Raw genomic sequence first — 114216 nt, forward strand, 5'->3', positions numbered from 1 at the left:
AACGATCAACGATCAACGAGAAGTTGTAGCAATGGATATAAAAAAACCACGCATCATGCGTGGCTCTTAGATTTACACTAACTGGATAGAATCAATGAATAGAGAGCTCTAAACAACACCTTCAGAAATCAGGCTATGTTTGTTCAGCAATCGGTACATGGTTGCACGCGAAACTCCAAGCTCCTTAGCGGCCAACGATACTTGACCACCATAAGATTCCAGAACAATCAGCAACGCATCTCGCTCTGAACGCTCACGGATACTTTTAAGACTGCGGCGCTCATCATTCTGTTTTGGTAAATCAAGTTGGTGATCTTCTATGATCACGGCATCCGACATCAGAACAACACGCTTTATCTGATTCATCAGCTCACGAACGTTGCCTGGCCAGTGGTAGCGATTCATTGAACGAATAGCATCCTCTGAGAAACTCTTAGCCTGAGCATTAAACTCTTTCGAGTACTCACGTAAGAAATGATTCGCTAACACAGAAATATCGCTCACACGTTCTTTTAAGCTTGGAACATGAATACGCAGAACATTGATATAGTGATAAAGCTCTTCATTGAAGTCGCCCTCGATCAACGCCTTCTCGATATCAGAGGAGTTCGCGGCCAGAATACGCACATCGACAGATTTAGGTCCATTCGCAGTTTCAATCTTACCTTCTTGTAGAAAGCGCAACAGGTTCAGTTGTTGATTGCGTGGCATCGCTAAAACATCATTAAGCAAGATGGTTCCGCCATCGGCTTCTTCCAACATACAAGGCGCAGTCGCTGACTGTGCTGATATGCCAAACACCTCGGCCTCTATTCTCATTTCAGACAAGGCACGACAGTTAACCGTTAAAAATGGTTTCTGTGCTCGCGACGAATTTTGATGAATCGAGCGTGCAATCGTCTCTTTACCAGCCCCACTCTCGCCATAAATCAAGATACTGACATCAGTCGGCCCAATACGCTTTACTTGGTCTCTCAAGCGCTTCACGGCCACAGAATCGCCTAGCAGTCCCATGTTGTTATTGATGCCGTAGTTTGGCCATACCTTCTGCTCAAGCTTAAGCATACCCAGTTGGTGACCAATGGTACTCAGCAATTGAGCATCTGGGATTGGTGCCGTGAAAAAGTCGATACAGAAGTTGACGATAAACTGGCAGATCGTATCAGAGCTTAATTGAGATTCACGGATAAAGGCGAGCCATCTCACCTGCTTGTTATTGCTCACAAGGTTAGCAATACCGTTGAGACTGAACTCATCATGACTAAGATCGACAATACCAATACATGGGCCAATATCAGCAATCAAGGCATCGGCTTTTCGTAAATCTGCACACTGGGTACACTGCCAACCCACTTGTTCTAACACTGATAACCAGGGTTCGTACGCACCACCAACGACGATAAGAGAACCTGGTAAGGAATCCATCTTAAATTGAGTTCCCATCCTTCTTCCTTATTCTATTTTTATTTAAATCAGACTAATACGAGTCACTGCTTCATCGTTCGACAAAATGCCGCGAGAGCGTATTCAGCGCAGAGACGTATAGTAGTGAGACTATCTTAGATTTTATGTCTCAATAGTAAGACTATGTCAGAAATAACGATTTTTCGAATCAAGAGTGCGGTACAGACTAGGTTTTGAAGCCCCAAAACAGAAAAAGCCACCCGAAGGTGGCTTTTTAATTACATAGGCTGTTACGCCCTATAAGCGAGAATTACGCCTGTGGACGCATTGCCGGGAACAAGATCACGTCACGGATTGTGTGCGTGTTTGTAAATAGCATTGCTAGACGGTCGATACCGATACCTTGACCCGCTGTTGGCGGTAGGCCGTGCTCTAGTGCAGTAATGTAGTCTGCATCGTAGTACATCGCTTCGTCATCACCCGCGTCTTTCGCGTTAACTTGCGCTTTGAAACGCTCGTCTTGGTCTTGTGCATCGTTAAGCTCAGAGAAACCATTCGCAACTTCACGGCCACCGATGAAGAACTCAAAACGGTCTGTGAAGAACGGGTTGTCATCGCTACGACGAGCTAGAGGAGAGATGTCCGCTGGGTAGCCAGTGATGAACGTTGGTTGAATTAGCTGAGGCTCAGCCGTTTCACCAAAGATCTCTTCTAGAAGCTGACCACATGTCCAGAACGTTTCTACGTCTACGTGTACAGATTTTGCGATAGCAACCATCTTTTCACGGTCTTGTAGGTCTGCTTCTGTTAGCGCTTGAATCTCAGCGTGCTCAGGGTTGTAGTGTTTGATTGCATCGAACATGCTCATGCGAGCGTAAGTGCCACCGAACTCAACCGTTTCGTCACCGTAAGGCATAGAAGTAGAACCAAGAACGTCCATTGCTGCCGTGCTTAGCATCTCTTCTGTCAGATCCATAAGGTCTTTGTAGTCAGAGTACGCTTGGTAGAATTCCATCATTGTGAATTCTGGGTTGTGACGTGGAGATAGACCTTCGTTACGGAAGTTACGGTTGATCTCGAATACACGGTCAAAACCACCCACCACTAGACGCTTAAGGTAAAGCTCTGGTGCAACACGTAGGTACATGTCGATGTCTAGTGCATTGTGATGAGTGATGAACGGACGTGCAGTTGCGCCACCCGGGATCACGTGCATCATTGGCGTTTCAACTTCTAGGTAGCCTTTCGCGCTCATGAAGTTACGGATTGAAGATACAAGCTTAGAACGCACGATGAATGCATTACGAGAATCTTCGTTCACGATTAGGTCAACGTAACGCTGACGGTAACGCATCTCTTGGTCAGTTAGACCGTGGAACTTCTCTGGTAGAGGACGAAGTGCTTTAGTCAGCAATTCAAACTCTTCCATGTTCACGTAAAGGTCGCCTTTACCTGATTTGTGAAGCGCACCTTTAACACCGATGATGTCACCGATATCTAGGCCTTGGTACTTCTCTTTCAGTACTTTTTGAACGTCTTTCGCTGCGTATGCTTGGATACGACCAGAAGTTTCTTGAATCGCAAGGAATGGACCACGCTTCGCCATAACACGACCAGCGATCGCAACGATGTGGTTAAGCTCTTCTAGCTCTTCCTTAGTCTTCTCACCGAATTCCGCTTGAAGATCGCCAGCTAGGTGCTCACGACGGAAGTCATTTGGGTGACCGTTAGCTTTGCAGTTTTGGCGGATGTGATCCAGCTTGCTGCGGCGCTCAGCGATTAGTTTGTTCTCTTCAGGTGAAGAAGCTTCTTGTGCGTTTTCGTTTTGAACAGCATCAGTCATTAGAGATGTACCCTGCTTTTAAAATTTGGACCGCTATATTTTTGCAAATATAGGCATTTTTACCAATATTATTGGTAAAGCTTAATAGTTGATAAAGCTTACAGACCTGATTTCAGGCTAGCTTCAATAAACTTGTCTAAGTCACCGTCAAGAACCGCTTGAGTATTACGGTTTTCGATGCCAGTGCGTAAATCTTTGATACGAGAATCATCCAGCACGTAAGAGCGGATTTGACTGCCCCAACCGATGTCTGATTTCGTCTCTTCGCTCGCTTGTTTTTCAGCATTTTGTTTTTGAATCTCAAGTTCAAAAAGCTTAGCACGTAGCTGCTTCATCGCTTGATCTTTGTTCTTATGCTGCGAACGGTCATTCTGACACTGAACCACAGTGTTAGTCGGAACGTGAGTAATACGTACCGCTGATTCCGTGGTGTTTACGTGCTGACCACCAGCGCCAGAGGCACGGTATACGTCAATACGTAGGTCAGAAGGATTAATGTCGATCGTAATGTTGTCATCAATCTCAGGATAGATAAACGCAGATGCAAATGAAGTATGACGACGACCACTTGAATCAAATGGTGACTTACGAACTAGACGGTGAACACCAGTCTCTGTGCGTAACCAACCGTAAGCATACTCACCAGAAATACGTACCGTTGCGCCTTTAAGGCCAGCAACATCACCATCCGACACTTCGATAACTTCAGTCTTGAAGCCTTTCGAATCTGCCCAACGTAAGTACATGCGCAACATCATTGAAGTCCAGTCTTGAGCTTCTGTACCGCCCGAACCTGACTGTAAATCGATGTAGCAATCTGATGCATCGTGATCACCAGAGAACATACGACGGAATTCCAGCTTCTCTAGCTTAGCTTCAAGCTCGGCCAGTTCTGGTTCAATTTCATCGAACGTTTCTTGATCTTCTTCTTCAACCGCAAGCTCTAATAGGCCATCAACATCCTCAACACCTTGGTCAAGTTGGTCGATCGTTTCTACTACCGCTTCCAATGCAGAACGTTCTTTACCTAGCGCTTGAGCACGCTCAGGTTCGTTCCATACATCCGGTTGTTCTAATTCTGCGTTTACTTCTTCTAGACGCTCTTTCTTAGCGTCATAGTCAAAGATACCCCCTCAGGATATTTGTGCGCTCAGACACATCCTGCAGACGGTTTTTTATAGGATTGATTTCAAACATTTTAGCTCATCATTTATGAGTAGAATTTAACCGAAGAATTGTACTCAAAAGTGTGACGGAGATACAGAATTTTTTAGAGTGGTGAACCAAGATTCAACAACTTAATGGGATATAAAATTGACAGGCATAAAAAACACGTAAATTTTGTAAGGGCAGGAAGGAAAACAAGCCCTGTTTTTGAACAGAGCTTGTTGAATTTGGCACTATATGATGAGCATTATTGAGCCCAAAATCACTATTTGGCTTCGATATGATCAATCATCAGCTGCAACGATTGGTTGCCGCGAAATTCGTTGATATCGAGCTTAAATGCAAGATGAACGGTTTTTACTGATGCATCAGGCCAGCGACGTAGGTCGACGTTAAAGGCAATACCGTCAATCATCACATTGGTTGGGTGGCCTTTGTAGAGCGGCTCAAGCATCAGCTTAAGGTGCTTTTCACCCACCAGCTTTTGGTGCAGCACTTTAAACTCACCATCGAAGATTGGCTCAGGGAAAGCTTGTCCCCACGGGCCACCTGAACGCAGCGTTTCAGCGGTGTGCATCGAGAACTCTTCTGGTAACAGCTCACCATCAGACAAGATAATGCCCTTCAGTGCTGTTTCTCCAAGTTCATTCTTCACCACATCATTGAACAGCTTGCTGAAGCGTTCAAAGTCCTTTTCCATGATGGTTAAACCAGCCGCCATTGCGTGGCCACCAAATTTAAGAATCAAGCCAGGGTTTTGAGTATCAATTCGGTCCAATGCATCACGCATGTGCAGACCCGGAATTGAACGACATGAACCTTTGATACTGCCTTCGCCGCCATCTGCAAACGCAATCACTGGGCGGTGGTATTTGTCTTTGATACGCGAAGCCAAAATACCAATCACACCTTGGTGCCAATCACGTTGGAATAGTGCCAAGCCAGAAGGTAGGTCGTCTTTACCAAATTCAAGGCGCTCACAAAAAGCCATCGCTTCTTGCTTCATACCCTCTTCGATCTCTTTACGTGTTTGGTTCAAGCCATCTAACTCACTCGCCATTCGACGAGCCGCATGGATGTTGTTACTCATTAGCAGCTCAACACCAAAAGACATGTCGTCTAATCGACCAGCTGCATTGATACGAGGACCAAGAGCAAAGCCAAAGTCAGACGCCACCAAACGCTTAGCGTCTCGCTTAGCAATTTCGATCAAGGCTTGAATGCCCGGACGAGCTTTACCCGCACGAATACGTTGCAAACCTTGATGAACTAAAATTCGGTTGTTTTCATCGAGTGGAACCACGTCGGCAACCGTACCCAGCGCCACAAGGTCAATCAGTTCCATCAACTTAGGTTCTGTCATGCCGCGCTCTGCAAACCAACCCAATTTACGCATGTGAACACACAATGCCATCATCAGGTAAAAAGCGACACCAACCCCCGCTAGGGCTTTCGAAGGAAAAGCACAACTTTCAAGGTTTGGGTTAACCATAGCATCGACCATTGGCAGTTCATTGCCCGGCAAGTGATGATCGGTAACCAGAACCTCTAGCCCTTTCTCTTTAGCAAAGCGAACACCTTCAATTGAAGATACACCGTTGTCGACCGTCATGATCACTTCAGCACCAAGCTCGATTGCCTGTTCAACAACCTCAGGGCTCAAGCCATAACCATCTTCAAAACGGTTTGGTACCAGATAGTCGACGTTAGAGCTGCCGAGCATACGTAACGCTAAAACAGACAGCGCCGAGCTGGTCGCGCCATCGGCATCAAAGTCACCAACAATGATGATGCGTTTTTGCTGCTGAATAGCTTTGAACAACAGCTCAACCGCAGCATCAATGCCGCCCAGTTTTTGATAAGAGTGCAAGCCTTTCGCTGCTGTCTCTAGTTGGTCGGCACTGTCGATTCCACGACTCACATAAATGCGCTTTAACAAGTCAGGTAAGTGAGCAGGTAAGACTGAAATGTCGACCTCAGGACGGCGTTGGATCTCTATCATATAAAAATGGGCCCGATATCAATCAGGCCACTCCTTAAATCAAAAACATGGGGGATAAATTGGCAATACAGAAAACGAAATTATTGCTCTAAACGTTGAAGAAGTTGTGCTGGCGGTAAGTAACCACTCACCAACTCACCACTTGCTAGCACGATAGCCGGTGTGCCATTGATGCCAAGCTCACGACCTAATTGGTACTGTTTAGCAATGATCTGCTTTTGCTCTGCTAGATCTTTACCAGACGCTGGCATTTGACGATTTACTTTAGCGTCATGCATCGCTGTTTTTGGATCATCTGAAGCCCAGATTGCTGCCATTTGATCGGCAACTTGCCCTGTCGCACCTTGGCGTGGGTAAGCCATGTAACGAACGGTAATACCCAGATCGTTGTAGCCCTGCATTTGGCTGTGCAGACGAACACAGTAGCCACACGTAATGTCAGTAAATACCGTCACAACATACTTTTCGTTATCGGCTTTGTATTCAATAACCGTATCCGACATCGCCGCGACTTTTTCAGCATTCAGCGGAGCTTGACGCTCAGCCAAAACATCACTGAACTTACCGTTTTCATCTAAAGAGTAAAGTGTACCGGCTAGAAAGTGATCGCCCTCTGGAGAAGAAAATATAATGCCGCTGTTGGTTTGAACTTCTAACAAACCATCGATATCCGAAGGAACAATCTTATCGACCTTAATACCGATTTTTTCAAAACGCTTAGTTAACGCAGCTGTATCAATAGCTTGAGCTGGAGCAGCTTCTACGGCTGTTGATGTTGTTTCTACTTTCGCTTCTGATGCATTACATGCAGTAATCATAAGAGGAAGCGCTAGTAGAGGAAGACGGCGTAATACGCTCATTAAGTTCACCTTAAAAATAAATGGATTTAAGCACGTGGGTGATGCTGCGCATGAATTTGCTTGAGCCTTTCAGTCGCCACGTGAGTATAAATTTGGGTAGTCGATAAGTCACTATGCCCAAGTAACATCTGTACGACCCTGAGATCTGCGCCATAGTTCAGTAAATGCGTCGCAAAAGCGTGTCTCAATACGTGTGGTGACAACAATTCTGTGTCGATACCAGCGACGACCGAGTAGTGCTTAATACGATACCAGAACGTCTGACGGGTCATTTGCTTGGCGCGTTTACTCGGAAAAACCACATCAGAACTGTTTTCGCCAAGTAGATGTGGACGACCCTGTTCAATAAAAGTCTCTATCCAATCCACCGCATTTTCGCCCATTGGTACTAAGCGCTCTTTGCCACCCTTACCAATAACACGCACCACGCCCTGTCTTAGGCTGATGTTTTCCATCGTCAAGCTAACCAGTTCTGTCACACGCAAACCGGTTGCATAGAGTAACTCAAGCATCGCCTTATCGCGAAGCTCAATCGGATCGTTCGGATCTGGCGCATCGAGCAAAGCATCAACCTGTTCTTCGCTCAAATCTTTCGGCAAGCGTTGCGGCAGCTTCGGGCTGATCAACAAGGCACTTGGATCATCGCCTCTGATTTTCTCGCGGTGCAAATATTGGAACAAGCGACGAATCGCCGACAACATACGGGCACGAGAGGTCTGCTTAAAATCGGCGTCGGCTAACCAGCCTTGATAATCCTGTAAACCTGAAAGGCTAATGAAGTCGAGGCGGTAATTGTTCTTTTCCATCCACGCTAATAACTTGGACAAATCGGTACGGTACGAGACAAGCGTATTCTCCGATAATCCTCGCTCCATCCACATAGCATCTAAAAACTGCTCAACGAGACCGTGGTCTGCGCTCTGCCCTTGAGGCGACTGCATAGTGTTACTCACAATATTGGAAACTGTTTTGAGAGTATGCCAGAGCAAATATGAATGCCATAAAAATTACGACTTGAGCGGATAATCGCTGCAATCGAAGTCGATTTATGGTTAGAATTCGCCATCTGAAATTAAAATCGAACGTTTGCTATGAAAATTGGATTATTTTACGGCTCAACCACCTGCTACACAGAAATGGCAGCAGAGAAAATTCGCGGCATTATTGGTGAAGACCTAGTTGATATCCATAACGTGAAAGAAAGCCCTCTTTCATTGATGGCGGACTACGACCTTTTATTGCTGGGCATCTCGACTTGGGACTTCGGTGAAATCCAAGAAGATTGGAATGAACTGTGGGAAGACATCGCAACCACGCCTATGAAAGGCAAGGTTGTGGCTCTGTTTGGTTTGGGTGACCAAGAAGGCTACGGCGAATGGTTCCTAGATGCGATGGGTCTATTGCATGATGAACTGAAAACCGCGGGTGCAGAGTTTGTTGGCTTCTGGCCAAACGATGACAGCTACGAGTTCGAAGCGTCTAAAGCGTTAACCGAAGACAAATCTCAATTCGTTGGTTTGGCGCTTGATGAAGATTCACAATACGAGCTAAGCGACGACCGTATCGCAAGCTGGGTTGAGCAAGTACTGGTTGAGTACAGCGAAAAGCTATAACCAAACAGAAGTACTCCCGGCTAAGTAGCTAACCAAGTAACTAGCTGGATATAAAAAGACCACAGAATACAAAAAGGCCTCATTACTGCGAAGTAATGAGGCCTTTTCTATTTCATCTCGAAGGACAATCTAATCTCAACGGAAGATTAAACAGTCTCTTCAGCCATCTCTTGTTCTGTTGACTTGCCAACAAAGAACATACAGATGATTGCAGCCGTTGTTGGAAGCAACCAACCCATACCGATCTCAAACAGTGGCAGCATCTTAAGTGCAGACACGTCTACACCCGCTACTTTAGCGCCATCAATAAGAGCAAACAGCAGTGACACTAATACCACTACGCGGTAAGCCGCTTTTGGATTAGGGAAACGGCTACGTAAGAATGTCAGAGCAACCAACGCGATAGCGACTGGGTACAGTGCAAACAGTACTGGAACAGACAGAGAAATCAGTTGAGAAAGACCAACGTTCGCTACGGTTGCACAAGCTACACCATTAATGATTACCCAAGTCTTGTAAGACAAAGGCGTTAGCGAGCTGAAGTAATCAGAACATGCTGAAACAAGGCCAATCGCCGTTGTTAGACACGCCAGTAATACGATCACTGAAAGCACTAGCTGACCTGATGGGCCAAACAGTGATTGAACGTAAAGGCTTAAGATAGCACCGCCATTGTCCGCACCCGCTGCGACTGTTGCGCTTGTTGCGCCCAAGAAGAACAGAGAGATATAAACAAACGCTAGACCAGCCGCGGCAATACAACCCGCGCTAATTAGGTACTTAGTCGTCGCTGCACGGTCAGTAATGCCCTTGCTACGAATCGCATCAACAATCAGCATACCAAACATCAAAGAAGCAAAAGTATCCATGGTGTTGTAGCCTTCAAGGAAACCTTTGGTTAGTGGTTGAGTGATGTACTCACCGTGAGCCGCAAGAATATCGCCTTGAGGGTTAACGAATACAGCAATCGCCAGCACAACCAAACCAACGAACAGTGCAGGTGTTAGCACCTTACCAATGACGTCAATAAGCTTACCTTGCGACCATGAGAAGAACATCGCTACTGCAAAAAATGCAATCGAAAAGAGAGTTAGGTGAGCTTGAGAGGCATCGATGAAGAACGGTTTCACCGCCATCTCATAGGCAACAAGGCCAGTACGCGGTGCAGCAAATGCAGGACCGATAATGATAAAGATCAGTACAGCCATGATGGTTGCTGCTTTCTTAGGAAGATCTTTAGTTAAGTGACCCCAAGAGCCACCAGCCACTGCGACCGCGACGATAGTGATTAACGGCAGACCAACGGCAGTCAGCAGAAAACCAGACATCGCTGGAAGGAAGTGATCACCAGCTAATTGGCCAGCTAGAGGTGGGAAGATGATGTTACCCGCACCCAAGAAAAACGCAAAAAGCATAAAGCCCAATGCCATTATATCTGTTAGTTTTAGACTCTGTTTCACAGATAATCCTTAATTATATTTATGAATTTATGTTGTGCTTACATGAATGTTACAGCTCAAAGCTGCCAATCAATCTATAAAATAGTCGCGCATAATGACGAAACAACTGGCTAGCTGCAAGCCACCACACAAAAACACCATATAAATTTGCATTTGAGAACAAAAAGCAGTGGATTCCACTAGATATGGAAATATTGCCATAATTATAAACTAACCATAATTAACAACAATGAATTCTCAAATAGAACATTGAGCCATACAATTAATTAACATTAGAGCTAATCACTTAAAATATATCGATATCCAGAACATTCATGAAAGACAAAAAAACCGAAACCAAAAGCTTCAATTTCAAAAAATTCTCTATTTACGGAGGACAAAGTGGCATGCCCGTCAGTACCGATGGCGTATTACTTGGCGCGTGGGTAAGCCTGCCACAAAGATCATGTGTACTCGATATTGGAACAGGGACAGGTCTGCTGGCTTTGATGGCTGCGCAGCGTTTTGAAGATGCTTCAATCTCTGCGATAGATATTGATCAACACGCCATTAATGCTGCCACAGTCAATATTGAGCAGTCGCCTTGGCAAGATCGCATCTCCCTTCATCACGGCAGCGTGTTGACAGCCGACTTTCCACAAAGGTTTGATACGATCATCTGTAACCCGCCCTACTTCAACTCTGGAGAACAGGCGCAGCAAAGCCAAAGAGCCACCGCCAGACACACCGACAGCTTGGATCACTTAGCGCTTGCCCAGCGTTGTTTCGAGATAACCACTGAAGCCGCGACTGCCAGTTTCATCCTACCGACGCCTGAGGGGGAAGGTTTTATCAAGCTTGCCGAGCAATGTGGTTGGTATCTAGCAAAACGCCTTGATGTGAAAACAACAGACAAGAAACCGGCTAGCCGAATTCTATTTGAGTTATCTAAAGATCCTGCTTGCGAGCAAGATTTGCAGCGCGAATCGCTTACAATTCACCATCAAAGTGGTTATAGCGAAGCATTTATTGCGCTCACTAAAGATTTTTATCTCAAGATGTAGCAAATACCATGTGATCCTAATCACTAATGCTTCTATAATGTCCGACTACTCTTTTTTATCGTCTGCTTTTTGAGGCAGAAACATTTATTGCTTGTGGAGAAACAACAGTGATCAGAACCTTTGCAGAACTCGATCTAAACCAAGAGCTGCTTAAAGCAATTGACGAAATGGGCTACGAACGTCCAACACAGATACAAGCTGAAGCAATCCCACAAGCGTTAGATGGAAGAGACGTTTTGGCTTCTGCGCCAACAGGTACTGGTAAAACAGCATCATTTGTATTGCCAGCACTGCAATACCTACTGGATTTCCCACGTAAGAAATCTGGCCCTGCACGTATGCTTATCCTGACGCCAACGCGTGAGCTAGCAATGCAGATCACCGAACAAGCACGTGAGCTTGCTAAATACACCAGCCTAAATATCTTCACGATCACGGGCGGTGTGATGTACCAAGAGCACGCAGATATCTTAAGTACCACTCAAGATATCGTAGTAGCAACACCTGGCCGTTTGATGGAATACATTGAAGGCGAGCGTTTTGACTGTCGTGCGATTGAATGGCTGGTTCTAGATGAAGCCGACCGCATGCTAGACATGGGCTTTGGTCCTGTTGTTGACCGTCTGTCTGCAGAGTGTCGCTGGCGTAAACAAACTTTACTGTTCTCAGCAACGCTAGAAGGTAAAGGCATTGAAGGCTTCACTGAAGATCTACTGAAAAACCCAGCGGAGATCGATGCGAAATCATCACTTCGTGAGCGTAAGAAGATCACTCAGTGGTACCACCGTGCAGACACAGCAGAGCACAAGCTGAACATCCTAAAGCACGTCATCACAGAGCAAGCTGAGCGCAGCATCGTATTCTTGAAGACGCGTGATCGTCTAGGTGATCTACGAGCTCAACTTGAAAGCGCGCAAATTCCATGTGCGTGGATCCAAGGTGAAATGCCTCAAGATCGTCGTAACAACGCGATTGCTCGTTTCCGTGACGGCTCTGTAAACGTACTACTAGCGACTGACGTTGCTGCTCGTGGTATCGACCTTCCAGACGTAAGCCACGTAATCAACTACGACATGCCACGTACTGCTGACGTATACCTACACCGTATTGGCCGTACTGCTCGTGCTGGTAAAAAAGGTAACGCGGTTTCTATCATTGAAGCGCACGATCAACTAATGATTGAGCGTGTGGCTCGTTACACAGACGAACCAATCAAAGAACGCTTTATTGAAGGCATGCGCCCTACGCATAAGAAAGCGGCCGTGACTAAGAAGAAGAAGCCGAAGAAAGAAGATAAGAAAGCGGTAGAGAAACAAAAAATCGCGAAGAAGAAAAAAATCGCGAAGAAAAAGAAAGCAGCAAAGAAGAAGTAATCTACCAGCTTCAACGATTCAATAAAAAAGCCCCATGCAGTTCGCTGTATGGGGCTTTTCTCTATCTGGTCTGTTATCAGGCTAAAACCGAGAGCTACTCGTTAGCCAAGGACTACTAGTTTTGCTCTTCGCGCTTAAAGACAAGCTCTTTCGCGTTCGACTCTTCTTCAACGAAGTAGTAGCCCGCCGTATCAAACTGGGTCAGCGCCTCAACCGAATCGATCTTGTTCTCGATGATGTAGCGAGCCATCATGCCACGCGCTTTCTTCGCGTAGAAACTGATCACCTTGTACTGACCGTTCTTGCAGTCTTTGAATACAGGGGTAATCACTTGGCCATCCAAGTTCTTCGGCTTCACGGCTTTAAAGTATTCGTTAGACGCCAAGTTGATCAACACATTGTCGCCTTGAGCATTCAACGCTTCATTCAGCTTGTCTGTGATGATGTTGCCCCAGAACTGGTACAAGTTAGTACCACGAGCATTGGCTAAGCGTGTACCCATCTCTAGGCGGTATGGCTGCATCAAATCTAATGGCTTAAGCAAGCCATATAACCCAGAAAGCATGCGCAGGTGGTCTTGTGCGTAGTCAAAATCTTCATCCGATAGCGTTTCAGCGTCTAGGCCAGTGTATACATCGCCTTTAAAGGCTAGGATTGCTTGGCGTGCGTTGTCTTGGGTAAAGGTCTCGCTCCACTGCTCAAAGCGCGCTACGTTCAACCCTGCGATTTTATCGCTGACTTTCATCAGTGCAGAAATATCTACTGGCGTCAGTTTGCGGCACTCTTCAATCAGCTCAGCAGAGTGTTCAACAAACTCAGGCTGACTAAAGCGTTCCGTCGCTAATGGTGATTCGTAATCAAGTGTTTTGGCTGGAGAAACGACAACTAACATAACTTTACCCTAATCGGTTATCTAACTGGATGCTGCTAGAGTATAGAAAAAACATCAACTTGTCTTTATGACTCTTCCTATTACTTTGATAGGGAGAATGAGCTTCGATAGGGAGAATAAGCTTTGATAGACAGAATGAGAAAAATGACAGGCAAACAAAAAGGCTAAGGTCGAAACCTTAGCCTTTCTAATCACTTTAGGATGAGCCGTTTATCGCTCCAACAAGATTACTTCTTGTTGTTGTCCCAAATACCGTCTTCCAGCTGAGACTTAAGCTCTGGGAAGTCATTCGAATCGAATGTTGGTACTTTACCCGCGTCTAGTTGGCGGTTGTAGTCTTTCGCTAGCTTAATCACGATACCTGATAGCAGGATAATCGCCACCAAGTTAACAATCGCCATTAGGCCCATCGATACGTCAGCCAGTGCCCATACCGTTGGTAACGTCGCTAGAGAACCGAACATAACCATACCCAGAACAACGATACGGAACAGCACTAGGCCCTTCTTGTTGTTGTGCTCAAGGAAGATAAGGTTCGTTTCAGCGTACGAGTAGTTTGCAATGATTGAAGTGAAAGCGAAGAAGAAAATCGCTACCGCTACAAAAATGCCGCCCCATTCGCCCACTTGTGCTGTTAGTGCACGTTGCGTTAGTTCGATACCCGTTACTTCACCGTGTGGTACATACTCACCAGACATCAGGATGATTGCGACTGTTGCTGAACAGATAACAATGGTATCCATGAACACGCCTAGCATTTGCACGTAACCTTGTGATGCTGGGTGCGGTGGGTAAGGCGTAGCAGAAGCTGCTGCGTTTGGCGCAGAACCCATACCCGCTTCGTTCGAGAACAAACCACGTTTGATGCCGTTAATCATCGCTTGTGCGATTGCGTAACCTAGGCCACCCGCTGCTGCTTCTTGCAGACCGAATGCACTCTTGAAGATAAGAGCCAGTACTTCAGGCACTTTCTCGATGTTCGCGAACATCACGTACATAGCGATCGCTAGGTAAGCCAATGCCATGATTGGAACGATGATTTCTGCTGTGCGTGCAATCTTACGGATACCACCGAAGATAACGAACGCAGAGATGATTACGATACCAACACCAACGTAGCTACGCTCAAGGTCGAATGCCGTATTCATTGCGCTTGCAATCGCGTTCGCTTGAACCGCGTTGAATACAAGACCAAATGCAATGATGAGGAAGATAGAGAATAGAACCCCCATCCAACGCATGCCTAGGCCTTTCTCCATGTAGTATGCAGGGCCGCCGCGGTAGTTACCGTCGTTATCACGCGTTTTGTATAGCTGTGCCAGTGTGCTTTCTGCAAACGATGTTGCCATACCTAGCATTGCGATTAGCCACATCCAGAAGATAGCACCAGGGCCACCAGCGGTTAGTGCTACAGCAACACCTGCCATGTTACCCGTACCTACACGAGCAGCGAGACTAGTACAAAGAGCTTGGAAAGAAGAGATACCAGCACTGTCTGCTTTACGGCTGTTTCTAAGAACAGAGAACATGTGGCCGAAATGGCGGAATTGAATGAAGCCTAGTCGTACAGTGAAGTAGATACCCACACCAACCAGTAAGTAAACTAAGATAGATCCCCAAAGGAGATCGTTCATCAAATTGATTAAGTCTGTCACGTGAACCTCGTAATTGAGTTTAAGCACCGATCATGCTTCCTAGCCTTCCTCTTAATCGCCTATGCCTCTGTCAATGTTGTGTCGGCACTCTTGTTATATTCTTGCGGCGATTGAGACTGTAAATGTCGCTTCATGCATCCATTTTACGTATCAGTGTATTTTTTGACGGGCGGATAATGCAGCGAGACGGCCTAAAAATCAATATGCAAATACACTTATATTAAAATGACATTTCACTAATAACACACCTTTTGTTAACACAACTTTCAACAATGCAGCCCAATAAAAGTCACATTATCGGGACATAATATCAACAACAGCCACGGCACTACCCCAACAAGAACACCATCCTATAAAAATGACGTCAGCCTAGGTTTTACAAGGTATAGTGAAGATCTTCGTTTTTTTCTAGGCCAATGAGATCCCTATACCGCACGGTACCATGTGCACTTCAATGCATTGTAGTCAAAACGCTATTCCATTCGCACAATGAATTAACATTCAATAACCCCCAATTTAATCGTTTACTTAGGTTTGTTTGCCTATTTTTTATACATAATAATTCTCACAATGTGTGAGCATGCATAAGAAAATAGAACAAAAGCTTCATGGATTTGAAACAAATGAGAAACAAATCAAAGTTATTGTGAACCTAAATATGATATTTATTGGTTCGTAAGAACTAGTCCCACGGAAGGAGATATGGCTTATGGATAGCTTTCAATTCGATGAAGTATCAGAACTAGAAATGCCTCGTGTAACTCAAAAATCACGCTCGAAACCACTCAAGCGTAAGTGGCGTGAAATCGAAGCCATCAACGATCGTAGGCAGCTTGAGAAAGAGCTGAGAGAGATGAACCTAGGTCTTGATTTTAGCCTTGACGATATAAAACTTTAATCAGCACGATAAGAAATCAGATAGCAAAAGGCACCTATATAGGTGCCTTTTTTATTTTTTGAGGTAGTTAATCCGCTCAAAGCGCCATTTGGAAACCAACCCTCTAATATAGAGGACACCTAAAATAGGTGCACCTCAACATTACAACGGGCTAAACACACTCTTGTTCATTTTGTCGAACCCGAGCCGCGAGTTGGCGATATTGATCGGCGATGGTCTCTCCAAAAACAGGGTCATCTTCCGGTTGAAGCCATTGAGACTCCACTTCTTGCCAATCTTTCACCGTGAACGCCTCAACAATCATGGGTAGCACATGCTTCTCTTCATATTCCATGTGCTTTCGCTGAGCCTTAACAAACGCTTCAAGCTGCTCAATAAAGACTTGCTGAGGAACCACCGCATCTTGAAGGATCATATCGACCAAACCTAAAAAGTCCGCCGTTTTCTCAGAAAGCAATTGATGCTCTAACTCCAAGTCTTCAATCGCTTGCTCGCTGCCATATTGCTTAAGATAGTAGCGATAAATGACGTCTTCTTTAGGGTGATGCACTTTGTCTGAATGGTTCATAAGGTAATGAACCACCTCTGCGATCAGGCTATAGTTTATTTCTCGCTCCTGTTTCAGAAACTCTAACTTACTGTTGAGTATCGCGAGTAAACGAGCCATATAGCCATGCTCTCGTCTTATCCTTTCAATCATCATAGTATTGCACTCCATTACACCTACTACTTATAAGTGTATACGAATATGCTGATTTATGATTTGACCCTGCTCAGAAAACCACCAACCTACACTTCTGTTGGTAAACGCCAGTCAATAGGTTGTTGATCCATAGAAGAAAGCAGCTTGTTGGTTGTAGAGAAATGCTGACAACCGAAGAATCCACGGCGTGCCGATAATGGCGATGGGTGAGGTGCAACCAACACATGATGCTTGTCGTCATCAATCGCTTGACCTTTCTTCTGGGCGTGTGCGCCCCACAACAAAAAGATGATCGGTTCAGAGCGCTGATTGAGCTCAGCAATAATGGCATCGGTAAAGGTTTCCCAGCCACACTTAGCATGTGAGTGTGCTTTTGCCTCTTCGACTGTAAGGACTGTGTTCAACATCAACACCCCTTGCGATGCCCAAGAATCGAGATAACCATGACTAGGAATCTCAAAGCCCTCTATATCTTGTGCAAGCTCTTTGTACATATTGCGTAGAGAAGGTGGGATTTTCACACCAGGAAGCACTGAGAATGCTAAGCCGTGAGCTTGGTTAGCACCGTGATAAGGATCTTGCCCTAAGATAACCACTCGCACGGATTCGAAAGGCGTCATATCAAAGGCACTGAACACCTGTTCTTGTGGCGGGTAGACGGTTTTACCACTATTACGTTGCTGTTCAACAAACGCGAGGACACTCTGAAAGTACTCTTTATCACGTTCATCATTAATAATGGATTCCCAAGTCTTTGGTGCGGTCATCGTTTTACTTCCCAATCATCAAGGTTTCTAGCGGCTTTCGCCAGACAAAAAAATAGCTGTATCGGCTAACTGTCCTAAATAAGGCTCTAGTTATACCTCATACAGCTATCAATAAACATGATGTGTAGGGTTCACTTGTTGATGAATCATAATAATCAGTTCAAGTTGTGCTTATCTCGATTAACCACTTTTCTGCTGTGTACGATGGTGGCCGTGGTTATGCACGTGACGGTTTGGTGTAGGTAAACGGCGTGCGACAGCAATAGTTGAAGTTTGGGTGATTGAATACATAAAGGCACCTCCTCTAAGACATCGTGAACTACATATTCACTTTAATACTATGAAAGAAAGGTGCCAATTTTTAGAAATAGACGGAAATAAATTTCCCCCTCTATTATTACGCTTGTTCGCTCGCTAGCGTTGCTGAGCGATGAAACATTCTAAGTTGTTGAATTTCCTCTTTCCAGATCGTCGAATCAATGGTTTCCAAGATAAGAGGGATACCATTAAAGCGAGAATCAGAGGCAATATACTCAAAACAATCCCAGCCAATTTCGCCTTTTCCTAAAGAATGGTGTCGATCAACTCGGCTCGCGAACTCAGCTTTTGAATCATTGATGTGCATTGCTCTTAGATAGTGCATACCCACGATGCGGTCGAACTCAGCAAAAGTATGCTCACACGCCTCTTTTGTACGTAAGTCATAGCCAGCAGTAAACGTATGGCAGGTGTCTAAGCACACACCCACACGTGACTTATCTTCTACCTGCTCGATAATCTCGGCTAGATGTTCAAACTTCCAACCCAGATTAGTGCCCTGCCCAGACGTATTCTCGATCACTGCGATTACGTCAGGTACCGCTTGATGAGCTAGGTTGATCGATTCAGCGATCTTCGCCAAACATTCGCTTTCTGAGATTTTCTTTAAATGACTCCCAGGATGAAAATTCAAAAGCGTTAGTCCAAGTTGATTACAACGCTCCATTTCATCAATAAAAGCCGCGCGTGATTTCTCTAGCTTCTCTTCTTCTGGCGCTCCTAGGTTAATCAGGTAGGAGTCATGAGGAAGAATGTGCTCAGCACCGTAGCCCAACATTTTGCAATTGGCTTTAAAGGCACTAATGGTTTTCGCTTCTAGTGGTTTTGCCGCCCACTGTCTCTGGTTCTTGGTAAACAGTGCAAACGCATTGGCACCTATTTCACGTGCACGCATAGGCGCCTGATCAACACCACCAGCAGCCGACACATGAGCGCCAATAAACTTAATATTTGTTTCCGGTTTTGAGGATGAATTATTGTTTGTCATTAAATCACTTTACACTTTCAGAATGCTTAATAAATAAAGGGTCGTATCGGTTGTAGTTCAATAAAAACACAACAAATGTAGTAAACTTACAACAAATATGACTGTTAAATATTTTTTATACTTTAAAATATTTTGTAATTACTTTGTTTTTAAAGGTTTTATTGATTTACCTCAATATAATCACCTTTGTGAAAATATGGTTTTTGGTTGTTTTTTGACTTGAATCAATGTTAACCTTACTAATATTAGGTATATATTACCCAGCTCAATAAAAATCGAAAGTTAACACCATAATCAAACCACATTCAGTGGACTAGGAGATAGTTATGATCCAAGGTATTCAAATTACTAAAGCAGCAAACGATGACCTACTAAACTCAATCTGGCTACTAGATAGCGAGAAGAATGAAGCTCGTTGTGTTGTTGCTACTGCAGGTTTCGAAGCTGACCAAGTTATCTCAGCTGCAGACCTAGGCGAGTACGAAAGCCGTGAAGTTGCAATCGAAGCAGCACCACGCATCGAAGGTGGTCAACACCTAAACGTTAACGTTCTTAAGCGTGAAACGCTAGAAGACGCAGTTGCTCACCCAGAGAACTACCCACAGCTAACTATCCGTGTATCGGGTTACGCTGTACGTTTCAACTCTCTAACAACTGAACAGCAACGTGACGTTATCGCACGTACGTTCACTGAGTCTCTATAATTTTTAGAGCTTAAATTAGAATACAAAAACGGCGCTCATTGAGCGCCGTTTTTATTTGTTCGAAAAACAAATGGACGTTACGGTTGAACTCGACGAAGCACAGCTTTTAGCGCTTCAAAATCGTTATCAAGATCTTCAGACAACAATTCCATCGCCGCGTGTTTTGCTAGCGGGCCAGGCAGTTCGATATCAGAACCTAGGATGTCATCAACCACTTCTTTGAATTTCGCTGGGTGTGCTGTACACAGGAACAAGCCAGTTTCGTTCTCTTGCAGTTGCTCTTCCAGTAGACGGTAAGCAATCGCACCATGTGGTTCACATAGGTAACCTTGTGCTTTTAGGTCGCGAACTGACTCAGCGCTCTGCTCGTCAGATACTTTACCTTTGCCTAGTGTATCTAAGCCCCAACCTTTCAGTTGGCAAAGCTCTTCGATACGAGGCCAGTTGTTTGGTTGGCTTACGTCCATCGCGTTCGATGTTGTCGCAACAGTCGGTTTTGGATCCCATTGACCTGTTTCTAGGTAACGAGGAACAGTGTCATTTTCGTTAGTTGCTGCGATAAAACGCTTAACAGGTAGACCTAGCGCTTTAGCCAATAGACCAGCTGTTAGGTTACCAAAGTTACCACTTGGTACAGAGATAACGAGGTTTTCACGTTGCTCTTTAGTCAGCTGAGAAGCCGCCTCAAAGTAGTAACAGATCTGAGCCATTAAACGGCTGATGTTGATCGAGTTTGCCGAATTAAGACCGATCTCTTTACGCAGTTCAGCGTCATCAAATGAGTCTTTAACTAGAGCCTGACACGCATCAAAGTCACCATCAATCGCCACAGTGTGGATGTTCTTGCCAAGCGTACAGAACAGCTTCTCTTGCAGTGGGCTGATCTTGCCTTTCGGGTAAAGAATCACAACATTGATGTCTTCCATGCCGTAGAAAGCATGCGCAACCGCCGCACCAGTATCACCTGATGTTGCCGTTAAGATAGTGATTTGACCACCATCAGAAACAGCTGCTAAAGATTGAGCCATAAAGCGGCCACCGAAATCTTTAAACGCCAGTGTTGGACCGTGGAAAAGCTCAAGCGCGTAAACGCCGTCTTTTACTTGGTTGATTGGTGCAGGGAATTGGAACGCTGCATCCACCATTTGGTCGATCTGTTCTTTTGGTAATTCATCACCAATCAATGCTGACAGAATCTTTGAGCTACGAGGGACAAAGTCCTCTGCTAGCAGCGCATCGATATCATCAAACTTTGGCAGTTCAGATGGGAAAAATAGACCTTGATTACGGCCTAAGCCTTGACGAACGGCTTGGCCAAAAGAGACTTGTTCATCATTTTCTTTGATGTTGTACAGTTTCATAACTCACTTCCTGTAACGATCGAACCCTGCTTATCTAGGCGACAAACGTGAACGAATCCTTCTTCATTTTGTACGTAATTTTGTTCTAACCAGCGTGCAACACGCTCGGCGACATCTTGTGCTTTGCAAATGCTAAATAGAGTTGGACCACTACCAGAAATACCAGTAGCCAGTGCCCCAGCTGACAGCGCGTATTTACGAGCATCAGCAAACCCTGGAAGCAGTTTCTCACGATATGGTTCAGCGATCACGTCTTTGATCATCTTCGCCGCCAGTTCAGGTTGACCTGAATGACACGCGTGGATAAAGCCCGCTAAGTGACGACCATGAGCAATAATATCCTGACGACGATATTGAGATGGTAGGATCTCTCTCGCTTCAGCCGTTGAAACCTTAATACCCGGATAAGCCATTACCCAGTACCAGTCGTCAAAACACGGTACTTCTTGGCTGATGATGCCTAGCTCTTCAAGCATGAGCTGCACACCACCAAGGTAACATGGCGCAACGTTATCGTAGTGGATACCACCTGAAATCTTGCCTTCCATTTCACCCATCAGAGCAAGCAGTTCAGTTTCATTCAGGGGCTGACCGTGAAAACGGTTTAGCGCATCCAGTGCCGCGACGATTGAACATGCACTAGAACCCAAACCTGAACCGATAGGCATGTTCTTTTCTAGTGTCATTTCTAAAGGCTTTAGCGTAACGCCTTTTTTATCAAGCTCTCTCGAGAACACCACCCAGCAGTCGTAAACGATGTTTTCTTTTGCTTCAGTTGGTAGCTTAGAAACAAAGCTGCCTGCAGTTTTAAGTGAGAATGGTTCATCATCGGCTTTAACCATAACTCGGTCACCTAGCAACGTGCCATCCACTGGAGACACAGCGGCCCCCAACACATCAAACCCTACACTGACATTACCGATTGATGCAGGAGCATAAACGACAACATCCATATCACTTGAACTCATTCTTAAACTCCTAATTTCCAACCAAGAGTACGCATCACATCAGAGAATACGCCAGCAGCTGTTACTTCAGTACCCGCGCCGTAGCCACGCAGTACTAGAGGGATTGGTTGGTAGTAACGGCTGTAGAATGCTAATGCGTTCTCGCCATCTTTAATCTTGAACATTGGGTCGTCGCCATCAACAGCAGCGATACGAACCTTACACTTACCTTCAGCGATTTCACCCACATAACGAAGTACTTTACCTTCTTCTGCTGCGATAGCTGACTGCTCTTTGAAGTAAGCATCCGCTTCTGGTAGGCGAGCCATAAACTCTTCAACCGTGCCTGAATCATCAAAACCCGGTGGCAATGCTTGGTCAACTTCAACATCTTCAAGCTCAAGTGCCATGCCCGCTTCACGAGCAAGAATAAGCAGCTTACGCGCAACGTCCATACCAGACAGATCATCACGAGGATCCGGCTCAGTGAAGCCGTTATCTTTAGCAATATTGGTTGCTTGACTGAGTGTCATACCTTCATCAAGCTTACCGAAGATGTAAGACAGTGAACCAGAAAGAATGCCGTTGAATTTCTCAAGTTCATCACCCGCAGAGATTAGGTTCTGTAGGTTTTCGATGACCGGTAGACCTGCGCCTACTGTTGTCTCGTACATCAACTTACGACGTGAATTACGTGCAACTTCACGAAGCTGATGGTAGTAAGCCATGCTCGCTGTATTTGCTTTCTTATTTGGTGTTACCACGTGGAAACCAGCCGCTAGGAAATCAGCGTATTGCGCCGCAATGCCTTCGCTAGACGTACAGTCAACCAATACTGGATTGATGATGTGGTTACGTTGAACAAGTGCATTTAAGCGCGCTAAGCTAAACTCTTCTGTCGCGCTCGACATGCGATCACGCCACTGCTCTAGCGGTAGACCATCGCTATCTAGCAACAAGCCTTTGCTGTTTGCTAAACCACATACGCGAATCACGATGCCTTTTTCAGCCAGTTTGCCTTGTTGACGTTGGATCTGGTCAACAAGCTCACCACCAACACCACCAACACCAACAACGAATACGTCAAGGAAGTGCTTAGAATTAAATAGGTTCTCGTGACACGCTTTGATCGCTTCAGAGATTTTGTCTTCAGGGATAACCGCAGAGATCGCACGTTCAGAAGAACCTTGCGCGATAGCAACGATGTTGACGTTCACTTCAGCTAAAGAAGAGAAGAATTGAGACGCCACGCCACGTGAAGTGCGCATACCGTCACCCACTAGCGTAACAATCGCGACATCGTCCATGAACTCAACAGGCTCTAATAGGCCATCTTTCAGCTCAAGTTCAAACGCATCTGATAGCACTTGCTTCGCTTTCACTTTATCAGCAGATTCAATACAGAAGCTGATGCTGTACTCTGAAGAAGATTGAGTAATAAGGACGATAGAAACGCCGGCAGAAGACATCGCGCCGAATACACGACTCGCCATACCAACCATGCCCTTCATACCTGGGCCTGATACGTTAACCATCGTTAGGTCACTTAGCGTAGTGATGCCTTTGATTGCTAGGTTATCTTCGCCAGTGTCTTGGCCGATCAAAGTACCTGCACCCTGTGGGTTGAAGCTGTTTTTGATTAGGCAAGGAATATGGAATTGTGCGATAGGCGCGATAGTTTTCGGGTGTAGAACCGAAGCGCCAAAGTAAGAAAGCTCCATCGCTTCTTGGTAGCTTAATGACTTAAGAAGACGAGCATCATCCACTAAACGCGGGTCACAGTTGTAAACGCCGTCTACATCTGTCCAGATCTCACAGCAATCAGCACGTAGACACGCTGCTAGCACTGCAGCTGAATAATCAGAGCCGTTACGGCCGAGTGTGACTAGCTCACCTTTATCGTTACCAGCCGTAAAGCCCGGCATGATATTTACGTGACCTTTAGGCAGTGGCGACTGACGGAAGTTCTGAGTTGAAACGTCCACATCGACCATAGCTTCAAGGTGATCACCTTTAGCGTATAGGTATTGAACTGGGTCAATCAGGCTTGCTGGTTGGCCTTTCGCTTCAAGTACCGCTTTCATCAACTGGATTGAGATTCGCTCACCTTTACTGATGATGCGAGCATTAACGTGGTTCGGGCACATACCAAGTAGGTTGATGCCATTCACGAACTGCTTTAGCTGAGCAAGAGAGGTATCCACCTGCTCTTGAAACGCGGCACCATCGATAGAAGGCACGACCGCTTTGATCTCTGCAAACAGTGTGTTAAATGAAGATTCGATCTCTGTAATCTGTGCGTCAGCTTCACCATTTTTCAGTGCAGCTTCAATAACAGCGACCAACTTATTGGTTGTTTTTCCTGGAGCCGATAGTACAACGGCTAGCTCTTCTTGCTGGGCATTATTAGCGATGATATCAGCCGCTCGTAAAAAACGATCTGCATCAGCTAATGATGAACCTCCAAACTTTAAAACGCGCATCCCTTTCTCCATAAGTCATAAAAATGGTACAAAAAAAGGCCTGTATCTTGTTGGATACAGGCCTTTTTTTTAAAATCCGTTACTTAGCAGCCTGCCCCAACAATGTTAATGTCGGTAATAATAATGGTTGTGGTCATTACTAGGTGGCTTACGTGCTGCATATCAAATTCTCTGCTTGTGCTTTACTCTACGTGTATCAATTTTTACCACTGGACGTCAATGAAAAGTTGCGTTTTTTTTACATTCGCACCGTTTTTCAGAGCAAACCGTCATTTAAGGGATAAAACACCCTGTATAAACCTTCACTTAAGATACTGGATTTACTCATTGAACAGGCAAGAGTGATCAATTGCATATATAGTCATAACGAAATGCTATATCGATTGTGCAGCGAACGTACAAGTTCTGTGCTTTAATTGAACGATAACGTTCGAAGAACAATAATAATGACATCAGGAGTGGGAAATGAAGAGATTACTTATTCTTTTAGCGTTTGCTACGCCTGTTGTTTGTTCAGCGAACCGCTTGCCTATACTACCCAGCCAAATCGATAGTTCTTCTCATAAATTCTTTATCTCCACACAAAACGCGTCGAGTGAAAGCTTCGATACTTGGAAGATAGACAGTGGCTACTCTTATAGCTTGTTTTCAGATGTGGATCTTTACGTCGGTACACGTATCAATAGTGCGGCACTGAAACAGGAAAGTGGATTCTTGAGTGGTGTCAGTTATCAGTTCTCAGAAAGAGTCTCTTTTAACAGTTCTCTACACACCTATAAAGACGAGACCGAAGACAATGAGAAATCGGTAGCCGCAGAGGTTTCCAGCCGAGTGCAACTAACAGATAACCTAGATTTGCATGCCACCCTTGATTATGAAGAGTGGCAGCAAGGTGTTGAAGTGGGACTAGGGTTTCGCTTTTAGTCTCTTTAGCTTGTTCTTTATTAACAGATTAGTGCGGATTGAGATCCAAACTTTTAGCACATCACAAACCATTCCCCGTTCTAATCTATCAACGGCATTCAATTTGAATCAGTTACGATTCAATTAACAGCTCAGATGAAATTAACACGCCATTCCAATCGGCATAAATATAGTCACCAGGCTGAATCAGTTGATTATGTATAGAGAGTGTCACATTCACTTGGCCGACACCGCGTTTCTCTGTTTTGAATGGCGATGCACCTAACGCCTGAACGCCAAGGTCCATTTGCGACATCATGCCTACATCACGCACCGCACCGTTTACAATCACGCCTTCCCAACCGTTTTCTATCGCGAGAATAGCGAGTTGATCGCCAAGCAGCGCCTTCTGGCATGAGCCATTTCCGTCAACGACAAGCACTTTGCCACAGCCGTCGGTCTCTAAAACCTCGCGAACCTTGGAATTATCGTGATAACAACGAACTGTTACAATTTTTCCAAAGAACGCACCACGTTGGCCGAAGTTCTGCAATGGCATGTTCAGTAGGGTGACTTCGCTTTCAAACTCATCACACAAGTCGGGTGTTATATCGTGCATATATCCTCCGTGAGTAAGGCGTTACCGGTTATGTCAGGCTAGCCTCTATGCTTTTATATGTTATTAAAATTAATCCTTTGTTTTCATTGTTCTATGCTCAATTTATTACTCAATAAAAGTTGATTGAGCATATTTATCTACTAGACTCTTAAGACAGCTTTCAGCTTCCTTGGTTCATAATCCGGTCTTTAGCAGGCAAGATGTGCGAAGCATCTCGAATAATCATTCTTGTTTTGGTGCTAAATAGTCACCATAACATTGGTTAAGTTGTAGCCATACTATTAAAGTTTGTTGCGATACGGCAATTGATGTAAATCAACAAAGTGAATGGAATTAACATTCTCGCGTTGTTAGCATGCTGTTAACATTATAGAATCCACTCCAATCACTAAAAGAATGATTGAAAGGCGTACTGGATCTACGTTATTGGGCAATACTTCAAGGAAGGCAGATAGCTGGAAGTAAGTGTTTTTTTGAAAACTTTAAGTTATCATCAAAAATACATTACCTGTATGTTATGTTTTTGCCTAGAATTTATTCTATTAGCACAGTTTCGTCACAAATTTAGGTACCGCCAAATGCAAACCCCGCAGATTCTTATCGTTGAAGATGAGCAAGTAACTCGTAACACTCTAAAGAGTATTTTTGAAGCAGAGGGATATGCTGTTTTTGAGGCTAGCGACGGTGAAGAGATGCACCAAGTGCTATCTGACAACCAAGTTAACCTTGTAATTATGGACATCAACCTTCCAGGTAAGAATGGCCTACTACTTGCGCGTGAACTACGTGAGCAAGCAAACGTAGCGCTTATGTTCTTAACTGGTCGTGATAATGAAGTTGATAAGATCCTTGGCCTAGAGATCGGCGCTGATGACTACATCACTAAGCCTTTCAACCCTCGTGAACTGACTATCCGTGCACGCAACCTTCTGAACCGTTCAATGAGCACAAGCTCTGTTCAAGAAGAGAAGCGTAGCGTTGAGAAGTATGAGTTCAACGGTTGGGTACTAGATATCAACAGTCGTTCTCTGGTTAGCCCAGATGGCGAAGGCTACAAGCTACCTCGTTCAGAGTTCCGTGCTCTACTTCACTTCTGTGAGAACCCAGGTAAGATCCAAACACGTGCTGACCTTCTTAAGAAGATGACAGGCCGTGAGCTTAAGCCACACGATCGTACTGTAGACGTAACAATCCGTCGTATTCGTAAGCACTTTGAATCTGTTTCTGGTACGCCAGAAATCATTGCAACGATTCACGGTGAAGGCTACCGCTTTTGTGGTGACCTAGAAGACTAATTCGATTCGCGCTTCTGACCATTTAGCACTACTCACCAGTAAGTACTTTGAACATTAGAAGCGTCATCAATAGTTATTAAAAAGGGAGAATGCCAACGCATTCTCCCTTTTTTATTGTTCTTAATTGGATAAGGTTTTAGTAAACCGTATCCACCTTAACGTCTTTCTCTACTAGCCACTTCACGGTTTCGCCATCTTTAAGTTCCACCGCTACATCAACAGGCTTATCACTGTCGATTTCTAACTGCCATACAAACGCGACTTCCCATTGAGTTTCACTGTGTGTTCTTAAATCAAGATCGTCAGCCGTTACCAACAAGGTGTCTGCACCCTGTTTAACCGTAACACTCTCAACCGCAAGCGTTGCTGGCAGTTGTGAGTCTGACTCTAGGTAGATAGAACCATGCAGGGTCTTATCTTGAGTCTCGCCAATCGTTGGCATCTTGTTGTGCCAAAGGTTGCTTTTCATGGTAACTGTTGCTGCAGATACTTCGACTTGATTATCTTGCTGCCATTCTACTTGTGGCGTAGAACAACCCGCTAATGCCACTACACATGCGGCGAATGCTAATTTTTTCATTATTCTTCTACCTTTGGTTTAACCAACTCTTTAAGACTTCAATGTCATTCTGGTATTCGTTATTTATCTCATCAACCCAATCTGAAATGTTCTCCCACCACGCAGGCATATCTGGAGATTGAGCTTTCTGGGCAACTTGTTGGATGCGTTTCAGGCCAATAGAACCTGCTGCACCTTTAATCTTATGTGCTTCAGAAACGATACTGGCTTTATCTTTCGCGACCATGTTGGAGTTCAATATTTCCAGATACTCCGGCATCATATCTTCGAACATCGCGATGCTATCCAAAACCGGTTTCGATCCAACAATATCAACATAAGACTCTAGCATATCAATATCAAGCAAAGTGGTATCAATTTCTGAAAGAAAAGGCTTACTCGCGTCGACTTTATCAATGCTCTCAACCTTATCGGTGCCCGCTACCTTCTCAATTACCTCTGGTGCATCTTCGATAAGTTCACTGATGACATCTTGGATAGCTCGAACCGACAAAGGTTTACTGATCGCTTCGTCCATGCCTTTCTGGAAGTACTCTTGCTTGTTGTTTAATACGTTCGCAGTTAACGCCACCAAAGGCGGTAGCTGGCTGTATTTCTCGCGGTAGTATTGAGCAATATCGAAACCCGTCATATCTGGCAGTTGGATATCCAACAACACCAAATCATAGTCTTCAGGATTGAAAGCAATTTGCGCCTCTTTACCCGTCATCACGACTGTCACTTCATGGCCAAGGCTTTCAAGTAGAGAGCGAGCCACTGTGATATTGAGTTCAATGTCTTCGACCATAAAGATCTTAAGATTCGACTGTTTTCTTGGCGTTTTGATCAGAGCCTGAGTATCGTGATTCACTGGAACTCGAATCGAAACCGTAAAGGTACTGCCAAAGCCCTCTTCACTGATGACTTCAATGTGGCCATCCATCATATTAATTAGCTGTTGAGAGACAGCGAGACCAATACCCGTGCCGACAGCGTGCAAGTTGTCCGTGCCCGATTTCACCTGATAGTACATCGCGAAGATCTTCTCGATTTCACTTTCAGGGATACCAATACCAGTATCTTCCACTTCCATCGTAATGTTGGCAAAGTCACCATCAATGTCGGCGCTGACTGTCATCACCACTCCACCATCTTTGGTGAACTTCATCGCGTTACTAACAAGGTTCCACAGTACCTGTCTAAGACGAGTACCATCCACCTCAACAGCAGCTGGAAGATCAGACAATCTTTCTAGATCGAACCTTAACCCTTTCTGCTCAGCCATCAACGCAGAGATACTTTCGATCTCGACAACGAAATCTTCAAAGTTAATAGGCGTAGGGAAGAGTTCAAGCTTACGGCGGTCGAACTTATCCATATCAATAATATCGTTGAAGATATTACCCAGTGTCACCGCGCTCACCTTGATGGTTTGCATCTGCTTGCGCTGTTCGGTGGTCAGTTGGCTATCAAGCAGCATGCGGCTCAAGCCAATGATGCCGTTGAGCGGCGTTCTTAACTCGTGGCTAATAGTTGAGATAAAGGTGGTCTTATCGCGGCTGGCTTTTTCTAACGACTCTTGATGCTCTTTACGTTCAGTAATATCGCGGCCAAAACCAACCAAGCCCAAGTGACGACCATCTTTGCTGTAGAAAGGCACTTTACGCAGTTCGAAGTAACTCTTGCGGCCATCTGGGTATTCAAGCCATTGGTCATAAGTCAGTGCTTGGTTGTCAGCAAATACTTTCTTATCGGTTTCAACAACTTGCTGAGCGACCTCTTTACTGTAAACATCCCAAGGAGTTAAACCAACTAGCTCTTTTTCTGTTTTACCAGTGAGCTCTTCAACCGCACGGTTACAACCAGAGAACACACCATCTTCATTACGGTAGTAAATAAGGTCAGGCGAGGCATCGATAAACGAGCGTAACAGTGCAGTACGTTCTGCGAGTTCAAGCTGAGTACGCTCGCGCTGGAACACCTCGTTTTCGAGATCTTGCATTGCTTCTGCGCGCGCTTCTTCCGCTTTTTCACGCTCTTCAATTTCTTGATTAAGCTTCTCGATATTGAGCTGCATTTTATTGTTGAGTTCTTGGTCTCGCTCACGCATGTCGCCAAGTTTAGAGACCAATTTCGCTAACCTTTGACGTGATTCTTCCAACTGGTCCACGACCACTGACAGAAAATAAACCGCCCAAGGCGTGATCACTAAACCGAAGAAAACTGAACGGACAATGTCGATGTCATCAACATTGCCTTTGAGTGCAAGGGTGATACCGACTTGCACAACAACAGCTAGGGCAACAAGCGCTAGGGCGAGTAAGATAGAAAAGCGGACAATCCCCAGTTTTACGAGTAGATCCACGTAATACTGGGCAAGATTTTTCATGGGTTTCATTTAGCGCTCCATGCGATAAGACTAGCAACATTCTACCCTGTTTGAAGATGGGAGGTAAGCTAGCTACATCACACGCAGCAAGTGTTCAGCGGTAATTTCGAAGGTTAATTAACCAATACAAATACTAACTAAGCAAAAATAGCCGGGGATAATCAAATTGCCAATTTTATAGCGTTAGCGAATTGAGTATGGATGCACCATTGAACGGTTGCGACCGTCTGATTTCGCTTGATACAACGCACTATCAGCCAAGGCAACAGCCGATTCCATTTCATCATCAGGTGTAGGAATGTAAGAGATAATACCAATACTCACCGTGATGAATTCAGAGACTGTCGACTTCTCATGCGCAAGTTCCAATTTTAGGACTTCATCATGAATACGCTGCGCCACCAGCTGAGCACCTTCGGTCGTTGTATTTGGCAGAATAAAGCCGAACTCTTCACCACCATAACGAGCCACACAATCAGATGAACGATTCAACACCTGCTTAAATGCCTGAGAAACCTGAATCAAAGCATCATCGCCTTGTTGGTGTCCGTAAAAGTCGTTGTAGCCTTTAAAGAAGTCGATATCACATAGCATGATCGTCAGTGGCAGCTTCTCACGCACATGATAATGCCACAGTGTAGAGAGCTGTTCATCGAAACGACGTCGGTTAGACACTTTAGTCAGGCTATCCATAAAGCTGAGGCGTTCAAGTTCAAGGTTGGCTTCTTCAAGCTTTTGTTCTGCTAGATAACGCTCTGTAATATCACGCGCCATGATCAACACACCATTAGTGCTCGATGCTGGATCTCTAAACGGTGATTTGACTACATCATACCAAATAAATGTTCCATCACTTGAGACCACTTTGTCGATATAACGCAGTGATTTACTTTGATGAAGCACTTGATGATCGGTTTCTGATATTCGCGTATAGATGCTATGTGGCACCACATCTTGTAAACGTTTACCGATCAAGTCACTGACTTCAGAGATACCCAGCGCAGCCACAAATGGTTTATTACACGCTTGATAAACCATGTTTTCATTAAAGATACCAATCGAGTCTGGGCTGGCCTCCAGGAGGTTTTGCAAGATGGTGTCACGCTGCGCAAGTGCCACTTCGGTATCTTTTCGCTTCTCCATCTCGCCACGCAGTTTCTGCTGCATGTCATGCCAATCGGTCACATCATGGCTAATAGAGAGCGTGCCGATGGTTTCTCCATCTTGGGAAAGCAGCACACTTTGGTAGGTTTCAAGCAAGCAGCTTTTTCCATCTTGATCTGTAGTCCAAGAGCGTTCACTTACACGACCTTTTAATACTCCACCAGAAACACTCAGGGTGCCCTCTTCAGCACGACCATGCCAAAACTTTTTAAACGAGCGATTACTCGTCACTAACTGACCTTTCTGATCTTTCACGTAGATCAGCTCAGACAAAGAATCCAAAGCGGTACGAGCAACATTCAGTTCTCGAACTTCTTGGGACAGTTCTTCGTTAGTGTTTTTATAAGGTGAGGCGTGAATCATCCAAGCCTGCTTATTTCTAAAATGGATCTTACGACCGATCAAGTTGATCTTGAACGACTCAAATTCAGAAAGCGCCCACAGGGAGACCTGCTCGAAGGCTCGAGAGTTGATGTGGTTGGTTAAGTAGTGACGAAAGCTGTTCTCGCTTTCCACAGTAGGAAAGCGAAAATTAACACCGATTTGGCGGATACCAAGCAACTGCATGGCTTGGCGATTGGCATAGAGTATTTCGCCACTTCGAACATCAACAAAGTAGAGTGGCGACGGGGTAGCAAGTAGAAGCGTTTCGATATGCGACTGATAACGAGAATAGAGATGCCAGCAGATGAGAGCAATCAGCAATACAACAACGATATAAATACCGTAGCCATACGCCCTGTCCCACAACCAAGTCATTACCAGTTCCATTTACTCTCAATCTATACCATAAAATCTGTTAGGGAAATGTTACCACTATTTATTGGTTTTATCTGCTGTTACCTACAGTCACCCATTTCTATTAATTGGCCGCGTTTAAAACAGGCAACGTGTACTCGAATGCAGAGCCCGTTTTGATGCCTTGAGCACCGGTTTTATCCAACGAACGACCTATTTCAGTCATCGCTAACCAGCGGTTCTCACACCATAAAGGAGAAAGTAAGGTTGGGCGTCTCGCCGCTGAAGAAACACGGTGATAAACCACGTCCGCAGGCGTGCGTTGAATGATCTCACTCGCGATATCGATGTACTCTTCAAGGCTTGGGGCTTCTAGCTTTCCTGCCTTCCACGCCTTAGCCATGGTACTGCCCTCTACTATATGAAGGCCGTGCAGCTTAATGCCATCGGTGCCAACCGCTAATACCTTATCTAAGGTTTCAAGGTTATCCGCTTTATTTTCTTTTGGTAAACCAACAATCAGGTGAGTACATACCTTGATACCTAAAGCGCGTGCGCGTTGGGTGATCGTTTCATACACTGCAAAATCGTGGCCGCGGTTAATTCGCTTGAGGGTTTTATCATTGGCGGTTTGCAGGCCAAGCTCGAGCCAAATCTCATAGCCTTGTTTAACGTAGCCCGCTAACAGATCCAACACCGCATCAGGCACACAGTCTGGTCGCGTGCCAACACAAAGACCAACGATCTCTGCACCGGGTGCTTTTAGCGCCTCTTCATACATATTCTTGAGCACTTGCACCTCAGCATAAGTGCTGGTGTACGCCTGAAAGTAAGCCAAATACCTCTTGGCACGAGCAATCTCACCCGCACGATCTTTTAGCTGGTCAGCAATACTTTGAATTTGAGTTTGTTCATCGGCAAAGGAGGCCACGTTACAAAAAGTACAGCCTCCACGACCAATGGTCCCGTCTCGGTTTGGGCAGCTGAAACCACCGTGAAGCGTCAGCTTGTGGACTTTCTCGCCATAACGGCGTTGAAGGTCTTGGCCGATAGTATTGACCAACTCGTGTAATTGCATATTTTCAAAGCACTCAAGTAAATAAGAATGAATATCAGTCTTTTTTTGAAAAAAAATTACATCCCTGCAAAATTCGACCAATTAGTTTACTCAAGGCTTTTTGCGAGCAACCTAACAAATATCAATAAACATGCAAAAAATCGGCTCTATTTGCCTAATGTTGCACATTTGTTAGGCATTAAATTCAAAATAAAACGAAAAAAATGGTCTACATGGGTCAACTTTCATTGCAATTCGCCTAGACAAAATTGTAGGATACTTACACATATTGGCTATTTTTGAGTATTTACTTACAACGAAAACTTGCTAATAAGTCGGTGATATCTAACTCCCACCTATATAAACCACTAGTTTGTGGTTAAAAATAAACAGGTATCACTAAGGATTGTTTTTCTCGCAATACTTTTCCTGCGAGATACGGAAAGGATTCAAACCGCCAGCATAGGCAGGTTTAGACCCATAAATATAAAAGGACAAGGCTGACTTTATACAAATAAGTTGCGCCTAGATTTAACTGGAAGGATGTATCTATGGTAGATCAAGAGCAGAACTCACAGGGTCTGTATACTCCTGAATTGGAGCATGACGCTTGTGGTATCGGTTTTGTTGCGCATCTAAAGAATCGCAAATCTCATGATGTAGTAACTCAAGCACTCGATATGCTTGCACGTATGGAACACCGTGGCGGCCAAGGCTGCGATCCGTGTTCTGGTGATGGTGCAGGTATCCTGCTACAGAAGCCGCACGAATTCTTACTAGAAGAAGCCGTAAAGCTTGGAATTAAGCTGCCATCTTTTGAAAAATATGGTGTTGGTGTTGTACTTTTCCCTAAAGATGAACACAAACGTGCACAGTGTCGTGACATTCTAGAACGCAATGCACAACGCCTTGAGTTAGAAGTGATCGGTTACCGTGAACTTCCAACTGACAATTCAATGATTGGTGCTGACCCACTAAGCACTGAACCTCAATTTGAACACGTATTTATTTCTGGCGGCCCTGGTATCACACCAGAAGAGCTTGAGCGTAAACTGTATGTTCTACGTAACTACACGGTTCGTGTATGCCTAGAAAGCGTTTCAAATATCGGTGATGACTTCTACATCAACTCTATGTCTTACAAGACATTGGTGTACAAAGGTCAGCTAACAACTGAACAAGTTCCTCAGTACTTCCTAGACCTGCAAAACCCAACAATGGTGACAGCTCTAGCACTGGTACACTCTCGCTTCTCTACCAATACATTCCCACGTTGGCGTCTAGCTCAGCCTTTCCGTTACATCGCGCATAATGGCGAAATCAATACGGTTCGCGGCAACCTGAACTGGATGAAAGCGCGTGAAGCAATCCTAGAATCGGATCTGTTTACACAAGCTGAAATCGACATGCTACTGCCTATCTGTCAGGAAGGTAGTTCGGATTCATCAAACTTCGATATGGCACTTGAGCTACTTGTTCTCTCAGGTCGTACTCTGCCACATGCGTTGATGATGATGATCCCGGAAGCATGGCAAGAAAACAAAAACATGGACCCAACTCGTCGTGCGTTCTACCAGTACCACGCGAACGTAATGGAACCATGGGATGGCCCAGCATCTGTATGTTTCACCGATGGTGTTCAAGTAGGTGCAACGCTAGACCGTAACGGTCTGCGTCCTTCTCGCTACACAGTAACAAAAGACGATTTCCTAGTAATGGCGTCTGAATCTGGCGTAGTTGAGATTGCACCTGAAAACGTTGAGTACCGTGGTCGCCTGCAACCAGGTCGTATTTTTGTTGCTGACCTTGAGCAAGGCCGCATCATTTCTGATGAAGAAGTGAAAGACAGCATTGCTAAAGCACAACCCTACGAAAAGTGGGTTGAAGAGAACCTTCTGAGCTTGAAAAAGCTACCAGATGCGAGCAACGAATTTAGTCAACCTTCTCCAGAGAAACTTCTCCACAAACAACAATCGTTTGGTGTGAGCTCTGAAGAAGTTAACGAAATCATTCTACCTCTTGCGAAAACAGGCTACGAGCCACTTTCTGCAATGGGTGCTGACTGGCCGCTAGCGATTCTTTCTCATCAATCGCAGCATCTTTCAAACTACTTCAAACAGTTGTTTGCACAAGTAACTAACCCGCCGATCGACCCGATTCGTGAGCGTATGGTTATGTCTCTGAACACTTACCTAGGTAAAGATCAGAACTTACTTGCTGAAACACCTGAACACTGTCAAAAAGTAGAGCTTGAGTCTCCAGTACTGTCTAACTCTGAGTTAGAAAAACTGCGTGCAATCGATAACGAGCACCTTCAAGCGAAGACGCTGGATATCGTATTCCAAGCAAATGGCGACCAAGGTAAATTAGAGCGCGCACTTAAGCGTATCTGCCAATACGCAGAAGACGCAGTGATTGATGGCTACTCTATCATCCTACTAACTGACCGTGCGGTTAACTCTAACCATGCCGCTATTCCAGCAATGCTGGCTGTTGGCGCGGTTCACCACCACCTAATCCGTAAAGGTCTACGTGCTAAGTGTGACATCGTGGTTGAAACGGGCGACGCTCGTGAGACACACCACTTTGCAACGCTTATCGGTTACGGTGCGAACGCAGTTAACCCATACCTAGTTATTGAAACGATTGTTGAACTGCAACGTACGAAGAAGCTAGATCCAAACGTACACCCACGTGAGTTATTCGATAACTACCGTAAAGGTGTTAACGGCGGTCTACTTAAGATCTTCTCGAAGATGGGTATCTCTACGCTGCAGTCTTACCACGGTGCACAAATCTTTGAAGCACTTGGTGTTAGCAAATCAGTGGTTGAAAAATACTTCACAGGTACTGTTTCTCGTATCCAAGGTCTAACGATCGACGATATCGCACGTGAAGTACTGGTTCGTCACCGTGTTGGTTACCCAGCTCGTGAAATCCCAGCTCAGATCCTTGATGTTGGTGGTGTTTACCAGTGGAAACAACGTGGTGAGAAGCACCTATTCAACCCAGAAACGATTTCTCTACTTCAAGAATCGACGCGTAACAAAGACTACGGTCAGTTCAAGAAGTACGCAAAAGCAGTCGATGACCAAGGCGACAACGCAGCAACGCTACGTAGCCAACTGGATTTCATCAAAAACCCTGCAGGCTCTATTCCTCTAGCAGAAGTAGAACCAATCGAGAACATTCTTAAGCGTTTCGCTACTGGCGCAATGAGCTTTGGTTCAATCTCGCACGAGGCTCACTCAACACTGGCTGTTGCAATGAACCGCATTGGCGCGAAATCAAACTCAGGTGAAGGTGGTGAAGATCCAGCACGTTTCGAACGTAAAGAAAACGGTGACTGGGAACGCTCTGCAATCAAACAAGTGGCTTCAGGTCGCTTTGGTGTAACGTCTTACTACCTATCTAACGCTGATGAGCTGCAAATCAAGATGGCTCAAGGTGCGAAACCTGGTGAGGGTGGTCAACTACCTGGTGATAAGGTTGATGACTGGATCGGCGCAACGCGTCACTCGACTCCGGGCGTAGGTCTTATCTCTCCACCGCCACACCACGATATCTACTCAATCGAAGATTTGGCTCAGCTGATCTACGATCTGAAAAACGCGAACCGTAACGGCCGTGTCAACGTGAAGCTAGTATCGGAAGCGGGCGTAGGTACGATTGCATCGGGTGTAGCAAAAGCGAAAGCTGACGTAGTACTTATCGCAGGTTTTGATGGTGGTACGGGTGCATCTCCGATGTCTTCTATCCGTCACACTGGTTTGCCTTGGGAGCTTGGTCTAGCGGAAACGCACCAAACACTACTGAAAAATGGCCTACGTAACCGTATCGTTGTTCAGTCTGATGGTCAGATGAAAACACCACGTGACCTTGCAGTAGCAACACTACTTGGTGCTGAAGAATGGGGCGTAGCAACAGCAGCATTGGTTGTTGAAGGCTGTATCATGATGCGTAAGTGTCACAAGAATACATGTCCTGTTGGTATCGCAACACAGAACAAGACTCTACGTGAGCGTTTCGACGGCCGCGTAGAAGACGTAGTAACCTTCTTCCAATACATGGCTGAAGGCCTACGTGAAGTAATGGCTGAACTTGGATTCCGCTCTATCGATGAGATGGTGGGTCAATCGCACAAACTTAAAGTTCGTGACGACATCGGCCACTGGAAGTACAAGAACCTAGATCTAACACCTGTACTGCACATTGAGCAGGCTCGTGAAGAAGATGGTATCTACAACCAAACACAACAAAACCACAACCTAGAAGATGTTCTAGACCGTAAGTTGATTCAAGCTGCGATTCCTGCACTTGAGAAAGGCGAAGCCGTAAATGCGACCTTCCCTATCATCAACACGGACCGCTCTGCGGGTACCATGCTGTCTAACGAAATCTCGAAGGTTTACAAAGACCAAGGTTTACCACAACCAATGAACGTTAAGTTCCACGGTAGTGCTGGTCAATCTTTCGGTGCGTTCCTTGCGAAAGGTGTTAAGTTCGAAGTAGAAGGCGACGCGAACGATTACTGGGGTAAAGGTCTATCGGGCGGTACTTTGGTACTGTACCCAGATGCGAAATCTTCTATCGTTGCTGAAGATAACATCGTGGTTGGTAACGTATGTTTCTACGGCGCGACCTCAGGTGAATCTTTCATTCGCGGTATGGCTGGCGAACGTTTCTGTGTTCGTAACTCAGGCGCGAAGGTTGTTGTTGAAGGCGTTGGTGACCACGGTTGTGAATACATGACTGGCGGTGTTGCTATTATCCTTGGCTCAACGGGTCGTAACTTTGCTGCGGGTATGAGTGGCGGTGTCGCTTATGTTTGGGATAAAGCGGGCGACTTCGAAACCAAGCTTAACTCTGAACTTGTAGACCTAGATCCAATTGAACAAGAAGATAAAGATCTTCTACTAGATATGCTAACCAAGCACGTTGAATTCACAGGAAGTGAAGTTGCTCAGTCTTTCCTAGACAACTTTGAAGCAAGTGTTGCATCACTAATTAAAGTAATGCCACGCGACTACAAAGCAGTTCTTGAGAAGCGTAAAGCTGAAGCACAACAAGCACAAACGGAAGAAGTGGAGGCAGTATAATGGGTAAGCCTACTGGATTTTTAGAACACGGTCGTGAGCTTCCAAAGAAGCTCGACCCGTCAGTTCGTATCGAAGACAACAAAGAGTTCGTACTTAACGAAGAGTTTGGTGACAAGATCAATACTCAAGCATCTCGTTGTATGGACTGTGGCGTACCTTTCTGTCACAGCGGTTGTCCGATTGGTAACATCATCCCAGAATTCAATGACGCGGTTTACCGTGACAGCTGGGAAGAGGCTTGGAACATCCTAAGCTCAACTAATAACTTCCCTGAATTTACAGGTCGTGTGTGTCCTTCTCCTTGTGAGAGTGCTTGTGTACTAGGTATCAACCAAGACCCAATCACTATCTGTAATATCGAGAAAACCATTGTAGAAACTGCGTACCGTGAAGGCTACGCAAAACCTAAAACACCTCGTTCTCGCACAGGCAAAACAGTAGCTGTTATCGGTTCAGGCCCTGCAGGCCTAGCCGCTGCTGAGCAACTGAACAGTGCAGGTCACTCAGTGACTGTATTTGAACGTGACGAGAAAGTTGGCGGCCTACTGCGTTTCGGTATCCCAGACTTCAAACTGGGTATGGACGTGATTGATCGTAAGATCAACCTAATGGCTGAAGCGGGCGTTGAGTTTAAAGTGAACCAGCACATCGGTGTTGATGTTAACGCTCAGCAACTACGTCAAGAGTTTGATGTAGTCTTGCTAACAGGTGGTTCTACGGTTCCTCGTGACCTACCAATTCCAGGTCGTGAGCTAAAAGGCGTTCATTTTGCGATGGAATTCCTTGGCCAAAACAACCGTCGTGCCAACGACCTAGATCTGAAAACAGAAGAGATTCACGCTCAAGATAAGCACATTGTGGTTATCGGTGGTGGTGATACGGGTTCTGACTGTGTAGGTACCTCAAACCGTCATAAAGCAGCAAGCATTACTCAGGTAGAGATCATGCCGATCCCACCAGAGAAGCGTCCTGCAAATATGCCTTGGCCTCAATACCCAATGATCATGAAAACAACGACTTCTCACGAAGAAGGTTGTGAGCGTCACTGGAACATCTTGACTAAAGAGTTCATCGGTAACGAGCAAGGTCAAGTGACGGGTCTACGTATTGCTGACATCGTTTGGCAAGATGCGAAACCTGGTGAGCGCCCAAGCTTTGATGAAGTGGCGAACACAGAACGTGTTATCCCTTGTGATATGGCATTCCTAGCGATGGGTTTCTTACACCCAGAGCCAACAGGTGTGCTAGCTCAACTAGACATTAAACTGGACGAGCGCGGTAACGTCGCTTCTGAAGGTTACGCAACTAACCAGAAAGGCGTTTTCGCTGCTGGTGATATGCGTACAGGTCAGTCTCTAGTGGTACGTTGTATTAATGAAGGTCGTGAATGTGCAATTGCTATTGATGACTTCTTAATGGGTAACTCAAACTTAGAAGCGAAAGCTGATTCACTCATGCTTTCCGCATAATATTTCTCGGGCTAGCGTCAATGACGTTAGCCTAGAGGAAAAGTAACACCCTTCCTAACTTTTATATTTGGCTAGCACTCAATGCTAGCCTTTTTTCTATCTGGCCTTCGGCGTTTTCAAAAACACCCTGTTGTATATGTTAAATATCATTAACATTCATCTTGCATATCTCATTGATATCCATCGACTATTTTAGATTATTAAGTGGCTAATCGCGTTTATGCATGATAATTAACCATGAACTTGACCTTAAACACAATTAGCTATACGTTGTAAAGCTGATGAAAATAAAATCAATCGGTTTTGTTAACACAACCAATAACGTTTTAACTGGCTAAAGCAAACTATCAGTTTATAAAAAACAACAAGTACATGAATAGTTAGTCATTTACTGTCTGGATGACAGAGAAGCAAAAGGGAGAATTGCAATGGCTCTATATGATCCTAGTCTTGAAAAAGACAACTGTGGATTTGGTTTAATAGCGCAAATGGAAGGCCAACCTAGTCATAAGTTGGTAAGAACTGCTATTTCAGCCCTAGATCGAATGACACACCGTGGTGGTATCGCTGCGGATGGTAAAACCGGAGATGGCTGTGGCTTATTACTGCAGAAACCAGACTCTTACCTCAGAATTATCGCAGAAGAGAATAACTTTAACCTCGGCAAGCAATACGCTGTTGGCATGATTTTCTTCAGCCAAGACCCAATCAAAGCGCAATCCGCGCAAGACATCGTCAATAAAGAGCTCGCTCAAGAGACACTCACCGTCGCAGGCTGGCGTGTTGTGCCGACTAACACCGACGTGTTAGGTCCAATCGCAAAAGACTCAGTCCCCAACATTCAACAAGTCTTTATCTCAGCACCTGCAGGTTGGCGTGAACGCGACATCGAACGACGCCTATACATTGCTCGTCGCAGAATTGAAAAGCAGATCACCGAAGACAAAGATTTCTATATCTGTAGCCTTTCAACACAGGTGATGGTCTATAAAGGTCTGTGTATGCCTGCCGATCTTCCGCGATTTTACCTCGATCTTGCAGACTTACGTATGGAATCGGCGATATGTCTGTTCCACCAGCGTTTTTCAACCAACACACAACCACGCTGGCCACTGGCTCAACCATTCCGCTATTTGGCGCACAATGGTGAGATTAATACCATAGAAGGTAACCGACAGTGGGCTAAGGCTCGTGCCTATAAATTCTCTTCACCGCTGCTTCCCGATTTGCAAACCGCTGCACCTTTTGTGAATGAGACAGGCTCAGATTCTTCAAGCCTAGATAACATGCTCGACCTGTTCCTTGCCGGAGGTATGGATGTGTTCCGAGCGATGCGTATGCTTGTTCCGCCCGCATGGCAAAATCACCCAGACATGGACCCAGATCTGCGTGCCTTTTACGACTTCAACTCCAAGCACATGGAACCGTGGGATGGCCCTGCTGGCATCGTACTTTCAGATGGTCGTTACGCCGCATGTAACCTTGATAGAAATGGCCTGCGTCCTGCGCGTTATGTGATTACCAAAGATAATCTAATCACACTGGCATCTGAGGTCGGTATCTGGAACTACGCACCGGATGAAGTTGCAGAAAAAGGCCGTGTTGGTCCAGGTGAACTACTGGTAATAGATACTCGCCGCGGCAAGCTGTGGCAATCTAATGAGATCGACAATGACCTCAAAGGTCGCCACCCATATAAAGAGTGGATGGAAAAGAACGTTCACAAGTTAACGCCATTTTCTGCGCTGCAAGATGACCAAGTCGGTAAGCGTAGCTTTGACGATGACACGCTAAAGACCTACCAAAAACAGTTTGCGATGAGCAACGAGGAATCAGACCAAGTACTGCGTGTACTTGGTGACATGGGTCAAGAAGCGGTAGGTTCAATGGGCGATGATACGCCGATGGCTGTGCTCTCTTCAAAAGAGCGTCTGGTTACTGATTACTTCCGCCAGAAGTTTGCACAGGTCACCAACCCACCAATTGATCCACTGCGTGAAAAACACGTGATGTCTTTGGCGACCAGTATTGGTAAAGAGATGAATGTGTTCTGTGAGACAGACGGTCACGCCTATCGTGTCACGTTTGATTCACCAGTACTGCTTTACTCAGACATACAGCAGCTTCTGCAGTTAAGTCAAAAACATTACCGTCATGTTATTCTCAGCATGCACTATGACCCTAACCATCAAGACCTTGAACAAGCAATCAAAGCAGTATGTGATAGCGCCGAACAAGAAGTCCGTGAAGGTGCCGTTTTAGTTGTGCTGTCGGATAAAGGGTTAGAGAAAGGCAAACTACCAATCCCTGCAGCCATGTTGGTTGGTGCGGTGCAAACAAGACTTGCTGATACCAATCTGCGTTGCGATGCCAACATCGTGGTTGAGACAGCAACTGCTCGAGACCCACACCAATTCGCAGTGCTACTTGGCTTCGGTGCGACCGCGGTTTACCCATACCTGGCTTATGAAGCATTAGGTAAAATGTTAGATGATGGCTCTTTAGATAAAGACTATCGCACCGCGATGCAGAACTACCAGAACGGCATCAACAAAGGTCTGTATAAGATCATGTCGAAGATGGGTATTTCTACGATTGCTTCATATCGTTGTTCGCAACTTTTCGAAGCCGTTGGCCTACATTCCGACGTTGTTGAACTCTGTTTCCGCGGAGTTACCACACGAATCCAAGGTGCTAGCTTTAGCGATTTCCAACAAGATATCTATAACTTATCGCGTAAAGCGTGGACCAAGCGTAAACCGATCGAGCACGGTGGTTTACTGAAATACGTCCATGGCGGTGAATACCACGCCTATAACCCAGATGTGGTCGGCACTCTGCAAACCGCAGTGAAAACTGGCGAAACGTCGGATTACCTATCTTTTGCTAAGCAGGTAAATGCTCGCCCTGCCGCGATGCTGCGTGACTTAATGAGCCTTAAAAAAGCCGATAAGCCACTAACACTTGAGCAAGTAGAGCCGAGCAGTGACCTCTTTAAGCGCTTTGACTCAGCAGCGATGTCGATTGGTGCTCTGAGCCCAGAAGCTCATGAAGCGCTGGCCATGGCGATGAATCGCTTAGGTGGTTACTCAAACTCTGGTGAAGGCGGTGAAGATCCACGACGCTTTGGTACCGACCGTAACTCACGCATCAAACAGATTGCCTCTGGTCGTTTTGGTGTAACGCCACATTACTTAACCAATGCGGATGTTCTACAAATCAAAGTTGCACAAGGGGCGAAACCCGGCGAAGGTGGTCAGCTACCGGGTCATAAAGTCACGGCAGAAATCGCCAAACTGAGATACTCAGTTCAAGGTGTCACTCTGATTTCCCCTCCTCCACACCACGATATTTACTCTATCGAGGATCTAGCGCAGCTGATTTTCGACCTTAAGCAAGTTAACCCTAATGCCTTGGTTTCAGTGAAGTTAGTATCCGAACCGGGTGTTGGTACTATCGCGACAGGTGTAGCAAAAGCCTATGCCGATCTAATCACTATTTCTGGCTACGATGGCGGTACCGCAGCGAGCCCACTGACCTCAGTAAAATACGCAGGCTGTCCTTGGGAACTAGGGCTAGCAGAAACCCAGCAAGCATTGGTTGCTAACGGGCTTCGTCATAAGATCCGTCTGCAAGTCGATGGTGGTCTGAAAACCGGTCTTGATGTGATTAAAGGTGCGATTTTAGGCGCTGAAAGCTTTGGTTTTGGTACCGCACCAATGGTCGCAATGGGTTGTAAGTTCTTACGAATTTGTCATCTCAACAACTGTGCAACGGGTGTCGCGACTCAAGATGAAACATTGCGCCGCGAATACTTCAAAGGCCTGCCAGATATGGTGGTGAACTACTTTACTGGCCTAGCCGATGAAGTTCGCCAATACCTTGCAGAGCTTGGTGTAGAAAAACTTACCGACTTGATTGGCCGTACTGATTTACTTGAAGCCGTTCAAGGTCTCACAGCGAAACAGAGCAAACTCGATCTATCTTCAATACTCGAAGCTCCAGTCTCTCCGGAAGGTCACCCGCTGTTTTGGACCGAACCAAACGCGCCATTTGATAAGGCTCAGCTCAACCAGCAGATTCTGGATGATGCTCTCTATGCGATTGAGAAACGACAGTCCACCAGCCTTTACTACAACGTGATTAATACAGACCGTTCGATAGGCGCACGTATCTCTGGCGAAATTGCTAAGCGATATGGCAACCAAGGCATGGCTGGATCGCCAATCAAATTGTACCTAGACGGTACCGCAGGCCAATCCTTTGCTGTTTGGAACGCAGGCGGCGTAGAACTTTACCTAACGGGTGATGCTAATGACTATGTTGGTAAAGGCATGGCTGGCGGTAAGGTGGTTATCAAACCTCACCAAGGCACCGCATTTACTTGTAACAAAGCAACCATCATAGGTAACACCTGTTTGTATGGTGCAACCGGAGGCAAGTTATTTGCTGCTGGTACGGCTGGCGAACGATTTGGCGTACGTAACTCAGGCACGGTTGCCGTGATTGAGGGTGCGGGTGACAACGCCTGTGAATACATGACCGGTGGTATTGTTGCCATTCTTGGCGCGACTGGCGTTAACTTCGGTGCAGGTATGACGGGTGGCTTCGCTTATGTCATGGATAAGAACGAAGACTTCCAAGGCCGAGTGAATAACGAGTCGGTTGAGGCGCTTTCTTTGTCTGACTTATATATCCACCAAGAACATCTGCGTGGCTTAATTGCTGAGCACTTAGAAGAGACAGGCTCAGTACACGCTGAAGCTATTCTGGCGAACTTTGATGAATGGATTCCAAAGTTCTACCTAGTGAAACCAAAGACGGCAGATCTCAACACCTTGCTCGGCCACCAAAGCCGCAGCTCAGCTGAACTTCGTGTTCAAGCGCAATAATTGGAAGGAGCCAATAATGAGCCAGAATGTATACCAATTTATTGATGTGAATCGCGTAGATCCAGCGAAGAAACCAATCAAGATACGTAAAATTGAGTTTGTAGAGATCTACGAACCTTTCACTAAACAGCAAGCCAAAGCGCAAGCAGACCGCTGTTTAGATTGTGGTAACCCATACTGTGAATGGAAATGTCCAGTTCACAACTATATTCCTCAGTGGCTTAAGCTTGCCAATGAAGGGCGTATTATCGAAGCCGCTGAACTGTCTCACCAAACCAACAGCCTTCCTGAGGTTTGCGGTCGAGTTTGCCCTCAAGACCGCTTGTGTGAGGGCTCTTGTACCCTCAATGACGATTTCGGTGCAGTAACGATAGGCAATATTGAAAAGTACATTACCGACAAAGCCTTTGAGATGGGTTGGAAGCCTGACATGTCTCACGTTGAGTGGACTGATAAAAAGGTCGCGATCATCGGTGCGGGGCCAGCAGGCCTTGCGGCGGCTGATATCTTAGTTCGCAATGGCGTGAAAGCTGTTGTGTTTGACCGTTACCCAGAGATCGGTGGCCTACTGACGTTTGGTATTCCATCGTTCAAGCTTGAGAAAGGCATCATGGAAAATCGTCGCCGCATCTTTAGCGAGATGGGCGTTGAATTTCAAATGAATACCGAAGTTGGCAAAGACATTCAACTTCAACAACTTGTCGATGATTACGATGCTGTATTCCTAGGTGTCGGTACCTACAAAAACATGCGTGCAGGTTTAGACAACGAAGATGCACCGGGCGTTTATGATGCCCTGCCTTTCCTAATCTCTAACACCTACAAGGTAATGGATTTAGAAAACCCAACCCCATTCATCGATATGCAAGGTAAGAAGGTGGTCGTGCTTGGTGGTGGTGATACCGCGATGGACTGTGTACGAACCTCGATTCGCCAACATGCGGCCAATGTTGTGTGTGCTTACCGCCGAGATGAAGCCAATATGCCGGGCTCTCGCCGTGAGGTGAAGAATGCACGTGAAGAGGGTGTAAAGTTCAAGTTCAACCTCCAACCTATTGGCTTAGAACTAAATAGCGCTGGTCATGTGGTTGGCGTCAAAGTCGTGAAAACCGCTTTGGGTGAACCTGATGAAGCTGGCCGTCGCCGTCCAGAACCTGTTGCAGGCAGTGAGCACATTCTTGAAGCCGATGCCGTTATCATGGCATTTGGTTTCCAACCTCACGCTATGGAGTGGCTAGAACCTTTCGGTGTCGAGCTTGATCAATGGGGCCGTATTAAAGCGCCTGGTCAGCAAGAGTTTCAGTACCAAACCACCAACAGCAAAATATTTGCCGGTGGCGACGCGGTTCGTGGCTCTGACTTAGTGGTAACCGCCATCGATGAAGGCCGCAAAGCCGCTGAAGGGATATTAGATTACCTAGAAGTGTGAGTGGGCTTCCTTTATTACTCAGTTCGTTACTATAAAAAAGGATCCAATTATGGATCCTTTTTTGAATTAGATACGTTTATCACAAGCACAACAAAAAACAGCAAACAAGCCAATTCCGATAACTACAATTAGAATTAAAAACAAGCCATAGGAAACACTATGAAAAAAGCCGCTCTCCTCTCGCTATCACTTTTAACTTTAACCGCTTGCAGCCAAGGGATCACGGACATGAAAGACAGAACATCATCACCTTGTGGTGACAAACCAAATTGCGTATCAACACAAGATGACCGTGAACAACATGCTTTGGCTGCATACGAGCTATCCGATTCAGCAAGCCTTGATGCCATTGAGCAAGTCGCTTTGACTTTGCCGGGCGCGAAAACGGCCAACAAAACCGATGATTACCTGCGTGTTGAGTGCACATCACGCATCATGCGCTTTGTCGATGACTTAGAACTTAAGATCACCGATGGCAAACTGATCGTGCGTTCTGAATCTCGTACTGGTCATTCTGATTTTGGTGTGAACCGAAAGCGTGCTGAACAACTTCGCGCAAGCCTAAAAAGCGAAGGCCTAATCAAATAGATAAAAGAATACGCAGATAAATCGCTGCTATTCGGATGAGAAGTGCCTCAGGGCTGTCGCTCGACACTTCTCTTCCATGCTACAATTTCGCTCTACTGTTTAAATATTTTTATTAAGAGACTACACATGAAAATCGGCATCATTGGCGCAATGGAGCAAGAAGTTGCGATCCTAAAAGCAGCAATTTCAGACATTACTGAAGTTAATAAAGGCGGTTGTACCTTTTTCTCTGGTCAGCTAAATGGTGTTGACGTTGTTTTGCTTCAATCAGGCATTGGTAAAGTAGCAGCAGCAGTTGGTACTTCAATCCTACTAAGCGAATACCAACCAGATGTCGTTCTAAACACTGGCTCTGCTGGCGGTTTTGATTCAACACTGAACCTTGGCGATGTTGTTATCTCGACTGAAGTTCGTCACCACGATGCAGACGTTACGGCTTTCGGTTACGAAATCGGTCAAATGGCAGGTCAACCTGCAGCATTCAAAGCTGACGACAAACTGATGCAAGTTGCTGAACAAGCGCTATCTCAAATGGAAGATAAGCACGCTGTTCGCGGCCTTATCTGTACTGGCGATGCATTTGTTTGTACCGCTGAACGCCAAGAGTTCATCCGTAAGCACTTCCCATCAGTGGTTGCTGTAGAGATGGAAGCTTCTGCGATTGCTCAAGCTTGTCACCAATTCCAAGTTCCATTCGTGGTTGTTCGTGCAATCTCTGACGTTGCAGACAAAGAATCACCAATGAGCTTCGAAGAGTTCCTGCCGCTAGCAGCACAAAGCTCTTCTGAAATGGTTATCAAAATGGTTGCCCTACTAAAGTAAGCGACTAGACATGCAAACACTGTTTGATCAGGTATTTGCAAATGGCGTGCTCCTTGTAATGTGGGGAGTACTGCTTTTTCATTTAATCTTACCTATCCCTCATGCCGCGCACCCCACGACCTTATGGCATAAGTTTGCTGAACTTTTAGCAAGCAAGGTTAATAACAACCACAACTATTCCCAAAGCTTAATCTCGGGCACATTAGCCTGGGGGTTAATGGTATTACCGACTCTGGTTATTCTGTTGGCCTTGCAACCTTTGGTTTGGCAATCTCAGCTGTTTGAGTTAGCACTGCTATTACTCGCAATTGATTGGCGTAATAATGAAAAGCTGGCTAATCAGTTGATCAAAGCACTTGGTCGAGAAGATAAAGCCGCCGCTCGTCAGTTACTGGCTCCAATTGTCAATCGCCAGACCGAATCACTTTCATCACTAGGCCTAGGCAAAGCCGCTACAGAAACTATCATCATGGGTTACGCTCGTAACGTGGTTTGTGTGCTGTTCTGGTACGCCATCGGTGGTGGTATCGCCGCATTAATGTATCGCCTGATTGTCGAGTTGGCTCGAGCTTGGTCACCAAGCCGTAAACAGTTCTCTCCTTTTGGCTCAACGCCAATCAAGATCGTCGCTATCCTAGAATTTATACCAATGCGCTTGTTTGCCTTGATGATCGTCTGTGGTGATAAAGCGTCTCACACATTTAAGATGATGCTCGTTCAAAGTCGCTCTTGGCCTCTACCAGGCCCTGCATGGTTAATTACCGCCGTAGGTAACAAGTTAGAGTTATCACTAGGTGGCCCTGCCATTTATGACAACACCAAAGCCATTCGTGCAAAATTAGGCGGCAGAATCGCCCCATCAGCGCTGCATTTATCTCAGGTTCAAAAGCTACTTTTTGGTCGCATCGCTGTCTGGATATTCTTACAGAGCCTAGCCTTACTCATTATTCACCAAGGGATTTAAAGTGAAACCCTCTCAACTTGTTACACGATGCTCAGCCCTCGCGTTCACTCTCAGCTTCAGTTTATGGGCACCCACTTCACTTGCTACAGAAGTAGCAACAGCCGAACGTGTTATCAGCCTAGCACCTCACGCAACCGAGCTAGCGTACAGCGCTGGCTTGGGTGACAACCTTATCGCGGTAAGTGAACGAAGTGATTACCCACCAGAGGCTGATAAGCTTGAGAAGGTAGCAAACTATCAAGGCATCAAGGTTGAGAAAATCATCGCACTGCAGCCAGATCTGATTCTTGCGTGGCCTGCAGGCAACCCGCCTAGAGAACTCGCGAAATTAGAGCAGTTTGGTTTCAATATTTACTACTCAAAAACCAAAAGCCTAGACAGCATCGCGACCAATATTGAACAACTCAGCCAATACGCCAGCGACCCGAGTATCGGTGAAAATAATGCCAAACAATACAAAGAACAGCTCAACGCGTTAAGGCTAAAATATAAGGACGCCGAACCGGTAAACTACTTCTATCAGCTTAGCGAAAAACCGATCATTACCGTGGCACAAGGACACTGGCCAAGTGAGGTGTTTGAATTTTGTGGTGGTCACAATATTTTTGAAGACAGCGCCTCCCCTTATCCGCAAGTTGGTATTGAACAGGTTGTGCTTAAGAAACCGGAAGTGATCTTCACGTCTCAGCACGCAATCGAGAACGGAACAATGTGGCAAACTTGGGAAGAAGAGATCCCTGCTGTCGCTCAAAATCAGATTTGGTCACTCAATTCAGATTGGATTAATCGCCCGACAACCAGAACTTTGCAAGCGATCCAACAAGTGTGCGATTTCTTCGATAGAGCTAGGCAAAATCACTAACTTTTTGCTGCGTTTTTTCGTACAATTCGCCACCGACCTGTCCCTACAATTTTAACTATAAGAGCACCAGTATCATGGACTCCATGCTGCTTTATATTATCGATTTATTTGGCACTGCCATCTTTGCTATTTCTGGCGTTTTTGTCGCAGGCCGTCTTAAGATGGACCCCTTTGGCGTAGCCGTTCTAGGCAGTGTAACCGCGATTGGCGGCGGTACAATTCGTGACATGGCATTGGGTGCAACCCCAGTGTTTTGGATCACTGACACCACCTACCTTTGGGTCATCATCATTACCTGCTTGCTAACCATGATCATTGTAAGACGTCCCAAGCGTCTGGCGTGGTGGATACTGCCAGTATGTGATGCAATCGGCCTAGCGGTATTCGTGGGAATTGGTGTAGAAAAAGCACTGATTTACCAAGACTCTGCATTGGTGGCCATTATCATGGGTGTCATCACCGGTTGTGGTGGCGGTATTATTCGCGACGTGCTTGCCCGTGAAGTGCCGATGATCCTAAGAAGTGAAGTGTACGCGACCGCTTGTATTATTGGTGGTGCTTTCCACACCATGGCAATCAGCATGGGTCACGACTCAGAGACGGCATTTTTAGCCGGTGTATTCTCAACACTGCTGATCAGGCTTGGGGCTATTCGCTGGCACTTATCACTGCCGACGTTCGCCATCAAATAAGCTAGCGCTACACAATTGATTAAAGGCTCCGTAAGGGGCCTTTTTTAATTCTATTTCATCTTCTAATTCACTCATAAACATCTGTCATTAAATACGAATTCCTAAATTTCACTTTCCAAAGTCCCTCTCTCGTTTCCAAATCCCAATCCAGTTAATAATGTTTTTTATTTACTTACCTGATTACCAGACTATATTAGTAAATAAATAACTTTATAAAGACATTTACTTACTAATACTAACTACGAGGGTTTAAGGATGAGCAGTAATAAAATTGGAATTGTTTTCTTCTCTAAATGTGGGGCAACCAAGCAAGTAGCAGAGCTCATCGCAGAGGGCGTAAACTCTCAACTGCCTAGCTCAGCACTGCTCATCGAGGTTCTCTCGTCTGAAATCATTGAAGGAAGGTATGACAATGACGATAAGCTCACAGCATTAGATAGCTGTGGTGCGATTGTCTTTGGCGCGCCAACTTACATGGGGTCACCCGCAGCCCAGTTTAAGAGTTTTATGGATGCGACCAGCGATACCTACGGTAAGAAATCATGGCGAAACAAACTCGCTGCTAGCTTCACCACTGGTGGCAGCCTCAACGGAGAGCAACAACAAACCCTACTCAGCTTTTTCACTCTAGCTTGCCAGCATGGCATGATTTGGGCAGGGCTTGATGTATCTAAGCACATCGACGACCTAGGTCTGAATCGTACTGGTTCGAGCATTGGCTTGGTTGCCAGTGTCGACGAGGATCCAACCTCGACAAACAACAGCGTTAATGAAAATGACCTAAAAACCGCTTTCTATTTTGGTCAGCGTATCGCGAGCTTGGTTCAAAGTTCGTAGCTTGTGTGATATCTATGAGCTCAAGACTAGAGAATGAATGTCGTTTCAGGTAACTTGATTAAATCATTCCCAACTTTCATGAATATTACTAAATGCTACTCGAAGGAATCGAAACTCTATTGGTATTGAGTAAAGCAAAGACGATGAGCCGTACTGGCAGTTTGCTTTATATCAGCCAATCTGCGGTCAGCAAACGGATTGCAAATTTAGAAAAGAAGCTAGGTAAAAAGCTCATCGAGCCGAGTGGTCGACAGATAAAACTGACGCCGGATGCGGTTGCATTGATCGAGAGTATCGGCCCTACGTTCAATGAGCTTCGTGGCCTTATTTATGAACAACAAGAGTTGGAAGATACCACTCTCATCACCTTAGACAGCTCTAAATCTCTAATAGCGGGCTACTTAGGTGAGATGATGGGGCAATTTATCCAGCAAGATAAATACATCACCATTACCACCAACCACACGCCGAGAATCATAGAACGAGTGCAATCAGGCAAGGCAACTCTAGGGTTGTGCGCAGGCTTATTGCCACCGCATCACGGGTTGATGACCTTCCACCTGTTTGATGAGCCGTTTTACATTGTGAGTAAGCAGCCACTCATGGCCCTTCCTCCATTGGTCATTACCAACGATATGACCAACCCTGCTAACTCTTATCAACTTTCAGTATTGGAAAAATTCGGTATCAAACCCTTGATGGAGATGGATGCCTACACTGCAGCAGCGCAGCTTGCCTTGGGTGGAACGGGGCCTGCGTTAATCCCACTTTCTATCGCAAAAACACTCAATATTGAGCCTCAATACCTATATAGCTTTCCAGAATTAGCAGGCTTAATTCGACCGATTCATGTCTGTGTTAGACCGAATAGCTACCAGTCTCCAAGAGTTAGAACACTGATAGAATCCATTGTTGATGCTGTTCCCAAAGCAGTTTAGAAGCCATCAGCATCGACATGACGATCACAAGGGGGCGAATCCATTTCTGCCCTTTTGTCACCACCACTTTAGCGCCAAGCTGAGCTCCCATAAAGCCACCAACCGCCATCACTAATCCTAGCTCCCAAATTGGCAAACCAGCCAAAATAAAGAAGATCAGTGCAGCGATGTTCGAGGTGAAGTTCAGTACTTTGGTACGTGCCGTAGCATCGACTAATGAGAAATGACCAATCGCAACAAAACAAACCGTAAAGATTGAGCCTGTACCTGGTCCAAAGAACCCATCATAGAAACCAACACCGCCGCCCACACATAGCGCAAACATCGCTTCGGAGATCTTTTGTTTGCCTTCAGAGGCTCTGGTTTGTGGTGCTAACAGGAAATAGAGAGAGATTGCGATAAGCAGCAGTGGGATCACACTAGTCAGAAGGCTCGCATCAATGTACTGCACTAATTCCGCACCAATCGCAGAGCCTATAAAAGTACAAAAGATAGCGAGGCGCATCTCCTTGATACTGACGATACCGTTACGCACGAAATACCAACTCGCTGAGAAGCTGCCAAATGAGCTTTGGAGTTTGTTAGTGGCCAGTGCTTGCGTTGGTGGCACGCCAGCCGCGAGCAATGCAGGTAGAGTCAACAACCCACCGCCGCCAGCCATTGCATCAATAAAGCCTGCTGCCGTTGCAACAACAAACAAGATAGCCAATATTTCTAGAGTGATTTCCATATACCCAACGCCTTAAATTCTTGTGTAGCGACAAGTTACCACCCTGAGCAAACGAACAACAACGAAACACAAGATTCTAACCTATTCCTGATTTTCATCATTTAACACATGCTATTTAACAGGCATAAAAAAGCCCACTCCGGAGAGTGGGCTTTGAGCATTTATATCCGCTTAACAGCGATACACTTTAGGCGATTAAGCTTGAGAAGCTTTAACCTGTGCGTGTAGCTCTTGAACTGAAGTTACTGACGTCTTCGCGTCTGCAGTGTGCGCCATACAAGTCGCGAATGCAGCGTTTAGCGTAGTCGTGTAGTTAACTTTCTCAGCCAATGCGCCACGACGAAGTACTTTAGAATCTTCAATCGCTTGACGACCAGCAGCTGTGTTCACGATGTACGTGTACTCGTTGTTCTTGATACGGTCAAGAATGTGAGGACGACCTTCGTGTACCTTGTTTACTAGACGTGGGTTGATACCCGCTTCGCCAAGGATAACCGCTGTACCGTGTGTTGCGTCTAACTGGTAACCAAGCTTAGATAGCTTAGAAGCTAGGTCAACAACACGCTCTTTGTCGCCTTCGCGAACAGAAAGAAGTGCACGGCCGCCTTCTGGGTAGATGTTGCCACAACCCAATTCAGCTTTAGAGTATGCTTCTGCGAACGTCGCGCCAACACCCATAACTTCACCAGTAGAGCGCATTTCTGGGCCTAACAGTGGGTCAACACCAGGGAACTTGTTGAATGGAAGTACAACTTCTTTCACTGAGTAGTAAGGTGGGATGATTTCTTTCGTAAAGCCTTGAGACTCTAGCGATTGACCCGCCATTACACGAGCTGCAATCTTAGCGATTGGCGCGCCAGTTGCTTTAGATACGAATGGAACCGTACGTGCTGCACGAGGGTTAACCTCGATTAGGTACACTTCATTGTTCTTAACAGCAAACTGCGTGTTCATCAGACCACGAACACCCAACTCGAACGCTAGCTTTTCAACTTGCTCGCGCATTACGTCTTGGATCTCTTGGCTTAGCGTGTATGCAGGAAGAGAACATGCTGAGTCACCTGAGTGAACACCCGCTTGTTCGATGTGTTCCATGATACCGCCGATAACAACGCGCTCACCGTCACAAATCGCATCTACGTCTACTTCAACAGCGTCGTCTAGGAAGCTATCAAGTAGTACTGGAGATTCGTTTGAAACGCTTACTGCTTCGTTGAAGTAGCGACGTAAATCTTGCTCGTCGTATACGATTTCCATCGCACGACCACCAAGTACGTAAGAAGGACGTACAACAAGTGGGAAGCCGATTTCGCGAGATTTCTCAACCGCTTGCTCCATTGTTGTTACTGTTGCGTTTTCTGGTTGAAGTAGGCCTAGACGGTCTACAGCAACTTGGAAACGCTCACGGTCTTCTGCACGGTCGATTGCGTCTGGGCTAGTACCGATGATTGGTACGCCAGCAGCTTCAAGAGCACGAGCCAGTTTAAGTGGCGTTTGACCACCGTACTGAACGATAACGCCTTTTGGCTTCTCAACACGAGCGATTGCTAGTACGTCTTCCAGAGTTACTGGTTCGAAGTACAGACGGTCAGATGTATCGTAGTCTGTAGAAACTGTCTCAGGGTTACAGTTAACCATGATAGTTTCGTAGCCATCTTCACGTAGTGCTAGTGATGCGTGTACACAACAGTAGTCAAATTCAATACCTTGGCCGATACGGTTTGGACCGCCGCCTAGAATCATGATCTTGTCTTTGTCTGTTGGGTTCGCTTCACACTCGTCATCGTAAGATGAGTACATGTAAGCTGTATCAGAAGAGAACTCAGCCGCACACGTATCTACACGCTTGTACACTGGGTGGATATCGTATTGGTCACGCAGACGACGGATTTCGCTTTCCGCTACACCTAGAATCTTAGATAGGCGCGCATCAGCAAAACCTTTACGCTTGAGCTTGTTTAGCTCGTCTTTATTTAGACCAGCAAAGCCTTTCGCTTTAAGTTCTTGCTCTAGTTTAACGATGTCTTCGATTTGAACTAGGAACCAACGGTCGATTTGCGTTAGGTTGAATACACCATCTACCGACATACCAGCACGGAATGCGTCAGCGATGTACCAAATACGCTCTGCGCCAGCTTCTTTAAGTTCGTGACGGATAGTCGTTAGAGCATCTGGTGCGTCTAGGTCTACCATTTCGTCAAAACCAGTCGCGCCAACTTCTAGGCCGCGAAGTGCTTTTTGTAGAGATTCTTGTTGGTTACGGCCGATAGCCATAACTTCACCAACAGACTTCATTTGCGTCGTTAGACGGTCGTTAGCACCTGCAAATTTCTCGAAGTTAAAACGAGGAATCTTAGTTACTACGTAGTCGATTGTTGGTTCGAATGATGCTGGCGTTGCACCACCAGTGATGTCATTCATTAGCTCGTCTAGCGTAAAGCCAACAGCCAGTTTCGCTGCAATCTTAGCGATTGGGAAACCTGTTGCTTTAGATGCTAGTGCTGAAGAGCGAGATACACGTGGGTTCATCTCGATGATAACCATACGGCCATCTTTCGGGTTGATACCAAACTGTACGTTTGAACCACCTGTTTCAACACCAATCTCGCGCAGTACTGCTAGAGATGCGTTACGCATTAGTTGGTATTCTTTGTCTGTCAGCGTTTGAGCTGGAGCCACGGTGATTGAGTCACCTGTGTGAATACCCATAGGGTCGAAGTTTTCAATCGCACATACGATGATGCAGTTGTCGTTTTTGTCACGAACCACTTCCATCTCGTACTCTTTCCAACCGATAAGTGATTCATCGATAAGAAGTTCGTTTGTTGGAGATAAGTCCAAACCACGACGACAGATTTCTTCAAATTCTTCTTTGTTGTAAGCAATACCGCCGCCTGTACCACCCATCGTAAACGATGGACGAATGATACAAGGGAAGCCAACCATGTCTAAAACTTTGTAAGCTTCTTCCATCGTTTTCGCTGTATCAGCAGTTGGACACTCAAGGCCAATTGCTTTCATTGCTTTATCGAAGCGTGAACGGTCTTCTGCTTTATCGATAGCGTCAGCCGTTGCACCAATCATTTCAACACCGAACTCTTCAAGAACGCCGTGCTTTTCTAGGTCTAGAGCACAGTTCAATGCAGTTTGGCCACCCATAGTAGGTAGAACTGCATCAGGCTTCTCTTTAGCGATGATGTTACGCACAACTTCCCATTGGATAGGCTCGATGTAAGTTGCATCTGCCATATCTGGGTCAGTCATGATTGTCGCTGGGTTCGAGTTTACAAGAATAACTCGGTAACCTTCTTCGCGAAGCGCTTTACAAGCTTGAGCACCAGAGTAATCGAACTCACATGCTTGGCCGATAACGATCGGGCCAGCACCTAGAATAAGAATACTTTTAATGTCAGTACGTTTTGGCATTGTCTACTACTCCGAATTACGCTGTGTGCTGTTTGATTAGTTCAATAAAGTGGTCGAATAACGGCGCTGCGTCTTCTGGACCTGGGCTTGCTTCAGGGTGACCTTGGAAGCTGAATGCTGGTTTGTCTGTACGGTGAATACCTTGTAGAGAACCATCAAATAGTGATTTGTGCGTTGCACGTAGTGTCTCTGGAAGGGTTTCTTCGTCAGCAGCAAAGCCGTGGTTTTGCGAAGTAATCATCACAACATCACGATCTAAATCTTTAACCGGGTGGTTTGCACCGTGGTGACCAAACTTCATCTTCACTGTCTTAGCGCCTGACGCAAGAGCAAGAATCTGGTGACCTAGACAAATACCGAAGATTGGTAAGCCTTTTTCTAGGAACACTTTTGTCGCTTCAATTGCGTAAGTACATGGTTCTGGGTCACCAGGGCCATTTGAAAGGAAAACACCGTCTGGGTTCAGAGCTAGTACTTCTTCAGCAGAAGTTTCAGCAGGAACAACCGTTAGGCGGCAGCCGCGGTCAACAAGCATTCGTAGGATGTTTCGTTTTGCACCGAAGTCATAAGCAACAACGTGGTATGGCAATTCAGAGTCTGCTTTCGCTTCAGGAAGTCCACCCGTAAGCGTCCACGAACCTTGTTTCCATTGATACGCTTCTTTTGTTGTAACTTCTTTCGCAAGGTCCATACCTTTCAGGCCAGGAAATTCTTTTGCTTTAGCTAGAGCCAAAGCTTCGTCTAAATTGTTACCCGCTACGATACAACCGTTCTGAGCGCCTTTTTCACGAAGAATACGCGTCAGTTTACGAGTATCGATATCAGCGATACCAACAACGTTTTGCGACTTAAGGTAATCAGAAAGGGATTGTTCATTACGGAAGTTAGAAGCGATTAGAGGGAGATCGCGAATCACAAGGCCTTGAGCGTGGATTGAAGAAGATTCTTCGTCTTCGGAATTGGTTCCGGTATTGCCAATGTGAGGGTAAGTAAGGGTAACGATTTGTTGAGAATAGGAAGGATCAGTGAGGATTTCTTGGTACCCCGTCATCGAGGTATTAAAAACGACTTCACCAACTGCAGAACCTACAGCGCCAATGGCTTCACCGTGAAATACTGTCCCATCTTCTAGGACGAGTAGTGCTGACTTCTTCAAGACAACCTCCAGAAATAAAAATGCATTAAAATTGATTTAATTTGCAAATCTACCTTCCTGCAACACCAAAAACTGCGTGTTTATGGAAATTAGACAAATTGGCGGTATTTTAGTGATCTGCGTGATACGTGTCAACATTTAACTCAAAAGAAATTAAACATTTGTAAGGACTAATTCAATTTACCCCCTCAAAGCTCCAAAAGTTCAACTTTCATGCGCATTTAGCTCGAATATTACGATTTTCTAATTTTCACTCCTCATTTTAGCCAACCATAGAGTGATAAAAATATCAGCAACAAAACGCAATCGATAAATACCAAGAGAAAACATGACAATTTAAAGATCTAAAACAAAAAACACACTAAAGACCACATAAACAGCATAGAAATGGAGTCAAAAAGGCGATAAGAAGAAAGTAGAAGGAAGATCGGAGAAGTGAGATTACTAAGGAAAATGCACCAAATAAAGAAAGCGCCGGCAATTGCCAGCGCATAAATATCTATTTATAGGTCATTCAAACCAAGCACATCCGTCATGGTATAAAAGCCTGCTGGTTTGTCATTTAACCAAACCGCGGCCTTGATTGCGCCATTAGCAAAGGTCATTCGATCAGTGGCTTTATGGGTAATTTCCACTCGTTCACCGATATCAGCAAACATAGCGGTGTGTTCACCAATAATGTCACCGGCACGAATCGTCGCGAAACCAATCTCATCTTTAGTGCGCTCGCCAGTAATACCCTCGCGTGACCATACAGCTACATCGTTCAGCTCGTTGCCCATAGCACCCGCAATAGCTTCGCCCATACCAATCGCAGTACCTGACGGTGCATCGACTTTATGACGGTGATGAGCCTCAACGATCTCGACATCACAGTAATCGCCCATCACTTTAGCGGCCTTCTCTAGCAGCTTAAAGACCAGGTTCACACCAACGCTGTAGTTAGGTGCCATTACGATAGCCATCTCTTTTGAAGCAGCATCAATCACCTGCTTCTCTTCTTCAGAGAAGCCCGTTGTACCGATGATCAGTTTTTTACCGTGACGTTTACAAAGTTCAATATTCGCTAATGTGCTAACAGGGGCAGTAAAATCGACAATCACATCAAACTCTTCGATGGCTTTAGACAAATCATCGACTAAAGCAACATCAAAACGACCTTCACCGCATAACTCGCCGACATCTACGCCGACCAAAGATGACTCTGGACGCTCTGAACCAGCTCCAACACTTGCTTCTGAATTATGATGAGCGGCTTTCACCAAGTTGCGGCCCATGCGGCCCGCTGCTCCTGCAATTGCAATTCTTACCACTGCGAATATCTCCATTGTTTTGGTTACCGTTGCCACTTATCTCTTGCAGCAACGTTCAATCGATTAATCTCTTTAAACTAACAACAATCTCAAACTCAGGCTAGCAATTACGAAAACTCTTTTATTACTCGCTCTAAAATTGGCACATTTGCCTCTGGGAAGGCGTATTGATTCAATGATTCTAGGCTTACCCATTCACCTTGCTGACCTTCTTTACCATAAGGCTGCTCTTCAAAGTCGGTCACAAGGATGAAGTCGAACTTAAGCGACTTATCGGTGTAATCAAATTCAAGATGCTCAAACAGAGACTGCTCGGTCACCTTGATACCGACCTCTTCATCAAGCTCACGAGTCATTGCTTGTTCAATGGTTTCACCCTCTTCAACCTTGCCACCAGGAAATTCCCAGAAACCGCCTTTGTGTTTGTCGTCTGGACGTTTAGTGATAAAGACCTGTGACTTATCTTGATTGAAGATAATACCCGCTACGATATGGATTCTTTTCATTGATGGTGTTCCTTAATAAAACGCTGAACTCACATAGTCCCTAAATACGTCATCCTCAAGAAAGAGGAACGACTGAGTTGGGGATCTAAAACTACGCGAGCCTAACTAAACAAGATTCCCTACTACGCTCACTCCTCGCTATAGGGAATGACAACTTCCTTGCGTAACAAAGTAAGCCATGAAATTTACATACAAAAAGAGCCGCCTAAGCGACTCTTTATATTCTATTTGTCAGTTTTATGAAGCTAAGTTGTAGTGTATGAGAGCAAGGCGGTGGCACGGAGCTTACGACTGTAAGTGAGTACCACCAACGCAGCTATCATGCGCTACAGCAACGATTCATTAAACTTACGCGATTTTACCGTGACACTGCTTGTACTTCTTACCGCTACCACATGGGCATGGCTCGTTACGGCCAACTTTACGCTCGTCACGCACTACCGTTTGTGGAGATGCCGCTTCAGCTTCATCGTCAGCTAGCTGGTTTTCAGCTGTTGCATGTTGCGCTTGTGCACGACGCGCCGCTTCTTCAGCTTGAGCTTGACGTTGAGCTTCCATCTTTTCAACTTCTTCTTGTTGCTGAACGCGCACTTTAGAAAGGATGGTAACAACGTCTGTTTTCAGTACATCTAGTAGGCCTTCAAACAGTTCAAACGACTCGCGCTTGTACTCTTGTTTCGGGTTCTTCTGAGCATAACCACGTAAGTGGATACCTTGACGAAGGTGATCCATCGCAGCCAAGTGCTCTTTCCAAAGGCCGTCTAGCGTTTGTAGCATCACAGATTTCTCGAAGTTACGCAGTACTTGAGCACCAACCACTTCTTCTTTCTGTTTGTACGAATCAACCGCCATACCAAGAATACGCTCACGCAATGCTTCTTCATAAAGCTTGTCGTCTTCGTCTAACCAACCTTGAATATCAAAGTCTAGATCGAAGTCATTCTTCAGACGATCTTGCAGACCCGCGATATCCCACATATCTTCAAGAGACTGAGGTGCGATGTATTCATCAATCACTGATGCCAATACATCTTCACGGTTGTGTTCGATCATCTCGCTGATATCGTCAGAGCTCATCAGTTCATCACGAAGCTCATAAACCACTTTACGTTGGTCATTGGCTACATCATCGTACTCAAGAAGCTGCTTACGAATATCGAAGTTACGACCTTCAACTTTACGTTGTGCTTTTTCAATTGAGCGAGAAAGCATCTTAGATTCGATCGCTTCGCCTTCGTCCATACCACTTTGGATAAGACCAGCCATACGATCCGATGTGAAGATACGTAGCAGAGAATCTTCCATTGATAGGTAGAAACGAGAAGAACCCGCATCACCTTGACGACCAGAACGACCACGTAGCTGGTTGTCGATACGGCGAGATTCATGACGCTCAGTACCAATGATGTGCAGACCACCTGACTCAAGCACTTTATCGTGGATTACTCTCCAGTCAGCTTTGATCTTCTCGATCTGCTCTTTGGTTGGATTCTCTAGCTTCTCAACTTGTGCCTGCCAGCTACCACCTAATACGATATCGGTACCACGACCAGCCATGTTAGTTGCGATAGTTACCGCACTCGGCATACCAGCTTGTGCAACGATCTCTGCTTCCATTTCGTGGAATTTAGCATTTAGAACGCTGTGCTTAATTTTTGCTTTTTTCAGTGCGTTAGACAGTAGTTCAGACTTCTCGATAGAAACCGTACCAACCAATGATGGCTGACCAGCAGCTACACGGTCTTTGATGTCTTCAATGATCGCATTGAACTTGTCTTCTTCGGTACGATAAACCACATCTGGCATATCGTTACGAACCATAGGCTTGTTGGTTGGGATAACCACTGTTTCTAGGCCGTAGATAGACTGGAATTCGAAAGCTTCTGTATCGGCTGTACCTGTCATACCTGACAGCTTTTCGTATAGACGGAAGAAGTTCTGGAATGTAATCGATGCTAGCGTCTGGTTTTCATTCTGAATCTTCACACCTTCTTTAGCTTCAACAGCTTGGTGTAAACCTTCAGACCAACGACGACCTGGCATAGTACGACCAGTATGTTCATCAACGATAACCACTTCGCCTTCTTCAGTAACGATGTAGTCGACGTCTTTCTCAAACAGTACGTGTGCACGCAGCGCTGCATTAACATGGTGCAATAGGCTGATGTTTGTCGGAGAGTAAAGCGTATCACCCTCTTCCATCAGGCCGTTTTTGACCATTAGCTCTTCTACAAATTCTTGACCGTTTTCAGTCAGGTGAACTTGTTTCGATTTCTCGTCCATGGTGTAGTGACCTTCACCACGGTACTCTTCAGAATCTTCTTTATCTTGGCGCTCAAGGTTAGGGATCAACGTGTTAATACGCGTGTAAAGATCTGAACTATCTTCAGCTGGGCCAGAGATAATAAGTGGAGTACGAGCTTCATCGATTAAGATTGAGTCAACCTCATCGACAACTGCAAAGAAGCGCTCACGTTGAACACGATCTTCAGCACGGAAAGCCATGTTGTCACGTAGGTAATCGAAGCCAAACTCGTTGTTTGTTCCGTATAGGATATCCGCTTGGTACGCTTCTTTCTTCTCTGGTGGAGCCATGTTTGGCACGTTCACGCCAACAGTCATACCAAGGAATTCAAATAATGGGCGGTTTGTTTCCGCATCACGCTTCGCTAGGTAGTCGTTCACCGTTACTACGTGAACACCTTTGCTAGGTAGGGCGTTAAGATAAGCTGGTAGGGTTGCTGTAAGAGTCTTACCTTCACCAGTACGCATTTCTGCAATTTGGCCAGCATTTAGAACCATGCCACCAATCATTTGCACGTCAAAGTGACGCATGCCGTAAACACGCTTAGACGCTTCACGTACCGTAGCAAATGCTTCAGGTAGAAGTTGGTCTAGCGATTCACCTTTATCTAAGCGCTCACGAAACTCAACCGTTTTTGCTTTTAGTTCTTCGTCTGAAAGTGCTTCAAACGTTGGTTCGAAGTTATTAATTTCTTTTACAATTTTTCTAAGGCGGCGCAGTGTTCTGTCATTGCGACTGCCAATTACCTTTGTCAGCAGCTTAGTAATCATGTGCTTGGAATCTCTTCGTTCTCAGATCGTCCGCGATCTATTTTAAATGCCGTCAGTGTCTCTACTAGCTATGAACTAGTCTTCAGTTACTAACCAAGGATACTGAGATAAATCTAGTATCTTTGATATTGTACTTGAGAGTAGAGTTTTCAAGGCTTGAGTTAAAATTAATGCCCTTTAGTGTAAGTAATTTTCACACCAACGACCATTTATAACCCCATTTGTTTGATGTGCTTGGAACTTTTCTTTCTAATTGCTGATGGATTAGCCAGACTGCAGCTCATTGGGAGACAACTTTCGGATGTTGACGACACTGTATCTGGAAAATAGATACAAAAAAACCAGGTCAATGACCTGGTTTTCGAAATCTTATATTGTTGTAAACAACAATTACGCTAGAACCATTCCTGGCTCAGCAAATGCAACAGGAGAGCCTACTTCTTCTTCGAATGTTGCCCATTCCCAAGCTTCTGCGTCAGCAAGTACTGCACGTAGTAGTTGGTTGTTTAGGCCGTGACCTGATTTGTATGCACGGAACTCACCAATAATAGCGTGTCCACACATGTACAAGTCACCAATCGCATCTAGTACTTTATGAGTTACGAACTCATTGTCAAAACGTAGACCTTCTTCATTAAGAATTCGGTATTCGTCCAGTACGATAGCATTATCAAAGCTACCACCAAGTACTAGGTTTTGAGATTGTAGATACTCAATGTCGCGCATGAAGCCGAAAGTACGAGCGCGAGAAATTTCTTTCACAAAACCTTGTGAAGAGAAATCAAACAACAAACGTTGCTCATCAGATTCAATTGCTGGGTGGTTAAAGTCGATCTCAAAGTCCATACGGAAGCCGTTAAATGGAACAAATTCTGCCCACTTATCGCCATCTTCAAAACGGATAGGCTTTTTGATACGAATAAAACGCTTCGCTGCATTCAGTGTTTCTACACCCGCTTGCTGTAGCAAGTATACGAATGGGCTTGCGCTACCATCCATAATTGGGATTTCAGGAGCATCTACTTCAACAATAATGTTGTCGATGCCCATACCCGCTAAAGCTGCGTTAAGGTGTTCCACTGTAGAGATACGTACGCCTTCGTCATTAACAAGAGCTGTACATAGCATAGTGTCACGAACTGACGCTGGATCAGCTGGGAAATCTACAGGTGGATTTACATCTGTACGACGATAAACAATACCTGTATTTGCAGCTGCCGGGCGAAGAGTAAGTGTGACTTTACGACCAGAGTGGAGACCCACACCAGTTGTTTTCACAATTTCTTTCAGAGTACGTTGTCTGATCATCTGCTTGCCTCGTTATCAGTGCTACAAATCACGGTCAGTATTTACCGACCGCGAATTTTACCATTAATTCGACGATAGTCAAATTTTGGGTATTTGTTAATCAGCCTGACGTCGTAAGAATGCTGGAATATCTAAGTATCCACTCTCTTTCTCAGCCTTAGGTGCTGCACTTTGGCTAGCGCCTGTACCTGAAGAAACAGGTGACGTTGTTGGCTGCGGCTTAACTTGAGGTTTAACCTCAGTTTTTTCTTGCAATGGTTGTGCCACTTTCTCTTCCACTTTTGGTGCAGTTTGAGCCGCTACCTGTGGTTGAGGAGTTGGTGCAACCTTAGCTTTACCACCAGCAACTAATGTAATGTCTGGTTTTTTCTCTGTGCCGATACCTGTTGCTACAACAGTTACACGGATTTCATCCGTCATATCAGGGTCTAGAGAAGTACCAATCACAACTGTTGCGTTATCAGATGCGAATGCCTTAACTGTGTTACCTACTGTTTCGAACTCATCTAGACGCATATCTAGGCCTGCTGTGATGTTCACAAGAACGCCACGAGCACCAGCTAGGTCGATGTCTTCTAGTAGTGGGCTAGAAATTGCCGTTTCAGCAGCTTCTTCAGCACGGTCTTCACCTTTTGCGATACCGCTACCCATCATTGCATGACCCATCTCAGACATTACGGTGCGAACATCCGCGAAATCGACGTTAATCATACCAGGGCGAGTAATTAGCTCAGCGATACCTTGTACAGCGTTTTTAAGTACATCATTTGCACTTGCGAAAGCTTCTAGCAGTGTTACGCCGCGGCCAAGTACTTTAAGTAGCTTTTCATTTGGAATCGTAATTAAAGAATCCACATGCTTAGAAAGCTCTTCGATACCTTGCTCAGCAAACGCTAAACGCTTTTTGCCTTCAAAGCTGAATGGCTTAGTTACAACAGCAACCGTTAGCACACCCAACTCTTTCGCAACTTCAGCAATAACTGGAGCAGCACCTGTACCAGTACCACCGCCCATACCAGCTGCGATAAATACCATATCGGCGCCAGTTAGAACTTCTTTAATTCTTTCTCGATCTTCGAGAGCTGCATCACGGCCTACTTGTGGGTTTGCACCAGCGCCCAAACCTTTAGTGATATCACCACCAATTTGGATCACGCTGCTCACGCTTGTTTTACGAAGTGCTTGAGCATCAGTGTTAACACTGATGAATTCTACGCCTTCGATTGATTCACGTACCATGTGCTCAACAGCGTTACCGCCACCGCCACCAACTCCAACGACTTTAATTACTGCATCGTCAGACATTTCCATCATCGGTTCAAACATGTGTTATCTCCGTTTTTTCCTGCAACTCAGGTTAAAACTCTTTTTGTATCCAATTACGCAATTTGCCAAATAAACCAGACATAGAAGGTGCTGAACGCTTAGGTTCGCTGTAATCACCTTCATCACTGATCTGACAATCTCTTGCGTAATGAAGTAAACCAACCGCCGTAGAATGATACGGCTCTTTAACATAGTCAGTTAAGCCACTAACTTCTAATGGCTTACCAACTCGAACTTGATTGCGGAAAACACGTTCCGCACACTCTACCAATCCGTCAATTTGTGCCGCTCCACCAGTAAGAACGACGCCAGCTGCAAGGTGGTGTTTAATACCTTCATCTCGTAGCTGTAATTGAACCGTATCAATAGTTTGGTTAACGAGACCCATAAGTTCAGTGTAACGTGGTTCAATCACTTCCGACAAAGTTTGTCGTTGCAAACTTCTCGATGGGCGACCACCAACACTTGGGACGTTAACAGAGTCATCCTTGCTTACGAGTTCACTCAGAGCGCAACCATGGTTTACTTTTATCTCTTCAGCATCGCTCACTGGCGTGCCGAAAGCGAAGGCAATATCACTGGTTACTGCATTTCCTGCGTAGGAAAAGACTTCTGTGTGTCGCAGTGCGCCGCCAGTCCAAATGGAAATATCCATCGTACCCGCGCCGATATCCACCACACATACTCCAAGCTCTCTCTCGTCTTCAGTAATTACCGCATTACTTGAGGCAAGTCCTGAAAACACGATCTGTTCTACTGTGAGACCACATCGTTCAACAGCTTTAATAATGTTTCTCGCCATGTCGCTATGGCAAGAAATTAGGTGAACGCTGACTTCCATTCGAACACCAGATAAGCCAAGTGGGTTCTTAATCCCTTCTTGATAATCAATGGTAAATTCTTGTGGAATCACGTGCAGAATTCTCTGCTCATCACCTATTTTAATTGATTTCGCGGTATGGATCGCTCGATCCATATCGTCTTGAGACACCTCTTCATCAGAGATAGTACCCATGCCTTTTTCAATTCGGCTTGCGATATGTTTGCCCGATAGCGAGATAAACACATTGCTGATTTGGCATTCCGCCATCAACTCTGCTTGATCAATAGCTCGCTGAACCGACTTAACTACCGACTCTAGGTCGTTTACACCACCTTTATCCATACCTCTGGATGGGCTTTGCCCAGAACCAATGATATTGATTTGACCATCAGGCAATATTTCACCAACCAGAGCTGATATGGTCGCAGTGCCTATATCAAGACCAACGATTATGTTGTCATCTGCGGTCTTAGTCATCTGTGCTCTCTTCTAACTCTTGCTCTGGAAACCAGCCTACAGCGGCTCCCGTATCATACCTGAGGTCGATGTAGCTCACTTGATTCGCCTTACTACCTAACTCGTTGTAAAGCGAAATGAAGCGTTCAACACGCTCATCTAAAGAATCTTTACCTAGTTCTAAACGGATACCGTTATCTAGGATTATTTGCCAAGCGCGACGCTCATTGAGAACGAGCGAGGTAACGGTTAACCCAAGACTGTTAATCAAAGGGGTTATCTGTCGCCATTTTTCTATCACTTCTTGGCTGGTGCCGTCTGGGCCGTAAAGCTTAACTCTATCGCCCTTTAATAGGCCGATATCACCATTGAACACCTGACCATCATCATTCAGCAGCATGTTGCCGTTCCAGATTGCTGCCGCATGGTACTCAGTCAAAAATACTTTTATTGTGTCTGGCCACTGTTTACGAATAGAGACAACAGATACCCAAGGTAACGCTTCTAAACTGTCTTGCAACACGCCGATGTCTTGCGACATAAACGTTCCAATGTGTTCAAGTTCGCCAAAGGCATGTTGAACATCACCAGCGGTTACGTAAGTTAAGTCGCCTTGAAGTACTATTTTGGAGAGAGGCAATCGCTGATCGTCCCACATCCAAGTCAGTGTGGTATAGAAAAGAAACCCAATGAATAGCAATACCATGACAAAAAAAGACCCGCCTAAGGCGTGTTTCTTGAGCGACGGTAAACTGAATAGGTGGCGGTTTTCGCTAAAAGTACTTTCTACCAAAGCCCGCATTCCCTGTCGTTGGTTCGCAATTCTATTCCCTATCTTCGTAATAGAGGTAAAAGCACTTACTTTAACCTATGAATTATACTGAGCAAAATCAAACTATCAAACGTTGATAATAAGATTTTTGGTCAATTTTAGGTCAATCGCAAGAAGTGAGCGATCGACCACAGTATGTAGACGCTATTCTGTTACGCGTTCTGCATTTTATTAATGTCTAATTGTAGCGATTCAAGTTGCTTAGCTACACGACCAACATCACCTGCACCCTGTGTTAAAACAAGGTCACCGCCTTGAATTACGTTCGCTAGAACCGATGGCAGTGTGTTGATATCAGCAACAAAGATTGGATCAATCTTACCACGCCCACGAATAGTTCGACTTAGTGAACGCCCGTCAGCCCCTGCAATCGGTTTCTCACCTGCTGAATACACATCTAATAAGATTAAGACATCAACTTGTTCAAGAACGTTCGCAAAATCATCATACAGATCACGCGTTCGGCTGTAGCGGTGTGGTTGGAAGATCATCACGAGACGTTTGTCAGCCCAGCCACTGCGAGCAGCTTGAATCGTCACATCCACTTCCGTTGGGTGATGACCGTAATCATCGACCAACATCGCCACGCCTTTACCCGTTTCGTACTCACCAAGGTGATCGAAACGGCGACCAGTACCTTCGGTTCCCGCCATCGCTTTTAGAATCGCTTCATCGCTGATGTCGTCTTCAGTCGCAACTGCAATCGCAGCCGATGCATTCAGTGCGTTGTGGCGACCTGGAATGTTCAACGTGATATCTAGGTTCGCTTTGCCTTCACGTACAACCGTAAACTTACCTTGCTGACCTTCTTGTACGTAGTTTTCAATACGAATATCTGCGTCTTCAGAGAAGCCATAAGTAATCACTTGGCGGCTCACCTGAGGGATAAGCTCACGCACAACAGGATCATCAACACACATCACAGCCTGACCGTAGAATGGTAGATTGTGTAGGAAATCAATAAACGTCTGCTTTAGCGTTTCGAAGTCGCCGCCATAGGTATCCATATGATCCGCTTCAATGTTAGTTACAATACTAACCATTGGTTGCAGATGTAAGAATGACGCATCACTTTCATCGGCTTCAGCGATAAGGATACGGCTTGAACCTAAACGTGCGTTTGTGCCTGCACTTTTCACCAAACCACCGTTGACGAAGGTTGGATCTAAGCCCGCTTCAGAATAAATCTGTGTAACCAAAGCCGTTGTTGTTGTTTTACCGTGCGTACCTGCCACAGCAATGCCATGACGAAAGCGCATCAGTTCAGCCAGCATTTCTGCACGACGAACGATCGGTGTGCGCGCTTCACGAGCGGCAATAATCTCTGGGTTTTCTTCGTTGATAGCGGTTGATACCACCACCACACTTGCATCGGCAACGTTACTTGCTTGGTGACCAATGTAAACGGTCGCGCCCTTGCTAACTAAACGATCAGTCACTGGGTTTTGAGCAATATCAGAACCTGTGATTTGGTAGCCTTCATTTAACAGGACTTCAGCGATCCCGCTCATGCCTGCACCACCAATACCAATGAAGTGGATAGATTTAACACGGCGCATCTCTGGCACCATTGCACGGATTTGCGCTAAGTCTTGGGTATGTTCAATCGTCATCAATTCAATCTCATTATTTTGCTAAAGCTTTAATCGCTTCAGCGACGGTCACATCAGCATCAAGCTTGGCTGCTTGACGAGCTTTTGTTGCCATCATTTTTAATTCATTTCTATCAAGCTCGGCGATCGTATTCGCTAGCTTATCAGCCGTCAGTTGAGGCTGTTCAATCATTAACGCTGCGCCACACTCAACTAAGTGATCGGCGTTCAGCGCTTGTTGTCTGTCTTTGTGCATAAACGGAACGAAGATAGACCCCACACCCGCCGCAGAGACTTCAGATACGGTTAATGCTCCTGAGCGACACACTAATAGATCTGCCCACTCATAAGCTTGCGCCACATCATCAATAAATTCAGTCACTTGAACATTATCTACAGAATGTGACTTGTATTGCTCAATGACTTGTTGTTGGTTGTTCTTGCCCGCTTGGTGCATCACAGTGAAGCCTTCGCCAAGCTGCGCCATCGTCACTGGCAAGGTATCATTTAGGATCTTAGCGCCCTGGCTACCGCCCATCACCAAGATGCGAATATCGCCGTCACGCTCAGCCATGCGTTGCTCTGGTTCAGCTAAGGCAACCACATCTTCACGTACAGGGTTACCTACAACTTCCGCAGTAGGAAACGCACCAGGGAAAGCTTGGAATACCTTTTTAGCAATCTTAGACAGCCATTGGTTAGTTAAACCAGCCACTGCGTTTTGCTCATGCAGTACCACTGGAATGCCAGACAACCATGCCGCGATACCACCGGGACCACTTACGTAGCCTCCCATACCAAGCACCACATCTGGCTGCCATGCTTTGATGTGCTGTCTTGCTTGAAGTATGGCATTGATAATCTGGAACGGCGCTTTAATTAGCTTGCTAATACCTTGACCTCGAAGGCCTTTCACTTTGATGAAGTCGATTTCAATACCATGCTTTGGCACTAAATCCGCTTCCATTCTGTCTGCGGTTCCTAACCAGCGAATTTCCCAACCTTGCTGCTGAAGCTTTTTAGCTACCGCCAACCCTGGGAAAACGTGACCGCCAGTACCACCAGCCATCACTAAAAGTTTTTTGTTTTGTTTCATCACGTTAGATTCTTATTCTACTAATTCGTTTTGATTGTCGGCTTGTTCTTTTTGTTGTATCCGGCATTCGTGATCGATACGCAGCAGCATAGAAACCGCCACCGACATCACGATAAGACTTGAACCACCATAACTGATCAACGGCAAGGTTAGGCCTTTAGTTGGAACGATACCTGAAGCAGCGCCTACGTTAACAAGCGTTTGAAAAGCAAACCAAATACCAATACCGAAAGCCAAATAGCCACTGAACACTTGATCATTATCGAAGGCTTTCTTACCAATAAGAATGGCTTTAAACACCAAGCTAAAGATCAGCATCAACACCAAGGTAACACCGACGAAACCGAGTTCCTCGGCCAATACAGCAAATACAAAGTCGGTATGCGCTTCCGGTAGGTATTCGAGTTTTTGAATAGAGTTGCCCAGTCCTTGCCCCATCCAATCACCACGGCCGAATGCCATCAATGATTGAGTTAACTGGTAACCACTGCCGAACGGGTCATTCCAAGGTTCCCAGAATGAGGTCACGCGTCGAACACGGTAAGGCTCTATGACAATCAAGCCGACAACAGCGGCAATGCCCGCCACCATCAAGGCAATAAACTGTGAAAGCTTGGCACCGGCGATAAATAACATGCCGAACAGGGTAACCAGCATTACGACTACGGTACCTAAATCGGGTTGGCCGAGCAGCAACACAGCAAAGGCGCCAAACACCATGATAGGTTTACCGAAACCACCGAAGAAGGTTTTCCTCACTTCGTCTTGTTTTCGAACCAAGTAGCCCGCCATAAAGATAAACAGTGATAGCTTGGCGACTTCGGCAGGTTGCAGGTTAAATAGGCCGAGAGGGATCCAACGCGATGCACCGTTAACCGACTTACCGACCGCTAATACCACGATCAGCAAGAAGAAGGACAAGCCCAGTAGGTACATACTGTACTGAAACCAGCGTTGCATCGGGATCTGTAATATGACGCTGGACACACCTAACGCCAACACAAGGAAGATGGCATGACGGAACATAAAGTGAAACGGCTGATCGGTTAAACGAGCACTGATTGGGAACGAAGCCGACGTTACCATTACCAAGCCCGTCAACATCAGTCCAAGAGCAATCCATACCAACTGACGATCGTAGAGCGCCTCTGGTGTGGCACGGTTAAGCCATTGCCAAATAGATTGATTGATCTCTTTCACTCTTTGCACTGAATGTTAGTCCTTCAACACGTTAGGCATACTCATGAGCAAGGTCAGTGAACGCATCACCTCTCGCCATGAAATTATTAAATTGATCGAAGCTTGCGCACGCAGGAGACAGCATCACCATATCACCCGACACCAGTTGTGGTGAGATAGATTCGATTATCTGCTGCATGGTCTCGAACTTTTGTGCTGATGGATGCAGAGGCATAAATTGCGCAGCATCTTCACCGAAGCAACACAACTGAACACGCTCAAGTTGCGCCAATACAGGTTTAAGTTCGCTAAAGTCAGCACCTTTGCCAACACCGCCAACCAAGAGATACAAAGTACCTTGGTATTCTAAACCAGACAGAGCCGCTAATGTACTCGCTACGTTGGTTGCTTTTGAATCGTTAACCCATTTGATTTCGCGCTTGTCAGCCACCACTTGGCAACGGTGCGTCAAACCGTTGTAGGCTTTCAAAGCGTCAAGGCTTTTACTGTAATCGATGCCAACTTGCTTCAATAAGGCTAATGAGACTAACGCATTCGCCACATTATGACGTCCAACCAATGTTAAATCTTGAGTGGCAAGTACTGGTTTACCGTTATCGATTAACCATTCTGTACCATCAATAATAGATACACCAAACTCTTGGTCATCGAGTCCAAATGTCACCAATGGCATTGTGTGGTCTGGGTAAGTCTCTTTATCTTCGCGATTTACAATCGCACACTGCGCATTGTTAAAGATTCTTAACTTGGCTTCGCGGTAGTCAGCCATGCCTTGATAGCGATCCATGTGATCTTCAGACAGGTTCAAAAAGGCTGCCGCTGCAAGGTTCAGATTCGATGTGGTCTCTAACTGGAAGCTTGATAGCTCGAGCACATATAAATCTGCATCAAGCTCAAGAAGGTCTAAAGCCGGAATACCAATATTGCCACCGACACCAACGTTAAGGCCTGCCGCTTTAGCAAGCACACCAGTAAGGTCAGTCACCGTACTCTTGCCATTTGAGCCAGTAATCGCCACGACGGGTTTATTCACCGCCCAGCCAAACAACTCGATGTCACCGACAACAGGTGTTCCTGCTTGAAGCACATCTTGAATTTCTGGGGTCGCTAAGGCGATACCTGGGTTAGCTACCACTAAATCAGCCTCAGCTAACCATTGGGTATTCCAGCTTCCAGAATGCAGTTCTACCGATTCAGGCAAAGACTCTCTGCCCGGTGGTAGTTCTCGTGTATCAATGACCTTCACATGAGTGTGAGGCTGATATTTTACGAGATGTTTAACGACAGAGAGCCCGGTAATACCGAGCCCCACAACCACTACATTTTGAATATTTTGCCAACGTTCCATTTAAACAAGATGCTCTTAATAGTTTTAAAGAGCCTCTATGACAGAGGCTCGCATAGGATTAACGAACTTTCAGTGTCGCTAGGCCAACCAGTACTAATACCATTGAGATGATCCAGAAGCGCACGATTACGCGCGGCTCAGGCCAACCTTTAAGTTCATAGTGGTGATGAATCGGTGCCATGCGGAAAATACGCTGACCACGCAATTTGTAAGAACCCACCTGCAGGATTACTGACAAGGTCTCCATTACAAACACACCACCCATGATAACCAGTACCAACTCTTGGCGAACCAACACAGCAATCACACCCAGTGCACCACCTAATGCTAAAGAGCCAACATCGCCCATGAATACTTGTGCTGGGTAAGTGTTAAACCATAGGAAACCAAGGCCAGCACCCACGATAGCAGTACATACCACAACTAATTCAGAGGTATATGGGATGTATGGAATGTGTAGGTATGCCGCGAAGTTAACGTTACCTGTCGCCCAAGCGATAACAGCAAAGCCAGCCGCAACCATAACCGTTGGCATGATCGCCAAGCCATCTAGGCCATCCGTTAGGTTTACCGCGTTACTGGTACCCACAATAACAAAGTAAGTTAGTACAATGTACAGTAAACCAAGTTGTGGCATCACATCTTTGAAGAAAGGAACAACCAATTGCGTTGCAGCAGTGTCGTGTCCGTGAGCATACAGAGCAAACGCCACAACCAATGCAATCGCTGATTGCCAGAAATACTTCCAACGCGCAATCAAGCCATCGGTGTTCTTACGAACGACTTTACGATAGTCATCAACAAAGCCAACCGCACCGTAACCACCAAGAACAACCAACACAGCCCAAACGTAAGGGTTTGAAAGATCAGCCCACATCAATACTGTAATAATGATGGCAGCAAGGATCATCACACCACCCATGGTTGGCGTACCACGTTTGCTGAAGTGAGATTCTGGACCGTCATTACGAACAACTTGGCCAATTTGTAGCATTTGCAGACGCTCAATTAAACGAGGTCCCATCCACAGCGACAGACATAAAGCTGTCAAAATACTCGCGATTGCACGAAACGATAGGTATTCGAACAAACGGAAGAAAGAAAAGTGTGGCTGTAGTAGCTCTGCAAGCCAAATTATCATGAAAAGTTCTCCTTTAAAGCAGCGGCTATTTTACTCATTCCTGCACTATTCGCGCCTTTTACCAACAAGGTATGTGACACGTTTTCTGGCAAGCTTAAGTGCTGCTCTATGTGCGCGATCATCGCTTGATGCGTTGCAAAGTGAGTCCCATTACAGACCTCACTAATCACCTTGGTATCATCACCGTAAGTGAGTACATGCTCAAAAGCGAATGGGGCAGCATATTCACCGACTTGACGGTGAAGTGCAAGGCTTTCGTCGCCTAATTCAGCCATATTGCCTAAAATCAACCAACGTTGACCTTTGAAGCTCGACAGCAATTTTGCTGCTGCCTTCATTGCAGGTACGCTGGCGTTATAACTGTCATCTATCAGCTTGATATTCTGACTTAATTGTTGAACCTCAACTCGACCTTTCACCGAGATAAGGTTTGCTAAACCGCTTTTTATTTCCTCAAGCGTGGCACCAAATTGAGTGCTTAACGCTGCAGCCGCCAACGCATTTGCCACGTTGTGCTGACCAATAATGCCAAGTTCAACTGCCATTGCACCTTGTGGTGTCTGCATATCAAAGCAAGCTTCACCTTGCTCATTAATGCGAATATTCTTAGCAAAGTAATCCGCCGCATTATCGCTTTCTGAAAATGTCAGCACGCTTTTATCTGCAAGCACTTCATTCCAGAAATCACCACCGTTGCTCTCTAGATTAACAATAGCAGTATCACCAGCAGCAAGCCCCTGAAAGATTTCACCTTTCGCTTGCTTAACACCATCGATAGAACCAAAACCTTCTAAGTGTGCCGCTGCGACATTGTTCACCAAAGCAACCTGTGGTTTAACAAGCTGAGTGGTGTAAGCAATTTCACCGATATGGTTAGCGCCTAGTTCGATCACCGCATAGTCATCGCTTGGCTCACTGCGTAGCAGAGTTAGCGGTACACCAATATCATTATTAAAGTTACCCGCTGTAAACAACACCTTGCCACGTTGTTGTAAAATACTTGCGACCATCTCTTTAACGGTCGTCTTACCGCAGCTGCCTGTAATCGCCATGGTTGGGACATTACATTGCTCATGAATCCAAGCACTTAGCTGACCTAAAGCAAGTTTAGTGTCTTCAACAACAACTTGAGTAATATTTAGGTCAAGTTTTCGTTCGACTAACAACGCGCTCGCATTAGCCTCTACCGCTTGATGACAAAAGTCATGCGCATCAAAACGTTCACCAACAAGAGCAACAAACAGTGCACCTTCTTCAACAGTGCGAGTGTCAGTAGAAACCGCATTAATAACACGATTGCTCGACTTGCCAGCCTCAATTAGCTGACCGCTCACCGCTGAGCAGATCTGCTCGAGTGATACATCAATCATTATGAAATACCTAAAAGTTGGAGCGCAGACTCGCGATCTGAGTAATGGATCGTTTCGTCTTTCAATACTTGGTAATCCTCATGGCCTTTACCAGCCAAAAGAATAATGTCATTGCTGCTAGCCTGCTCTAGGGCAAACTTAACCGCTTGATAGCGATCGTGCTCGACGAATGCAGATTCAGGTTCGCTTAAGCCAGCTAGCATGTCTTTAACAATCAAAGCAGGATCTTCGCTGCGAGGATTGTCATCTGAAATAATAATTTTGTCGGCGAACTGCTCAGCCGTTACCGCCATCATTGGGCGCTTGCCGGTATCTCGATCACCACCACAGCCAAAGATTGCCCATAGTTTTCCAGAACAGTGTACACGCAGTGCCGCCAATGCTTTTTCTAGAGCATCTGGTGTGTGCGCGTAATCGACAACGACTTTTGCTTTGTTTGGTACTTGGAACAGTTCCATGCGACCAATCACAGGTTGAAGCTGAGGCGCGGTGTCGACCAAGATTTGCTTGTCGATGCCCAGTGAAAGCAGAGTCGCGAAAGCAACCAACACATTTGATGCGTTGAACTGACCAATTAAAGGAACCGAAAGCTGACCTTGCCCCCAGCTACCTTCAAAAGACATCTGAATACCGGTTTCTGCATAAGCGACATCAGATGCCCACACTGACTGTTGATAACCAGACAGCGGAAGCAATGAAACGGCTATCGCATTGGACAAATCTGACATCCAAGCTTTACCGACTTCATCATCCACATTGATCACTGCATGCTTGCATTTATGTTGAGTAAACAGGCTTTTCTTAGCCAGTGCGTACTCTTGCATCGTGCCGTGATAATCCAAGTGGTCACGACTCAGGTTTGTGAATACACCAACCTCAAAATCCAACGCTTTTACGCGGCCTTGAACCAAACCATGAGAAGAGATTTCCATCGCGGTATAAACGGCTTTTTCTTCAGCCAACTCACTCAGCGTGCGCTGTATTTCAATCGCACTGCCTGTGGTGTTAGCTGCTGTTTTTAGATTATCTAAGAAGCCATTACCTGTTGTGCCCATTACCGCAGAGCGTTGACCAACGAGATCAAGCCATTGAGCAATCAATTGAGTGATGGTGGTTTTGCCATTGGTACCTGTAACGCCAATCAGTTTGGTCGCTTGAGAAGAATAAACTCGGCCTGCCAGTTCAGAGAGAATTGAATTTAGCTCTGCTACATAAACAACAGGAACGGCATTTAACCAGTTAACCAAGCCATGAGTTTTGTCATCACCAGCCTGTGCGATGACGGCTTTCGCACCTTGAGCGATCGCTTTGTCGATAAAGCGACGACCATCAACGGCATGTCCAACAATGGCAACAAAGATATCACCGTCCTTGATCGCACGGCTATCCAACTCCAACTGCTTAACAGCAATCGCATCCAGCTCAGGTGAACTAAAGTCACCCCAAGGAGAAAGTAAAGATGACAGCGTGAGGCTATTACTCATATTGAATCCTGATTGGCTCTATTCTTGAAACTTGTTTTCATCAGCAGGGACATTCAGAATTTGCAGTGCGCCCTTCATGATTTCAGAAAAAACAGGGGCTGCGACCGAGCCACCATAGTAGAGGTCACCTTGAGGTTCATTGATCATCACAACCAAAGAGACTCTTGGGTCACTCACTGGAGCAACACCTGCGGTATAGGCGAAGTACTCGTCTCCATAACCACCGGAAATCGCTTTTCTAGATGTACCTGTTTTTGCTGCTACTCGGTAACCCGGCACGGCAGCTCTTGTCGCTGTACCGCCCTTTTGGGTTACGCCTTCTAGCATGTTCAAAACCAACTCAGCATTTTCGCGCTTGATGATCTGTTTTGAGAAATCTTGGTCGTTGCTTTTAACGATATGGATAGGTTCGTAAACACCGTGATTCGCTAACGTCGCATAGGCATGAGCCAATTGCAGCGGAGTAATCGCTAGACCATAACCAAAGGATAAGGTAGCGATTTCAAACTTAGACCAGCGTCGACGGTTCGGGAAAATACCCGCGGTCTCACCGACTAGATTCAGCCCAGACATCTCGCCAAGACCAACAGAACTGTACATGCCCAGTAGCGCTTCAAGTGGCATATCCAGTGCTAACTTCGCCACACCGATGTTACTCGACTTCTTAAGGATTAACGCCAAGTCTGCCTTACCAACTTTGGAAGTATCACGTACACGGCTACCACCGATTTGCATGATGCCGTTACCCGTATCAATTACAGTATCAGCATCCGCGGTACCATTTTCGAGAGCGGCAAGAACAACAAACGGCTTAACCGTCGAACCTGGCTCAAAAGCATCGGTGATCACGCGGTTACGCATCTTAAAGCTTTGTAAATCAGCACGATTGTTTGGGTTGTAAGACGGTGCGTTAACCATGGCCAAAACCGCACCCGTTTTTACGTCTAATAAGATGGCAGATCCAGACGTCGCCTTGTGATCGGCTACCGCCTGTTTAATCGCTCGATAAGCGATGGCTTGTAAGCGCTGATCGATGGTCAATTCGAGTGGTTTACCTTCTTCACGCTCTTCTAGTGCAATGTTTTCAACTACTCGCCCGTAACGGTCTTTACGGATTGTACGTTTACCTGCTTCACCCGTGAGCCACTTATCGTAGCTGCGCTCGACACCTTCTAGGCCGTGTCCATCAATTCCGGTCACACCAATAAGATGCGCGCTGACTTCACCGGCTGGGTAATAACGACGTGATTCTGCTTTAAGACCAATACCCACCAGCTTTAAGTCGCGGATGTATTTCGCCATTGCTGGGCTAACTTGTCTTTGTAGGTAGATAAAACGACGAGATTTGTCGCTGGAGATCTTGTTGATCATCGATTGTCGATCTAAGCCAAGTACATCAGCTAGCGCATACCAACGATCAATTTGGGCCATGCCATTTTTATCGAAGATGGTTTTCGGGTCAGCCCATACCGCCTCAACAGGCACACTGACGGCAAGTGGTTCGCCATTGCGGTCTGAAATAATACCGCGGGCAGAAGGAATAGCCTTAACACGTACAGAACGAAGGTCGCCCTGACGAATTAAGTTATCTGGTTCAATGACTTGGATGTAAGCCACACGACCTACTAGTACAGAAAAGGCAACCAACACAAAAGCAATAACGACGTTGAAACGCCATTTAATCAGAATTGGATCCGAGTCCTTTTCGCTCTTCACTCGCTCTTTCGTTGGTTTCTTAACGGCTTTCGCGGGGGCTTTTTCCTTTTTTCCGGTCATTTCAGTATGATCACAACTTCTTTGTCGGAGTCTGGACGTTTCATGTCTAGCTCTCGTTTTGCCGATGCTTGAACGCGGCTATGTTCAGCCAGAGCCGTCTCTTCAAGCATTAAATTTCGCCATTCATTATCAAGCTGTTCACGCTCACTCAATGCCATGTCTTTTTGCGTGATTGCCTGACGTGACATGTGTGTCGTGAGAACGACCCCCATCGCACTCGCGAAGATACAGATAAGAAGCATCAATGGGACCTTGCCCACGGAGATCAAATCAAAAAATATTATCTTGGCTAAGTTCGGTTTGGAGGTCTTCATTGACTATAGCTTTTCTGCGATTCGTAGTACTGAACTGCGCGAACGAGTATTCTCATCCACTTCATCTTTAGAAGGCTTGATCGCTTTACCAATTGGTTTTAGATCGGCACTACCTAAAGCTTTAATTTGATCTTCTGTTAGCGGTAAACCATGAGGAACCTGTGGCCCTTGGCTCTCTTTACGGATAAAGCGCTTCACCATGCGGTCTTCAAGAGAGTGGAAGCTGATAACAGAGATACGACCTTGAGGAGCAAGAATGCTTGCTGCACCTTTCAGTGCGGTATCGATCTCTTCAAGTTCGCTGTTGATGTAGATACGGAAGGCTTGGAAAGCACGTGTTGCTGGGTGCTTTTTCTCTTTGAAGCTTTTTGGAGCGACATCCGAGATAAGCTTAGCCAACTGACCGGTACGCGTTAGTGGTTCGTTCTCTTCATTCTCTTGATAAGCAATGATGCCTTTCGCGATACGACGAGCGTGTTTGTCTTCACCGAACTCACGAATAACCCATGTGATGTCATCAAGATCGGCTTCAACTAACCACTGAGAGACAGGAATACCGGTTGTTGGGTCCATACGCATATCAAGCGGACCGTCTTTCATGAAGCTAAAGCCACGCTCAGCGTCATCTAGCTGTGGTGAAGAAACACCTAGATCCAGTAACACACCATCCACTTGACCGACTAAGTCATAACGCTCTGCATATTCAGCCATACCTGAGAACGGGCCGTGAATAATCGTAAAACGAGGGTCATCAATCTTTTGCGCTTCTGCAATCGCTTGTGGATCGCGGTCAATACTAAAGAGTCGTCCATTCTCGCCCAGTTTAGACAGGATTGTACGGCTGTGACCACCACGGCCAAAAGTACCATCGATGTAGGTACCGTCAGGTTTGATCGCAAGTCCGTCAATAGATTCGTTAAGCAATACTGAAATATGTTTGAATGCTTCTGTCATAGTCTTCTCAGTGAGTGGATTGAGCCATTAGTTCGGCAATAATTTGTTCTATTAACGTTTTAGTGTACTGATTTCACGCCGTATCTCCACCATATTGTGTATAGGCTTTGGGAATTTTTGACCCAAGCTCATATCAGGGTGAAGGATTCTAAGGAAATCTAAATAATTTACGTCAATATAAAGCAAAAAACCCATCACTACCGTTAAGTAATGATGGGTTCTTTATATAGGTGGAGTTGACACATACGCCGGGTTCTGTTCCGCTTGCGCGGCGGTAACCATTCGTCTAGGCCTGCAATCGCTCACAGGCTCAAGCAATCTACCCGCCCCCATACGCGAGCAACGCAATGTGAGGGCCTATTTGATCTTGCTCCGGGTGGAGTTTACCTTGCTACGAACTGTTGCCAGTCGCACGGTGCGCTCTTACCGCACCCTTTCAGCCTTACCTGTGCCCCTTCCGAAGAAATGAGGCCATCGGCGGTCTTCTCTCTGCTGCACTTGTCGTGGGCTCGCGCCCCCCAGACGTTATCTGGCACCCTGCTCTATGGAGCCCGGACGTTCCTCCCCTCTGCCAGTCTCCCGAAGGACTTCAACGTCAGTTTCCCGAAGGACCTCAACGTCAGTCTCCCGAAGGACATCAGCAAAGCAGCGATTACCCGTTCAACTCCGAGGGCGGATTGTATAGAGATTAGGGTGCAGTGTCTAGCGAGATCACAAATATGGTGCAAACCTCTAAGCAACTGCGTGAATTTTACACAATTCAGACAAAAAAAGAGGAATAACGGCAATACCATCACTCCTCACAAGCTTTTCAATACAGGTTAGCTACTCTATAAAGAGGTTTCTAGTGGTCTAGATGCTCTAGGCCCCATTTGTATAACGCGTTCTTTTTCAGATTGTAGATTTCTGCCGTCATCGCCGCCGCTTTTTTAAGAGGCAGCTCTTTGGTTAGAATGCCTAGTGTGCGAGTCGCTTCGTCTGGCAGTTCTGTGCTCGCTTCTTCACGGTGGCCGTGAATCAGTAACACCATCTCACCGCGTTTACGGTTCGCGTCTTCTTCAATCCACTCAATAAGTTCACCAAGTGGCAGCCCTTGGATGGTTTCGAAGGTTTTGGTTAGCTCACGCGCCAATACAACCTCACGGTCAGGGCCAAGAATCTCAAGCATGTCTTGTAGAGAATCTGAAATACGGTGTGGTGATTCATAGAAGATGCACGTGCGCTCTGCCTTTGCGATCTCTAAGAACTTGTCTTTGCGACCCTTACTCTTTGGTGGTAAGAAGCCTTCAAAGCTGAAACGATCTGACGGTAAACCTGACGCACTGAGTGCGGTAATCACAGCACAAGCACCAGGAAGTGGCACAACTCTCACACCCGCTTGACGACATTGTGAGACAAGATGGTAACCTGGATCACTGATTAAAGGAGTACCCGCATCAGAGACTAATGCGATAGACTGACCTTCTAATAACCTTTCGACTAGAACTTGCGCTTTAGTTTGTTCATTATGATCATGTAAAGCGAACGTTCTGGTGGATATATTGAAGTGAGCAAGCAGCTTACCCGTGTGGCGTGTGTCTTCGGCTGCAATAACATCGACACTTGATAAAATTTCAATTGCTCTTTGAGTGATATCTCCCAAATTTCCGATTGGGGTTGGCACAATGTAGAGAGTTGGGCTCTCTGTGAGCAAGGTTTTGTTATCTGTCATTTGTTTACCATCACTTCAACGATTAATATAGATACAAATTTATACGGAATTTAAAGAACTCATGGCAACGATGAACCATAAGAGACTCAGTGTACCACGCTTACTAACTCCAATTGCATTAGCAATTACATTGGCGGCTTGTTCTTCAGGTCCTCAAGCACCAACGAGCGTTGATATTACACTAGATCCAGCGCAATCAACTGAAAGTTACATGATGCAAGCGGATAGTAGCAAAGGAAGTCTACAAAACGACTGGTTAATCATGGCGCTTAAGGCTTCTGTGCAAGCTGGAAAAACCGATCAAGCAACTCTGCTTATTAAACGCTTAGCAAAACAAGAGCTGAGCGAAACGCAACAAGCGGAATGGCAATTAGCTCGCGCTCAACTGTTGGTGAATAACTCGCAGCCTGAACAAGCTTATAGCCAACTGAACTTCCAGCCTTGGTGGAAACTTCCGAACGAGCAGTGGAAAGATTATCACGAGCTACGCGCGAACATTTCTGAAATGCAAAGCGAGTATTTTGAAGCAAGCCGTGAGTTAGTTCTTTATTCAGAATATCTAGACGCTGACGACGAGCTCCAACAACAAGCTGCTGACCGTATTTGGCAGAACCTAAATAGCTACTCTCAATATGAGATTCTAGAACTTAAGACTTCTCCGACAGAAGACGTTCTAGCAGGTTGGTTACAGCTGGCTATTTATATGAAGACGCTGAACTCTAACCTTCCAGACCTACAGAAAACTCTGTCTGATTGGCTGGCTGAGAATCCTCAGCACCCAGCAGCGACATACACACCTCAGGCGATCACTGACGTCTTGGCACTAGAGATCAGCAAGCCAACCAGCACTGCACTATTACTGCCTCTAACCGGTAAGTACGGCAAGCAAGCACAACTTGTGCGTGACGGTTTCATCTTTGCGATGATGAATGACAAAGAGCGCGAAGAAGATGCAACGCTGACGGTAATGGATACCAACGTGCAAAGTGCCGCTGAGATTAAAGCGACACTGGAAGAGAACAACGTTGATTTCATCGTTGGCCCGCTGATTAAGAGCAACATAACTAAACTTCAGCAAGCGCAGAAAAACCACGAGAACTCGATTCCAGCTTTAGCTCTGAATATCCCAACGCAACTAGAACCAGATACTAACATTTGTTATCTCGCTCTATCGCCAGAGCAAGAGGTTGCTCAAGCAGCGAAACACCTGTTTGCTCAAGGCTACAAATACCCACTGATTCTGGCTCCGAAGGGACGCCTTGGCGATCGTGTTGAGCAAGCGTTTAAAGAAGAGTGGAAAAAATACAGCAGCAACGATGTTGCTATCAGCTTGTTCTCTGACAAACGCCAACTGCAACGTAATGTGAATCAGGTATTCGGCTTGCAAGAGAGCCAACAGCGTATCGCTCAAATGGACGGATTACTGAACCTAGACCTAGAAACCGAGCCACGCAGCCGTCGTGATATCGATTCTGTCTACATTGTGGCTAAGAACTCAGAGCTAACACTAATCAAACCCTTCATTGAAGTTGCAATTAACCCAGATGCGAGCCAACCCGCTCTGTTCTCAAACTCACGCAGCAACAGCGGTGATAAGCAGTATGAAGACCTAACCGGTGTGTTCTACAGCGATATCCCACTATTAGTTGAGAATAAAAACGAGCTTAATAAAGAGCTCAACGACCTATGGCCTGCGCACTCAAACGGCCAAAAACGTCTGCAAGCACTAGGAATGGATGCATACTATCTAATGGATGCACTGCCACAGATGAAAGCCGTGCAAGGTTACAGCATTCCAGGTGAAACGGGTGTGCTAACCATCGATAACAACTGTGTGGTTCAACGTGAAATCAGCTGGGCAGAGCATGGGGCTTTTTAGCCGAAAGTTCCTATCCAAACCAACCATCACCCACAAACAAGTGGGTGATAAATACGAGGCCGTGGCAAAATCTTATCTGATTAACCACGGTTTATCGTTAATAGAAGAAAACTTCATAGCAAAATGTGGCGAGATTGATCTTATAATGCGCCATAACAATACGGTTGTGTTTGCTGAGGTAAAATACCGCAAGCAAACCCGCTACGGACATGCCGCTGAAATGGTGACTGCCAAGAAGTCACAGAAACTGCTCAAAACAGCCAATGTTTGGCTTATGCAGCAAGGCTTGTCGGTGCACTCTACAGATTTCAGGTTTGATATTGTTGCCATTGAAGGGCCGAATGACACTATCGACTGGATTCAAAACGCGATTACCCAAGGATAAACATGCTAGACAGCATTAAAGAAAGTTTCACAGAAAGTATTCAAATCCAAATTGCGGCTGCAGAAGCTCTGCCTGACGCAATCACGCATGCCGCTCAAGCAATGGTTGCGACCTTGCTTAACGGAAACAAAATTCTTTGTTGTGGTAATGGTGGTTCGGCGTCGAATGCTCAGCAATTTGTATCGTGCCTACTCAACCGATTTGAAACAGAGCGCCCTAGCCTTCCAGCGATGGCACTCACAGCAGATAACACCACGCTAACGGCTGTGGCTAACGACTACCACTATGAAGAGATCTTCTCTAAGCAGGTACGTGCGTTTGGTCAAACTGGCGATATCCTGTTGGCTATCTCGACTAGTGGTAACAGCAAGAACATCATCAAGGCAATGGAAGCGGCGGTAACTCGCGACATGACAATTATCGCCTTTACCGGTAAAGATGGTGGTGAGATGGCAGGTTTGCTTGGTGAACACGATGTAGAGATTCGTATCCCTTCACACCGTACAGCGCGCATTCATGAAGTACACATGGTGACACTACACTGCCTATGTGACCTAATCGATCAAGTACTCTTCCCTGCTCACGAAGAGTGATATACGGAGCATCACAATGAAATCATTAACCTCTATGAGGCTGTTTAAGCTGATTAGTGTTTCGCTACTTACACTGTCTCTGTCTGGTTGTGCTGGCATTTTCATTGCTGGTGCTGCAACCACTGCAAACCTAGTCACGGATACGCGAACAACCAAAGAGATTTGGAACGACAACAACATCGAATTTGAAGTCGCAGCGATTACCAATAAACAACCATTCCGTGGCAACGTACGTGTCACCGCAAGCTCGTACCGAGGTTCGGTGGTATTGATGGGACAAGCAACCACAGATTCAGAACGTCGCGCTTTTGAAAACCAAGCCAAAGAAGTGGCTGGCGTTGAGAGCATCCACAATCAGGTTCGAGTGAAAGAACCTTTGTCTGTAAGTGCTATTAGTAAAGACAGCTGGATTACCACTAAAGTGAAATCAGCTCTGCTTGCGAATGCTGAGCTTAACGGCATCAAAGTAAAAGTGATTACTGAGGATTCAGAAGTATTCCTGCTTGGACTCGTGACTCGAGAGCATGCCGATATCGCAACAGAAGTTGCTCGTAACATCTCTGGCGTAAAACAGGTCATTCGAGCGTTTGAATATGGTGAAGAAGAGACGGCTGTTAACTAGCCTTAAGCCAGTCAATTGAATGCTATATAGCAGAAAAGAAAAAGCAGCGACGAGTCGCTGCTTTTTTATTTGGTTCGTTATTTAACTAACGTTATTTGATAACACGAAGGCTTGGGCGACCTTTCGCTGGACGAGGTGGCTCAGGATCTGAGTCTGGCTCTTCAGCATCTACGTCTGCCGTTGCTACGCTCAAAGATGGGCCTTTTTCTGGTTCTTCAAAAGGACTTTCTTCAATCCCTTCTTCAAACGCTTCCATGTAAGCCTCTTCAGGTTCAAACATGGTACCAGCACCATTTTCACGAGCATAAATCGCTTGTACTGCGTAAAGCGGAACGATCACAGAGTGTGGACGACCACTAAAGCGAGCACTAAACGTCACAGCTTCGTTACCCAGTTCAAGTTGTCCAACCGCACGAGGCGCGATGTTCAGAATGATCTGACCATCTTGAACAAACTCTTCTGGAACTCGCACACCCGGTAATGTTGCTTCAACAACAAGGTGCGGAGTTAGTTCGTTATCAACCAGCCATTCATAAAATGCACGAAGCATGTATGGTCGGCGTGGAGTCATATTAGAAATATCCATAAACGCTTAGCGAACGAGTCGCATCTCACGCTCAGCTTCAGTTAGAGAAGCTAGGAATGAATCACGTTCGAATACGCGGTTCATGTAAATCTTAAGCTCTTTAGAACCAGGACCAATTAGTTCGATACCAAGCTCAGGTAAACGCCATAATAGCGGAGCTAGGTAACAATCAATTAGGCTAAACTCTTCGCTCATGAAGTATTCATACTCAGCGAAGATAGGAGCAAGAGTCAGTAGGTCGTTGCGCAGTTTAACGCGAGCTGCTTCAGATTCTTCAGCGTTGCCTTTAACGATCTTCTCTGCAACTGAATACCAGTTACGCTCAATGCGGTACATCATTAGACGGCTATTACCACGAGCAACCGGGTATACAGGCATCAACGGTGGGTGAGGGAAACGCTCATCTAGGTATTCCATGATGATCTTCGAGTCATATAGAGCAAGCTCACGATCAACAAGAGTAGGTACTGATTTGTACGGGTTCAGTTCAACAAGCTCTGCTGGTAGATTTTTTTCATCAACCAACTCAACTTCAACACTTACGCCTTTTTCAGCAAGAACGATGCGCACCTGATGGCTATACATATCAGAAGCACTTGAGAAAAGAGTCATTACAGAACGTTTATTGGCAGCTACAGCCATGGAGCCCTCCAGTACACTTTAAATAAAAACAATGGAGGCCTAAAGCCTCCATTGAACATTAACATAATTTGGGAATTAGCACGGTATTATAGCACAATTAGTGCACATCACGCCAATACTCTTTCTTCAGCAAAATCACGATGATAGTGAAGATTACTAAGAAGGCCATTACCCACCAACCCATAGCGTGACGCTCAAGTTGAACTGGGTCGCCCGAGTAAACCAAAAAGTTAACAAGGTCACGAACTGCTTCGTCGTATTCACCAGCACTTAATTCGCCAGAGCCGTCAGTCTCAGTGCCAACAACAACCGTCACTTCCTCGCCATCTACCATATGAGTATCGTAGATTGGTGTTGGGATACCTTGCAGTTCTTCAAGAACGTGCGGCATACCAACGCTTGGGAAAACAATGTTGTTCACGCCAAATGGACGAGACGGATCTTCATAGAAAGTACGAAGGTAAGTGTACAGCCAGTCTGCGCCACGAACACGAGCAACCAATGTTAGGTCTGGTGGCGGAGCACCAAACCAACTTGCCGCTTGATCAGAAGGCATAGCATTAACCATCAAGTCACCGATTTTCGCTTCAGGGTCGAAAATCAGATTTTCCTTCATAAGATCAACGGGGATCTCTAAATCATTCGCAACACGTTCATAGCGCTGGTACTGCGTTGAGTGACAAGCGAAACAGTAGTTCATGAACATCTTAGCGCCATTTTGCAATGAAGCTTTGTCTGTTAAATCATTGTTCGCTTTGTCTAATGGTACGTTTGCACCCGCTGCCATCACCAGTGACGGCAACATAGCAAATAAAATTACAATCCACTTTTTCATTTGAATGTCACCCTTTCTGGTAATGGTTTCGTCGCTTCATTTTTACTGTAGAACCACAGTAGAACGAAGAACATGAAGTAACCTAAGCTAAAGATTTGAGCCAGTAGCGTGTATGTTGGCGTTGCTGGAAGCGCACCAAGTACACCAAGCGCAATAAAGCTTATTGTGAATTGGATGATGTTAATCAAATGCAGTTTGCTACGGTAACGGTAAGAACGCACTTTACAACGGTCGAACCATGGTAGTAGGAATAGCACAACAATAGATGCGCCCATTGCTACAACACCTAGCAACTTATCAGGAACAGCACGCAGAATTGCGTAAAACGGCGTGAAGTACCATACCGGAGCGATGTGCTCTGGTGTTTTCAGTGGGTTAGCAGCTTCAAAGTTTGGCGGCTCAAGGAAGAATCCACCCATCTCTGGGTTAAAGAACAGCACATAACAGAAGAAGAATAGGAAACCGGCCACACCAACCATATCTTTCACGGTCCCGTATGGGTGGAAAGGAATAGAGTCAATGATGTCGTATTTCTTAGTGTAATCCTTGTGGAATGGGAACTGCGTTTTGTAGTCGTCGCCCATTGTGCCTTTAGGAAGTTTCGTCTCAATACCGTCTGGGTTGTTCGAACCCACTTCGTGCAGTGCTAGTACGTGAAGTACGATAAGCAGCAGAAGTACAATTGGTAGAGCGATAACGTGCAGTGCGAAGAAACGGTTCAGCGTTGCACCAGAGATGATGTAGTCACCACGGATCCAAAGCGTTAGGTCATCACCGATAACAGGGATCGCACCAAACAGAGAAATGATTACCTGAGCACCCCAGTACGACATTTGACCCCATGGTAGTAGGTAACCCATGAAAGCCTCAGCCATAAGCACTAAGAAGATCAACATACCGAAGATCCAAAGTAGCTCACGAGGCTTTTGGTAAGAACCATAGATTAGGCCACGGAACATGTGCAGGTAGATAACAACGAAGAATGCCGAAGCACCTGTTGAGTGCATGTAACGTAGTAGCCAACCGTATTCCACATCACGCATGATGTATTCAACAGAAGCAAATGCACCCTCACCTGACGGTACGTAGTTCATTGTTAGCCAAATACCCGTAAGGATTTGGTTAACCAATACCAACATTGCCAAAGAACCGAAAAGGTACCAAAAGTTAAAGTTCTTAGGCATTGGGTATTCAGATAAATGCTTTTTATACGCATTCATCGCGGGTAGACGTTTCTCTACCCAATCAAGCAATCCTTGCATTACGCGTCTCCCTCGTCCACACCGATCATGATCTTAGTGTCACTCAAATACATATGCTTTGGTACAACAAGATTCAATGGAGCTGGTACGCCTTGGAATACTCGACCTGCCATATCAAACTTTGAACCATGACAAGGACAGAAGAAACCAGACTTAACACCCTGAACTTGTTCTGCAAAAGAATCCGGCAGGTAAGTTGGAGAACAACCTAAGTGCGTACAGAAACCAACAGCAACGAAGAATTCCGGCTTAATTGAACGGAACTCGTTCTGTGCGTATTCTGGTTGTTGTTCAGCTTCAGATTGAGGGTCACGAAGTTGACCACCGATCGATTTTAGGTTTTCTAGTACCGACTCAGCACGGCGTACAACCCATACAGGTTTACCTTGCCACTCGACACGAACCATTTGTCCCGGTTCTAACTTACTGACTTCCACTTCCACCGGCGCGCCCGCAGCTTTCGCCTTGGCACTCGGATTCCATGATTTAATAAAAGGCACGGCTACAGCAGCTGCTCCTAAACCACCAACAACGGCTGTTGTTGCGGTTAAGAAACGCCTGCGACCGTTATTTAAAGGCGCGTTGCTCATCCAAACATTCTCCCATTTGCTCCTTGTGGATTGAAATAATTCCGATTAAAGAGCATGGCTAACAAAATATGTATTTAGTTCTATTTATTGACGGCAAATGATAAATAAAACCCTACTTTTTGACAAGATAAAGCTACCTTTTTGTAACAATCATGAGGCAAAGCGCACATTGGGTTACAAAAGCTTTCAAAATATAAGAATTTGGAAATAAAACGAGGAAGGGAAAGCGTTTAGAGGGGGTATAAAAACAAAAAGCCCGGCATATAGCCGAGCTTTGAACCACAATTCCAGTCGTAAAACTGGGGGCGTGTACTTTTTCGTAAAGAAAAATTAACGCTTAGAGAATTGAGGTTTACGACGTGCTTTACGTAGACCAACTTTCTTACGTTCAACGCAACGAGCGTCACGAGTAACGTAGCCAGCTGCACGTAGAGCAGGACGTAGAGTTTCATCGTACTCCATAAGAGCGCGAGTGATACCGTGGCGGATTGCGCCAGCTTGACCAGAAATACCACCACCAGAAACAGTGATGTAAAGGTCAAGTTTCTCAGTTAGTTCAACTAGCTCAAGAGGTTGCTTAACAACCATACGAGAAGTTGGACGACCGAAGTAAACATCAAGGCTACGCTTGTTGATTACGATCTCACCAGAGCCTGGTTTGATGAAAACACGAGCTGCTGAGCTTTTGCGACGACCAGTGCCGTAGTATTGATTCTCTGCCATTTTCATAATCCCCTTAGATGTCTAGTACTTGTGGCTGTTGAGCAACATGGTTGTGCTCAGTACCAGCGTACACTTTAAGCTTACGGTACATCGCGCGGCCTAGAGGACCACGTGGAAGCATACCTTTAACTGCTAGTTCTAGAACCATTTCTGGTTTCTTAGCAATTAGCTTTTCAAAAGTGATAGTTTTAAGACCACCTGGGAACTCTGAGTGACGGTAGTAAACCTTACCCTTAGCTTTGTTACCAGTTACAGCAACTTTCTCAGCGTTAACAACGATGATGTAATCACCAGTGTCTACGTGAGGAGTGTATTCTGCTTTGTGCTTGCCGCGTAGGCGAGAAGCGATTTCACTTGCTAGACGGCCAAGAGTTTTGCCTTCAGCGTCTACAACATACCAGTCGCGTTTTACAGTTTCTGGTTTAGCAACGAAAGTTTTCATGCTAATAATTACCTATTTAAAAAATTTACACTTAAGGAATACTCGCGTATTCCCACTGTCTAAGAGTTACCATTCATCACCCCTTCGAGTGTTGGAAAACTCTTGGCATAACGTGACTTTACTCATCGCTAGAGGCCCGCAGTAACGGTAGGTCGCAGGATTATAGAGAAGAGCGAAGAAAAAATCACCTCTTTTTGAACAAAATCACGATTTTTTTAATTCTATTTCTTATTCGAGATAATCAAAGCTAACTTAAGTGTTCTTTTGCCAAATATTCATGGCTCTGCATTTCAATTAAACGCGACTGACAACGTTTAAATTCAAACTCTAGCTGACCATGGGTGTATAGCTTTTCTAGCTCCACTTCCGCTGAAATAATCAGCTTCACATTGCGCTCGTAGAACTCATCAACTAATGCAATGAAGCGCCTCGCAGCGTCATCTGAAGTCGCGCCCATTTGCAATACATCCGCCAATAGAACTGTGTGATAAACCCGAGACAACTCAATATAGTCGTTCTGGCTACGAGCCGACTGACAAAGCTGAGCAAAGGTACCATGCAGTACGCCATCACTCGCTTCGACTACATCTAATTGACGGTGGTTAACCTCTATCTGCTTAAGCTTCTCTTTATCTTCACCAACGAGCTGAGCGTAATATTTTTCGAGATTAATATTCGCTTGGCTATCTAGCGGGTAATGGTAAATCTCAGCCTGTTCTAAGGTACGTAGACGATAGTCAATACCACTATCGACATTAAGGATATGACAGTTGTCTTGAATGAGCTTGATGGCAGGTAAGAAACGCGCTCGCTGTAACCCGTTGCGATACAGATCCGCAGGTGGAATATTAGAGGTCGCAACCAAGATAGCGTTTCGAGCGAATAACTCTTGGAACAAGGTTCCTAGGATCATCGCATCGGTGATGTCTGAAACAAAGAATTCGTCGAAACAGATAATGTCCGCTTCTTCCTTCAACTTGTCTGCGACTAAAGGCAATGGATCACTCACATTACCTAGCGCCTTTAGCTCATCATGAACTCGATACATAAAGCGGTGAAAGTGAACACGCATTTTTTTAGTGGTCGGTAAGGCATCATAGAACGTATCCATTAGGTACGTTTTTCCTCGCCCTACGCCACCCCAAAAATAGAGACCTTTCGGTGGTTGTGGCAGTTCTGGCTTTTTGCCTAGTAATTTCTGGAAGCGAGTCAGTTGAGGAATGGGCGTATTCATGTAATCTTGAAATTGATGAAAGAGTTCATCTAAAGATTTTACGGCTTGCTCTTGTGCTGGATCTCTTTGAAATCCATGTTCTTTTATATCTTGTTCGTATTTTTTAATGGGATTCATGACGACATTTCCACAATGAAAGCAATATCAGACAACAACTAAAAATGAGCCCAAACAGTACGAGGAATAACGTGATGTGGTGAATAATGCAGCATCAAACTGCTAACTAGCGCACACGCATTTCTCTTTATACTGCGGCTTTCTCATAGTACCATGGAGCCGTATCACGTGTAACTAAGCAGTAACAAACATGTTAAAAAACAATAATAAGGAGCTGTTATGCCTTGGATGTATGCCGTTGCCGGTTTACTAGTCGGAGTTATTTTAGGGGTCGCTATTTCTCGTCTCATGACACCTGAATACAAAAAACAAAAGAACGTACAGAAAGAATTGGATAGCGCAAAGTTTGCCCTTGAGCAGCAGCGACAAGAGCTGGCTGATCACTTTGCGAAATCAGCAGAAATGTTGGACACATTAGGTAAAGACTACACAAAACTGTACCAACACATGGAAAAAACAAGCTCAGAGCTGATTCCTAACCTGCCAGAGCAAGATAACCCGTTTGTGAAAACAGCCGCTGCCCATTCGGACAAGCCACAAGAGAAGCCTTCAGTAAAAGAGGCGACACTTGAGGAACAACCGAAAGATTACGCTAATGGCGCAACCGGTTTATTTACAGAGCAGAAGAAAGAAATCATGAATGCTCCCGATGTTGTTACAGCAAAAGCATCGTAAACATTTAACACTTCTGTGAACTTTACAAAGGTTTTTGAGTCATAACTTTCACTCAGGTCATTTGAAACTTATCATACTTATTAAACGTATAAGAGGGTTAAGACCTTAACTAGAGAGGAGTTTATGATGAAAAAACCTTTGCTTGCTTTATCAGTGCTAACTTTAAGCTTAAGTTCAATCATCACCCCCATTAAAGCAACAGCCGCACTGCCATTAAGTGTGGGTAATGAACAATTACCGAGCCTTGCTCCTATGCTTGAACAAGTGACCCCCGCTGTGGTTAGTATTGCCGTAGAAGGCAAACAGGTACAACGTCAGCAAATCCCTGAACAATTTCAATTCTTTTTTGGTCCAGAACAAACACGAGAGCGTCCCTTCCGCGGATTAGGCTCTGGTGTCATCATTGACGCCGAGAAAGGTCATATCGTGACCAATTACCATGTCATTAATGGCGCGGACGATATCAAAGTAAAACTGCATGATGGTCGAGAGTACGATGCTGAGCTAATCGGCGGCGACCAGATGTCTGATATCGCACTGCTAAAATTAGAAGAAGCCAAAAACCTGACCCAGATAAAAGTCGCAGACTCAGACAAACTAAGAGTTGGTGATTTTAGTGTCGCGATCGGTAACCCATTCGGACTTGGGCAAACCGTGACATCCGGTATTGTTTCTGCACTCGGCCGTAGCGGCCTGAATCTAGAAAACTTTGAAAACTTCATTCAAACCGATGCAGCAATCAACAGCGGCAACTCTGGTGGTGCGCTAGTGAACCTTAACGGTGAGCTAATTGGTATCAACACCGCCATTCTTGGCCCTAACGGAGGTAATGTCGGTATCGGCTTTGCAATCCCTTCTAATATGATGACAAACCTGACAGAACAAATTCTCGACTTCGGTGAAGTAAAACGCGGCATGCTTGGCGTTCAAGGCGGAGAAGTGACCTCTGAATTGGCAGAAGCACTCGGTTATGAATCAAGCAAGGGCGCCTTTGTTAGCCAAATCGTCCCTGACAGCGCAGCCGATAAAGCAGGACTGAAAGCGGGCGATATTATTGTCTCTATTAATGGCAAACGCATTGATACCTTCAGCGAGTTAAGAGCTAAGGTCGCAACACTCGGCGCTGGTAAGCAGATTGAACTGGGTGTGGTTCGTGACGGTAAGAGCAAAACCTTTGATGTGACGCTTGGTGAATCCACCAATAATAAAACACAAGCTGAGAAGCTCCATGAAGGACTAGCTGGTGCTGAGTTAACCAACACAACAGAGAGTGACTCTGCAACGGGCGTCAAGGTATCGAATGTTGCTCAAGGTTCACCAGCCGAAGCCTATCAACTCCTGAAAGATGACATCATCATCGGAGTAAACCGCCAGCCCGTTAAGAACCTTGCTGAGTTTAGAGAGATTCTTGAAAAACAACCTGGTGTACTGGCGCTTAATATCCAGCGAGGCGACCGAACTATCTATCTTGTGATTCGATAGTCTTACGTCAGCGCAATTACAGGGAGGCTCAGTAAGTTTGCTTTAAACTTACTCAGTCTCCCTTTTCTTTAGATCAATCAAAATGCTATGCTTCACTTGTAATCAAATCAGTCATCCATTGATGGAGGCTTCACACCTTACTTGTTGAAGAGGGAAACATGCTGTCCTTTCTATTTCGTTCTATTTCCCTTGGACTCGTTTCAGCGGCGCTTATTCTTCTCGCCTTCCCGAGCTTAAGACCAGCGATTGTCGCTGACGTCACTAGCCCTAAAGTCGATAATATTGGCTCTCTTCAGATTTCATTTAACCAAGCAGTTCGCCGCGCGGCGCCTGCAGTGGTTAACATTTATAGCCGTAAATACGCTGAAAGCGATCGAAACAAACTGCTCACACAAGGTTTGGGCTCTGGGGTGATTGTTAGCGAGAAAGGCTACATCATTACCAACTTCCATGTGGTGGCTCAAGCAGACCAAATAGTTGTGGCACTTCAAGATGGCCGAGTAGCAGCTGCGCAACTTGTCGGTTCAGACAAACGCACCGATATCGCGATACTTAGAGTCAGCGGTGATAATCTACCGGTGATCCCACTCAATCCTAATTACAAAGCCAATGTCGGTGATGTTGTACTGGCTATCGGTAACCCATACAACCTAGGTCAAACAACAACCTTTGGTATCATCTCTGCAACCGGCCGTTCTTCGATCAGTGCCGATGGCCATCAAGCCTTTATCCAGACCGATGCGGCAATCAATGAAGGTAACTCAGGTGGCGCACTGGTGAACTCACAAGGTGAGCTAGTCGGTATCAATACCGCCTCTTTCCAGCAAGCTACCGACATGGAAACCTATGGGATCTCATTCGCTATCCCCTATCCGCTTGCTAATAAAATCATGGAAAAGATCATCGCCGATGGTCGTGTGATTCGTGGCTATATTGGTATCGATGGACAAGACATCAACTCAGTCACCTCACGCATGTTGGGTACTAAGAATATCGGCGGGATCGTTGTGTTGGGGATAGACCCTAATGGTCCGGCTGCCGATGCGGGTTTTGAAGCTCAAGACATTATTGTCAGTATCAACGATAACCAAGTAAATGGTCGCCAGAGTGTAATGGACATCGTTACCGACCTGCGACCTGGTACAGTTATCGATGTGGGTATATTGCGCCAAGGTGAAAGCAAAACCTTAAAGGTGACCATCGCCGAAGATACTCGCCTGTAGAGCAAACTCTGTAAGCAATGATTCAAGCTGCTAATACACAAGTACAAAAAACCCAGCTCATAGGCTGGGTTTTCTTTTATCTAAAGATTGTTTCAAGTATCTCTACGATTCACTTTGCTCTTCGATATCGATGCGAGTCACTCGCTGTAGTCCTCTAGGCAGTAGACCACCACGACGACCACGTTCACCACGGAAGTTTTCAAGATCCGCAGGTTTCAAACCAAGCTTACGTTTACCGGCGTAGATAGTCAGCGTCGCATTCTCTGGGATAGCCATAAGATGTGAGACAAACTCTTCACGCTCTTTTGCTTTCGCAGAAGGGATGTTGATGATCTTGTTGCCTTTACCTTTGCTCAGCTGAGGGAGATCTTTAATCGGGAACAACAACATACGACCTTGGTTAGTAATCGCCAGAATCTGATTACTGTCCAAGTCAGCAATAGGGCTTGGCATCATCACTTCAGAAGCTTGTGGCAAGTTAACCAAGGCTTTACCGCTCTTGTTCTTGGACAGCAGATCGCTACCCTTACAAACAAAACCATAACCTGCATCAGAACCGACTAACCATAATTGTTCATTCTCTCCCATCACCACTTGGCGAATAGAAGTACCTGGGCTGACGTTCAAGCGGCCTGTAATTGGCTCACCTTGGCTTCGCGCCGACGGTAATGAATGTGACTCAAGGGAGTAGCTTCGACCATCACTGCCGAGGAACACCGCTTGCTGGTTACTCTTACCCTTAGCACTCGCTAAGAATTTATCACCCGATTTGTAGTTCAAACCTTCAGCGTCCACTTCATGCCCCTTGGCATGACGAATCCAACCTTTCTCAGACAACACAACCGTGATTGGTTCGCTTGGTACTAAGTCGCGCTCTGTTAGCGCTTTCGCTTCAGCGCGCTCAATCAGAGGTGAACGACGATCATCGCCGTATTTATCCGCATCTGCTTGGATTTCTTTCTTGATCAGCGTATTCAAGCGACGCTCTGAACCGAGTAGCTTTTCAAGCTTCTCACGTTCAGCTTCAAGCTCTTCTTGTTCCGCTCGGATTTTAAACTCTTCTAACTTAGCTAAGTTACGAAGTTTAATATCAAGAATCGCATTGGCTTGAATTTCAGAAATGTTGAAACGGCTCATTAGGACAGGACATGGTTCGTCTTCTGTACGAATGATCTCAATCACTTCATCGATATTAAGATAAGCAGCAAGCAAACCTTCTAAGATGTGCAAGCGTGCCAGTACTTTATCTAAACGGTACTGCAAACGACGGCGAACCGTTGTGCGACGGAACTCGATCCACTCTTTCAGGATTTGAACTAAGCCTTTAACTTGAGGACGATTATCTAAACCAATCATGTTCAAGTTAACGCGGAAGTTTTTCTCTAGGTCCGTCGACGCGAACAGGTGACTCATCAATTGGTCACAGTCGATACGATTCGAACGAGGAACGACAACGATACGCGTTGGGTTCTCGTGATCCGATTCATCTCGCAAGTCGTCAACCATTGGCAGCTTCTTAGCGCGCATCTGGTTAGCGATTTGCTCAAGTAACTTCGCACCTGACACTTGATGAGGTAAAGCCGTGATAACAATATCAGAGCCTTCCTTGTGCCAAACCGCGCGCATCTTGATGCTGCCACGTCCAGTACGGTAGATCTTTTCGATGTCCGATTTCGGGGAGATAATCTCAGCTTCAGTCGGGTAATCTGGACCTTGAATGAAACCCATCACGTCTGAAAGCTCAGACTTAGGCGTATCAATTAGGTGAATGGCTGCATTAGCGACTTCACGCACGTTGTGTGGTGGAATATCGGTCGCCATACCTACCGCGATACCTGTAATACCGTTAAGTAGGATGTGAGGTAGGCGAGCAGGCAACATTTGAGGCTCTTTCATCGTGCCATCAAAGTTTGGTTGCCAGTCAACAGTGCCTTGACCTAGTTCACCTAGAAGAACCTCAGCAAACTTAGATAATTTGGCTTCGGTATAACGCATCGCAGCGAACGATTTCGGATCATCAGGAGCACCCCAGTTACCTTGACCATCTACCAATGGGTAGCGGTAAGAGAAAGGCTGCGCCATCAATACCATCGCTTCGTAACAAGCAGAGTCACCATGTGGGTGATACTTACCTAATACGTCACCAACGGTACGTGCTGATTTTTTGTATTTCGATGCAGCCGATAAGCCTAGCTCAGACATCGCGTAGATAATACGACGCTGTACTGGCTTCAAGCCATCACCGATATACGGCAATGCACGATCCATGATCACGTACATTGAGTAATTTAAGTAGGCATCTTCGGTGAACTTGCGCATTGGCAGCTGTTCAACGCCATCATATGTAATTTCGTTAGACATCCATTATACCTCGGCCATATCACCGTTAGTCTGTAGCCATGTACGGCGATCATCTGCACGTTTCTTACCAAGCAGCATGTCCATCATCTCGTTGGTTGCTTCGCTGTCATCAATCGTTAACTGCACAAGGCGACGAGTGTTTGGATCCATGGTGGTTTCACGCAACTGAAGTGGGTTCATTTCACCCAGACCTTTGAATCGTTGCACGTTGATCTTGGCTTTCTTCTGCGATAGTCGCTCAAGCACACCGTCTTTCTCTGCGTCATCGAGTGCGTAGAACACTTCTTTACCGCAATCGATACGATACAGAGGAGGCATTGCCACATAGATATGACCCGCTTCAACTAATGCATGGAAATGGCGAGTAAACAAAGCACACAGCAGTGTCGCGATATGAAGACCATCCGAGTCCGCATCGGCAAGGATACAGATCTTACCGTAACGCAGGCCGGATAAATCATCGTTGTCCGGGTCGATGCCTAGAGCCACCGAGATGTCGTGCACTTCTTGCGAAGCCAATACTTGGTCTGCTGACACTTCCCATGTATTTAGGATCTTACCGCGAAGTGGCATAACTGCTTGGAACTCACGATCACGTGCTTGTTTAGCAGAACCACCCGCCGAGTCCCCTTCCACGAAGAAGATTTCGGTACGGCTTAAGTCTTGAACTGAACAGTCAGTTAGCTTACCCGGCAGTGCTGGACCTGAAGCGATTTTCTTACGCACAACCTTTTTGCTTGCGCGCATACGGCGGTGGGCATTCGCAATACAAGCTTCTGCTAGCTGTTCTGCCAGTTGTGGCTTTTCGTTCAACCACAGGCTAAACGCATCTTTTACCACACCAGACACAAACGCAGCAGTTTGACGTGAAGACAAGCGCTCTTTTGTTTGACCAGCAAACTGCGGATCTTGCATCTTCACCGACAGTACGTACGAACAGCGATCGAAGATATCGTCGCCCGTTAGCTTAACGCCACGCGGCAGCAAATTACGGAATTCACAGAACTCACGCATTGCATCAAGAAGACCTTGGCGAAGACCGTTTACGTGTGTACCACCTTGTTTAGTCGGTACTAAGTTCACGTAACTTTCGGTGATCATGTCGCCGCCTTCTGGCTGCCAGATGATCGCCCAGTTTGCCATTTCTGTTTCAGCGACAAATTCACCAACATACGGTTCTTCAGGCAGTAAGGTGTAACCTTTCACGCCTTCGGCAAGGTAGTCTTTTAGGCCATCTTCATAGAACCATTTATGCTCTTCGCCACCGACTTTGTCGATAAAGGTAATTTCTAAACCTGGGCAAAGCACTGCTTTTGCACGTAGGTTGTTAATCAGACGAAGTGTCGAGAATTTAGGGCTATCGAAGTACTTAGGATCAGGCCAGAAATGTACTGATGTACCACTGTTACGATGACCACAAGTGCCCGTCACAGTAAGCTCTGTTACTGCATGACCGCCTTCAAGTGCGATCTCGTGAACCTGACCTTCTCGGCGTACGGTCACTTCAACACGTTTTGACAGCGCGTTTACAACCGAGATACCTACACCGTGCAGACCACCAGAGAACTTATAGTTGTTATTCGAGAATTTACCGCCAGAGTGGAGCTTAGTTAAAATCAGCTCAACACCTGAGATCCCTTTTTCAGGGTGGATATCGACAGGCATACCACGGCCGTCATCGGTAACTTCTAACGATTGGTCTGCATGAAGTACCACTTTGATCTTCTTAGCGTGTCCCGCTAGTGCTTCATCGACTGAGTTATCAATGACTTCTTGGGCAAGGTGGTTAGGTCTTTCTGTCTCGGTATACATTCCCGGGCGGTGTCGCACAGGGTCGAGACCTTCAAGTACCTCGAGGTCTTTTGCATTATATTGTTCAGTCATAATACGGAGTTTACTCAAAAAGTTTGCGTCAGTTCGCTGGCTCCAGTTTCACTAAAGCAGAATCATTACTATGAACCGTCATAGTAGAGCGAACGAGCGAAGTATTGGGGAATATAGTCTGGAAGCTGAGTAATGATGTCAAGCTAGTTCAAAAACTAAGACATCAAACTATGATATTTCACCATTGATAGATGAAATAACAGGCAAACAAGAGAAAATCACTTGGTTGGTGGAACAGATTAAAGATTTAGAAAGGTGATGATTTGTTGTGGGTAGCGTTCAAAATCAACAAAGCTATGATCCCCGCCCTCTTCTACTGTCTGTGTTGCACCTTGGTACTTCTCTACCGCTTGTCGGTAATCCAGAACTTCGTCTTCCGTTTGCTGAAGTAACCAGAAGTCGCTCGGCTTAGCGATAGCCGAAACCTCTAACGCCTTCAGTTCATCAATATGTTTTGTTTCCAGTACATATCGTTCATCTGTGTATGGGTTTACTTGTTCACCTAAATAGTCAGCAAGAAGCTCATACGGCTTCACTGCTGGGTTTACAACCACCGCTTTAAAACCATAGTGGCTATTCAGCCATGTTGAAAGATAGCCACCCAGCGAGCTACCGACCAACGCTATTTGATATTGCTCTTTGTATTGCTCCACCAGCTGCTGTAAATGAAGTGCCGCTTGTTGAGGGAAACTCGGCAGTTGAGGGGTTACGACTTTAATATCAGCGCGATGCTCCGCACAGTAATCTGCCATCACATTCGCTTTATGAGAACGTGATGAGCTGTTAAATCCGTGAATATAGAGAAGCAGCGATGGCTTATTAGCTTGTTGATTAGAGCCTGGCATCAATAACCGCCTTCATTAGTAACCAGCAGCCTTAAAATCAGGCAAGAACTGCCCATGAGGCAGACGACGAACTTGCGTGCTAACGGTACCGTCTTGATGTAATTCAATCTCTCTCCAGCCCGGAGACAAAGTATCAACCGCGAAGTCATCTGAGTTAGGTTTGAATTGCACACAAGTCGACGGTGTTGCCATGACTTGTACACCATGATGATCTCGGTTCATGTCTTGATGAACGTGACCACACAGTACGGCTTTAACATTGGTGTGCTGTTGAACCACATCCCAAAATTGATCGGCGTCTTTTAGGTTATGTTGATCTAACCATGCGCTGCCAACCAACAATGGATGGTGGTGCAATAGAACCAAGGTATTACGTTCAGGGAACTCCGTCAGCTTCTGTTCTAATAGGTCAAGCTGTTGATCGCTGAGGCGACCATGAGGCACACCAACCACCTGCGAGTCTAGCATCACCATCTGCCAGTTATCGCCTAGCAAGACATGCTCAACACACTGTATTTGTGGTGATGGTAAAACACTGCCCATATTAGGCTTAAAGTCATGGTTCCCTGGCAGCCAATAGCATGGCTTTTCCAAAGGCTGAATCCCTGACTCAAATTTCTGGTACGATTCAGCACTGTGATCTTGAGATATATCACCGGTTGCTAAAATCGCTTGATAGTCAAAGCCCTGACTAACAATGCCATCGACTACAGCACGAAAGCTATCTTGAGTGTTGATGCTTAATAAGCTGCCATTGCTCGGCGCAAATAAATGCGTGTCCGTTAGCTGCACAAGCTTAATAGTGCTCTCATCAAATTTTGAAGTGTGTGATAATTCCAAAATAACAAATCCAGATACGTTACTGTTTAGACTTTAAAAGTGCTGATAAATAGGCTCAATTAAAAGGCAATTGGGGTTCGGCTGATACCCGTTTTTAAACAAAACGTTAACCATTCCCCAAGAAATTTATTCAATTGAAATTTCTCGTCCTTTTGCAGAAGCTTAGTGTTGGGGTAGTCATATTTCGCTTTGACTCGCGAAAAATCCCCGCTAGCGCACACTTCTGCAACTCGAGCGTCGTGATATAGCCTGACAGACATTTTTGGCAAAGGAAACACTGGCATCGCATCACTCTGACATATATCTATTAATGTGGTGTATTTTGTGACCTCATTCACTGTCAATTGATATACCATATTAACGGCTTGGTAACAGCGAACGTCACCAACCTCATGCCCAACCGGTAACAAAGCGTTCAGTTTGGCATAGTTAGTCTCGTAAACTCGCATCAATTCAGCAAGATCAACATGATACGGTTTTTTGACCGCGATATTTGGCATGACGTTAATCTATCCACTCTGACTGTAATTCTTGGTAGTTCAATTGTAGCCACTGTAGCGCAATGATCGTGGCTCCATTTTCAAATACACCATCTTTTACCAACTGATAAGCAGCTTCGCGACTCATCACTTGTACACGAATGTCTTCACCTTCGTAGTCCAATCCGTGTACCCCTTTGGCTGTCGTTGCATCAACACAGCCAACAAAGACGTCGAGCTTTTCAGAGCAACCACCAGATGAAGGATAATACGAAGTAATAGGCAATACAGATCCGACTTCGACTCCGGCTTCTTCCATTGCTTCACGACGAGCGACGTCTTGTGGCGATTCGTCCGTATCAATGATCCCAGCAACAATTTCGTATTGCCATGGGTTCTCATGCTCTAGGGCTCCGACACGGATCTGTTCGACGATCACCACTTCATCACGCACAGGATCATAAGGTAGCAAAGCGGCAGCATGTCCACGCTCAAACATCTCACGCTCTATTGGTTGGCTCCAGCCTCCCTCAAATAGTCTATGTTTAAATGTGTACTTGACCATTTTGAAAAAACCACGAAACAGCGTCTCTTTTGAGACTATTTCCACATCTTGCGGAGTAAACTCATATCGTTGATTGTCATACTGTTGCATTTGGTACCTCACTAAGTGATCTTTATAGTTTACTCATTGTCCGAGTTAACTACCAAGGATAAGGTTCAACTTTTTATATAAAATTTATAATTAAAGTTAAGCTTTAAAAAATAAATATTGCACAAGTGGACAGTTAACTGTAAAAAAGTGCAAAGTTTCGAGTAAATTACCACCAAACTGGGTTAAACTCTTCTAAAGAAAATTCCATAAAAGGCAGGAATAGGAAAATGAAAAAACTGCTTCCACTATTTATCAGTGCAGCAATTGGCAGCCTGAGTTCGTCAGCTTTTGCTGATACGCTAGCTGAAGTTTACGACCAAGCAAAACAGAACGATCCACAACTTCTTCGTTCAGCAGCGCAGCGCGATGCCGCTTTTGAAGCAGTAACGTCAAGTCGTAGCTCTTTGTTACCGCAAATCAACCTAACAGCAAACTACGACATTAATCGTGGTGATCGAGATACATCAGGTGTTGGTAATTCAAGCATTGATAACAACACTTGGGGAGCTGCTATCGGCTTCAGCCAAGAGCTTTACCAGCGTTCTTCATGGATCACACTAGATACGGCAGAGAAAACCGCTCGTCAATCTGATTCAGCTTACGCGGCAGAACAACAAGCCTTGATCCTTCGTGTTGCGACAGCATACTTCGAAGTGCTTCGCGCTCAAGATAACCTAGAATTTGTTCGTGCAGAGAAAGCAGCGGTTGCTCGTCAACTAGAACAAACTAAGCAACGTTTTGAAGTAGGTCTTTCAGCAATCACCGATGTACATGATGCGCAAGCTCAGTACGATGGTGTTTTGGCTGATGAAGTTCTTGCAGAGAACGACCTAACGAATAGCTACGAAGGTCTTCGTGAGATTACAGGTCAGGAACACTCTAACCTAAGCATCCTAGATACTGATCGTTTCTCAGCAAGCAAATCTTCTGAGTCTGCAGTTGCACTTGTTGAACAAGCAGAACAAAAGAACCTTAGCTTATTGGCTGCACGTATCTCTCAAGACGTAGCAAAAGACAACATCTCTCTAGCAAGCTCTGGTCACCTACCAAGCTTAACCCTAGATGGTAGCTACGCTGTTTCAGATCAATCAAACAGCACCCAAGATTACGACCAAGACAACCTAAACATTGGTTTGAACTTAGTTGTACCTCTATACACAGGTGGTAACACAACTTCATTGACTAAACAGGCTGAATACAACTACGTTGCAGCAAGTGAAGATCTAGAAGCAACTTACCGTAGCGTTGTAAAAGACGTACGTGCATTCAACAACAACATCAGCGCTTCGATCGGTGCTCTACGCGCTTACGAACAGTCTGTAGTTTCTGCTCAGTCTGCTCTAGAAGCAACAGAAGCTGGTTTTGATGTAGGTACTCGTACTATCGTTGACGTACTAGATTCGACTCGTCGTCTATATGATGCGAACAAAAACCTTTCAGATGCTCGTTACAACTACATCCTAAGTGTACTTCAGCTTCGTCAAGCAGTTGGTACGCTAAGCGAACAAGACATTGTTGATGTAAACGCAGGTCTAAAAGTAGCAAGTAAGTAACTCTTAATTACTCAAGTTACCGTTACAAAAATGCCGCTCATTGAGCGGCATTTTTATTATCGATTAAAGCGAGATTTACTGCCTAACTAAAAGCTTAACGCCAAAAACTAAAAACTAAAAACTAGCCTCGACCACCTTTAATCGCTTTAATGATTTCAGTGGTAGAGCAACCATCTTCAAAGTTAAGTACTTTCACTTCACCACCAGCAGCAATCACTTCCGCACCACCAGCAATCTCTTCAGGCTTGTAATCACCACCTTTCACAAGAATGCTTGGCAGTACCTCAGAGATTAAACGTTGAGGGGTATCTTCAGAGAATGGCACAACCCAATCAACTGCACCTAAGCCAGCCAATACCGCCATACGACGATCAGTTGGGTTCACAGGGCGACCAGGGCCTTTCAAGCGTTTCACTGATTCATCGGTATTTACCGCAACGATCAAACGATCGCCCAGCTCAGCCGCGTGATTCATGTAAGAAACATGACCAGCATGTAGAATATCAAAGCAGCCATTAGTCATAACTACCTTCTCGCCTTTCGCACGAGCACGCTTCACCGCTTCAACCAGTGCCGCTTCTGAGATCACACCGTAGTCTGTGTCTTGACTGCCGTGAATCGCTTCAGCTAGCTCTATCGTGGATAACGTTGACGTACCTAGCTTACCAACAACGACACCAGCTGCAGCGTTCGCTAATGCACACGCCTCATCCAATGGCTTACCAGCTGCAACAGACGCAGCCAGTACTGAGATAACCGTATCACCAGCACCAGTTACGTCGTACACTTCTTTCGCTTGGGTTGGCAAGTGGAATGGTGCCTGACCTTTACGTAATAAAGTCATACCATTTTCACTGCGAGTCACCAATAGAGCTTCAAAGTCATACTTCTCGATCAAGGCAATACCCTTCTCGATAAGATCTTCTTCTGATTTCACTTTACCTGCAACCAGCTCAAACTCTGCCATGTTTGGTGTAAGTAATGTCGCACCACGGTAGCGCTCTAAATCCGCGCCTTTGGGATCGATGAATACAGGAACATTGGCTGCGCGTGCTTTTTGAATGAAGCTCTGTACATGCTCTAATGCACCTTTCGCGTAATCTGACAAGATAACCGAACGTACATTTGGTAGGGCTTGCTCCATGCGAGACAGAATAAGCTCTGGGTTGGTGTTTTCGAATTTGTCTTCAAAATCCAAGCGAATCAACTGCTGACCACGGCTCATCACTCGTAGTTTGGTGATGGTTGGATAGTCTTCTAACTCAACGAAATCACACTTAACCTTCAGAGCACCTAAAGTGCTTTTCAACACCTCAGCAGGCTCATCTTTACCAGTCAAACCAACAACATGAGCATGCCCACCAAGAGAGGCAATGTTCATTGCTACGTTGGCAGCACCACCAGGACGCTCTTCGTTATTTTCTACTTTCACAACGGGGACTGGTGCTTCTGGTGAAATACGGCCAGTTGGGCCATACCAGTAACGGTCAAGCATTACGTCACCGACAATAAGAACACCTGATTGGCTGTAGTCAGGTAGAATTGGTTTCATTGTTGAGCTCCAAAAATCGAATCTGGCTAGAGTCTAGCACACTGATTACAGTGGCTAAACTACAGATAAATGAGTAAAAGCCTATCAAGATAAACATAGCACTCGCTACGCTATGACTGAATTATGCTTCCATCCACTGCTTCCATGCCTGAACAACATGTTCTCTTTCCATTTCGAACTTTTCAATCGCCACATCCGCATCAAGGTTAAGTAGATTACGGTGGTGGATTTCATCCCTTAATGTGGTGTACGCATTGGTCAATGCCATACCTTGTTGCTCGTCCATTATCCCTTGCGACAACAAGCTTTCAAAGATTCTCACATTGTCACACCAACGAGTAAGCTTAGGTTTCTCATTACTGTATCTAAGCACTAAATATTGCGCTAAGAATTCAATATCGGTAATACCACCCGCATCTTGTTTAAGCATGAATCGATCGGCTTTTTTACCGCCTAAATGGCCACGCATTTTTTCACGCATATCCACAACTGACTTTTTGAGTGTTGCCTCATCTCGTGGCAAGCACAAAACCTCATGCCTAGTTTTGTTAAACGCAGATACCAATAAGTCATCACCGTAAATCATACGAGCACGAGTGAGGGCCTGGTGCTCCCATGTCCACGCGTCATTGTGCTGATACTCGTCAAAGGCATCGGTTGGACTCACCAATAGACCAGATGCACCAGAAGGGCGTAGGCGAGTATCGACTTCGTACAAAATGCCAGAAGCAGTTCTGGTCGAGAAAATATGAATAATACGCTGCGCTAATCTTAAGTAGAATTGGCGTCCATCGATCTCTTTCTTTCCATCAGTATAGATGTGTACCGGGCAGTCGTGCATGAACACGATATCAAGATCGGAGTTATAACCAAGCTCCCAACCACCGACTTTGCCATAACCAACGACAGCAAAACCGCGACCTTCGCGATCTTTAACATGGGTCGGTTCACCAAACTTGGCGGATACTTGTAACCAAGCTTGATTGACCCCCGCCTCCACAATGGCTTCTGCTAAGTAGGTCAGGTGATCACTGACCTTCATGACAGGTAGAGCACCCGCAATATCCGCGGCTGCAATTCTCAATATACAGGTCTGCTTAAACTGACGCAGACCTTCCATCTGTTGCTCCATATCATCTTCAGGGATACGGGCTAGATAATCACGCAACTCGGTCTTGTAAGACTCTAAAGGCACGGGATTGTAGAGTTGCTGAGGGTCGATAAGTTCATCTAACAGAATTGGATAACGACCCAACTGCTCCGAAATCATCGGGCTTGCCGTACACAGGCGAACTAGCTGAGTCAACGCGGCAGGGTGTTCATCTAGTAGTTCAAGGTAAGTGGTACGCGTAACGATTTTATGCAGCAGATGCAGTACTCGCGACAAACCAAACTCGGCATCCTTAGCGGTGTACAGCGCTTGAAACACTTTCGGCATCAGTCGATTGAGGACTTCCCGCCCACGAGGGCCAAGAGTCTTTTTAGCCAAATCGGCTTTAAACTGAATGATCGTTTTCGCCGCATCAGGCGGGCTCGCGACCGCAATGTCGTGTTCCAACACGTGCTCAATTACATCGGGTTTATGGGCCATATCCCACAACTCGCTAAAGTGGCTCGCGATCGGATTAGCGTCATCTTCATCAACGCCAATTAGGTCTTCGAACACGGTATGTACATTCGCCATATGAGCACGAGTTGCCGCAATCAAGCTATCCCAATCGGAAAATTGCATGGCAACGGCAAGCTGCAGTTGTTCGAATTCGCCGTCAGGTAAGGTTTGAGTTTGCTTATCAGCCATGGCTTGTAACAGGTTCTCAAGGCGACGCAAAAACAGATAAGCTTCACGTAGGTGCCCCACCTCTTCAGACTCTAGCAGATGAAGGGATTCAATCGCACTTAAGGTTTCGAGTAACCCTCGACCGCGTAAGCTAGGCTCGCGTCCACCACGAATCAATTGGAAGACTTGTGCGATAAACTCAACTTCACGAATACCACCAGAGCCAAGCTTGATGTTGTTCGAGAGACCACGACGACGCACTTCGCTGCTGATCATAGACTTCATTCGGCGCAGAGATTGAATCGCACTAAAATCAATATAACGGCGGAACACAAACGGGCGTAGCATTTGGCGAAGCTCTTGATACTCAGGGTACATCTCACTGCCCATCACGCGCGCTTTAACCATAGCGTAGCGTTCCCAATCGCGACCTTGTTCTTGATAGTAATCTTCTAGCGCAGCGTAACTCATGACCAGTGGACCACTCTCACCGAATGGACGCAGGCGCATGTCTACTCGATAACAGAATCCATCGAAGGTTTGCTGATCAAGCGCCTTAATAATACGTTGCCCGAGACGTGTAAAGAACTGCGCATTGGCAATGCTGCGTCTTGCACCTTGGGTTTCACCATTCTCTGGGTAGGTGAAGATCAGATCGATATCGGAAGAGAAGTTAAGCTCACCGCCCCCTAGCTTGCCCATACCAATGATCAACATCGGCTGTGCTTCGCCTTGTTCATTACAAGGTGTGCCCCACTCTTTACAACAAATATCGTACTGCCATTGGTAGGTTTCGAAGATCATCGCCTCAGCCAACATCGATAGATGATTTAGGCTCTGCTCTAGCTCCCACGAACCCATAAAATCACGCCAAGCAATGTAGGTCATTTCTCGATTTCGGAATTGACGCAGCACGCGCTGACCGCTCATTTCATCGGTGCAACTAGAAAGTAATTCAGCCAAGCGTTCTCGGTATCCTTCAGCGCGTTCTTCGCATGCCAACATATTAGGTAAGTCACCACATAAAACCGTATCACGCTGCAGGCAATCACCAATAAAACAGCTTAAACCGAGTACACGTTTAAGATCTTCAGTCAGTGGCTCAGACCAAGTATTGATGGCTTCACTTTGATGCTCTAATAATTGCTCAAAAGCAGACTGGGAGTGAGTGATGAGTTGAGAAGGCAATGGCATGTTTCTTCCTTGTATAAGCTGCGCGCCGAACAATCGGTTTATCGATTCAGTTCTTCAATAACGAGTTTTCATAACTAAAGATAAGTTATACCAAAGTTACGCCAATAAAAAACGCCCACATTAGCAATGTGGGCGTTTTATCGATTAACTTATCTGGTTGAGCTTACAACCGAGAAACAGTCTCTGGGAATTAGCCTTTGACGGATGAAGATTGGGTGCTGAGGACTAAACCTTAAATTGCTTAATCTTACCGTCGAGTTCTTGCGCGTTACTTTCCATAAGCTGAGAGGTCTCGAGCAGTTCACCAACCACCACAACTGAAGCTTCAACAAGCTCGCGTACATTGGTCAGGTTGACGCTCATCTCTTCAGCAACACTGCTCTGTTGGCCTGCAGCGGTCGCGATCTGGAAGTTCATATCATTGATTTGATTGACTTGGCTTACAATGCCGTCAAGCTCACTTCCCGCGTTAGTCACCAGATCAACACCTTCAGCCGCTTCAACAACACTCTTCTCCATCAGTTCTACCGCAGAGTTAGCGCTGCTTTGTAGATGACTGATCATGTCTTGAATCTCTACCGTCGCTTGCTGAGTGCGCTGTGCAAGGTTACGAACCTCATCAGCAACAACCGCAAAACCACGACCCGCTTCACCGGCACGTGCCGCTTCAATTGCAGCGTTCAATGCTAGTAGGTTTGTCTGTTCTGAAATGCCTTGGATAGTACCAACCACACTGCCAATTGAGTCAACGCGTTCTTCTACTTGGTTTACCGCTGCTGCAGATGCTGCGATATCTGAAGATAACTCACTCATCTTAGACACTGATCCTTGAACGAACTTCTGACCAGTAAGAGCTTGGCCTGATGCCTGTTCAGTCAATGACGAAGCGCTTTGTGCATGCTCAGCGACAGTTTGTACCGTAGAAGTCATCTCACTCATTGCTGTTGCCAGTTGATCGATCTCGTTGAACTCTTCTTGAGCTGACTCTTTGGTTTCAGACATGCTGATGGTCATCACTTCCGTCAGAGCAAACAGCTCATCAGAAGAGGCCACCTGAGTTTTGATCATGTCGTTCAGTTGGACGCGAGTTTTTTCAAGTTCGCGTGCCACATCGCCGTATTCATCTTTACAGTCCATTTGAATCGGCACTGATAAGTTCTTATCTGCCATGGTTTTAATGGCGTCATTAAGGTATTGAGTCTGGCGCAGCATAACGCGCGCCGCTGCTAACAGAAGAACCACAAACACAATGATCATCAAGGCTGTTTGCCAAGCCACTTGAACTAGGTAAGTCTCGTAATGCTGTTGTGCGACTTGCGCATTGTTCGTTACAGCAAGCAATGAATCGTAAAACGTACTTGCGTCCCATAGCTGCTTCGAAATGATCAAGATAGTGCTGAATATCATCAACATGACCATTTTTGGAACGAGACGAACGTCAGAGATTACCCTTTCCCACGGCTTGAATGACAGTTTAGTCATTGTCAGTTCTCCATTAATTCTTATATATTGATGGCTTCTATATCCGCGAGGTGGCTATGTCAGTCAAAGTTCGCGATTTATTTTGAGCCTCGTATGAATGTTGAATAATACCAAAGACGCCACCAAGCCGATGAGCTTATTGTCACTGATTCTCTCTTTCTTAGCGTTATTTGTGATCTCAGGCTTATTGTTCGTACCGATCGATAAAGAATCGAAACAAGTCCTTATCGGCCTCGATTTTATAATCTGTAGTGTTTTTCTTTTTCAGCTCACAATTGATCTATTTAGATCACAAAACAAAAAAGAATTTCTAAAAGTACACTGGATCGATTTCTTAGCAAGTATCCCAATGATCGAGCCTCTTCGTTTCGCCCGTATTTTTCAAATTCTGCGAGTCATCTTAGTTCTGCGTTCAAGTAAACGTATTTTCAGAGAGTTATTTCGTAATAGGAAAGAGACCACTTTCGCTTCCATCATTCTGCTTTTGGTGATCTTACTGACTATCGGTGCTGGCACGATCCTGCTATTGGAACACAAAGATCCGAACGCCAACATCACTACAGGTCATGATGCTTTATGGTGGGCGTTTGTGACCATCAGTACTGTGGGTTATGGCGACCATTACCCAGTGACAACTTCCGGTCAGTTAGTGGCTTCAATGGTGATCATCTGTGGTGTCGGTGTGTTTGGTATGATTTCAGGCTTGATTACTTCTTTGATCACCTCCCCAACTCATCATGAGAATCAACGAGCGGAAAACAAAGAGAAACACCTTGAGAAGATCATCGAGCAGCAACAGAAAATCTTAGAGCGACTCGAAAAACTTGAGCAACAAACAAAAAAATAGGGCCGGAGCCCTATTTTCAAATTCATACTTCTATTGATACAGGTATCGAGTTTAGTCTTGCCAGTATGGCTCAACCTCAACACTGATTTGGCGTGTCTGTTCCATCGCATGCAGAATGGACACTTCTTGACGAGCTAACCAACGCTCTAGCTGAAGCTTCTCATCGCCTTCCAGCTTCTCAGTCAAAGGCTCTAATGTTTTAAGTGCCAGCAAGTCATCAATGCCTTGCACCATATCGGCCCAAGGTAAACGGAAACTGTTTCGTTCATCGTCATCATACAAACTCGCGAAACCAACGCCAGAATACAGATTACGCATCAAACGGTATTGCTGATCAATATACGCTTGGCTGGTCATCACTCGCTCTGGCGGGAAAGCTTCCATCAAATCGGCCCATGTGCGATCGAGTTGCTGCACGGAAAACCATTCGATACCACGAGCCATTTGCTCACGTGCTTTTTCATCTAAGAAAGGTTGCCAGCCACGAGACAAGATCCAACGGCTCAGATCTAATAATAACCCAGTGTATCGAGCAGAACTCAGCAAGGTAAGCAGATCTTCACGATCTGGCAGTTGCTCTTGCATCTCTTTAAGCTCAGCGACTAAGAACTTACGCGCATCGAGTTTACGTAGTACATGGCCTTTATCTTCCAGCAAGTCTTCGAAGTGATCATAGCTTTTCAGCCAGTCGAGCTCTTGCTCAAGCCACTTCAACTCTTGACGTAAAATCGCACTCGCGCGTCTAGGGACAATGCCGCCATAGATAGTGAAAGTTTGGCGAATAAAACTCAGCGAGTGACTGATCTCATGCAAAGCTTCAATCGATTGACGCTCTGTGAAAATCTGCTCGTGATAATGCCAATGAGCGAGAGCATGCTCTAAAGATTGAATAAAACACGATTCAACGGTATCACTTTTGTCAGTATCAACTAAGGTCAAAGGAGTAACTTCATCTCCTTGATAACCTTGAGCAAGACGGTAACCCTTAGCTGCTTTACTTAGGTTACCCAAACGCATGCCACCTTGTTCGCAGAATTGGCGAGACAATGTAAATAGCGCATCCGTTTGACCGGATTTAAGTTCCAATTCGACTTCGCAAATCGGTTCTTGCAGGTCGCCTGATTCAACAAAGCCTTGATCGAATGCGACCTCGACTTGGCTACCATCAGGCATACCAATCAACCACTGCTCACGCGTGAAGTTGGTAGAGAACAGAGGAGTCAGCTCAGCTTGCAACGTTTCGATGTCTTTACCTGTTGGCCAGATATCCTCTCGGTGCAGGGCTAGCTTAGGTTCGTTGCTGTCGTGTTCTGCATTGTATTCAGGCCTTTGATGCAGGCCAGCAACCACACGACCAGCAGTCTTTACGGTTTGTACAAATACGTCATCAAAGCGTCGAATGCGTAAGCCTGTATCGTGCTTACGTAGCCAGTTGTCAGCGGTGTCAAAGTAGATGTTACCTAGCTCACGACAACTGTGCTGAAGTACTTTAGTTTCAGCAATTTTATTGCGTAAAGTCTCTGAAAATTCAGGAGAAACAAAAAACTTCAGTTCTATCTCGGTTTCCATAGTTATACCTTTCTGTGAAGATAGGGACAGGATATTGCCAATTTGAAAAGTCGGCAAGTCAGAAATATCGCCCTTATGATGATCTAAAACAGTTTTAATGAGAGATTGATTAGGTTAACATGCGCGACTTTGTAGCCATCGCTTAACATTTCACCATGAATATGGTGTATGTTGTTTTAAGGTTATTATTTATTAGGTTGGATGACCATGCCAGTAAATACAATTATGGGGTTATTTGCAAAGTCCCCAATTAAACCTTTGCAGCGTCACGTAGTATGCGTGAACGAATGTTGTTCTCACCTAGTTAATTTTTTTGAAGTTTCTTCAAAAGGTAACTGGGAAAAAGCATCAGAAATTCGAGCTCAAATTTCTCACCTTGAGAAAGAAGCTGACGTACTAAAACGTGAAATTCGCCTTAAACTTCCTCGTGGTTTGTTTATGCCAGTTGATCGCACCGATATGTTGGAGCTATTAACTCAACAAGACAAACTCGCAAACCTAGCGAAAGACATTGCTGGCCGTGTATATGGTCGTCAACTTGTCATTCCTGCTCCTATGCAAGAAAACTTCATCGCTTACGTTAAACGTTGTCTAGATGCAGCGAACCAAGCACAAAACGTAATCAATGAATTAGACGAATTACTTGAGACTGGCTTTAAAGGCCGTGAAGTAACACTCGTTGCCGAAATGATTCATCAATTAGATGTAATTGAAGATGACACGGATGCGATGCAGATCGAACTACGCCAACAACTAATGGCAATTGAAGGCGATCTGAATCCAGTTGATATCATGTTCTTATACAAAATTCTTGAATGGGTTGGTGGTATTGCAGATCAAGCACAGCGTGTAGGCGCTCGTCTTGAAGTAATGCTTTCTCGATCTTAAATCATACGTTAACCCATATAACGAAGAGCATTTTTTGAACAAACCACTTATGCGCTGAGTATTCCTCTCGCTGAGCGGTTTTTTGCGTCTAAATTTGTTCCGCTTGTTATCAAACAACTAGGTATTACGATGGATATCCTTGCTAACTACGGCACTGTCCTGATTATTGTTGCAGCAGCTTTCGGTTTCTTGATGGCTATTGGTATTGGTGCAAATGACGTTGCGAACGCAATGGGCACCTCTGTAGGCTCTAAAGCTTTAACCGTTAAACAAGCGATCATTATCGCAATGATCTTTGAATTCGCAGGTGCTTACCTTGCGGGCGGCGAAGTAACAGACACGATCCGTAAAGGTGTTATCGAAACGTCTCTATTCGCTCATCAACCAGATGTACTTGTGTACGGCATGATGTCAGCACTTCTTGCTGCTGGTACATGGCTACTTCTCGCTTCTTACATGGGCTGGCCGGTTTCTACGACTCACTCAATCATCGGTGCAATCATCGGTTTTGCGTGTATTTCTGTAGGTACTGAAGCTGTAGACTGGAACAGTGTTCAAGGTATTGTGGGTAGTTGGATTATCACACCCGTTATTTCCGGCTTCTTCGCTTACGTCATATTTGTAAGTGCTCAACGACTGATTTTTGATACAGAGAACCCGCTATTTAACGCGAAACGCTTTGTACCGGTATACATGTTCATTACAACAATGGTAATTGCACTTGTAACCATCAAGAAAGGCCTTAAGCACGTTGGTCTTCACCTAAGCAACACTGAAGCATGGGTTTGGGCTGCTGGCGTTTCTGCGCTTGTAATGATCGGCGGTTACCTATACATCCAGAAGAAATTCGCTAACCGCGAAGAAGACCACGGCTTTGCAGGTGTTGAAGGCATCTTCTCTGTACTCATGGTTATCACAGCTTGTGCGATGGCATTTGCACACGGTTCAAACGACGTTGCGAACGCGATTGGTCCACTGTCTGCTGTTGTATCAACCGTTGAGCACATGGGTGAAATCACAGGTAAGAGTACTATCGCATGGTGGATTCTTCCTCTAGGTGGATTCGGTATCGTTGTTGGTCTTGCAACAATGGGTCATAAAGTAATGGCAACCGTTGGTACTGGTATTACAGAACTAACACCAAGCCGTGGCTTTGCTGCACAACTTGCAACTGCATGTACGGTTGTACTAGCTTCAGGTACTGGCCTTCCAATCTCTACTACACAAACACTCGTTGGTGCTGTTTTAGGTGTTGGTTTTGCTCGTGGTATCGCAGCACTAAACTTAGGCGTTGTACGTAATATCGTGGCTTCTTGGATTGTGACACTACCTGCAGGTGCTCTACTTGCTGTTGTGTTCTTCTACGGAATTCAAGCTGCGTTTACTATGTAATCGCGACTGCGTTAGTGAATACTAGCGTCAGAACAGTGTGAGCTTCAGTAACGATATGTAAATGCCATGTCATTATTGACTCAAACGCACAGAAAGGGAGGCTTTGCCTCCCTTCTTTGTTGCACCGCATAAAGAAACTAAATATTATTTGCTGATTGAGGCTGACTCATACGCCTACCCAATTTGAATCGTTAAGGGATTTACTGTGAAAAAACTGATTAGCTTAGTTTTGTTCGCAATGCTTGCGGCTCCAGCTGCCTTTGCACAAGACCGTTATATTGCTGACAAACTATTTACTTATATGCATTCTGGCCCAAACAACACATTCCGTATCATCGGTAGTGTTGATGCTGGTGAAAAGGTTACATTCCTACAAACTAACAAGAGTACGGGTTACACCCAAATTCAAGACAACCGTGGCCGTAAAGGTTGGGTTGAAAGCAAGTTTGTAAGCACTCAAGAAAGCATGGCACTGCGTATGCCTAAGCTAGAGAAAGAGCTGACGGAAGTTAAAGGCAAGCTAGCGAATGCTCGTCAGAGTGCTGACAGCGAAAAAGCTGGCCTAGCAAGCTCTCTAGATTCTCGTAACAAGCAGATTGCTGAACTAGAACAGAACTACAGTGAAATTAGCCAACAGCTAACGAGTTCTCAAACAGAGAACCGTGAACTGCGCGCTAAGCTAGACACTCAAAAAGACGACCTACTATTGAAGTACTTCATGTACGGTGGTGGTGTTGCGGGTATTGGTCTACTTCTAGGCCTTGTTCTGCCACACATCATGCCTCGTCGCAGAAAATCACCAAACGGTTGGGCGTAGACGTAACGCTTGTATTAGGTACAGTAAATTCAGTATCGATGTCTCGTCCTAAAATAC

General features: G+C 45.5%; 89 protein-coding genes, 1 other RNA gene, 1 pseudogene and 1 other annotated feature. Of the genes and pseudogenes, 31 read left to right on the forward strand and 60 right to left on the reverse strand.

The genetic code is table 11. From position 1 onward, the window contains the following. Positions 1-108: 108 nt before the first annotated feature. From vpsR to xerD, 6 genes are all read right to left on the reverse strand, one after another. Positions 109-1443 carry a cyclic-di-GMP-binding transcriptional regulator VpsR gene (vpsR, locus tag AB4507_RS13230; RefSeq protein WP_372182817.1) on the reverse strand — a complete coding sequence of 445 codons (1335 nt, stop codon included), beginning with the start codon at positions 1441-1443 and terminating at the stop codon, positions 109-111. Positions 1444-1714: 271 nt separating this feature from the next. Then, complete coding sequence (lysS, locus tag AB4507_RS13235) at positions 1715-3247, reverse strand: lysine--tRNA ligase (RefSeq protein ID WP_017059330.1); 1533 nt, start codon at positions 3245-3247, stop codon at positions 1715-1717. A 98-nt stretch (positions 3248-3345) separates the two neighbouring features. Then, positions 3346-4444, reverse strand: a protein-coding gene (gene prfB / locus AB4507_RS13240) for a peptide chain release factor 2 (protein ID WP_100208942.1) whose coding sequence is annotated in 2 segments (ribosomal slippage) — positions 3346-4368 and positions 4370-4444 — 1098 coding nt in all. Because the reading frame shifts where the segments join, the coding sequence is not laid out codon by codon here. Between the two features lie 235 nt (positions 4445-4679). After that, entirely contained in the window at positions 4680-6416 is a 1737-nt protein-coding gene (gene recJ / locus AB4507_RS13245) for a single-stranded-DNA-specific exonuclease RecJ (RefSeq protein WP_017059329.1), read from the reverse strand. An 80-nt stretch (positions 6417-6496) separates the two neighbouring features. Then, entirely contained in the window at positions 6497-7276 is a 780-nt protein-coding gene (locus AB4507_RS13250) for a thioredoxin fold domain-containing protein (protein ID WP_017062874.1), read from the reverse strand. Positions 7277-7302: 26 nt separating this feature from the next. Continuing rightward, the gene (gene xerD, locus AB4507_RS13255) at positions 7303-8217 is read right to left on the reverse strand and encodes a site-specific tyrosine recombinase XerD (protein WP_017059327.1); all 915 of its coding nucleotides are present in this window, start codon (positions 8215-8217) and stop codon (positions 7303-7305) included. Positions 8218-8367: 150 nt separating this feature from the next. Here xerD and fldB point away from each other — a divergent pair, with 150 nt between their 5' ends. Next, entirely contained in the window at positions 8368-8889 is a 522-nt protein-coding gene (gene fldB / locus AB4507_RS13260; RefSeq protein WP_017062875.1) for a flavodoxin FldB, read from the forward strand. 146 nt (positions 8890-9035) lie between these two features. Here fldB and brnQ read toward each other — a convergent pair whose 3' ends face one another. Further along, entirely contained in the window at positions 9036-10349 is a 1314-nt protein-coding gene (gene brnQ, locus AB4507_RS13265) for a branched-chain amino acid transport system II carrier protein (protein WP_017059325.1), read from the reverse strand. 314 nt (positions 10350-10663) lie between these two features. Between brnQ and AB4507_RS13270 the strand changes: the two genes are divergently transcribed. Both AB4507_RS13270 and srmB read left to right on the forward strand, forming a co-directional pair. Further along, the gene (locus tag AB4507_RS13270; RefSeq protein WP_017071381.1) at positions 10664-11392 is read left to right on the forward strand and encodes a tRNA1(Val) (adenine(37)-N6)-methyltransferase; all 729 of its coding nucleotides are present in this window, start codon (positions 10664-10666) and stop codon (positions 11390-11392) included. A 107-nt stretch (positions 11393-11499) separates the two neighbouring features. Further along, complete coding sequence (gene srmB / locus AB4507_RS13275) at positions 11500-12765, forward strand: ATP-dependent RNA helicase SrmB (RefSeq protein ID WP_017059323.1); 1266 nt, start codon at positions 11500-11502, stop codon at positions 12763-12765. Positions 12766-12880: 115 nt separating this feature from the next. Here the strand turns inward: srmB and yaaA are convergent, their stop codons facing one another. Both yaaA and AB4507_RS13285 read right to left on the reverse strand, forming a co-directional pair. Next, complete coding sequence (gene yaaA / locus AB4507_RS13280) at positions 12881-13657, reverse strand: peroxide stress protein YaaA (protein WP_017059322.1); 777 nt, start codon at positions 13655-13657, stop codon at positions 12881-12883. A gap of 227 nt (positions 13658-13884) precedes the next feature. Beyond that, entirely contained in the window at positions 13885-15312 is a 1428-nt protein-coding gene (locus AB4507_RS13285; protein WP_032545312.1) for a sodium:alanine symporter family protein, read from the reverse strand. A gap of 709 nt (positions 15313-16021) precedes the next feature. Here AB4507_RS13285 and AB4507_RS13290 point away from each other — a divergent pair. Continuing rightward, complete coding sequence (locus AB4507_RS13290; RefSeq protein ID WP_017059319.1) at positions 16022-16210, forward strand: DUF3545 family protein; 189 nt, start codon at positions 16022-16024, stop codon at positions 16208-16210. A gap of 151 nt (positions 16211-16361) precedes the next feature. Here the strand turns inward: AB4507_RS13290 and AB4507_RS13295 are convergent, their stop codons facing one another. The 3 genes from AB4507_RS13295 to nfo all read right to left on the reverse strand — a co-directional run bounded on the left by AB4507_RS13295 (position 16362) and on the right by nfo (position 18986). Further along, a complete protein-coding gene (locus AB4507_RS13295) occupies positions 16362-16913 on the reverse strand; it encodes a hemerythrin domain-containing protein (RefSeq protein WP_017070073.1) in 552 nt (183 codons plus the stop codon). 86 nt (positions 16914-16999) lie between these two features. Further along, positions 17000-17680, reverse strand: a complete 681-nt coding sequence (ung, locus tag AB4507_RS13300; RefSeq protein WP_017059317.1) for a uracil-DNA glycosylase — start codon at positions 17678-17680, stop codon at positions 17000-17002. Positions 17681-18077: 397 nt separating this feature from the next. After that, on the reverse strand, positions 18078-18986 hold the full coding sequence (gene nfo, locus AB4507_RS13305; protein WP_102319761.1) for a deoxyribonuclease IV: 909 nt from the start codon (positions 18984-18986) through the stop codon (positions 18078-18080). A 326-nt stretch (positions 18987-19312) separates the two neighbouring features. Here nfo and grcA point away from each other — a divergent pair, with 326 nt between their 5' ends. Next, positions 19313-19690 carry an autonomous glycyl radical cofactor GrcA gene (grcA, locus tag AB4507_RS13310; protein WP_017059315.1) on the forward strand — a complete coding sequence of 126 codons (378 nt, stop codon included), beginning with the start codon at positions 19313-19315 and terminating at the stop codon, positions 19688-19690. A gap of 77 nt (positions 19691-19767) precedes the next feature. Here grcA and thrC read toward each other — a convergent pair whose 3' ends face one another. Genes thrC through thrA form a run of 3 tightly spaced genes read right to left on the reverse strand, consistent with a single transcriptional unit; the run spans position 19768 to position 24481 of the window. After that, positions 19768-21051, reverse strand: a complete 1284-nt coding sequence (gene thrC, locus AB4507_RS13315; RefSeq protein WP_017059314.1) for a threonine synthase — start codon at positions 21049-21051, stop codon at positions 19768-19770. Then, positions 21048-22004 (reverse strand): homoserine kinase, encoded by a 957-nt coding sequence (gene thrB, locus AB4507_RS13320; protein ID WP_372182837.1) that lies wholly within the window; start codon positions 22002-22004, stop codon positions 21048-21050. The genes thrC and thrB overlap by 4 nt, the downstream gene beginning before the upstream one ends. 17 nt (positions 22005-22021) lie before the next feature. Then, a complete protein-coding gene (thrA, locus tag AB4507_RS13325) occupies positions 22022-24481 on the reverse strand; it encodes a bifunctional aspartate kinase/homoserine dehydrogenase I (RefSeq protein WP_372182818.1) in 2460 nt (819 codons plus the stop codon). A gap of 29 nt (positions 24482-24510) precedes the next feature. Beyond that, positions 24511-24629, reverse strand: a sequence feature (Thr leader region). A 317-nt stretch (positions 24630-24946) separates the two neighbouring features. Between thrA and AB4507_RS13330 the strand changes: the two genes are divergently transcribed. Further along, the gene (locus AB4507_RS13330) at positions 24947-25405 is read left to right on the forward strand and encodes a ribonuclease regulator (protein WP_372182819.1); all 459 of its coding nucleotides are present in this window, start codon (positions 24947-24949) and stop codon (positions 25403-25405) included. Between the two features lie 112 nt (positions 25406-25517). Here AB4507_RS13330 and AB4507_RS13335 read toward each other — a convergent pair whose 3' ends face one another. Continuing rightward, complete coding sequence (locus AB4507_RS13335) at positions 25518-26003, reverse strand: putative 4-hydroxy-4-methyl-2-oxoglutarate aldolase (RefSeq protein ID WP_017059310.1); 486 nt, start codon at positions 26001-26003, stop codon at positions 25518-25520. Between the two features lie 47 nt (positions 26004-26050). Here AB4507_RS13335 and AB4507_RS13340 point away from each other — a divergent pair. Further along, a pseudogene (locus tag AB4507_RS13340) lies at positions 26051-26152 on the forward strand (ribonuclease activity regulator protein RraA); the annotation flags it as partial. Between the two features lie 429 nt (positions 26153-26581). Further along, positions 26582-27298, forward strand: coding sequence for a two-component system response regulator ArcA (gene arcA / locus AB4507_RS13345; RefSeq protein ID WP_004741534.1), 717 nt, complete (start codon positions 26582-26584; stop codon positions 27296-27298). Positions 27299-27434: 136 nt separating this feature from the next. Here arcA and AB4507_RS13350 read toward each other — a convergent pair whose 3' ends face one another. From AB4507_RS13350 to AB4507_RS13365, 4 genes are all read right to left on the reverse strand, one after another. Then, complete coding sequence (locus AB4507_RS13350; protein ID WP_017070077.1) at positions 27435-27878, reverse strand: hypothetical protein; 444 nt, start codon at positions 27876-27878, stop codon at positions 27435-27437. Between the two features lie 7 nt (positions 27879-27885). Next, a complete protein-coding gene (gene arcB / locus AB4507_RS13355; protein WP_372182820.1) occupies positions 27886-30255 on the reverse strand; it encodes an aerobic respiration two-component sensor histidine kinase ArcB in 2370 nt (789 codons plus the stop codon). A gap of 174 nt (positions 30256-30429) precedes the next feature. After that, positions 30430-32181, reverse strand: a complete 1752-nt coding sequence (locus tag AB4507_RS13360; RefSeq protein WP_372182821.1) for a diguanylate cyclase domain-containing protein — start codon at positions 32179-32181, stop codon at positions 30430-30432. A 91-nt stretch (positions 32182-32272) separates the two neighbouring features. Then, the gene (locus tag AB4507_RS13365; RefSeq protein ID WP_372182822.1) at positions 32273-33226 is read right to left on the reverse strand and encodes a TIGR01212 family radical SAM protein; all 954 of its coding nucleotides are present in this window, start codon (positions 33224-33226) and stop codon (positions 32273-32275) included. A gap of 530 nt (positions 33227-33756) precedes the next feature. On the opposite strand from AB4507_RS13365, the gene gltB (AB4507_RS13370) reads away from it, so the two are divergent. The 11 genes from gltB (AB4507_RS13370) to AB4507_RS13420 all read left to right on the forward strand — a co-directional run bounded on the left by gltB (AB4507_RS13370) (position 33757) and on the right by AB4507_RS13420 (position 51797). Beyond that, entirely contained in the window at positions 33757-38304 is a 4548-nt protein-coding gene (gene gltB, locus AB4507_RS13370; RefSeq protein WP_123423002.1) for a glutamate synthase large subunit, read from the forward strand. After that, positions 38304-39773 (forward strand): glutamate synthase subunit beta, encoded by a 1470-nt coding sequence (locus tag AB4507_RS13375; RefSeq protein WP_017630242.1) that lies wholly within the window; start codon positions 38304-38306, stop codon positions 39771-39773. Before gltB (AB4507_RS13370) ends, AB4507_RS13375 begins: the two co-directional genes overlap by 1 nt. A 428-nt stretch (positions 39774-40201) precedes the next feature. After that, positions 40202-44665 carry a glutamate synthase large subunit gene (gltB, locus tag AB4507_RS13380; RefSeq protein WP_372182823.1) on the forward strand — a complete coding sequence of 1488 codons (4464 nt, stop codon included), beginning with the start codon at positions 40202-40204 and terminating at the stop codon, positions 44663-44665. Positions 44666-44681: 16 nt separating this feature from the next. Continuing rightward, entirely contained in the window at positions 44682-46094 is a 1413-nt protein-coding gene (locus AB4507_RS13385) for an FAD-dependent oxidoreductase (protein WP_372182824.1), read from the forward strand. Positions 46095-46253: 159 nt separating this feature from the next. Then, positions 46254-46682, forward strand: coding sequence for a DUF1499 domain-containing protein (locus tag AB4507_RS13390; protein ID WP_372182825.1), 429 nt, complete (start codon positions 46254-46256; stop codon positions 46680-46682). 126 nt (positions 46683-46808) lie between these two features. Further along, complete coding sequence (gene mtnN, locus AB4507_RS13395) at positions 46809-47504, forward strand: 5'-methylthioadenosine/S-adenosylhomocysteine nucleosidase (RefSeq protein WP_017630246.1); 696 nt, start codon at positions 46809-46811, stop codon at positions 47502-47504. A 10-nt stretch (positions 47505-47514) separates the two neighbouring features. Then, on the forward strand, positions 47515-48468 hold the full coding sequence (locus AB4507_RS13400; RefSeq protein ID WP_372182826.1) for a cobalamin biosynthesis family protein: 954 nt from the start codon (positions 47515-47517) through the stop codon (positions 48466-48468). 1 nt (position 48469) lies between these two features. Continuing rightward, positions 48470-49330, forward strand: coding sequence for a vitamin B12 ABC transporter substrate-binding protein BtuF (btuF, locus tag AB4507_RS13405; RefSeq protein ID WP_017630248.1), 861 nt, complete (start codon positions 48470-48472; stop codon positions 49328-49330). A gap of 74 nt (positions 49331-49404) precedes the next feature. Next, positions 49405-50022, forward strand: a complete 618-nt coding sequence (locus tag AB4507_RS13410) for a TRIC cation channel family protein (protein ID WP_048658038.1) — start codon at positions 49405-49407, stop codon at positions 50020-50022. 255 nt (positions 50023-50277) lie between these two features. After that, positions 50278-50859, forward strand: a complete 582-nt coding sequence (locus AB4507_RS13415) for a flavodoxin family protein (RefSeq protein ID WP_372182827.1) — start codon at positions 50278-50280, stop codon at positions 50857-50859. Positions 50860-50951: 92 nt separating this feature from the next. Further along, a complete protein-coding gene (locus AB4507_RS13420; protein WP_372182828.1) occupies positions 50952-51797 on the forward strand; it encodes a LysR family transcriptional regulator in 846 nt (281 codons plus the stop codon). Here AB4507_RS13420 and AB4507_RS13425 read toward each other — a convergent pair. The 22 genes from AB4507_RS13425 to rsmI all read right to left on the reverse strand — a co-directional run bounded on the left by AB4507_RS13425 (position 51748) and on the right by rsmI (position 80734). Then, positions 51748-52527, reverse strand: coding sequence for a TSUP family transporter (locus AB4507_RS13425; RefSeq protein WP_102319698.1), 780 nt, complete (start codon positions 52525-52527; stop codon positions 51748-51750). The two genes, AB4507_RS13420 and AB4507_RS13425, sit on opposite strands and share 50 nt — an antisense overlap. A 195-nt stretch (positions 52528-52722) precedes the next feature. Next, positions 52723-55953, reverse strand: coding sequence for a carbamoyl-phosphate synthase large subunit (carB, locus tag AB4507_RS13430; protein WP_061019048.1), 3231 nt, complete (start codon positions 55951-55953; stop codon positions 52723-52725). Between the two features lie 16 nt (positions 55954-55969). Continuing rightward, the gene (carA, locus tag AB4507_RS13435; RefSeq protein ID WP_048609692.1) at positions 55970-57109 is read right to left on the reverse strand and encodes a glutamine-hydrolyzing carbamoyl-phosphate synthase small subunit; all 1140 of its coding nucleotides are present in this window, start codon (positions 57107-57109) and stop codon (positions 55970-55972) included. Between the two features lie 503 nt (positions 57110-57612). Next, positions 57613-58437 carry a 4-hydroxy-tetrahydrodipicolinate reductase gene (dapB, locus tag AB4507_RS13440; protein ID WP_020628676.1) on the reverse strand — a complete coding sequence of 275 codons (825 nt, stop codon included), beginning with the start codon at positions 58435-58437 and terminating at the stop codon, positions 57613-57615. 92 nt (positions 58438-58529) lie between these two features. After that, positions 58530-58928, reverse strand: coding sequence for an 8-oxo-dGTP diphosphatase MutT (mutT, locus tag AB4507_RS13445; protein WP_017062897.1), 399 nt, complete (start codon positions 58926-58928; stop codon positions 58530-58532). Positions 58929-59276: 348 nt separating this feature from the next. Beyond that, positions 59277-62003 carry a preprotein translocase subunit SecA gene (gene secA, locus AB4507_RS13450; RefSeq protein WP_017069544.1) on the reverse strand — a complete coding sequence of 909 codons (2727 nt, stop codon included), beginning with the start codon at positions 62001-62003 and terminating at the stop codon, positions 59277-59279. A 390-nt stretch (positions 62004-62393) separates the two neighbouring features. Further along, positions 62394-63311 (reverse strand): UDP-3-O-acyl-N-acetylglucosamine deacetylase, encoded by a 918-nt coding sequence (gene lpxC, locus AB4507_RS13455; protein WP_010434751.1) that lies wholly within the window; start codon positions 63309-63311, stop codon positions 62394-62396. Between the two features lie 96 nt (positions 63312-63407). Continuing rightward, on the reverse strand, positions 63408-64637 hold the full coding sequence (ftsZ, locus tag AB4507_RS13460) for a cell division protein FtsZ (protein ID WP_017059291.1): 1230 nt from the start codon (positions 64635-64637) through the stop codon (positions 63408-63410). A gap of 31 nt (positions 64638-64668) precedes the next feature. Further along, positions 64669-65937 (reverse strand): cell division protein FtsA, encoded by a 1269-nt coding sequence (gene ftsA / locus AB4507_RS13465; protein WP_010434747.1) that lies wholly within the window; start codon positions 65935-65937, stop codon positions 64669-64671. Beyond that, complete coding sequence (locus AB4507_RS13470; RefSeq protein ID WP_017629344.1) at positions 65930-66622, reverse strand: cell division protein FtsQ/DivIB; 693 nt, start codon at positions 66620-66622, stop codon at positions 65930-65932. Before AB4507_RS13470 ends, ftsA begins: the two co-directional genes overlap by 8 nt. A 278-nt stretch (positions 66623-66900) precedes the next feature. Next, a complete protein-coding gene (murC, locus tag AB4507_RS13475) occupies positions 66901-68361 on the reverse strand; it encodes a UDP-N-acetylmuramate--L-alanine ligase (protein ID WP_017629345.1) in 1461 nt (486 codons plus the stop codon). Positions 68362-68374: 13 nt separating this feature from the next. Beyond that, positions 68375-69436 carry an undecaprenyldiphospho-muramoylpentapeptide beta-N-acetylglucosaminyltransferase gene (murG, locus tag AB4507_RS13480; RefSeq protein ID WP_048662659.1) on the reverse strand — a complete coding sequence of 354 codons (1062 nt, stop codon included), beginning with the start codon at positions 69434-69436 and terminating at the stop codon, positions 68375-68377. 12 nt (positions 69437-69448) lie between these two features. Further along, positions 69449-70645 (reverse strand): cell division protein FtsW, encoded by a 1197-nt coding sequence (gene ftsW / locus AB4507_RS13485; protein WP_017629347.1) that lies wholly within the window; start codon positions 70643-70645, stop codon positions 69449-69451. Between the two features lie 22 nt (positions 70646-70667). Next, positions 70668-71984, reverse strand: coding sequence for a UDP-N-acetylmuramoyl-L-alanine--D-glutamate ligase (murD, locus tag AB4507_RS13490; protein ID WP_372182829.1), 1317 nt, complete (start codon positions 71982-71984; stop codon positions 70668-70670). 58 nt (positions 71985-72042) lie between these two features. Further along, on the reverse strand, positions 72043-73125 hold the full coding sequence (gene mraY / locus AB4507_RS13495) for a phospho-N-acetylmuramoyl-pentapeptide-transferase (RefSeq protein ID WP_048658030.1): 1083 nt from the start codon (positions 73123-73125) through the stop codon (positions 72043-72045). After that, the gene (gene murF, locus AB4507_RS13500; protein ID WP_372182830.1) at positions 73122-74495 is read right to left on the reverse strand and encodes a UDP-N-acetylmuramoyl-tripeptide--D-alanyl-D-alanine ligase; all 1374 of its coding nucleotides are present in this window, start codon (positions 74493-74495) and stop codon (positions 73122-73124) included. The genes mraY and murF overlap by 4 nt, the downstream gene beginning before the upstream one ends. Then, a complete protein-coding gene (gene murE, locus AB4507_RS13505; protein ID WP_372182831.1) occupies positions 74495-75979 on the reverse strand; it encodes a UDP-N-acetylmuramoyl-L-alanyl-D-glutamate--2,6-diaminopimelate ligase in 1485 nt (494 codons plus the stop codon). The genes murF and murE overlap by 1 nt, the downstream gene beginning before the upstream one ends. Positions 75980-75997: 18 nt before the next feature. After that, complete coding sequence (locus tag AB4507_RS13510) at positions 75998-77755, reverse strand: peptidoglycan glycosyltransferase FtsI (protein WP_008223684.1); 1758 nt, start codon at positions 77753-77755, stop codon at positions 75998-76000. After that, positions 77752-78069, reverse strand: coding sequence for a cell division protein FtsL (ftsL, locus tag AB4507_RS13515; RefSeq protein WP_102393653.1), 318 nt, complete (start codon positions 78067-78069; stop codon positions 77752-77754). The genes AB4507_RS13510 and ftsL overlap by 4 nt, the downstream gene beginning before the upstream one ends. A 3-nt stretch (positions 78070-78072) precedes the next feature. Continuing rightward, positions 78073-79023, reverse strand: coding sequence for a 16S rRNA (cytosine(1402)-N(4))-methyltransferase RsmH (gene rsmH / locus AB4507_RS13520; protein WP_017084764.1), 951 nt, complete (start codon positions 79021-79023; stop codon positions 78073-78075). A gap of 228 nt (positions 79024-79251) precedes the next feature. Then, positions 79252-79691, reverse strand: an RNA gene (gene rnpB, locus AB4507_RS13525) — RNase P RNA component class A. 176 nt (positions 79692-79867) lie between these two features. Next, entirely contained in the window at positions 79868-80734 is an 867-nt protein-coding gene (rsmI, locus tag AB4507_RS13530) for a 16S rRNA (cytidine(1402)-2'-O)-methyltransferase (protein ID WP_017066241.1), read from the reverse strand. Between the two features lie 61 nt (positions 80735-80795). Between rsmI and AB4507_RS13535 the strand changes: the two genes are divergently transcribed. From AB4507_RS13535 to AB4507_RS13550, 4 genes are read left to right on the forward strand one after another with little or no spacing between them, the layout of a single operon-like run. Further along, positions 80796-82613, forward strand: coding sequence for a penicillin-binding protein activator (locus AB4507_RS13535; protein ID WP_372182832.1), 1818 nt, complete (start codon positions 80796-80798; stop codon positions 82611-82613). Continuing rightward, positions 82600-82998, forward strand: coding sequence for a YraN family protein (locus AB4507_RS13540; RefSeq protein ID WP_017059277.1), 399 nt, complete (start codon positions 82600-82602; stop codon positions 82996-82998). Before AB4507_RS13535 ends, AB4507_RS13540 begins: the two co-directional genes overlap by 14 nt. 2 nt (positions 82999-83000) lie before the next feature. Beyond that, entirely contained in the window at positions 83001-83591 is a 591-nt protein-coding gene (locus AB4507_RS13545) for a phosphoheptose isomerase (RefSeq protein ID WP_004729817.1), read from the forward strand. A 16-nt stretch (positions 83592-83607) separates the two neighbouring features. Further along, positions 83608-84213, forward strand: coding sequence for a BON domain-containing protein (locus AB4507_RS13550; RefSeq protein ID WP_017059276.1), 606 nt, complete (start codon positions 83608-83610; stop codon positions 84211-84213). 91 nt (positions 84214-84304) lie between these two features. Here the strand turns inward: AB4507_RS13550 and sspB are convergent, their stop codons facing one another. The 8 genes from sspB to zapE all read right to left on the reverse strand — a co-directional run bounded on the left by sspB (position 84305) and on the right by zapE (position 90644). Beyond that, the gene (gene sspB / locus AB4507_RS13555) at positions 84305-84799 is read right to left on the reverse strand and encodes a ClpXP protease specificity-enhancing factor (protein ID WP_017072808.1); all 495 of its coding nucleotides are present in this window, start codon (positions 84797-84799) and stop codon (positions 84305-84307) included. A gap of 6 nt (positions 84800-84805) precedes the next feature. After that, positions 84806-85441 carry a stringent starvation protein SspA gene (gene sspA / locus AB4507_RS13560; protein ID WP_009848943.1) on the reverse strand — a complete coding sequence of 212 codons (636 nt, stop codon included), beginning with the start codon at positions 85439-85441 and terminating at the stop codon, positions 84806-84808. A gap of 97 nt (positions 85442-85538) precedes the next feature. Continuing rightward, positions 85539-86276 carry a cytochrome c1 gene (locus AB4507_RS13565; protein ID WP_017061436.1) on the reverse strand — a complete coding sequence of 246 codons (738 nt, stop codon included), beginning with the start codon at positions 86274-86276 and terminating at the stop codon, positions 85539-85541. Beyond that, positions 86273-87538 (reverse strand): cytochrome bc complex cytochrome b subunit, encoded by a 1266-nt coding sequence (locus tag AB4507_RS13570; RefSeq protein ID WP_017061435.1) that lies wholly within the window; start codon positions 87536-87538, stop codon positions 86273-86275. The genes AB4507_RS13565 and AB4507_RS13570 overlap by 4 nt, the downstream gene beginning before the upstream one ends. Further along, positions 87538-88128 carry a ubiquinol-cytochrome c reductase iron-sulfur subunit gene (gene petA, locus AB4507_RS13575; RefSeq protein WP_017061434.1) on the reverse strand — a complete coding sequence of 197 codons (591 nt, stop codon included), beginning with the start codon at positions 88126-88128 and terminating at the stop codon, positions 87538-87540. Before petA ends, AB4507_RS13570 begins: the two co-directional genes overlap by 1 nt. 330 nt (positions 88129-88458) lie before the next feature. Further along, entirely contained in the window at positions 88459-88851 is a 393-nt protein-coding gene (rpsI, locus tag AB4507_RS13580) for a 30S ribosomal protein S9 (RefSeq protein ID WP_004740758.1), read from the reverse strand. A gap of 13 nt (positions 88852-88864) precedes the next feature. Next, entirely contained in the window at positions 88865-89293 is a 429-nt protein-coding gene (gene rplM, locus AB4507_RS13585; RefSeq protein ID WP_010434689.1) for a 50S ribosomal protein L13, read from the reverse strand. 247 nt (positions 89294-89540) lie between these two features. After that, positions 89541-90644 (reverse strand): cell division protein ZapE, encoded by a 1104-nt coding sequence (zapE, locus tag AB4507_RS13590; RefSeq protein WP_017061433.1) that lies wholly within the window; start codon positions 90642-90644, stop codon positions 89541-89543. Positions 90645-90863: 219 nt separating this feature from the next. On the opposite strand from zapE, the gene zapG reads away from it, so the two are divergent. The 3 genes from zapG (at position 90864) to degS (ending at position 94024) form a co-directional block, all read left to right on the forward strand. Then, the gene (gene zapG / locus AB4507_RS13595; RefSeq protein WP_017061432.1) at positions 90864-91319 is read left to right on the forward strand and encodes a Z-ring associated protein ZapG; all 456 of its coding nucleotides are present in this window, start codon (positions 90864-90866) and stop codon (positions 91317-91319) included. A gap of 126 nt (positions 91320-91445) precedes the next feature. Further along, complete coding sequence (locus AB4507_RS13600) at positions 91446-92801, forward strand: Do family serine endopeptidase (RefSeq protein WP_017061431.1); 1356 nt, start codon at positions 91446-91448, stop codon at positions 92799-92801. A gap of 158 nt (positions 92802-92959) precedes the next feature. Then, positions 92960-94024: an outer membrane-stress sensor serine endopeptidase DegS gene (degS, locus tag AB4507_RS13605; RefSeq protein WP_017061430.1), complete on the forward strand. Its 1065-nt coding sequence runs from the start codon at positions 92960-92962 to the stop codon at positions 94022-94024. A gap of 102 nt (positions 94025-94126) precedes the next feature. Here the strand turns inward: degS and parC are convergent, their stop codons facing one another. The 6 genes from parC to nudF form a co-directional block, all read right to left on the reverse strand. After that, complete coding sequence (parC, locus tag AB4507_RS13610) at positions 94127-96385, reverse strand: DNA topoisomerase IV subunit A (protein ID WP_017067236.1); 2259 nt, start codon at positions 96383-96385, stop codon at positions 94127-94129. Between the two features lie 3 nt (positions 96386-96388). Continuing rightward, entirely contained in the window at positions 96389-98269 is a 1881-nt protein-coding gene (gene parE / locus AB4507_RS13615; RefSeq protein WP_017061428.1) for a DNA topoisomerase IV subunit B, read from the reverse strand. A 239-nt stretch (positions 98270-98508) separates the two neighbouring features. Continuing rightward, positions 98509-99114, reverse strand: a complete 606-nt coding sequence (gene yqiA, locus AB4507_RS13620) for an esterase YqiA (RefSeq protein ID WP_017061427.1) — start codon at positions 99112-99114, stop codon at positions 98509-98511. A 15-nt stretch (positions 99115-99129) separates the two neighbouring features. Beyond that, positions 99130-99954, reverse strand: coding sequence for a 3',5'-cyclic-AMP phosphodiesterase (cpdA, locus tag AB4507_RS13625; protein ID WP_017061426.1), 825 nt, complete (start codon positions 99952-99954; stop codon positions 99130-99132). A gap of 59 nt (positions 99955-100013) precedes the next feature. Next, positions 100014-100454 (reverse strand): DUF1249 family protein, encoded by a 441-nt coding sequence (locus AB4507_RS13630; RefSeq protein ID WP_008222561.1) that lies wholly within the window; start codon positions 100452-100454, stop codon positions 100014-100016. 4 nt (positions 100455-100458) lie between these two features. Further along, positions 100459-101088 carry an ADP-ribose diphosphatase gene (gene nudF / locus AB4507_RS13635; protein WP_372182833.1) on the reverse strand — a complete coding sequence of 210 codons (630 nt, stop codon included), beginning with the start codon at positions 101086-101088 and terminating at the stop codon, positions 100459-100461. 227 nt (positions 101089-101315) lie between these two features. On the opposite strand from nudF, the gene tolC reads away from it, so the two are divergent. Continuing rightward, positions 101316-102641 carry an outer membrane channel protein TolC gene (gene tolC, locus AB4507_RS13640; RefSeq protein WP_017061424.1) on the forward strand — a complete coding sequence of 442 codons (1326 nt, stop codon included), beginning with the start codon at positions 101316-101318 and terminating at the stop codon, positions 102639-102641. A 121-nt stretch (positions 102642-102762) separates the two neighbouring features. Here the strand turns inward: tolC and hldE are convergent, their stop codons facing one another. The 3 genes from hldE to AB4507_RS13655 form a co-directional block, all read right to left on the reverse strand. Continuing rightward, positions 102763-104193 carry a bifunctional D-glycero-beta-D-manno-heptose-7-phosphate kinase/D-glycero-beta-D-manno-heptose 1-phosphate adenylyltransferase HldE gene (gene hldE / locus AB4507_RS13645; RefSeq protein ID WP_017069485.1) on the reverse strand — a complete coding sequence of 477 codons (1431 nt, stop codon included), beginning with the start codon at positions 104191-104193 and terminating at the stop codon, positions 102763-102765. A gap of 121 nt (positions 104194-104314) precedes the next feature. Next, entirely contained in the window at positions 104315-107164 is a 2850-nt protein-coding gene (gene glnE, locus AB4507_RS13650) for a bifunctional [glutamate--ammonia ligase]-adenylyl-L-tyrosine phosphorylase/[glutamate--ammonia-ligase] adenylyltransferase (protein ID WP_372182834.1), read from the reverse strand. A gap of 225 nt (positions 107165-107389) precedes the next feature. Then, complete coding sequence (locus tag AB4507_RS13655; RefSeq protein WP_017061421.1) at positions 107390-108646, reverse strand: methyl-accepting chemotaxis protein; 1257 nt, start codon at positions 108644-108646, stop codon at positions 107390-107392. 97 nt (positions 108647-108743) lie between these two features. Between AB4507_RS13655 and AB4507_RS13660 the strand changes: the two genes are divergently transcribed. Further along, positions 108744-109493, forward strand: a complete 750-nt coding sequence (locus AB4507_RS13660) for a potassium channel family protein (protein ID WP_102321461.1) — start codon at positions 108744-108746, stop codon at positions 109491-109493. Positions 109494-109544: 51 nt separating this feature from the next. Here the strand turns inward: AB4507_RS13660 and AB4507_RS13665 are convergent, their stop codons facing one another. Continuing rightward, positions 109545-111062: a CYTH domain-containing protein gene (locus tag AB4507_RS13665; RefSeq protein ID WP_372182835.1), complete on the reverse strand. Its 1518-nt coding sequence runs from the start codon at positions 111060-111062 to the stop codon at positions 109545-109547. Between the two features lie 207 nt (positions 111063-111269). Between AB4507_RS13665 and AB4507_RS13670 the strand changes: the two genes are divergently transcribed. The 3 genes from AB4507_RS13670 to AB4507_RS13680 all read left to right on the forward strand — a co-directional run bounded on the left by AB4507_RS13670 (position 111270) and on the right by AB4507_RS13680 (position 114159). Then, entirely contained in the window at positions 111270-111950 is a 681-nt protein-coding gene (locus tag AB4507_RS13670; protein ID WP_017069481.1) for a TIGR00153 family protein, read from the forward strand. Between the two features lie 129 nt (positions 111951-112079). After that, a complete protein-coding gene (locus AB4507_RS13675; RefSeq protein WP_017061418.1) occupies positions 112080-113342 on the forward strand; it encodes an inorganic phosphate transporter in 1263 nt (420 codons plus the stop codon). Positions 113343-113547: 205 nt separating this feature from the next. Further along, positions 113548-114159 carry a TIGR04211 family SH3 domain-containing protein gene (locus AB4507_RS13680; protein ID WP_372182836.1) on the forward strand — a complete coding sequence of 204 codons (612 nt, stop codon included), beginning with the start codon at positions 113548-113550 and terminating at the stop codon, positions 114157-114159. The last annotated feature ends 57 nt before the right edge of the window (positions 114160-114216 follow it).

It is taken from the genome of Vibrio sp. 10N.222.54.A3 (genome assembly GCF_041474095.1).
Taxonomy (GTDB): Bacteria; Pseudomonadota; Gammaproteobacteria; order Enterobacterales; family Vibrionaceae; genus Vibrio; species Vibrio crassostreae_C.

What these genes read in the sequence shown, in the direction of transcription:
- vpsR (WP_372182817.1), bottom strand. Translation starts at nt 1,443, where the DNA reads ATGGGAACTCAATTTAAGATGGATTCCTTACCAGGTTCTCTTATCGTC.
- lysS (WP_017059330.1), bottom strand. Translation starts at nt 3,247, where the DNA reads ATGACTGATGCTGTTCAAAACGAAAACGCACAAGAAGCTTCTTCACCT.
- recJ (WP_017059329.1), bottom strand. Translation starts at nt 6,416, where the DNA reads ATGATAGAGATCCAACGCCGTCCTGAGGTCGACATTTCAGTCTTACCT.
- AB4507_RS13250 (WP_017062874.1), bottom strand. Translation starts at nt 7,276, where the DNA reads ATGAGCGTATTACGCCGTCTTCCTCTACTAGCGCTTCCTCTTATGATT.
- xerD (WP_017059327.1), bottom strand. Translation starts at nt 8,217, where the DNA reads ATGCAGTCGCCTCAAGGGCAGAGCGCAGACCACGGTCTCGTTGAGCAG.
- fldB (WP_017062875.1), top strand. Translation starts at nt 8,368, where the DNA reads ATGAAAATTGGATTATTTTACGGCTCAACCACCTGCTACACAGAAATG.
- AB4507_RS13270 (WP_017071381.1), top strand. Translation starts at nt 10,664, where the DNA reads ATGAAAGACAAAAAAACCGAAACCAAAAGCTTCAATTTCAAAAAATTC.
- yaaA (WP_017059322.1), bottom strand. Translation starts at nt 13,657, where the DNA reads ATGTTAGTTGTCGTTTCTCCAGCCAAAACACTTGATTACGAATCACCA.
- AB4507_RS13290 (WP_017059319.1), top strand. Translation starts at nt 16,022, where the DNA reads ATGGATAGCTTTCAATTCGATGAAGTATCAGAACTAGAAATGCCTCGT.
- AB4507_RS13295 (WP_017070073.1), bottom strand. Translation starts at nt 16,913, where the DNA reads ATGATGATTGAAAGGATAAGACGAGAGCATGGCTATATGGCTCGTTTA.
- ung (WP_017059317.1), bottom strand. Translation starts at nt 17,680, where the DNA reads ATGACCGCACCAAAGACTTGGGAATCCATTATTAATGATGAACGTGAT.
- nfo (WP_102319761.1), bottom strand. Translation starts at nt 18,986, where the DNA reads ATGACAAACAATAATTCATCCTCAAAACCGGAAACAAATATTAAGTTT.
- grcA (WP_017059315.1), top strand. Translation starts at nt 19,313, where the DNA reads ATGATCCAAGGTATTCAAATTACTAAAGCAGCAAACGATGACCTACTA.
- thrC (WP_017059314.1), bottom strand. Translation starts at nt 21,051, where the DNA reads ATGAAACTGTACAACATCAAAGAAAATGATGAACAAGTCTCTTTTGGC.
- thrB (WP_372182837.1), bottom strand. Translation starts at nt 22,004, where the DNA reads ATGGATGTTGTCGTTTATGCTCCTGCATCAATCGGTAATGTCAGTGTA.
- thrA (WP_372182818.1), bottom strand. Translation starts at nt 24,481, where the DNA reads ATGCGCGTTTTAAAGTTTGGAGGTTCATCATTAGCTGATGCAGATCGT.
- AB4507_RS13330 (WP_372182819.1), top strand. Translation starts at nt 24,947, where the DNA reads ATGAAGAGATTACTTATTCTTTTAGCGTTTGCTACGCCTGTTGTTTGT.
- AB4507_RS13335 (WP_017059310.1), bottom strand. Translation starts at nt 26,003, where the DNA reads ATGCACGATATAACACCCGACTTGTGTGATGAGTTTGAAAGCGAAGTC.
- arcA (WP_004741534.1), top strand. Translation starts at nt 26,582, where the DNA reads ATGCAAACCCCGCAGATTCTTATCGTTGAAGATGAGCAAGTAACTCGT.
- AB4507_RS13350 (WP_017070077.1), bottom strand. Translation starts at nt 27,878, where the DNA reads ATGAAAAAATTAGCATTCGCCGCATGTGTAGTGGCATTAGCGGGTTGT.
- arcB (WP_372182820.1), bottom strand. Translation starts at nt 30,255, where the DNA reads ATGAAACCCATGAAAAATCTTGCCCAGTATTACGTGGATCTACTCGTA.
- AB4507_RS13360 (WP_372182821.1), bottom strand. Translation starts at nt 32,181, where the DNA reads ATGGAACTGGTAATGACTTGGTTGTGGGACAGGGCGTATGGCTACGGT.
- AB4507_RS13365 (WP_372182822.1), bottom strand. Translation starts at nt 33,226, where the DNA reads ATGCAATTACACGAGTTGGTCAATACTATCGGCCAAGACCTTCAACGC.
- gltB (WP_123423002.1), top strand. Translation starts at nt 33,757, where the DNA reads ATGGTAGATCAAGAGCAGAACTCACAGGGTCTGTATACTCCTGAATTG.
- AB4507_RS13375 (WP_017630242.1), top strand. Translation starts at nt 38,304, where the DNA reads ATGGGTAAGCCTACTGGATTTTTAGAACACGGTCGTGAGCTTCCAAAG.
- gltB (WP_372182823.1), top strand. Translation starts at nt 40,202, where the DNA reads ATGGCTCTATATGATCCTAGTCTTGAAAAAGACAACTGTGGATTTGGT.
- AB4507_RS13385 (WP_372182824.1), top strand. Translation starts at nt 44,682, where the DNA reads ATGAGCCAGAATGTATACCAATTTATTGATGTGAATCGCGTAGATCCA.
- AB4507_RS13390 (WP_372182825.1), top strand. Translation starts at nt 46,254, where the DNA reads ATGAAAAAAGCCGCTCTCCTCTCGCTATCACTTTTAACTTTAACCGCT.
- mtnN (WP_017630246.1), top strand. Translation starts at nt 46,809, where the DNA reads ATGAAAATCGGCATCATTGGCGCAATGGAGCAAGAAGTTGCGATCCTA.
- AB4507_RS13400 (WP_372182826.1), top strand. Translation starts at nt 47,515, where the DNA reads ATGCAAACACTGTTTGATCAGGTATTTGCAAATGGCGTGCTCCTTGTA.
- AB4507_RS13410 (WP_048658038.1), top strand. Translation starts at nt 49,405, where the DNA reads ATGGACTCCATGCTGCTTTATATTATCGATTTATTTGGCACTGCCATC.
- AB4507_RS13415 (WP_372182827.1), top strand. Translation starts at nt 50,278, where the DNA reads ATGAGCAGTAATAAAATTGGAATTGTTTTCTTCTCTAAATGTGGGGCA.
- AB4507_RS13420 (WP_372182828.1), top strand. Translation starts at nt 50,952, where the DNA reads ATGCTACTCGAAGGAATCGAAACTCTATTGGTATTGAGTAAAGCAAAG.
- AB4507_RS13425 (WP_102319698.1), bottom strand. Translation starts at nt 52,527, where the DNA reads ATGGAAATCACTCTAGAAATATTGGCTATCTTGTTTGTTGTTGCAACG.
- carB (WP_061019048.1), bottom strand. Translation starts at nt 55,953, where the DNA reads ATGCCAAAACGTACTGACATTAAAAGTATTCTTATTCTAGGTGCTGGC.
- dapB (WP_020628676.1), bottom strand. Translation starts at nt 58,437, where the DNA reads ATGGAGATATTCGCAGTGGTAAGAATTGCAATTGCAGGAGCAGCGGGC.
- mutT (WP_017062897.1), bottom strand. Translation starts at nt 58,928, where the DNA reads ATGAAAAGAATCCATATCGTAGCGGGTATTATCTTCAATCAAGATAAG.
- secA (WP_017069544.1), bottom strand. Translation starts at nt 62,003, where the DNA reads ATGATTACTAAGCTGCTGACAAAGGTAATTGGCAGTCGCAATGACAGA.
- lpxC (WP_010434751.1), bottom strand. Translation starts at nt 63,311, where the DNA reads ATGATCAGACAACGTACTCTGAAAGAAATTGTGAAAACAACTGGTGTG.
- ftsZ (WP_017059291.1), bottom strand. Translation starts at nt 64,637, where the DNA reads ATGTTTGAACCGATGATGGAAATGTCTGACGATGCAGTAATTAAAGTC.
- ftsA (WP_010434747.1), bottom strand. Translation starts at nt 65,937, where the DNA reads ATGACTAAGACCGCAGATGACAACATAATCGTTGGTCTTGATATAGGC.
- AB4507_RS13470 (WP_017629344.1), bottom strand. Translation starts at nt 66,622, where the DNA reads ATGGTATTGCTATTCATTGGGTTTCTTTTCTATACCACACTGACTTGG.
- murC (WP_017629345.1), bottom strand. Translation starts at nt 68,361, where the DNA reads ATGACGATTGAACATACCCAAGACTTAGCGCAAATCCGTGCAATGGTG.
- murG (WP_048662659.1), bottom strand. Translation starts at nt 69,436, where the DNA reads ATGAAACAAAACAAAAAACTTTTAGTGATGGCTGGTGGTACTGGCGGT.
- murD (WP_372182829.1), bottom strand. Translation starts at nt 71,984, where the DNA reads ATGGAACGTTGGCAAAATATTCAAAATGTAGTGGTTGTGGGGCTCGGT.
- mraY (WP_048658030.1), bottom strand. Translation starts at nt 73,125, where the DNA reads ATGATAATTTGGCTTGCAGAGCTACTACAGCCACACTTTTCTTTCTTC.
- murF (WP_372182830.1), bottom strand. Translation starts at nt 74,495, where the DNA reads ATGATTGATGTATCACTCGAGCAGATCTGCTCAGCGGTGAGCGGTCAG.
- murE (WP_372182831.1), bottom strand. Translation starts at nt 75,979, where the DNA reads ATGAGTAATAGCCTCACGCTGTCATCTTTACTTTCTCCTTGGGGTGAC.
- AB4507_RS13510 (WP_008223684.1), bottom strand. Translation starts at nt 77,755, where the DNA reads ATGACCGGAAAAAAGGAAAAAGCCCCCGCGAAAGCCGTTAAGAAACCA.
- ftsL (WP_102393653.1), bottom strand. Translation starts at nt 78,069, where the DNA reads ATGAAGACCTCCAAACCGAACTTAGCCAAGATAATATTTTTTGATTTG.
- rsmH (WP_017084764.1), bottom strand. Translation starts at nt 79,023, where the DNA reads ATGACAGAAGCATTCAAACATATTTCAGTATTGCTTAACGAATCTATT.
- rsmI (WP_017066241.1), bottom strand. Translation starts at nt 80,734, where the DNA reads ATGACAGATAACAAAACCTTGCTCACAGAGAGCCCAACTCTCTACATT.
- AB4507_RS13535 (WP_372182832.1), top strand. Translation starts at nt 80,796, where the DNA reads ATGGCAACGATGAACCATAAGAGACTCAGTGTACCACGCTTACTAACT.
- AB4507_RS13540 (WP_017059277.1), top strand. Translation starts at nt 82,600, where the DNA reads ATGGGGCTTTTTAGCCGAAAGTTCCTATCCAAACCAACCATCACCCAC.
- AB4507_RS13545 (WP_004729817.1), top strand. Translation starts at nt 83,001, where the DNA reads ATGCTAGACAGCATTAAAGAAAGTTTCACAGAAAGTATTCAAATCCAA.
- AB4507_RS13550 (WP_017059276.1), top strand. Translation starts at nt 83,608, where the DNA reads ATGAAATCATTAACCTCTATGAGGCTGTTTAAGCTGATTAGTGTTTCG.
- sspB (WP_017072808.1), bottom strand. Translation starts at nt 84,799, where the DNA reads ATGGATATTTCTAATATGACTCCACGCCGACCATACATGCTTCGTGCA.
- sspA (WP_009848943.1), bottom strand. Translation starts at nt 85,441, where the DNA reads ATGGCTGTAGCTGCCAATAAACGTTCTGTAATGACTCTTTTCTCAAGT.
- AB4507_RS13565 (WP_017061436.1), bottom strand. Translation starts at nt 86,276, where the DNA reads ATGAAAAAGTGGATTGTAATTTTATTTGCTATGTTGCCGTCACTGGTG.
- AB4507_RS13570 (WP_017061435.1), bottom strand. Translation starts at nt 87,538, where the DNA reads ATGCAAGGATTGCTTGATTGGGTAGAGAAACGTCTACCCGCGATGAAT.
- petA (WP_017061434.1), bottom strand. Translation starts at nt 88,128, where the DNA reads ATGAGCAACGCGCCTTTAAATAACGGTCGCAGGCGTTTCTTAACCGCA.
- rpsI (WP_004740758.1), bottom strand. Translation starts at nt 88,851, where the DNA reads ATGGCAGAGAATCAATACTACGGCACTGGTCGTCGCAAAAGCTCAGCA.
- rplM (WP_010434689.1), bottom strand. Translation starts at nt 89,293, where the DNA reads ATGAAAACTTTCGTTGCTAAACCAGAAACTGTAAAACGCGACTGGTAT.
- zapE (WP_017061433.1), bottom strand. Translation starts at nt 90,644, where the DNA reads ATGAATCCCATTAAAAAATACGAACAAGATATAAAAGAACATGGATTT.
- zapG (WP_017061432.1), top strand. Translation starts at nt 90,864, where the DNA reads ATGCCTTGGATGTATGCCGTTGCCGGTTTACTAGTCGGAGTTATTTTA.
- AB4507_RS13600 (WP_017061431.1), top strand. Translation starts at nt 91,446, where the DNA reads ATGAAAAAACCTTTGCTTGCTTTATCAGTGCTAACTTTAAGCTTAAGT.
- degS (WP_017061430.1), top strand. Translation starts at nt 92,960, where the DNA reads ATGCTGTCCTTTCTATTTCGTTCTATTTCCCTTGGACTCGTTTCAGCG.
- parC (WP_017067236.1), bottom strand. Translation starts at nt 96,385, where the DNA reads ATGTCTAACGAAATTACATATGATGGCGTTGAACAGCTGCCAATGCGC.
- parE (WP_017061428.1), bottom strand. Translation starts at nt 98,269, where the DNA reads ATGACTGAACAATATAATGCAAAAGACCTCGAGGTACTTGAAGGTCTC.
- yqiA (WP_017061427.1), bottom strand. Translation starts at nt 99,114, where the DNA reads ATGCCAGGCTCTAATCAACAAGCTAATAAGCCATCGCTGCTTCTCTAT.
- AB4507_RS13630 (WP_008222561.1), bottom strand. Translation starts at nt 100,454, where the DNA reads ATGCCAAATATCGCGGTCAAAAAACCGTATCATGTTGATCTTGCTGAA.
- nudF (WP_372182833.1), bottom strand. Translation starts at nt 101,088, where the DNA reads ATGCAACAGTATGACAATCAACGATATGAGTTTACTCCGCAAGATGTG.
- tolC (WP_017061424.1), top strand. Translation starts at nt 101,316, where the DNA reads ATGAAAAAACTGCTTCCACTATTTATCAGTGCAGCAATTGGCAGCCTG.
- hldE (WP_017069485.1), bottom strand. Translation starts at nt 104,193, where the DNA reads ATGAAACCAATTCTACCTGACTACAGCCAATCAGGTGTTCTTATTGTC.
- glnE (WP_372182834.1), bottom strand. Translation starts at nt 107,164, where the DNA reads ATGCCATTGCCTTCTCAACTCATCACTCACTCCCAGTCTGCTTTTGAG.
- AB4507_RS13655 (WP_017061421.1), bottom strand. Translation starts at nt 108,646, where the DNA reads ATGACTAAACTGTCATTCAAGCCGTGGGAAAGGGTAATCTCTGACGTT.
- AB4507_RS13660 (WP_102321461.1), top strand. Translation starts at nt 108,744, where the DNA reads ATGTTGAATAATACCAAAGACGCCACCAAGCCGATGAGCTTATTGTCA.
- AB4507_RS13665 (WP_372182835.1), bottom strand. Translation starts at nt 111,062, where the DNA reads ATGGAAACCGAGATAGAACTGAAGTTTTTTGTTTCTCCTGAATTTTCA.
- AB4507_RS13670 (WP_017069481.1), top strand. Translation starts at nt 111,270, where the DNA reads ATGCCAGTAAATACAATTATGGGGTTATTTGCAAAGTCCCCAATTAAA.
- AB4507_RS13675 (WP_017061418.1), top strand. Translation starts at nt 112,080, where the DNA reads ATGGATATCCTTGCTAACTACGGCACTGTCCTGATTATTGTTGCAGCA.